Genomic DNA, 114,309 nt, shown 5'->3' on the forward strand with positions numbered 1-114,309 from the left:
CAAAGATGCCGCTTTTCATCTGGCCACCGCGCCAACAGCACAAAAGAATCGCGCATTAGCGATTATTGCCGATGAACTTGAAGCTAACGCTGAAGATATTCTTGCTGCTAATAAAATTGATATTGATAAAGGCCGCGAAGCGGGGTTATCTGATGCGCTGCTAGATAGGTTGTTGCTCAACCCTGAAAGGATTCACGGTATAGCCAACGATGTTCGGAATGTTATTGGTTTGAATGATCCTGTGGGGAGTGAATTAGATAGCAAAGTGCTCGATAATGGCATGTCTCTCTCTCGCCGCCGCGTTCCGCTTGGTGTTGTCGGCGTTATCTATGAAGCGCGTCCCAATGTGACGATTGATATCGCGGCTTTGTGCCTTAAAACCGGTAATGCCAGTATTTTACGTGGAGGAAAAGAGACCTTTTTCTCCAACATGGCGTTGGTGAAGGTGATACAGTTTGCGTTGCAAAAGGCTGAACTACCTGCCGCATCGGTACAATATATCGAGAAGCCAGATCGTGAGTTGGTCTCTCAGCTGCTTAAGCTCGATGATTACGTGGATATGATCATTCCTCGCGGTGGTGCTGGTTTGCACAAAATGTGTAAAGAGAACAGCACAATCCCCGTCATTATTGGTGGCTTTGGTATTAGCCATATCTTTGTTGATAGCAGCGCGGATTTAGAAAAGTCACTGAAAGTTGTCGAGAACTCAAAAGTTCAGCGTCCTTCAGCGTGTAACTCCTTGGATACTTTGCTCGTCGATAAAACGGTAGCAGAGTCATTTTTGCAAATGCTGGCCAGTCAGTTGAATGAGAAAGTGACGTTTGTTGCTGAGGCGAGAGCGAAGGCTATCTTAAGTCACTGTGAGTTTAACAATACCGAATTGCTACGTGATGCTGGTGACGGTGACTTTGATACTGAGTGGTTAAGTTTCACTCTTGGCGTCAAAGTGGTCGACGGCATAGAAGATGCGATTGAACATATGCGAGTGCATAACGCGAGTCATTCTGATGCGATCATGACAAATAACCTTGAAAACGCAGAGCGCTTTATTAACTCCGTGGGTTCTGCCGCGGTGTATGTTAATGCTTCTACTCGTTTTACCGATGGTGCGCAATTTGGCTTAGGTGCGGAAGTCGCAGTATCAACACAAAAGCTGCATGCCAGAGGGCCAATGGGACTGGAAGAACTGACCAGTTACAAGTGGGTCGGCAAAGCGAATTACTTGGCAAGACCTTAAAAAACGATAAAATATTGGGCTCTATCACAAGAGCCCTTTTGGTTTCTCTCGCCAGTGTTTTTTTATTCCGTTACACTGTGTCGACAATTCGATAATAATCACCCCTAGCTCTTTCTCAGAGTGGGGAACAATAGTGCCATGGAGGTAATATGCATTGCCCGTTCTGTTCAGAGAATGATACTAAAGTCATTGATTCACGATTAGTTGCAGATGGTCATCAAGTTCGCCGTCGTCGTCAATGTTTAGCTTGTAATGAACGATTTACCACGTTTGAAACTGCAGAACTTGTTATGCCTAAGGTGATAAAATCTAATGGTAACCGAGAACCATTTAATGAAGATAAAATGGTTGGTGGCGTTCAGCGAGCATTAGAGAAACGTCCGGTTAGCGCAGATTCTATAGAGTTGTCGATTAGTAATATTAAATCCAAATTAAGAGCAACTGGTGAGCGAGAAGTTCCAAGTGCTATGGTCGGTAATTTGGTTATGGAGCAACTGAGAATTTTGGATAAAGTTGCCTATATTCGTTTCGCTTCGGTTTATCGTAGCTTTGAAGATATTAAAGAGTTTGGCGAAGAGATAGCCAAGCTGGAAGATTAAACCATGAGTGAACGCTTCTCCTGCTTCGATTATGACATGATGTCTCGTGCCATTTATTTAGCGAAGAAAGGGCGTTTTACTACTGCCCCTAATCCAAATGTTGGTTGTGTGATCGCTAAAGATGGCGCTGTTATCGGTGAAGGTTATCACTATCAAGCAGGACAACCTCATGCTGAAGTGTTTGCACTGCGTCAAGCAGCGCAACACGCTGAAGGGGCAACCGCTTATGTCACGTTAGAGCCTTGTTCGCATTACGGCCGAACTCCCCCCTGTGCTGAAGCGTTAATAAACGCCAAAGTTGCTAAAGTTATTTGTGCAATGGAAGATCCTAATCCACAAGTGGCGGGCAGAGGAGTCTCCATGCTTCGCAAAGCGGAAATAGAGGTCGAAGTCGGCTTGCTTGCATCGGATTCTGCAGCATTAAACCCTGCCTTTATTAAACGCATGACTCACGGAACGCCGTTTGTTCAATTGAAATTGGCAGCCAGTTTAGACGGGCGCACTGCGCTGAGTAATGGTGTTAGCCAATGGATAACCTCTCCAGAGGCAAGACAAGACGTTCAACAGTTTCGTGCCCAAGCAGACGCTATTCTCTCAAGCAGTAAAACGGTTATTGATGATAATGCCTCGCTCAATGTTCGCTGGAGTGATCTGCCGTGTTCGATTCAACATCACTATCCTCAAAAGGATGTGCGACAACCTATCCGTATCATATTAGGCAGCAAAAATAAGTTAACAGAATCTCTGAAGCTGTTTGATGGAGATGGAACTATAGTTACCGTAGCCAATACAGAAGTCGCAGACCTTCAGGTTGATTTGGATAACAGTGGGCAGTTAGATCTGTCGCAAGTATTGCAGCAGGCGTGTCTCAAATACAACACTAATCATATTTGGGTGGAGGCCGGAGCATCACTGGCTGCAAGCTTTATTGAGCAGGGATTAGTGGATGAGTTGATTATCTATTTAGCACCTAAATTAATGGGCGCAGATGGAAGAGGGTTGGTGAATATCCTTGGCTTAGAAAGTATGCATCAAGCGATAGATCTAACAATTAAAGATATGCGAATGGTTGGAACCGATATCCGATTAATTGCACAGATAAAGAATAAGTAAGAGTTATATGTTTACTGGAATTATTGAAACAGTGGGTAAGCTAGCTGCCATCACACCCAAAGGGGATGATATCTCCATAACGGTGAATAGCGGAAAACTGGATATGTCAGATGTTAAATTAGGCGACAGTATTGCGACTAATGGTGTTTGCTTAACGGTTGTCGCTATGACAGAAAATAGCTATACCGCCGATCTTTCATTAGAAACATTAAAAATGACGGGATTTACCGACTATCAAGTGGGTGACAAGGTGAATTTAGAAAAAGCCATGTTACCTACGACTCGATTTGGCGGTCATATTGTTTCTGGACATGTAGATGGTGTCGGCATCATTGTTGAACGTAATCAAGTGGGTCGCTCTATAGAATTTTGGGTAGAGCTACCTGAAGAGCTAACTAAGTATGTCGCCCATAAAGGTTCAATCACAGTCGATGGCATAAGTCTGACGGTGAATGATTTAAGAAAACAGGCTTTTAAGCTAACTATAGTGCCACATACCTCTGATGAGACGACCATCAATAATTTTCAGGTCGGAACAAAAGTGAATTTAGAAGTAGATGTTCTTGCTCGATATATGGAACGTCTGCTTCAAGGTAACAGCAGTACAGAAAAAAAAGAGTCAGCACTGACCATGGAATTTCTGCAACAAAACGGGTTTGCATAATAGAGAAAATCAGCGGTGAACCTCTTATGGGGGAAGTACCCAGTAACGATTTTCGAAAATATATAGGACAAAGAACAATGCCAATTAGTACGCCACAAGAAATTATCGAAGATATCCGTTTAGGAAAAATGGTTATCCTCATGGATGATGAAGATCGCGAGAATGAAGGCGATATCATTATGGCCGCGGAGCATATTACTCCAGAAGCGATTAACTTTATGGCGACGCACGGACGTGGCCTTATCTGTTTAACTTTGACTAAAGAGCGCTGTATTAATCTTGGTTTGGCGCCAATGGTCCAAGATAACAATGCTCAATACACCACCAATTTCACCGTATCCATTGAAGCTGCCGAAGGTGTTACAACTGGTATTTCTGCTGCGGATCGTGCTGTCACTGTTCAAGCCGCGGTCGCTAAGAATGCAAAAGCCGCTGATCTTGTTCAACCGGGTCATATTTTCCCTCTTGCGGCTCAAGAAGGCGGGGTTTTAACTCGCGCAGGGCATACTGAGGCAGGGTGTGATTTGGCTCGTCTTGCTGGGCTAGAGCCAGCATCGGTTATTGTGGAAATTTTAAATGATGATGGCACCATGGCGCGTCGTCCTGACTTGGAAATTTTTGCCGAAAAGCACGACATTAAATTGGGAACAATCGCTTCTCTGATTGAGTACCGAAACAACACCGAAACCACTATTGAGAGAGTCGCTGAGTGTAAACTGCCAACTGAGTTTGGTGATTTTGACTTGGTGACCTACCGCGACACTATAGACAACGAAATACACTATGCTCTTCGCAAAGGAGAAGTGGTGGCAGAGAACCCTTGTCTGGTGCGTGTTCACTTACATGATGTCTTTACTGATCTTCTTCGTTCAAATCGTAACGCTGAGCGAAGTTGGACACTCGATACTGCCATGAAGCGTATTGGGGATGAAGGTGGTGTGTTGGTGATTCTTGGTCACGAAGAGCAGACCGATCTTCTGGTTCACCGAGTGAAGATGTTTGAGCAACAAGATAAAGGTGATGCACCAACAATGGCGAAGAAACAAGGTACTTCACGCCGTGTTGGAATCGGTTCTCAAATTCTGTCAGACATGGGAGTGAGCAAAATGAAACTGCTCTCTTCTAATGATAAGCGTTACCATGCTTTAGGTGGATTTGGGCTGGAAGTGGTTGAGTACGTAACCGAGTAATAAAAGAACGTGCCGGATTGGTGTGAGCCTCTAGTTTTTGTAGATATTGCTCACAAATTTGTGCTAGAATCCGGCGATTCTCACTTTATGGATTAGTTGAAGGAAGGCTTATGAAAGTGATCGAGGGTGGATTCCCGGCTCCAAATGCAAAAATTGCTATCGTTATTTCTCGTTTCAATAGCTTTATTAATGAAAGTTTACTTTCTGGTGCTATCGATACTTTAAAGCGTCATGGACAAGTAAACGAAGACAACATTACTGTTGTTCGTTGCCCCGGTGCAGTAGAGCTACCTCTTACAGCTCAACGTGTTGCCAAAACAGGTAAGTTTGATGCAATTGTATCTTTGGGCTCTGTGATTCGTGGTGGTACACCACACTTCGACTATGTATGTAGTGAATGTAATAAAGGTTTAGCGCAGGTTTCTCTGGAATATAGTCTTCCAGTAGCTTTCGGCGTACTTACCGTTGATACTATTGATCAAGCCATTGAACGCGCAGGAACCAAGGCTGGTAATAAAGGTGCAGAGGCTGCACTAAGCGCACTTGAGATGATCAACGTTCTTTCTGAAATCGATTCCTAATGGGGGCCAGTGTGAAACCAGCCGCACGTCGTAATGCACGTCAATTTGCTTTGCAAGCAATATATTCTTGGCAAGTAACCAAAGAAAATGTTGCCACACTTGAAGAACAGTTCTTATCTGGTGATAAGTATAGTGAAGAGGAACATCAAGCTGATGAGCCTGCACTACTTGCTCCAGAAACAGACGTCACTTACTTTCGTGATTTGTTGACTGGTGTTGTACTTAGTCACACTGAACTCGATAGCAAACTTCGTCCATATCTTTCTCGCCCTATGCAAGATTTGGATATGATGGAGTTAGCGTTATTGCGATTAGCAATGTATGAAATGACTCGTCGTGACGATGTACCATATAAAGTGGTTATCAACGAAGCGATAGAGCTGGCAAAAGTGTTTGCCGCAGAAGATAGTCATAAGTTCGTTAATGGGGTGCTGGATAAAGCCGCACCACATGTTCGCAAGAAATAAGTAATAAAACGAAATAAGGCCAGCACTTGCTGGCCTTATTTTTTGCTAACCTATTTAACCTCAACACGGGATGATTTAAGTCTCTCAGCACAGCCCTTTTAGCGTCTAACAGCGCTAAAATTGCCATATTGAGTCTTATTGACCTATAACTTAATGAAAATACAAGATATATTGACTTTCTTATCCCGAGTTAAAGTTATTTAGATCTCATTTCTATTCCACATTACACGTTAAGAAATTATGTCTGGTGAATTTAGTTTAATAGAAAAGTATTTTACTCATCGTCAAAGTCAGCGGAAAGATGTTCTGCTTGCTGCGGGAGATGACTGTGCCATTGTCACTGCGCCTGAAAATGCACGTATTGCGATTACTACGGATACTTTGGTAGCAGGTACTCACTTTTTGTTTGATGCTGACCCTGCTTGGGTTGCACATAAAGCTTTAGCATCGAACTTAAGCGATCTTGCTGCAATGGGAGCTACGCCTGCTTGGGCATCGATGGCCCTTACTCTTCCACAACAAGATGATGTCTGGTTACAGAAGTTTAGTGATGCATTTTTTGAACTGGCAGACTATTTTAGCATCCAGCTTATTGGAGGGGACACCACCAAAGGGCCATTAGCGATAACCTTAACCGTTCAAGGTTTTGTACCCGAAAACCAAGCTTTGCGTCGCGATGGCGCTCAATTGGGTGACTGGATATATGTGACTGGCGATCTTGGTAGCAGTAAGGCCGGTTTACAGGTTATTTTAGATGAAACTAAGCGTAGCCGTCCATTTGCTGAACAGTTGGAGCAAGCCCACTATCTTTCCACTCCGAGAATTTTAGCCGGACAATCTCTGTTGAACATTGCTTCGTCTTGCGTTGATATTTCTGATGGCTTATTGGCGGATCTCGGCCATATTTTACATCGCTCTCAGTTAGGGGCATATATTGATGTGGACAACCTGCCTCTGTCTAAATATTTGATTGAATATTGTGGCGATCATGAAGCCGCTCAAAAAATGGCGCTCACCAGTGGTGAAGAGTATGAACTCTGTTTTACGGTGCCAGAGCAATTCCGTGGTAGCATTGACAGCTCTCTTTCTCATATTGGCACTACGGTTACTTGTATCGGTCAGATACGCCCACAAGGGGTATTTGAGCTATCAAAACAGGGCAAACGTCTTAATTGGGAACTTAATGGATATGATCATTTTGAGGTTAACTAGATGAACCCGTTAGATAAACTCTCTTTATCAAATATCTGGCATTTGTTGGCGACAGGATTTGGTAGTGGCCTTTCTCCAGTGGTGCCCGGCACCATGGGGACGTTAGCCTCAATACCTCTTTATCTTTTACTGGTACAAGCTTCGTTACCTGTTTATTTACTGGTGATTGTTATCACGGGTATTGTTGGGGTGAAAATTTGCCAAGTGGCGTCAGATGATATGGGCGTTCATGATCATGGTTCAATAGTGTGGGATGAGTTTGTCGGTTTTTGGATAACCATGAGTATTGTTCCAATGCTTAAAATCCCTGCGACAGAGTGGAAGTGGTTGATTGCCGGATTCATACTGTTTCGCTTTTTTGATATGGTCAAACCGTGGCCAATCGGTTGGCTGGATAAGCGCATTCACGGTGGATTAGGGATCATGATAGATGACGTTGTTGCCGGAATAATGGCGGCAATAGCACTTTATCTAGTGGGTCGTTATGCAGGATGGTTAGTCTAACTCTTTAATGAATTAGCGGCGAAACGCTTATTGGTTAGTACGATCTTCAAACGTTTATTTTTTAAAAAAGCCACACAATAAACAGGTTATTGTGTGGCTTTTATCTCTGTTCTCCCAGCATTAATTTATGCTAGCGTGAGATTATTTTACCAAGTAGTCGCGTATCGACTGTTCAATCCCTTCTGCATCCAAACCGAGTTCGTGTAGCATCTCTTGTTGTGAACCTTGAGCGATGAACTGATCCGGCAAGCCGAGGTTTAATACTGGCTTAATAAGTTTTTCTTTCATTAAGAACTCAACCACGCCAGCACCAGCACCGCCAGCGATAGTGTTTTCTTCTACTGTAATAAGCACATCGTAATGCTTCGCTAATTCAGTGATCAGCACGGTATCTAGCGGCTTAACAAAACGCATATCTGCAACGGTGGCATCTATTGCTTCCGCGGCGATAAGCGTCTGCTCTAGCATGGTACCAAAGCTCAAAATAGCCACACTGGTTTTATCTGTGTCTGGCTTAGCAGTACGGACCACTCTTCCTTTACCTATCTCAAGTGCGGTCATTTGCTGCTCAATTTTGCTCCCTATACTGGTTCCTCTAGGGTAACGAACAGCACTCGGTCCGGTATGTTTATGACCGGTGTATAGCATTTGCCGACATTCATTTTCGTCACTTGGCGCCATTATCACCATGTTGGGAATACAGCGCATAAAGCTTAAGTCAAACGCACCTTGGTGGGTTTGACCATCTGCACCCACAATACCAGCACGATCGATCGCGAACATAACCGGTAGATCCATAATGGCGACATCATGAATTAGCTGGTCATAACCTCGTTGTAAAAAGGTGGAGTAAATAGCGACGATGGGGTTGTTACCCGCAATCGCCATGCCTGTCGCGAGTGTTACAGCATGTTGTTCCGCAATAGCAGTGTCGAAGTATTGTTCTGGAAATTCTTTTGAGAAGCGCACCATGCCTGAACCTTCACGCATGGCAGGAGTAATGGCCATGAGTTTAGGATCTTGAGCGGCCATATCACACAGGAAATCACCAAATATTTTAGAGAAAGAAGGTTTGCTTCCGTTACTTTTTGGCAAGCTGCTCTCTTTAGGGTCAAATCGTGGTACGCCGTGATAACCAATAGGATCTTTTTCCGCAGGCTCGTAGCCTTTGCCTTTCTTGGTCATAATATGCAAAAACTGAGGTCCTTTAAGGCCACGCATATTTTTTAGAGTTTTCACCAACTCATTGACATCGTGCCCATCAATAGGACCAATATAGTTAAAGCCTAACTCTTCAAACATGGTTCCCGGAACAACCATGCCTTTTAGATGTTCTTCAGTACGACGAACCAGTTCTTTAATAGGTGGTACACCAGAGAGTACTTTTTTACCCCCCTCACGAATGGAGGTGTAGAGAGTGCCAGATAATACTTGCGCTAGGTGGTTGTTGAGAGCGCCAACATTCTCGGAAATGGACATCTCATTATCGTTGAGTATCACCAACATATCAGAATGGACATCTCCGGCGTGATTCATCGCTTCAAATGCCATCCCGGCTGTAATCGCACCGTCACCAATCACACTAACCACTTTTCTGCCGAGATCTTCTTTTCCTGCGCTGATGGCTAAACCTAAAGCGGCGCTAATGGATGTTGAAGAGTGGCCTACAGAAAGTACATCGTATTCGCTCTCTTCTCGCCATGGAAATGGGTGAAGCCCATCTTTTTGTCGTATGGTTGGAAGTTGATCCCGACGACCCGTTAGAATTTTATGGGGATAGGCTTGGTGGCCAACATCCCAAATAAGTTTATCAAACGGGGTATTATAAACGTAATGTAGTGCTACGGTTAGTTCGACAGTACCTAACCCTGAGGCTAAGTGGCCACTTGATTGGCTTACTGAATTGAGCAAGTAGGTACGCAGTTCATCGCATAATTTAGGCAGTGTCTCTTTAGGTAATGAGCGAAGCTCATCCGGAGTATCTGCTAGTGCTAGTGTAGGATATTTTGAAATATCAAGAGTCATAGTATTCAGCGCTTATGGTGGTTAGTTTTTGCGCTCGACGACGTATCGGGCGAACTCTTCAAGTAATGAGGTATTGTATGGGATTGACTCTAAAGCATGAAGTGCTTCCTGCAATAGAGAGTGTGCTTTTTGTTGAGCACCTTCTAGCCCCAATAGTGATGGATAGGTGGACTTATTTAAGTCTTGATCTGAGCCTTGTGGTTTTCCAAGGGTTTCAGTATCGCTAATAATATCTAAGATATCGTCTTGAACCTGAAACGCGAGCCCTAATGCCTCTGCGTAGCGATCCAGTTGAGGAAGTATCGCTTCTCCTGCATCACCCGCTGCGAGGGCGCCCATTCTGATTGCACACTTAATGAGTGCGCCTGTTTTGTTTTTATGAATGGTTTTTAGTTGGTCTAACTCTACAGTGCGGTTTTCTGCTTCAAGATCTAAAGCTTGTCCAAGACACATGCCGCTGGCACCAGAAGCCTTGGCTAAAAGCTGAATCATTTTTATACGTTTTGCTTCACCTTGCTGCGACAGCTTGCCTTCAGAAAGAATAGTAAAGGCTAAGGTTTGTAACGCGTCACCCGTTAATATCGCAGTGGCTTCATCAAACTCAATGTGGCAGGTTGCTTTACCACGACGAAGTTCGTCATCATCCATTGCTGGAAGATCATCATGTATCAGAGAGTAGGCGTGCACGCATTCGATGGCTGAGGCCGGTGTATCTAGAGCGGTTAACTCACAGCCTAGCATTTCACCTGTAATATAGACCAGATAAGGGCGAGCTCTTTTTCCTCCAAGCAACAGACCATAGCGCATTGCTTGAATTAATGATTGTTGTTGATGGTCAAATTGAGACAACCAAAATTCCAGTTCGGCACTGTTTCTGTTTTGATATTGGGAGTATCTAGCGTTCATGATTACTCTTCTATTGATTGAGTATGCTGAAACGCGTCAAGATTGGCATCGTCGCTCTTTTCTAACAAAATAGAGACACGCTGTTCTGCCTGAGTTAATTTTGCTTGCCCTTCACGTGCCAGAGCAATGCCACGTTCAAAGTTTTTTAGCGCATCATCGAGGGTAAGATCACCAGATTCCATCTGCTCAACAATCGTGTCCAGTTCGTTTAATGTTGCTTCAAACGTCATATTTTCAGGTTTTTTGCTTGCCATGATTTTTCTACTTCTAATGAGGTGTTAGAACGTTACCTTAGTGTACGATTAGGGTCAAACGAGAAAGGTTAACAGTCTTGTAAATTATAATCTTGTATAGTTAGTCAATTATATACCCATTTAGCCTCAGTACGCATGTATAGATTGCCAGTATCGATAATCTATTTCCTTATATATGCAGGAATGTGCTCTGAGAGGGCATAGTAGGGAAAGAGTTACTTGGAAATTCCTCTATCTGGGCTTATCCTGTAAACGAAAGAATAATTGGCAAAATATGATATTTTTCAAACAAATCATTAAATAATCATAGAGTATTGCCGATAGCATGACTATTCCCTCACTAACTGCATTCAACTAACTAGCATAAGAGGTGCTTAGTGGATTTAGCAACATTAATAGGTTTAATCGGCGGTTTTGCCTTTGTCGTAATGGCAATGATTTTAGGTGGCAGCCTTGGTATGTTCTTCGATACTACGTCAGTTTTGATCGTAGTAGGCGGCTCGAGTTGTGTTGTCTTGATGAAATTTACCTTAGCGCAGTTCTTTAGTGCTTTTAAAATTGCGGGTAAAGCATTTCTGTTTAAAACCGATGATCCAGAAGATCTTATTGCGAAGATCGTAGAGATGGCTGACGCTGCTCGTAAAGGTGGATTTTTGGCTCTTGAAGAGATGGAAATCAGCAGCAGTTTTATGCAGAAAGGGATCGACCTGCTTGTAGATGGGCATGATGCTGAAGTCGTTAGAGCGGCGATGCAGAAAGATATATCATTAACTGATGAACGTCATACCCAAGGAAGTGGTGTATTTAGAGCTTATGGTGATGTAGCACCAGCGATGGGTATGATTGGTACATTGGTTGGTTTGGTTGCCATGTTATCAAACATGGATGATCCAAAATCCATCGGTCCTGCAATGGCGGTTGCTCTATTAACCACACTTTATGGTGCCATGCTGGCAAACATGCTGTTTTTCCCAATCGCGGACAAATTGTCACTGCGTCGCGAACAAGAAAAGCTAAATCGCCGTTTGATTATGGATGGTGTATTGGCTATTCAGGATGGACAGAACCCTCGTGTTATCGATAGCTATCTGAAGAACTATCTCAATGAGAAGAAACGTGTTCTTGATGTCGATAATGAGTAAGGAAAAGATGTAATGGAAGAAGAAGATTGCAAATGTCCGCCCCCCGGCGCGCCATTGTGGATGGCTACCTTCTCTGATCTGATGTCACTGTTGATGTGCTTTTTTGTACTCTTACTTTCTTTTTCTGAAATGGATGTACTGAAGTTTAAGCAGATCGCGGGTTCGATGAAATTTGCTTTTGGTGTGCAAAATCGCCTTGAAGTGAAAGATATTCCTAAAGGAACGAGTGTGATTGCACAGGAGTTTCGACCAGGGCGACCTGAACCTACGCCTATTGATGTCATTATGCAGCAAACGATTGATATCACTCAGCCCACTCTTGATTTTCATGAAGGGGAGTCAGATAAAGCGGGTGGTAAGAATAGAGATGCAGGACAACAAACGGGCGGTCAATCTCCTGAAGTTTCAACAAAAATGAATCAGAACACCCAGTCAGAATCTGAGCAACAGCAAGACCAAGAGTCACAAGGTGAAGCTCAAGCTGATTCTATGGCAACGGAATCCGATGCGTTAGAAGAGACGATTAAGAAAGCACTGGAGCGAGAGATAGATCAAGGCGCATTAGAAGTAGAAAACTTAGGGCAAGAGATCATTATCCGCATTCGTGAAAAAGGTGCATTCCCTGCAGGTTCTGCTTTCTTACAGCCTAAGTTCCGACCTTTGGTCAGACAAATCGCGGATTTAGTAAAAGACGTACCTGGTGTCATACGAGTATCGGGTCATACCGATAATCAACCTCTCGACTCTGAACTTTATCGTTCAAACTGGGATTTATCGTCACAACGAGCGGTATCCGTCGCCCAAGAGATGGAAAAAGTGGCAGGGTTTGATCATCAGCGATTACGCGTAAGGGGAATGGCAGACACAGAGCCGTTAAATCGTAACTTAACGCCGACTCAACGTTCTCAGAACCGACGAGTAGAGATTGGTATACTGCAAGGTAAACCACAATATAGCGATGAAGTTAGCGTACAGCAGCCGGAAACAAATTAACCTTAGCTGGAGATAAGTTAAATTATCGCTAGTTTGTTTAATAGGGGGAAGATACCTTGGTGTCTTCCCCCTTTTTCTGTATAATTTTGCGCCTCAGTTTTATAGCGAATCCACTTATGAAATTTATTGTTAAACCTCATCCGGAAATTTTTGTTAAAAGCGAATCTGTCCGTAAGCGATTTACTCGCATCCTAGAATGTAATATTCGTAATATTATTCAAAAGCGAGCCGAATCGGTTGCCGTTTTTAATCGACGTGATCATATTGAAGTCACCGCTAATAGTGATGAGTTTTATCAGCAAGTTCTGACGGTGCTAACTCATACTCCCGGGATTCATCATGTGCTAGAAGTTCAGCAGTCTGAATTTAAAGACATGCATGATATTTATGAGCAAGTACTTCAGCTGAGCGCCAAAAAAATTGAAGGAAAAACCTTTGTTGTACGTGTTAAGCGTCGCGGCAAGCATGAGTTTACCTCTATTGAACTGGAACGCTACGTTGGTGGTGGTTTAAACCAAGCAGTAGAAAGTGCCAAAGTAAGACTGAACAAACCTGAGGTGACGGTCAATATTGAGGTCGCCAATGAGAAGCTCAATCAGGTATTGGCTCGCCACAAAGGCTTAGGTGGTTTTCCATTGGGCACTCAGGAAGATGTGCTTAGCCTTATTTCTGGTGGTTTTGATTCTGGTGTTTCCAGTTACCTACACATTAAGCGTGGGTCTAAAACGCATTACTGCTTCTTTAACTTGGGTGGTCCTGCGCACGAAATTGGCGTGAAGCAGGTGTCTCATTTCTTATGGAATAAGTACGGATCATCGGCCAAGGTGAAGTTTATTGCGGTAGATTTTGAACCTGTAGTGGCAGAAATTTTAGAAAAAGTTGACGATGGCCAGATGGGCGTTGTGCTTAAGCGTATGTTTATGCGCGCAGGAGGCATGATTGCTGAGAAGTTTGGCATTGAAGCATTAGTTACGGGTGAAGCATTAGGCCAAGTATCCAGCCAGACTTTGACTAACTTACGCCATATTGATGGAGTAACCGACAGCTTAATTCTGCGCCCACTGATTAACTGGGATAAAGAAGACATCATTGATCTCGCTCGCAAGATTGGTACCGAAGATTTCGCAAAAGTAATGCCTGAGTATTGCGGTGTTATCTCGAAGAAGCCGACGGTTAAAGCGATAAAGTCTAAGCTGGAAGCGGAAGAAGAGAAGTTCGATTTCTCTATTCTTGATGACGTGGTGTACAACGCTCGGGTAATGGATATCCGTGATATAGAAAAAGAGACCCAACAGCAAGTCCCTGACGTGGAGTTAGTGACCGCGGTTGAAGAGCACGCCATTGTTCTAGATATTCGTAGCCCTGATGAAGAAGACGATAACCCGTTGCTGTTGGATGGTGTTGAAGTAAAACACCTACCATTTTATAAGCTAGCGACAAAGTTTGGCGATCTGGACCAATCTAAATCGTATCTGCTTTATTGTGATCGTGGCGTGATGAGTCGCTTGCAAGCACTCTATCTTCAAGATCAAGGATTTAACAATGTGAAAGTGTATCGTCCTTAATTAAAAAGCAAAATTGTGATATTGAACGGCTAACTTCGGTTGGCCGTTTTTTTATGGTTAGAAATTGAGACAAAAAAAAGCACCGCCATAAGGCAGTGCAAAATAAATTTTTTGACAGACAGGTCAAATTTATACAGGAAGTATGTATCAGGCCACAAGGGTTTGAAGCAAGACACAGTGGTAGAATTCTACCTCAACTCGAAGTCGAGTTTTGCAAACACAACATCGCAACATCAAACCAATTGATTCAAAGAATCAAGCCGTTCAGGAATGAGCTGCGAAGCGAAATATAGAATTTCTCTGGCTGTCAGGCAATGGACATTTTATAATGTTTCAGATAAAAAAAACTAATGTGTTAACCAGAGGTTATAAATGTCCAGAAGATTGCCCCCGCTAAACTCGTTGAAAGTCTTTGAGGCAGCGGCTCGACACTTAAGTTTTACTCGTGCTGCAGAGGAGTTATTTGTGACTCAGGCAGCGGTTAGTCATCAAATAAAAGCATTAGAAGAATTTTTGAGTATAAAGCTGTTTCGGCGCCGCAATCGCTCTCTGTTATTAACCGAAGAGGGGCAGAGCTACTTTTTGGATATCAAGGATATTTTTAGTGCCATTGCCGAAGCGACGGATAAGGTGCTTGAAAGGCATGAGAAGGGGGCGTTAACGATTAGTTTATCACCCAGCTTTGCTATTCAATGGTTAGTTCCGCGGTTGGCAGACTTTAATCAACAAGAGCCTGACATTGATGTGCGAATTAAAGCGGTTGATCTTGATGAAGGGTCGTTGACAGACGATGTGGATGTTGCCATCTATTATGGTCGTGGACATTGGCCGGGGCTTAAGGCTGACAAGCTCTATCAGGAGTACTTAGTTCCTTTATGTTCTCCTAAGTTATTGGTGGCTAAAAAACCACTGATGAGTTTAGCGGATTTAAAAGACCATACCTTGCTGCACGATACCTCAAGAAAAGAGTGGAAGCAGTTTGTTAAGCAGAATCAGATAGAGGGGGTTAATGTTAATCATGGCCCGATATTTAGCCACTCTACAATGGTGCTACAAGCCGCAGTACACGGACAAGGTGTAGCACTAGGAAATAACGTACTCGCCCAGCCAGAGCTCGATGCAGGCCGTCTGGTGTCGCCATTTGATGAAGTTCTGGTGAGTAAGAATGCGTTTTACGTTGTGTGTCATGATAAGCAAGCGGAATCTGGTCGGATCGCGACATTTAGGGATTGGATGTTGGCAAAAGCGGCCAGTGAGCAAGAGGTGTTGATTGATGAGTAATCGTTGGGCTTATTTTCTTGTATTTGCCGGCCTATCCGGAATGATGGTGGTTGGGCTAGGGGCATTTGCTGCACATGGACTGAAATCGGTGTTGTCAGACTATCTATTAGAGGTGTTTAAGACCGGAGTTCAGTATCAAGCATGGCATACCTTTGCGGTTATCGCCTGTGCGGTGCTGATTCGAGGAGTAAATTGCCCGAAATTGCAAAAAGGGCTTTTCAGCGCGTCAATTTGCTTTATCATCGGCATCTTTTGTTTTAGTGGCAGTCTTTATGGGCTAGCACTAACTGGTGCTAAATGGTTTGGTCCAATCACTCCGTTTGGTGGATTAATGTTTATTATAGGTTGGGGAGTATTTACCTTCTCTGCCCTAAAGCTTACTAAGGATACCCAATGAAACAGGTAATGCTGTATTGTCGCTCTGGATTTGAAAAAGAGTGTGCTGGAGAAATTCAAGATAAAGCGACTCAGCTAGAAGTGTTTGGGTTTCCGCGCGTAAAAAATAACACCGGTTATGTGCTGTTTGAATGTTATCAACAGGGTGATGCTGATCGACTGATTAAGAACATCGATTTTCAATCACTTATTTTTGCCCGTCAAATGTTTGCCATTGCAGCAGAATTCAGTGAGTTGCCAAAAGATGACCGTATTTCACCAATATTGGTTGAGCTGGCAGACCGTGACGCGTTTCCTGTTTGTGGTGACTTGCGAGTTGAAACACCGGACACCAATGAAGCAAAAGAGCTGTTGAAGTTTTGTCGTAAATTTACGGTTCCATTGCGTCAGGCAATGAGAGGTAAAGGGTTACTGTATAAGAAAGATAACGCTAAGAAGCCGGTACTGCATGTCTGTTTCGTCGCTCCCGGTCATTGTTATGTTGGTTACTCTTATACCAGTAATAACTCTCAATTTTTTATGGGCATACCGCGATTGAAATTTCCTTCTGACGCGCCTAGCCGTTCGACTCTAAAGCTAGAAGAAGCATTTCATGTGTTTATTCCAAAAGAAGAGTGGGAGACACGATTAGCGTCAGGAATGTGGGGCGTTGATCTGGGGGCGTGTCCCGGAGGCTGGACTTATCAGTTGGTGAAGCGTTCCATGTTTGTTCATGCGATTGATAATGGCATGATGGCAGATAGTTTAATGGGTACTGGGCAAGTGAAGCACCATATGGTGGATGGTTTCAAATTTGAACCAGCCCGAAAAAACGTAACTTGGTTGGTGTGCGATATGATAGAAAAGCCATCAAGAGTGGCGAAACTTATTGGTGAATGGATTTATCGTGGTTGGGCAAAAGAGACCATTTTTAACCTGAAATTGCCGATGAAAGGTCGTTATGATGAAGTGTTGGAAGATATTGAAACACTGAAGCAGTTTCTGACTGATAATGATGTGAAATATAAGCTTCAAGCGAAGCACCTATATCATGATCGAGAAGAGATCACGGTTCATATCCAGTGTTTATCTAATATCTCTCCAAGATAATTTGTCCGCTAAGTGAGCAGAAGCATGGTTAACTCTATGTTTCTGCTGATACTGTCTCTCTACCTACATTCCTGTTTTCATTACCTAGTTAGTCCTAAATTTACCTAATCAATTTAGAACGTTATCAAGTGAAGTCAGATAGACTCGAAAGATGGCAGTTGTCTTGGGTAAAATTAACTCGGTTGATAACGAAGATCTTGTAGGTTAAAACCAAGTTCTATATCCGTTTTTAATGTCGCAATGGTTTTGCATGTTCTGGCTAAGGCGATATGTTCATCCAATTTTTTTCGGTATTTTTCTACTAACTCTTGTGACTGGTAGGCGGATTCAATGTCATCAAATTGAGTGAGTATCTCCTTTGCTGCCTTGGGGCCAACTCCGGGAATACCTGAAACCTGACTAGAGCTGATGCCCGTAAGCCCCCAGTAGTCGGTGAGCTGTTGTGGCTTGATACCAAATTCATTTGCGACAAAATCGGCATCCAACCAGCGGTGTTGGAAATAGTCACGTATTTGCAATGTTGGTGCAAGGAGTTGGCAGTAACCTTTGTCGGTAGAGATAATGGTCACTGTCTCACCGTGCGTGGCGACCTTAACCGCAAGCGTTGCAATCAAGTCGTCAGCTTCATCTCCTTCCGATAACAGAGAATCAATACCGAGCTTCCACCAAGCATCCTGTATAGACTCTAAGCCCTCTTTAAGTGGTTCAGGCATGGGTTTACGATTCTGTTTATAACTGGGCAGAACATCAGCACGCCAACCGCGATCTTGCTGATGGTGATCAAATACGGCGATAATATGGGTTGGTTGTGATTCGCTGGTGATACGGTTTATTGTACGCTTTGTGGTTTCTATTGTTCTTGCGATATCGGTGGGATCGGGTTGAGCAGAGTGGACTCGACGGATAAGGTTTAGCGCATCAATGATCACAAGATGAATAGACATAGTATTCCAATAAATAACAGGGGCTTAAATCAGCCCCTATTATAACCCTATTTACCGGTTCACCCAACCAACTATAAATTGGCACTATTAACCCTAACGGCTTGGCTATAGTGTCATTATTACTTTGCTGCGATTTTATAACATGGTGTATAAGTTGAACCGGGCAGTTTCATTCTTTGTTGTTTAACAAAGTCACTCAACAGCTTGTCCATTTTATCCATTAACTCAGGATCACCATCGATAACAAATGGCCCGTGTTTTTCTATCTCTCTTATCCCTTCTGCTTTCACATTACCAGCAACAATACCCGAAAACGCCTTTCTAAGATTAGATGCTAACGCCTCTTTGGGTTGATTCATGTGCAAATCTAAATTGGCCATGCTGTCATGCGTCGGGTCGAATGGTACTTGGAACTCATGAGGTACAGTGAGTGACCAGTTATAGCTGTAGGCATCTTCAGTTAGCTTCCGATGCTCACGCACATCTGGAATGGCTTCTTTGATTATTTGTGCTGCTTTAGCAGGGTTATCAATGACAATCTGATAGTGTGCCTGTGCTTCTGGACCAAGAGTGTCGCCAACAAAAGCATCAATGGAACGAAAATAGGCTTCGCTCTCTTTTGGACCCGTTAGAACAATAGGAATAGGCTGATCTTTATTGTCTGGGTGCATCATGATACCAAGAATATAGAGCAGCTCTTCTGCGGTTCCAGGACCGCCAGGGAAGATGACTATGCCATGCGTCATACGAACAAAAGCTTCTAGACGCTTCTCTATGTCAGGCATAATGATGAGTTCATTAACAATAGGGTTAGGTGGCTCTGCTGCGATAATTGATGGCTCTGTTAACCCGATATAGCGTTGGGCATCAAAACGTTGTTTTGCATGGCCAATGGCTGCCCCTTTCATTGGTCCTTCCATGGCGCCAGGGCCACAACCGGTACAAATATTGAGATCTCGTAAGCCTAATTCATGGCCAACTTCTCGAGTGTATTGATATTCAACAGGATTGATGGAGTGGCCACCCCAGCAAACCACCAAGTTCGGTTCTATTCCAGGATGGAGAGCTCCCGCATTACGCAAAATAGCAAAGACTAAATTGGTAATATGGATCGGGTCATGTTGGTTCTCTTGATGCATCTGAGCTACATGCATATTTACGTAGACAATATCTCTAAGAACGGAAAAGAGGTGCTCTTGAATGCCTTTTATGATGGTTCCATCCACAAAGGCTTCTTCTGGCGGGTTGGTTAACTCGAGCTTAATGCCTCGTTCTCGGCTAACGACGTCCACATCAAAGTCTTTATGTTTATCCAACAGTTCTTGTGAGTTGTCTGTGTGGCTACCGGAATTGAGCACCGCAAGCGTGCAGTTTCGGTATAGCTGATAAAGGTCGCTAGTGGCTTCTTTTTTTAATCGTTGTACTTCGAGCTGAGAGAGTAAATCCATACTACCAGCAGGACTAATATGTGTAATCATCATCTCCTCCTTGTTATATATTAATTTAACCACAGAAATATAAGGGTTAAATAATATTTTGTTATATAACTACCTTATATGTAATTCAGTGATAACTACAAGAAAAAAAAGGAAAAATAGTAAAAATTAGTATTGTGGCGGAAGTAAGGAGGGCTATTTGATAGCGATTTGGTTGTTGCCTCTACGCTTGGCTTCGTTAAGTGCAAGGTTTAGACGATCGAGGACTTCTTCAGGAGTGTCAGAGTCCTTTAATTGTGATAATGCGATTGATGCTGTTACCGTAATGTTTTGATCTTTAAACTTAAACGGCAGCTTGCTGATCTGTAGCTGTAGATTTTGCAGCAAGTTTTGACACTCTTTATCGGCAAGGTTTGGCAGCAGCAGGATAAACTCTTCGCCAGAGAAGCGCGCCAGTATATCTTCTTCTCTGATCTGTTTAGAAATAGTACGTGCGATAATTTTTAATGCTTTATCTCCCGCAGCATAACCAAAACTATCATTGAGAGCTTTAAAGTTATCAATATCCAGCAGCAAAATACGAAGGTTGTGCTGATTGCGAATCCAGCGGTGGTATTCGAGCTCTAGTCTTTCTAAGAAAGCGGCTCTGTTAAAGACTTTTGTCAGTGGGTCAATCAACATTCTATGTGATTGTTCTTCAAGCCTTCTGCGGTGATCTTGTGTGACTTGATGTAATCCGACTAGCTGATTATTGTTGTGAGAAACACGCTCTAATATGGCCATCTCTCGTTGTTCATTGTGTTTTAACCTTTCGGTGAGCATGTTGATCTGCTCTAGCAAAGGTTTAATGGCGGATTTTGCGGTATCGAGATCTTCTGCGTTTTCCAGCGCTGTTTCTGTCTCTTGCGTAATATCAACAAGCTCACTGGTCATTTGCTGACGATGTTTTGCGTAAGACTCACTCTGTTCTAGATTTTTTACCGAGCTTTTAATGCTCTTATCTAATGAGCTGTTAACTTGACTGAGAAACTGCTCTGATGTTTTTCTTTCATAGTGAGTGCCTTGAATAACTAACTTTAATATTTGCAGAGTCAGTTCAAGTAAAGCGTCACTGTCGACACCAACCAAGAGTTTAATGCGGATATCACTTAATAGATCTCCAGACTCTCCATCAAAATCCAGTTCACTGATTAAATGTTGCAGCTCTTCAGATAACTTAGCCAGCAACTCTTTATTCAGCGCAGGGTCATTTTGCAATGTGTGAGAAGAGTTGGAAGTGATGATCTTAATGGCGCGCTCATAGATAGCTAAAAGGCGCGTTGCTTGATCGAGTTGGTTTTGATTCTTTATTGATGGAAAACTTAATAAGTTTCTCAAGTCACGTTTTAGTTGAGCAGGGAGCCCCGGAATTCGCTGCAGTGTTTCACCGCTATGTTTTACCCTTTCATCTAAATGAACTTTTTTCTTTTCCATCGCATAAGAGTTTTGTTTTAACATCCGTTCAAGAATGGCTAAGCGAGGAATCAGCTTAGAGACATCTTGTCGTTTTTCAAATTCACTTTTTAATGATAGAACAGCTTTATCAAGATCGTCATTATATCCTAGGCAGGCTTCGCTAAGATTAGCAACTACCCGCTTTAGAACCTTTGATTCTCTTGTATGCTTGAACGAAGCGTCTCTATGTTTTAGTTTTGCTCGTTCAAGTTGTAATTTTAACTGGTCTATTTGTGCAAAGATTTCTTCGCGACCAGTGAGTTTTTTCTCACTCATATATAAAAAAAGGCAAAACTATCCTAATTAAATCGAACTAAAAGATAATAACAAAATATCAGTTAAGGTCATTCTATTTATTCAACAACTCTTAACAAACTAATCAATAATACTAGATTTTATGATGTTGTCCTCAATTTTGTTAGATGAATCGATTTTAATCAATCCTTTTTCTATCGCATCTTGACAAGCTTGTCGAATATTCTCATTTGCGAAACTCGCAGCAGGAGCATGTTCTATTGCTCGTAGGCAAACCCATTGATTTCCACCTAGCTCTATATGTAAACTTCTCGCCATATTAGATGCCATAAGTAGTATATCAATTAATTCCTTATCATTTATGGCGGTATATGCTCGTGGTAAAAATGGATAGTCTGCAATACCAGCTCTAACTATCTTAGCGATGTTTTTATCGGCATCAAATTCTGTTACCCACTGCTTTATTTGTTCGAATAACTCTTCTGCTGTTTTATCTGGATTTGTGTTTGGCTCAACATATAAAAACATGGCGTCGGAAAAATGATATAAGCGAGCGGGTTTAACTATTTTTGTGCTGATATATTTGCCGAACTCACCCTCTAAGTCCAACCCTGCGTTGTAGCCTTTTCTTAGGTACATTGTCCTTAAAAAAGGAAGGTCTATCATCATGAATCGTAACTTATCATGCAGCGGCTCATTGATCAGTTCACCGATTTGCCACTGTTCAAAGTTTGCGCTGCTCTGTTCCAGTGAGGAAGGCAGTTTCTTGTTAAGCAAACGCAGATTACGTAGGCCGGAACGAGGATGAGTATAGTGATCCTGATAGAGTCCTTTCAATTGTGAATGCATGCGACGGTTTTTTACACCGCGATGAATGAATAAAATGACCAGTAGCATCGACAGGAAGAACAAGATAGTCGTTGAGTAGCGATATCGAGTGATATTTTGCGTTCGAATCGCCAGTTCTTCGGTTTGGTCTTTATAGTGTAAAGAACGTTCAATAAATAGCTTTTGTTGACGGAAATCATTTTCAGAAAGGTCAATCAATAGATTTTTGCTAGTCGTTATAAGCTTGTTATATTGTTTGCCATAATAAAAAGCATTAGAGAAGTCATTTTTCTTTTCATAAACATTTGTTAACAAGTAATACGCATTAATTTGCAAAGATATATTATTTATATTGCTAGAAATCTTTAATGCCTTTTTAGCCAGTTTAATCGCATCTTCATGATGCCCTTTTAGAAAATATAATTTTGCTTGTAATAATAACGACAGTGAATCTAATCTGTCTAAATTAGCATAGGACAATAATGCATTTGCTCTTTTTATATACTGTTCTGTTAATGGGTAGTTATATAGTTGCAGATATGTTTTTGCCAAATCTAATCGGAGTTCAATAACATCTTCAATATTTCTGCTTATCGTTTCGGCATCCAGAACATTAAAGTAATGCACTAGAGCTAAATTAAATTTTCCTTGATCATAATAGATATCTGCCATCTGCTTAAGAACGCTGGGAAGAATGGGAGAGTCTTGGTAATTATCATAAAAATCAGCAGCTTGAGATAGGTGTTCTAATGACTTGTCGAGTAGATGTTTTTGATAGAACAGCTTGGCCAATATCTGATTTATTTTAGCGAGCTGGATGGGCATATCATTCTCTACGGAAGTCCAGTAAGCGGAAAGAAGAGGATATAGCGCTTTGTTGTACTCCTGATAACTTAGGTAATACTCACCAAGCTGAATTTGGTAGTCGACATAAATGATCTTATTGCTATTTGCATCTAGGTAGCTTTCTGCCTGTTGGTATAACTTATCTGCATCACTAACTTGTTGATAGTAAGATGCGATGTCTGCTTTTAACATAAACAGTTGGTAGTGAAGACTGTTGTCTAGAAGCTGTACATCGCTGGCCGTAGACAGAGCATCATCCAGGTTATCGATGATAGGTTGAACTTCCAGTTTATCTTTGCTTATTTGCCATAATAGCCGGGCCTTTAAGATCTGAGTCTCTAATAACACATAAGGCAATTGATAGCTTCGAGCCAGTACTTCCGCCTGTTCGATACTATCAATAGCCCCTTTGTTGTCCCCTAATATCATCATAGCTTTGGCAATGATGTGTAACGCATCGATGCTGGTGTTAGGGGTTCTTAACGTATTGTTGGCCTCATCTCTTGAGTTGGATGATTGATTTTTTTTCTTATTGGTCAGTGTTCGAGATGTCAGGAATTTTTGCGCGATCTGTTTTGATTGCTCTGGAACGACCTCAACCAGTCGTTCTGCTTCAACCAGTATTTTTGAGCTGGATGATATTTCAACTTGTGCAGATACAGTGATGCTGAAAAACAGTAGAGAAATTATGGTAGCAAATCTTTTGTTCATTCCTTCAATCAAACCTTTTTTACTGGCGAGCTAACCGCACATTATTATTGGGTTTAGACTGGCACGTTGAGCGATAAGGGTTGATATCTAAGCCACCTCGTCGCGTGTAGCGTGCCATCACGGTTAACGTTTTTGGTTGGCAATACTTTATTATGTCAGTGAATATTCGTTCAACGCACTGTTCATGGAACTCATTGTGCTCTCTGAAGGAGATAATATAGCGGAGTAAGGCTTCTCGGTCGATTTTATTACCCGTATATTGGATCTCTACACTGCCCCAGTCGGGCTGGTTGGTAATTAAGCAGTTCGATTTTAATAGGTGACTATGTAAGGTTTCTATTGTGCAATCATCGCCTACCGAATTTTCTAAATAGTGCGGGTTGAAGGTATAGTCGCTAATGACAATATCTTGATTGTCGATACATTCTCCCTTCATGTCGGCGATCGGTTGTGAGTTGTACTCAGATAACGCTTTCAACTGCACATCAACATCTGCTGCCGCACATGCAGAGAGATCTTTTGTTAATGTTTCTTGAACTTGTTCCCAGTGGGAGAAGTGGCTTTGGTTAAAGCTGTTCAAATATAGTTTAAATGATTTGGATTCGATCAAATTCGGGCTGGTGGCTGGGATGTAGACTTCACCAATAGCGACCTGTGGCAGACCGTTGTCGTTTAACCATGATAGTTCATACAGAGTCCAGATATCTCCTCCTTGAAAAGGAAGATCGTCAGTGAGATTAAGGTCGTCTCTATTTAGGCTGCGTGGTACAGGTTGCAATAGAGAGGCATCATATTGGTTGCTGTATTCGGTTTTTTGACCAAGGGTTAAACCAGAAAGCGCTTTTGCATTTGAATATTTGCTCATACTTCATTTCAAATATCGATTAGAATAGGGGAATTCTACTTAATCCTCTATACGCTGTCATTAATTCAAGGAGTTTACATGACTCAATCAGTCCGTGATGCTTTGCATTCTTTCTCTCAACAATTTGTCGATGCATGGCAAGATAATCATAACAGTTTGCCCAAAAGCGAAGAGATGTTTGGTTTAGCGTCTGTATGTGCGGATAAAACAGATGAAGATGCCGTATATTGGAAACCTGTGATACGCGAAGTACCTGCTGATTTTTCTAATGTAGAGGCGGGTATCGATCTCGCTTTACAGCAAGACATCAAAACATTTTATGGCAGCCAATATAGCGCAGACATGACGGCAACGTGGCAAGGAAAACCATTCGTGCTACTGCAAGTGTGGAGTGATGATGACTTTGTTCGTTTACAGGAGAACATACTTGGTCATTTGGTGACTCAACGTCGTCTAAAACTCAAGCCAACGGTCTTTATTGGCACCACGGATGCTGATATGGATGTTATCTCAATTTGTAACTTAACAGGGAATATTATCCTTGAACGCTTAGGGACCAGTCAGCGAGATGTTCTGGCGCAGAATTTGACGGAATTTTTGTCTGAAATAAAGGCAGAGGTTTAATCGATGTTTGTTGTTGAACTTGAGTTTGAGTGCTTTGATAACACGACGATTTCCGCTGTAGATAAAGCCATTAATGGCCTGATGGAAGCATTACGTTTTAATGGTCAAATACTGGGGCGCGAATTTCCTCTGGTGATGGGGGAGGGAACATTTACTGTCAGATTAGTGTGTCCGGAGCAAGATAGTTTACACCCAGATAACCACTCAGATTACGTTAAGTTCAGTATCGAAAAACTGTCTGACGCTGCTCTATTATCGCCAAAGGTACGTCTGTTGGGGCGTGATATTAATTCTGAACAGGCCGCAGAAGAAGCATCACCAGCATGGCAGGTTCTTTATACAACTTATGTTCACACTTGCTCTCCATTACGTAGTGGTGAGTCGTTATTGCCTATTCCGTTATATAGAAATCCTGCCACGTTAAATGGCGATCACAAAGCGGTGATTAAGTGGCAAACAGAGTGGCAAGCTTGTGATGAGTTGCAAATGGGGGGGGGATGCAAAGCCGAACATGCGGCACTTAATGAGATCACTAATATATCGAGTGATCTTTTTCGTCGTGGATGGGATTTGAGAGGACGAATCGAGTACTTGACAGCCATTCCTACTTATTACTATCAATATCGTGTTGGTGGAGAGAGCTTGCAGCAAGAGAAAGAGAGAAAATGCCCTAAATGTGGTGGTGAGTGGTTATTGGATGAACCATTGCATGATGTGTTTTATTTTCAATGTCACTCATGTCGCATAGTGTCTAATATTTCTTGGGATATATTAAAGTAAGCAGATATTTTTCCCTTCTCACACGTTAGTAGGGGATTGCTACTTGAAGTTGCTAAGACACTGCTACTATGCATCTTCAAGTAGTAAGACGGTAAGTGTGCTTAAAAATAAATATCGCTTATCTCTTAGCTAAAATTCGGTCTAAATGGTTGGCAAACTCCCGACGTTCTGTTTGAGAAAGAGCATTGGGGCCACCAGTTTGCACACCACTGGCGCGCATTGTATCCATAAAATCTCTAATGTTTAGCCGCGATTTAATGGTCTCTTTGGTATAAAGTTCACCTCGAGAATTTAAAGCAAGCGCCCCTTTGGTGATGACTTCATCAGCGAGTGGTATGTCTGAGGTAATAACCAAATCTCCACTTTCAACTCGTTGAACAATCTCATTATCTGCAATATCAAATCCGCTCTCTACCTGAATGGATTTAATATTGTTTCTATTAGGTAGCGGGATCCTATGGTTTGCCACAAATGTGCACTCAACTCCGGTGCGTTCTGCTGCTCTAAATAGTGTTTCGCGTGTTACCTTTGGGCACGCATCGGCATCAACCCATATTTTCATTGTTTGGCCTCTAACATCTCTATGCGTTTCGTTAACGCTACAATTTTTTCTTCTAATTGGGCGATTTTGTCGTCTGCGGATAATGGTGTATCAGTCACTTCAATTTTTGGAACGGACTTATTACCTTTCCAACTCTTAATTGCAGCGATAATTGCGGGCATTGGTACATTACTGGTTAGGCGAGATTTTACTAAAGCGACAGTGGGCTGTTTACCGCTGTCGGTGAGGAGTTGCAGAGCTTTTTCTATTTCTGCGGAGACATCTTTGGTCATCATTAATTGGCTCCTAATGGTGAGTTGCCTAAGTCATGGTTGTTATTTGGCTATTCTACTGGCAAGCGGAATAAATTGCTGACATTTCTCGATCGTTATATTTGATATTTTTCTTGTGAGATATCTCTTACAAGACTTGTAGGAAAAGTCGAGTAAATGGTGGCGAATTAGATGATGCTTTGTTCTAACTGTCTGTTTAATAAGGATAAGATTTTATTAGGTTGTTTGTTAGTTAAATAATGAATAAAAAACTGGCTTGTATAAGATTCTATTCAACGTATTCTAGTTTGTGTCGACAGGAAGTGGACTAGGATTTAAGAATAACCACGGAATAGGTTATCTTCAGGATGAAGGCAGGTTGATAGGATATTGACCTACAAGGATTGAAGGAACTAGCTGGAGCTAGCGTCAACGGGAAGTTGGCAGCAAGGACTGCAAAGGACACCAAAAGGACTGGGCATAGGACAACATCAGGATGATGTAAGGGACACCGCTCAAGGACCAAGTGAAGTGAACTAACTAGGATGTTAGTGATACGGAATATCAGGACACCGTCAGGACGGCGATGAAGGATATACTGAAGGATTCAGTACTATTACGGATGATGCATGGAGCATAAATAGTAGCCGGATTGCTGCGAGTAAGACTATAGCCCCAATGTGAAAGCATTGGGGCTTTTCTTTTTGTGATTTTTCTGTTGCTATTACCTCTGGCGCGACATGGTATTATCCGCTGTCCTGTTCGTTTAAGAACACTACCTACTTGCAAATTAACTTATACCTTTAGGCTAGAGGTCATGATGAATAAACGACTTAATGAATCTATTGTCCCTATGTATCCAACGATTCAGTCATTGGATGTTGATACATTAAGCGCGGGTGAGCATAAGTTTTGGTTTGCGGTAGCAACGGATGCAATAGGACATCCGCAAACATTGCCAGTACGTGTATTTAAAGGACGCTCAGCGGGTAAACGAATCCTGATTACTGCAGGAGTTCATGGCGATGAGCAAAATGGTATTTTAACTGCTCAACGTGTAGCTCGCTTGCTGGAAGGAAAAGAGATATCAGGCGTTATTACTATTGTGCCTACGGTTAACCTTTCTGGTATTGCCCGTCATAGCCGAGATTTTCATTCTGCGGCACCCGATAGCTCTTCAGCGAACCTAAATAGAGTGTTTCCTGGTAACCCTAACGGGGATGATGCTAACCGTTATGCTCATAGTTTGTGGCAGAATCTGTTAAAGCCTAATGCGGACTTAGCGATTGATTTACACTCTCAAACCAGCGGCTCCTCTTACCCACTGTATGTTTTTGCTGATTACCGCCTAGACGATGCCATTCGAATGGCTAGATTGGTGAACCCAGATGTGATTTTAAATGATCCCGGTGATCCGGGGATTCTTGAAACGGTATATAACCGAGCGGGTATTGCCTCTATTACCATTGAAGTTGGTATTGGTCGCTACTCCGATCTATCTATGGTAGAGAGAGCCTGTAACGGTATTTTAAATATTCTAAAATCTTACCAAATAATAGACGGATCGGTTGATGAGCTTGATGCGCCTTGTATTGAAGGAAATGAAATAATAAGTGTGAGGGCAGAGCAAGGCGGGTTTGTTATCTGCCATGTAGCTTTATTAGATACGGTTGTTGAAGGGCAGAAGTTAGCCACTCAATACAACAGTTTTGGTGATGAGATAGCCAGCTACCCGTCACCTAGTGAAGGAACCGTTATCAGTCACAACGTTGAGTCTGTAAGGGCTCCCGGTTCACTGGTTGTCAGGTTAATACGATAATGACTTCTCGCTAGTTGCTCATTGTTTAAGTTGAGTAAGGCGCTATGTAGGTGAAGAAATGAGTTATTACATTCGGTAAGGGGGAATGTCAAAGTGTACGACACGAAAGCCTTGCATGATTGTTCGCGCTTGATAGTAGTCATCCCCTAGCGCAGAAAACTCAAAGTTGTACACCGTATGCCATCGCCAACGGCCATCTGCTGTTTTAAATTTATGAGCACCAAGAGAGACACTAAGTAGCTGTAAATCTAACTGTTTGCATCGTCTGGATATCGCAGCTTTTGCCAGCTCAGATTGACGCCTCTGTTGCCAAAAAAGAAAGCAAGCAAAACATAGGGCAAAAATAGCCAGCAAATTATCGATCATTAACTCTTCCCTGATTTTGTAGATTGTTGTAATTGAATGAGAGCGTCAGCTAACTGTTCTGACGGATTGCTATTAAGTAGCGGTAGCAAAACCATTCTTAGTGATGGCAGCATGACTAAATCGGCAAATATTTGGTTAAACAGTGTTTGATTGCCCGTTTGAGCTAAGCGAAGTAGAAATTGCTGAGCTAAATCTTGCTTTTCCAGTGACAGCCAGCAACGCCCTGCAATGGCGATCAGAACTTCTTGATGGCTGAGTCTAGGGCTCGCCAATATATCGGTGACTATTGTATCGCGAATCTTGCTGTCGCTGCCCGCTAATGCTCTGCTATAAGCCGCAAGTAAAAACAGATCCGGCTCTGAACTTGTTATTTGATCATCCGCCATTTGCTGAAGCGTTAAAGCCAGCTTTTTAGGCAGTTCGATATGCTCAAGTGCGCCTAAAAGGGCATACTTTGGTTCATTAGGTAGGTGCTTTAGCGCTTTTCTTATTGCCACGCCATTCTCTTCACTAGAGAGGCGAGCACAGATATCAGTTATTCCTTGAATACCAACGGTTTGCCAGTTATTCCAACCTAAGCCGCCAGAGAAGTAGTGTTGTGCATGCTCATAGTATTGGCTAGTAGGCATATCAAGCGAAGCTCTAATATGACTATGAAATAGAGCCATTTTGTCTTCAGTCGGTTTAAAGGTGTATGGGTTATTGGCCAGTTTTTGTTGCTGGCTTTCATCAAGATTATTTGCCAATCGAGTTCCCATTGCTTCAACGACATATTTAATAAAGTTGCCGATATCCGATTGCTTAAATAAACCGCGCTCATCTAAAGGGAACTTTAGAAACCAAATCCAAGGCTGCTTCTCTGCATTCCAATAAGCTATGGCTAAGTGGGCATGCCGTTGCAATGGATAAGGGTAAGCTTGCTGGCTTTGCTCAACATTAGAAAATAGTGCATTGCTAATTGGAAGAATTCGTCTTCCAAGATCAAAAATCTTATATTCACACTCACTGTTGGTGAGCAGTTGAGTCAGGGTTTGTATGTTTTCCATCGCTACGGCTTATTTACTCTTTCATCTTTGATTAATACATGGGGTCTTAGGGTCTTATACTCAAGTAACAGGTAAAGTGTCTGTTCAGCAGGAGCCTATAAAACTCGCCCTTTGTATGCGCTCTGAATCTTGTATCTTGAGGTCACTTGAGTATAAATGGTACTCTTATCGCAAAATTCAAGGTAGCAAACTAAATCAAACCGATGAAAGAGCCAATTCCTCTTGTAGATCTGTTGTTTCAACTAGAACAGTCGTTAAAACAGTGTCAAATGTGGCAGAGTCAACCTCCTAGTGATGAAGCGCTAAATAGCCAACAACCATTCGCTTTAGATACTCTTTTGCCAGAACAGTGGCTGCAATGGGTATTTATTCCAAAGATATCCGAGATGTTACAAAACCAGCAAGTCGTTAGTGGATTTTCAATCTCTCCTTATTTTGAAGAGGTTTGGAAATCAGATCATCATAAAACCGAGATATTGGATGTGTTACACCGTATAGATAATGGATGCCGATGATGTTGGATGTTCTATATCAAGATGAGTTTCTTATTGCGGTCAATAAACCAGCTGGCATGTTGGTGCATCGTTCATGGTTGGATAAACATGAAACTCAATTTGTGATGCAGACTTTGAGAGATCAGATTGGCCAACATGTATTTCCTTTACATCGTTTGGATAGACCTACCTCTGGTGTCTTGGTCTTTGCTTTGTCTAGTGATGTTGCCTCTCAGGTGATGCCTATGTTCGCCAATCATCAGATGCAGAAAACCTATCATGCGATTGTTCGCGGTTGGATTGAAGAGGGGGCGGTTTTAGATTATCCGCTAAAAGAGGAGTTGGATAAGATTGCCGATAAGTTTGCAAACAGCGATCAGCCAGCCAAAGATGCTGTGACAGAGTATCGTCCTTTGGCTAAGGTTGAAGTACCTTATTCCACAGGACGGTTTCCAACTAGCCGCTACTGTTTAATGGAGCTGAAACCTAAGACAGGTCGAAAGCATCAGTTGCGACGGCATATGGCTCATTTAAGGCATCCGATCGTGGGTGATACTTCTCATGGTGATGGTAAACATAATCGTCTCTTTCGCCAGCACTATGATGCGAAGCGACTATTATTGCATGCCTCTGAACTGGCCTTTATTCACCCGTTTACTGATCAGCCCGTCGTGATAAAAGCAGGGTTAGATGATGTTTGGCAGAGTTTATTACATCAGTTTGGCTGGGAAGAGGCTATCTGCTATTAAACTAGGTTTGTAAATATAAAAAGGCGCTTTAATAAGCGCCTTTTAGCTAAGATACCCTGAATGAAGCTAAAATAAGGCGTGTTATTTTAGCTTTTCAAGATCAGATTCAATCTCATGGATCTTACTCGAGACGACTTTTTCTAAGTGGCGTAAGTCTGAAAGAATTTTCTTTTTTAAATCCTTTTCTTTCAGCATGGCAGGCCGAGTAATACTGTTGAGTTCGTCAATGACAAGGGTTAAGTTCCGGTTGATCTCGGTGACTTCTTTGTAATGGTGAGTACCACTGTCTACCAATACATTTTTAACCTGTCTTGGATACTTAAATTTGACGCTTTTCGCAAACAGTTCTCCTTTCTGCTTGTGAAAGTAAATCTTTAACACGTCCTTGTGAGCTTCTTGGCGTAATGAATAACGCTCTATTTGTTTAGGATCATGAATCCCAAGACCTGTTAGGTTTGGATACATACTTTACCTCGTAAACAGTCGTGTTAGTTAAGTGTAGGTTAGCTCAGTTCATTAAGTTAACTTAATCTAACTGTAGCAGCCTATTTGCGTGGTAGATAGTTGATATTTCGCTCAAAAAGGAGAGTTGTGAACGAGATCGTTTTTTACATTCTCGTCACAACATTATCTGCTGTTATGGAGCCAGTTCAGAGATATTTTTCACTAACATTTCCCGTAGCTCTTGCTGCTGTTCATCTGACAATCGGCCGCCATCAGGAGAGGTCAATATGAAGAGATCTTCAGCTCTTTCACCCATGGTGGTAATCTTGGCTGCATGAAGGTGAATATTTAATAATGAGAACGTTTCTCCAACCGTCGCTAAAAGACCTGGGGTATCTAATGCAAAGAACTCCATTAATGTTCGTTTATTGGTTTTGGTCGGAATAAAGTCAACACGGGTTTTTACGTTAAAATGCATAAGGTTACGTGGTGTTCTGCGTAATCGTGTTTTTCGTTTACTGGTATCTTCCAGTACCTGTTGCAAACTATCGATAAGCTGCTGGTGATACTGCTCATCGATAGGCTCTCCACTTTGGTCCAACACCATAAAGGTATCGAGAACAAAGCCATCTTTACTGGTCATAATTTGCGCGTCATGGACGTTTAAGTTTCGTCGATCGAGTTCGGCAACGGCGGTAGCAAAGAGAGAAGGTTGATCCTGACAGTAAATGAAAATTTCCGAGCCGCCTCGGGTGGCCTTTTTACTTACTAAAACAATGGTTTGTTTCTCTTTGTCTGGGCCCAGTAAGTGGCTACCGTGCCAAGCAATCTGTTTATGGGTATGTCTTAAGAAATAATCCGCTTTAAAACGTTGCCAAAGTAGTTCGATCTCTCGTGCGGAGAAGCCTTCTTTTCGTAATAGAGCTGATGCCAGTTGTTGGTTGTGGCGGATACGGTCACGCACATCAACAGGGTTTTCTAGCCCACGTCTTAATGCTCGTTGAGTGGAATGATACAGCTCCGCTAATAGTGTTCGTTTCCAACTGTTCCAGAGCTCTGGGTTAGTGGCACAGATATCAGCCACGGTTAAACAGACAAGATGGTCGAGATACTCTTCGTCACGTACTGTTTTTGCAAATTCAGCAATGACATCTGGATCGTAAATGTCTCTTCTCTGCGCCGTAACAGACATTAAAAGGTGATTGAGAACTAACCAAGAAACGAGTTTTGCTTCGGGTTTGGAAAGGCCGTGCTCAATACAAAAATTATACGCTTCTACTGCCCCTATTTTAGAGTGGTCACCGCCTTTTCCTTTGCCGATATCATGAAATATCCCTGCAATGATCAGCAATTCTTTCTTTTGAATTCTTGGGTACAATTCACAGCAAATAGGGTGCTTGGGGTGATTATCAGCATGGCTAAATGAATGGATATGCTTTAGCAGCCGCATACTGTGCTCATCCACGGTGTAGACATGAAATAGATCGAACTGCATCTGCCCGACAATTTGACTCCACTGCGGTAGGTAAGCCGCTAATACACCCAGTTTATGCATTAAGGTAAAGGCTCGATGCAGCGCATTGGGATGGCGACACAGCGACATAAATTTTTCCCTAGCTTCGGGAATGGTATGAAGAAACCTGTTGAGTCGTCGTCGTGCGGTTCTCAGTTGCCTTAGTGTGGAAGGGGCAACACTGTCAATGCTTGAGTCGTTAGCAATATGGATAAACATATCCAGTATGGTTTCCGGTCGAGCTTGAAATAACGCCGGTTTTCTTGCCTCTATTAATGGCCCTCGGCGCTGAAAGTCGTCATCAATGATTTCAGCGATAACTTCTTCGCCTTCACTTAAAATGGCTTGATTAAACAGTTTAACCAGCATTTTATTGAGCTCAGCCACTCGTCGTAGAGTTCGGTAAAACTCCTTCATCATCATTTCGACAGGAATATTGTTTTCGCCAGTAAAACCGAGATTTTCTGCAACTTGTGCTTGATGGGCAAATGTTAAGCGGTTGTCGTAACGTTTGAGTTCGATATGAAGAGCGAAGCGAACACGCCAAAGAAAATCCTGACACTCTTGAAGCTCTCGATACTCCCCGTCGGTTAAGAAACCGTATTTACTCATTTCCAATAGAGATGTTGCGCCAAAGTGTCGACGAGCTATCCAGCTTAATGTATGAATATCTCGTAAGCCACCGGGGCTAGACTTGATATCTGGTTCTAAATTATAAGTGGTGTCGTGGTAACGAGCGTGGCGGCTTTTTTGCTCTTTTATTTTCTCTTGATAGAAGGTTGCACTTGGCCAAAAATTTTCTGAGTGGATCAGTAGTTTTAGTTGATGAAATGTCTCTTCGCTGCCGGATAAAAAGCGCGCTTCTTGTAAATTAGTGGCAACCGTTAGGTCTTCTTTTCCTACTGAAGTGCACTCTTCAATGGTTCTTACTGCATGGCCAATTTCTAATTTTAAGTCCCACAATAAGGTGATGAACTCGCTAACTTTAGCGGCGATATCATCGGTCATAGGGTGTTGAGTGAGTATCAATATATCGATATCGGATAATGGGTGTAACTCACCTCGACCATAACCGCCCACCGCGATTAAACTGATGTCTTCACGATCGGAAAACTGATAATAACGCCACAATCGTTGCAGCAGTTGGTCCATATAGTTTGAACGCTCAAAAACTAGTTCAGTAACGGAGTTTCGTTTTAAAAAAGCGTCTTTTTGAATATGAGTAAATTTGTCTAGCTGCTGCTTTATATCGATACAGGTGATGTCAGCGTCATCAAATTTTAGCGGAGATAAATAAGGCATTAATCGCAATCCGTTGCTTTTAGTTGGTACTGTTAAGGGGCTATGTCATTTTTAATATTGTCGTGAGTATTCTATAAGAAAAAGCCTCTGCAAAAATGACAGAGGCTTTTAAATATCTACTTGTTGATCATAACCCGAGGAATGGTCTCTTCTTCTCGAAGTGTCAACACTTCACAGCCTGACTCGGTCACCAATATGGTGTGTTCCCATTGTGCAGAGTTCTTACCATCGCCAGTATATACCGTCCAGTCATCTTCTGAATCGACGCTACAGCCAAATTTACCTGCATTGATCATAGGTTCAATGGTGAAGATCATCCCAGGTTGTAAGATGCGTTTATCACTGTTTTTGTAATGAACTACTTGAGGCTCTTCATGAAACTCAAAACCTATACCGTGACCACAAAAATCTTTTACGATGGAGAATCGTGGTGTCACACCTTTAATGTATTTCTGGATAGTCGTTCCTATGTCGCCAACGGTGATACCGGGTTTCACTTTGCGCATTGCTGCGTACAATGATTCTTGCGCCACCATGCAGAGTCGTTTGTCTGCGGCTGAAACATTGCCAACATAGAACATTTTTGATGTGTCACCGTGATAACCGGCAGGGCGGCTATTAAGAGAGGCATTGCTGTCGTCAGGAATAATCACTGTGATGTCGACGTTAACAATATCGCCATCTTTCAGTACAGCAGGTTTGCCTTTACCGGTTGTTCCTATCTCATCTTTGCTGGCGGGTATTCCGTGACAAACAATGTGATTAATTGATGTGCAGATGGATTTAGGAAAGCCGTGATAGTCTAAAGGTGCAGGGTAAGCACCGTTATCAATTATGTATTTATAACAAATTTGATCTAATTCTTCTGTTGTAACCCCTGGCTTTACATGAGGTTCAATCATTTCAAGAACATCGGCAGCGAGCTTACCGGCAATTCTCATTTTTGCGATTTCTTGTTGGTTTTTAATTTTAATCGTCATCTATCTATCTCGATGCTAGTCGGCATTTTTAATGCAATTTGGCTATTCTACCAGTGCGATACCCAAGTGCAATTGAATTCCGTTATCATTTAACTAACAAATTACTCAGATCATTAGAGTGTTTTTGCTGGAAATGAAGGCCATTTTTGTGGTATAAAGCGCGCCGGAGTGCAGAACTGTTGTCTTCATCATCAGATGGCGATGCGGTTTTTTCTCCATACACATATATTTTTTATCTCACACACGTACCGACACATGTTCCGGGGTGCTTAATCACTATCTTATTATAGTGGGTAAAGTCGGAATCATGGGGTATGTGGAGGCCTAACCCCATAGAGGATTTTAAAATGGCAACTGTATCAATGCGCGATATGCTTAAAGCTGGTGTTCACTTCGGTCACCAAACTCGTTACTGGAACCCAAAAATGAAGCCATTCATCTTTGGTGCTCGTAACAAAGTTCATATCATCAACTTAGAAAAAACGGTACCAATGTTCAACGACGCTCTAGCTGAAATTGCTAAAGTTGGCGAGAAAAAAGGTAAAGTTCTTTTTGTTGGTACTAAACGCGCTGCATCTGAAGCTGTTAAAGAAGCTGCTATCAACAGCAACCAGTACTATGTTAACAACCGCTGGTTAGGCGGCATGCTAACAAACTACAAAACTGTTCGTCAGTCGATCAAGCGTCTAAAAGAACTTGAAGCTCAAGCTCAAGACGGAACTTTTGATAAACTAACTAAGAAAGAAGCTCTAATGCGTACTCGTGAAATGGAGAAGCTAGAGAAATCTCTTGGTGGTATCAAAGATATGGGCGGCCTACCGGACGCACTATTCGTAATCGATGCTGATCACGAGCACATTGCAGTTAAAGAAGCTAACAACCTAGGTATCCCAGTTTACGCTGTAGTTGATACTAACTCTGATCCAGATGGTGTTGACTTCATCATTCCTGGTAACGACGACGCAATCCGCGCTGTTCAACTATACTTGAACGCTGCTGCTGATGCTGTTAAAGAAGGTCGTAACCAAGACGTAGTTGCTGCTGTTGCAGAAAAAGACGGTTTCGTAGAAGAAGCTGAATAATAGCGGACTCTGACGTCTACTTAGTTTGTAACGACATGGTCATATCGCAAACTAAGGTATAGTTAGTATCAGGGGCCAATTATTCGGCCCCTGATTTTTATCTTATCCGGAATCAACTGAGGAATAGAGAATGGCAACTGTTACTGCTGCTCTAGTAAAAGAACTTCGCGAGCGCACAGCCGCTGGCATGATGGAATGTAAAAAAGCACTTGTTGCTGCTGATGGTGATATTGAGCTAGCGATTGAGAACATGCGTAAAAGTGGCGCAGCAAAAGCAGCTAAAAAAGCTGGTAATGTTGCAGCTGAAGGCGCAATCATCATTAAAGATGCAAACGGCGTTGCAGTTCTTCTTGAAGTTAACTGTCAAACTGACTTTGTTGCTAAAGATGCTGGTTTCCTAGCATTTGCTGATGAAGTAGCAACTGCTGCTCTAGCTGAAAAACTAGACATTGAAGCACTTCAAGCTAAATTTGAAGAGACTCGCATTGCACTTATCACTAAGATCGGCGAAAACATCAACATCCGTCGCGTAGAGTACGTTGAAGGTGCTGCACTTGCTAGCTACCGTCACGGTGAGAAAATTGGTGTAGTTGTTGCAGGTGAAGGCGAAGCTGAAACTCTTAAGCACGTAGCTATGCACGTTGCGGCATCTAAGCCAGAGTATCTTGACCCTTCTAACGTACCAGCTGACGTAGTAGAGAAAGAGAAAGCGGTTCAAGTTGAAATCGCAATGAACGAAGGCAAGCCACAAGAAATCGCAGAGAAAATGGTTATCGGCCGTATGAAGAAATTCACTGGCGAAATCTCTCTGACTGGTCAAGCGTTCGTTATGGAACCTAAGAAAACTGTTGGCGACATTCTTAAAGAGCGTGGCGCGACAGTAACTAACTTCATTCGTTTAGAAGTTGGTGAAGGCATCGAGAAAGCCGCTGAAATGAGCTTTGCAGATGAAGTAGCAGCGGTACAAAAAGGGTAATCCTTTTGTGCTCTTGCTTTAAAAGGACCGTAGCTAAGGCTGCGGTCTTTTTGTAAAAATAATGGCAAAAAGATCATGTTGAGTCATTGCAAGATAACAAAAACCGAATAGTTGGTTTTGCAATTGCTACAGATGCGGTTAGTTGTGATAAATGAGAATCAAGAATTGAGTACGTCTTAACTCTAATTAATGGTTTTTATCTATGACAGTTAACAGATAACTCTACATCGGAAGGTATAGTCCATGACAACAAATCCTAAACCAGCATATCAACGTATACTTTTGAAACTTAGTGGTGAAGCGCTTCAGGGTGATGAAGGTTTCGGTATAGACCCAGCTATCTTAGACAGAATGGCTCAAGAGATTAAAGAGCTTGTAGAATTGGGTGTACAAGTCGGTGTTGTTATTGGTGGTGGAAACTTATTCCGTGGCGCAGGACTTGCCGAAGCAGGAATGAATCGAGTAGTGGGTGATCACATGGGCATGTTGGCCACGGTAATGAACGGGCTTGCAATGCGTGACGCTCTTCACCGTGCTTATGTTAATGCACGTGTAATGTCCGCTATTCCTCTAAAAGGTGTGTGTGATGATTACAACTGGGCGGATGCTATTGCACAGCTTCGTCAAGGTCGAGTGGTGATCTTCTCTGCTGGCACAGGTAACCCATTCTTTACGACAGATTCTGCTGCTTGTTTACGTGGTATTGAAATTGAAGCAGATGTTGTGCTTAAGGCCACAAAAGTAGATGGTGTATTTACTGCTGACCCTGTAGCCAACCCAGATGCAGAGCTGTATGATAAGCTCTCTTATAATGCTATTCTTGAAAAAGAACTAAAAGTGATGGATTTAGCTGCATTTACATTGGCTCGTGACCATAAAATGCCTATCCGTGTATTTAATATGAACAAGCCAGGCGCATTACGTCGCGTGGTGTTGGGTGAAGCTGAAGGCACATTAATTAGTGATGCCGAGTAATAATCGCGAAACCAAGCGAAGATTGAATTAAGGTGAAAAAGTGATTAACGAAATCAAAAAAGACGCGCAAGAGCGCATGGATAAGAGTGTTGAAGCACTTAAAAATAATCTGCTAAAAGTAAGAACTGGTCGTGCTCACCCTAGCTTACTTTCAGGTATTACGGTTGAGTATTATGGCGCGCCAACTCCTCTTAATCAGGTTGCTAACGTAATTGCAGAAGATGCACGTACATTGGCTATTACGGTATTTGATAAAGAGCTGACTCCATTAGTAGAGAAAGCAATCATGTCATCTGACCTGGGTTTAAACCCAATGTCTGCAGGAACGGTAATCCGTGTTCCTCTTCCTCCGTTAACTGAAGAGCGTCGTCGTGATTTGGTTAAAGTTGTTCGTGGTGAAGCTGAAGGTGGTCGTGTTGCGATTCGTAACATTCGTCGTGATGCAAACAGCGATCTTAAAGGTCTTCTAAAAGAGAAAGAAATTTCTGAAGATGAAGATCGTAAAGCTCAAGATGAGATTCAAAAGCTAACAGATGCTGCAGTTAAAAGTGTAGACGATGTATTAGCGAGCAAAGAAAAAGAGCTAATGGAAGTGTAATCAATTTAGATACTCTTCTAGAAAATTAACGCTGTGCGAGTTACTGAAATTATGTATCTGCGGTACAGCGTTTTTTTATGCTATTATTCCCACCCTGTTAAAACCTATTGATATTAATGATGTCTGACTCTCAAATTAGCACTGAGCACCTTCCCGAACATATTGCTGTAATTATGGATGGAAACGGCCGCTGGGCGAAGCTACAAGGTAAACCTAGAGTATTTGGACATAAAGCCGGAGCAAAAGCGGTTAGGAAAACCATCGCAGGTGCAGCCAAGCTTGGTATCAAAGCCATAACACTGTTTGCTTTTAGTAGCGAAAACTGGCGTAGGCCGGTAGATGAAGTTAGCCTGCTAATGGATCTTTTTGTTGCGGCATTAACCAAACAAGTAAAAAATCTTAATGACAATAATTTGCAACTTAGAATTATTGGCGATATCTCTAAATTTCCTCCACGGTTACAAAAAAAAATCAAAGAAGCACAACTGTTGACGGCTAATAATAGCGGCATGGTGGTGAATATTGCTGCCAATTATGGCGGTAAGTGGGATATAACCGAAGCCACCAGATTGATTGCCGAAAAAGTACAAAATGGTGAATTAAAGACCAAAGATATCTCAGAAGAGATAGTTAACTCACATTTAACCATGTCCGACTTGCCACCAGTGGATCTTTTAATTAGAACAAGCGGTGAATGTAGAATTAGTAATTTTATGCTTTGGCAACTTGCTTACGCAGAGATCTATTTTACCTCTGAATTTTGGCCTGATTTTAATGAAGATAAATTAGCTGAAGCGGTTTCTTGGTTTGTTAGTCGTGAACGACGATTTGGTTGTACCGGGGAACAGATTAAAGCATTAATGGATTAGTTTAAGGTAACCCACTTGAAACAAAGAATAATTACGGCACTAATATTAGCGCCACTTGCAGCACTAGCAATTTTTAAACTTTCATTTCCTCTTTTTTTGTTAGTGATTGCAGCGATTTGTATTATAGCGTTTTGGGAATGGGCCCAGTTTGTAAATAGCCCTTCTCGTTACCTTGCAATGGTTCCTACTGTTGCTGTTTTTGTGCTCAGTTATCTTGTTGTTCCATCTGATGTAGATAGCTTTAATCGTATTGCACCCGCTCACTATTTGATGCTTGTTATCGCCACAATTTGGTGGGTGATAGCCAGTTACTTAGCCATAAGTTATCCCAAAACTAGCGGCTGGCAGAACTCAAGAGTATTGCGTCAACTGTTTGGTATGCTTACCGTTATTCCTTTCTTCTGGAGCATGCTGCTACTTAGAGCTCAACATATCGAAACGGAACCGTATCATGGTGCTAATTTAGTCTTGTTTGTTTGCCTGTTGGTATGGGCCGCGGATAGCGGGGCTTACTTTGCGGGAAAAAGTTTTGGTAAACGAAAGATGGCACCTAATGTTAGCCCGAATAAAACCATTGAAGGTTTAGTTGGTGGAATCATCGTAGCACTGTTAGTTGGTTGGGTTGCTGCCGATGTGCTCGATATTACCTTTTCAAGTGCACCCGCTATGATTGTTATAACTCTAGTGACCGTGGTTATTTCTGTGTTAGGTGATTTGGTAGAAAGTATGCTTAAGAGAGTTTCTGGGGTAAAAGACAGCAGTAATATTATTCCCGGACACGGAGGCATTCTGGACAGACTTGATAGTTTAACCGCGGCCTTTCCTGTGTTTGCGCTGCTCTACTTTACGCTATAGTGGTTTTGGCAGAACTTTGTTAGTTCTTATTTCTAGTCAGCTAAATTTAATGGTTAATACTTAATGCGAAACATAACGATTTTAGGCGCCACAGGCTCTATTGGTCGCAGTACTCTCAAGGTTATCGCCGAAAATCCCCAGCAGTTTTCTGTGACTGCGTTAGCAGCTGGTTCGAATGTTGAGCAAATGAAAGCTCTATGTCTTCAGTGGCGTCCCCTTTATGCCGCTATGGCGGACCCTATAGCAGCGAAACAGCTTGAACAGCAGTTGCACGCATTATCGCTTCCTACCCGCGTCGTTTCAGGTGAAGAGGGGCTGTGTTATGTCGCTTCTCTGGATGAAGTTGATACTGTCATGGCTGCGATAGTTGGTGCGGCTGGGTTAGTGCCAACCATGTCGGCGGTCAAAGCAGGCAAAAGAATATTACTGGCTAATAAAGAAGCTTTGGTTATGTCAGGAAAGCTATTTATTGAAGCGGTAGAAAAGTATGGTGCAGAACTACTGCCTGTCGACAGTGAGCACAATGCTATTTTTCAATGTTTGCCAGAAACAATTCAGACAACTTTGGGTCGTTGCGATCTAAGTAGCGAAGGGATAGACAGCATACTGCTTACCGGGTCTGGTGGCCCGTTTCGTTATACTGACGTAGAAAAGCTTGCTTTAGTGACTCCTGAACAAGCGATTGCACACCCAAACTGGTCTATGGGGCCTAAAATCTCAGTTGATTCTGCAACTATGATGAATAAAGGGCTTGAGTATATTGAGGCGCGATGGCTGTTTAATTGTCAGCGTTCTCAATTAAAGGTCATTATTCACCCTCAGTCAGTGATTCATTCTATGGTGCAGTATAAAGATGGTTCAGTATTGGCTCAGATGGGAGAGCCTGATATGTGCACCCCTATCGCACTGACTATGTCCTATCCTAAGCGAATCTCATCGGGTGTTTCAGCACTCGATTTTACCAAGGTAGGGGAGCTGACATTCTTACAGCCTGACTTTGCTCGCTATCCGTGTCTGGAGCTGGCTATTAATGCTTGTTATGAAGGTCAGCATGCAACTACGTCTATAAATGCAGCAAATGAAGTCGCTGTTGACGCGTTTTTAAAAAGTCAGCTGAACTTTAATGATATTGCTGTTGTCAATGAACGAGTATTATCCAAAGTGTGCAAAGAAATGCGCCACAATAGTTTAGATAACTTGGAAAGCCTGTTAGAGCTAGATAGAATGGCTAGATTGTTGGCTGAAGAAGCCGTTAGAGAACGTTCATTATGATAGATATTTTGTGGAACTTTGCCAGTTTTGTTATTGCGCTGAGTATTCTCGTTGCGGTTCATGAGTTTGGTCACTTTTGGGTTGCACGAAAATGTGGCGTAAAAGTAGAGAAGTTTTCTATTGGTTTTGGTAAGTCAATTTGGAAAAAAATAGGTTCAGACGGGACAGAGTATAACTTTTCTATCATTCCGTTAGGCGGTTATGTCAAAATGTTGGACGGTCGAACAGATGATGTTCCCGACAATATGAAGCATCTGGCATTTGATAAAAAGCCACTATGGCAGAGAAGTTCCATCGTTGCTGCTGGCCCTATATTTAATTTTATATTTGCCGTTTTTGCTTATTGGTTAGTTTTCTTGATTGGTGTTCCGGCAGTGAAACCGGTGATCGGAGAAGTGACACCAAATTCCATCGTTGCTCAAGCGGGTATCACACCGGGAATGGAATTTACCTCTATTGCTGGTAGCAAAACGCCTGATTGGGAATCAGTCAATATGGGGCTGGTGTCTCATATTGGGGATGATGAGCTACAAGTGACGGTTAAGCCTGCTGATGAATATGGCTTAGAAGAAACTAAGATTGTCGATATTCGTCAGTGGGAGTTTAACCCTGAAACAGAATCGGCGATGACGTCGCTAGGGTTTGAACCTTATACTCCGGAAATCTATACTCGGCTTTCGGTTGTTTCTGAAGGTGGCGCAGCTGAGAAAGCTGGGTTCGTGGCAGGGGATACAATTCTCGCTATAAATGGAGAGAGTATTAGCCGCTGGCAGCAGGTTGTTGATATGATTCAACAATCTCCTTATAAAGAAATGAAAGTGCTGGTTGAGCGAGATACTCAGCAGCTAACGTTAGAATTAACACCAAACAGTCGCACATTAGCGGATGGACGAGAGATCGGATTTGCGGGTATTAGCCCATCTAGAGCAGAGTGGCCGGAACAATACCAATTTGAGCAAAAATTTGGTCCTATTGAGTCCGTTAGTAAAGCGGTAGAGAAAACGGGTCAAATCGTTGCCTTAACATTTAATATGCTTAAGAAGCTTATTTTTGGTGACGTGGGATTGAACAACCTTAGTGGCCCAATCTCTATTGCTAAAGGGGCAGGTGCTACCGCCGGATTTGGTTTGGTCTATTTCTTAGGCTTTTTAGCATTGATCAGTGTTAACCTAGGAATTATTAATTTATTGCCGCTGCCTATTTTAGATGGCGGCCATTTACTGTTTTACATGATTGAAGCTGTGATACGACGTCCTGTTCCAGAAAAGCTACAGGAGATGGGGTTTCGTGTTGGAGGGGCGATTATTTTCTCCCTTATGGCCGTCGCGATTTTTAATGATTTTATGCGTTTGTGATATCAACGGATTAACAGATAGCAAAAAGAAATATCAAGGAATATTCATAACTGGTATGGCAATTAAGCAATTACTACTCGCCTCTATAATTGTTGCGAGTTCAGCTGTTAGTGGTGCTGAACAATTTGTCGTGAAAGATATTAAGGTCGAAGGATTACAACGTGTTGCACTGGGTGCGGCGTTGCTAAAAATCCCAGTTCGAATTGGTGACTCTTTAGGTACACCGGATGTCTCAGCGATCATCAAAGCCTTGTATGCCTCAGGCAATTTTGAAGACGTAACCGTATTACGTGACAATGACGTATTAGTCATTCGGGTTAAAGAGCGGCCGACTATTGCAAGCATCTCTTTTTCGGGTAATAAAGCGATTAAAGAAGAGCAACTGCAGCAAAATCTTGATGCATCAGGCATTCGTGTCGGAGAGGCGCTCGATCGAACTACGCTAAGTGAAATTGAAAAGGGTCTGGAAGATTTCTACTACAGTGTTGGTAAATACAATGCTTCTGTACAGGCGGTTGTGACGCCTTTACCAAGAAACCGTTCTGATCTTAAATTTGTCTTTTCTGAAGGGGTTTCTGCAAAAATTCAGCAGATAAACTTTATTGGCAATGAACTGTTTAGCGACGAAGAGCTGTTAAACCTATTTGATCTTAACGTTGATCTCTCTTGGTGGAACTTTCTTTCTGATGATAAGTATCAAAAGCAAGTGCTGGCTGGTGATATAGAAAAACTCACATCTTACTATCTGGATCGAGGCTATTTGAAGTTTAAAATTGACTCAACTCAGGTGTCGATCTCTCCAGATAAAAAAGGTGTTTATATCACCTTGAATATCGATGAAGGAAAGCTATATACCGTAGACAGTGTCAGTTTTAAAGGTGAGCTGATTGGTAAGGAAGCGGAGTTTAACAAACTGGTTCCGTTCAAGTCTGGAGACACTTATAACGGCTCTTTGGTTACTCAACTTGAAGAGAGCATCAAAAAGGTTCTAGGTGAAGCTGGTTATGCCTACCCTAAAGTCTATACTCAGCCTAAATTCGATGATGACAAACAGCAGGTTGAATTAACGATCTTTGTTGAAGCTGGAAACCGAATTTATGTGAGAGATATTCGTTTTACTGGTAATAATGCCACCAAAGATGAAGTTTTACGTCGTGAAATGCGTCAAATGGAAGGCAGCTGGTTAAACTCTAAATCTTTAGAAACCAGTAAAAATCGTTTAAACCGTCTTGGCTTCTTTGAAACGGTTGATGTTCAAACGGTTAGAGTACCAGGTACTGATGATCAGGTTGATTTAGTCTACAACGTTAAAGAAGCGAACTCAGGTAGTATCAACTTCGGTATCGGTTATGGTACTGAGTCGGGTATGAGTTTCCAAGTTGGTTTGCAACAGGATAACTTTGCCGGTTCTGGAGATCGCGTTGGTATCAGCGCCATGATGAATGACTACCAGAAAAATTTAACACTAGAATATCGTGACCCATACTGGAACTTAGATGGTATTAGTTTAGGTGGCAGGGTGTTCTTCAGTGAATTTGAAGCAGCTAAAGCGGGTATCGTTGATTATACCAACCAGAGCTACGGAACGGGGTTAACTTGGGGCTTCCCATTCGATGAGCTAAACTTCTTTGAGTTTGGTGTTGGGTATAAGCACAACAAGATCTCTAACCTCGATGCTTATGTGCAGATTGAGCAATTCCTTGCCTCTCAAAAGAGTAATATCGACAGTAATGGTAATTTGAAGGTTGATGACTTTGATTTCTCAATCTCTTGGAGTCGAAACAATTTAAACCGAGGCTTTTTCCCAACGGCGGGTAACCACCAAAGTGCTTCGTATAAAATGACAATACCGGGTTCAGATGTTCAGTATTTTAAAACTCAGTATGATGTTAGACAGTATATTCCACTAACTCAAAAGCATGAGTTTACGTTACTGCTACGTGGACGCTTAGGTTATGGCAATGGTTATGGTAAAGGCAGCGACGGCAATGATAACCTGTATCCGTTTTATGAAAACTTTTATGCAGGTGGCTTTACCAGTTTACGTGGATTTAGTTCGAACTCAGCAGGTCCGAAAGCTGTCTATAACGAAGGGGTTGGTAATAACCCTAACTATATAGCGACCGACGATTCGGTTGGTGGTAATGCTATCGCGCTTGCCAGTGTTGAGTTAATTGTACCTACTCCATTTGCCTCTGAAGGGGTGAGGAGCCAAGTAAGAACAAGCGTGTTCTTTGATGTGGCAAGTGTTTGGGATACGGAGTTTAATTATCGTACGCCAGATGCCAACATGTCGGGTAAAGACTATTATTATGATTATTCAGATCCTATGAATTATCGTTCGTCATATGGAGCTGCATTGCAGTGGATGTCCCCAATGGGACCGCTGGTTTTCTCTGTTGCAAAACCAGTTAAAAAATACAAAGGGGATGATGAGGAGTTCTTCACATTCACTATTGGTAAAACCTTCTAAAAGGAATACATTTTGAAAAATATCGTTAAAGCGGCTGGCATTAGTCTAGTAATTGGTTGTTCTTTTTTTGCAAATGCAGCAGAAGCAGCACAAAAAGTGGGTTATATCGGTACTGCGTATATCGTTAAAAATATGCCACAGCGTGAGGCGATTATGAGTAAGCTCCAAGGTGAGCTGAAAGATGACAGAGCTGAGTTAGAAAAAATTAGCGCAGATATCAATTTGAAAGCCCAGAAAATTGAGCGTGATGGCGCTTTGTTGGGTGCTGAAGGTGTTCAGAAACTGAAAATTGAGATCAGCTCTTTACAAGCGGAAGGTAAGATCAAGCAGGACGCGTACCAACAGAAAGCACAAGCACTTGAGTTTCAAGCTCGAAACGAAACATTGGCGCTGATTCAGAAAGCTGTTGAGAAGATCGCTAAAAAAGAAGGGTTTGATATGGTTATTGACGCGCAATCGCTGCAATATGCCAATCCGGATCTAAACTTAACTGATAAAGTACTCGCTGAACTTAAGTAATTACTATGTCTAAAATCTCTCTTGCAGAATTAGCGTCAATCACCGGCGGCCAACTTTATGGTGACGGTTCGGTGATGATTTCTGCGGTATCGGGAATGAATACCGCGAAAGATGGTGATATCACCTTCCTCTCTAATGCTAAATACAAAAAGCGTTTGGGTGAGTGTGTTGCTTCAGCCATTATGGTGAAAGAGTCTGAAAAAGATCTTTGCAACGGCAACGTATTGGTAGTGAATGATCCTTATCTTGCTTATGCTCTAGTTGCGCAAGCTTTGGATACCACTCCAGCTGCCGCTATTGGAATCGATAGCACTGCTGTTATCGCATCTGACGCCGTTCTTGGTGAGAATGTTGCGGTTGGTGCCAATAGTACAATTGAGTCTGGTGTTACGTTAGGTGATAACGTGACGATAGGCGCAGGATGTTTTGTTGGTAAAAATGCCACTATTGCCGCCAATAGTCAGCTGTGGGCAAATGTGACCATATACCATGGCGTACAAATTGGTGAGTCTTGTTTGGTACAGTCTGGAACAGTCATTGGCGCTGACGGCTTTGGTTATGCAAATGATCAAGGTGAGTGGGTTAAGATTCCTCAATTAGGTAGCGTAAAAATTGGCAACCGAGTTGAAATCGGCGCTTGTACCACGATTGATCGAGGGGCTTTAGACGACACCATTATTGAAGACAACGTCATACTGGATAATCAATTACAGATAGCGCATAACGTGCATATCGGTTATGGCACAGCAATGGCTGGTGGTACTGTGGTTGCGGGAAGTACCTCAATTGGTAAATACTGTATTATCGGCGGTGCTTGCGTAATTAACGGTCATATTGAGATTGTGGACGGTGTTACGATTACGGGGATGGGTATGGTTATGAGAAGTATTTCTGAAAAAGGAATATACTCTTCTGGCGTACCTCTTCAGCCTAATAAAGAGTGGCGAAAAACCGCAACTCGTGTTCATCGAATTGATGAAATGAACAAACGACTAAAATCTGTAGAGAAGAAACTGGAGATGTAACGGGTTTATTCTCATACAAGGTCTGCTTATCGCGGACCTTTTTCAATTATATTCAAATGTATTATTATCAATAAATTGATATGTAAATAGGAACTTGGCTTTGACTACTGAAAAGAAAACCATGGATATCACTCGAATTCAGGAATTGCTTCCTCACCGTTATCCATTTTTGCTTATTGATCGCGTAACCGATTATGAAGAAGGTAAATACCTTATTGGTTTAAAAAATGTGACGGTCAATGAGCCTCAATTTACAGGCCACTTTCCGAAACTTCCAATATTCCCTGGTGTCCTTATTTTGGAAGCAATGGCTCAAGCTACAGGTTTGTTAGCGTTCGCGACATTCGGAGCGCCAAGTGAAAATGAACTATACTATTTTGCTAGCATTGATAAAGCCAAATTTCGTAAGCCAGTAAGCCCTGGCGACCAGTTAATAATTGAAGTTGAGTTTTTGAAAGAGCGCAGAGGCATCGCGATGTTTAATGGCGTTGCCAAGGTAGATGGTGAAGTCGTGTGCTCAGCCGAACTTAAATGTGCGCGTAGAGAATTTTAATATGATAAATGAAACAGCTCAGATTCATCCAACAGCAATTGTTGAAGAAGGCGCAGTTATTGGAGCGAATGTAAAAATTGGCCCGTTTTGCTTTGTCGATAGTAAAGTTGAAATTGGAGAAGGAACTGAACTGCTTTCTCATGTTGTGGTGAAAGGCCCGACAACCATTGGCAAAGATAACCGTATTTTCCAGTTTGCTTCTGTCGGTGAAGCTTGCCAAGATTTAAAATACGCTGGTGAAGATACTCGACTTGTCATTGGTGACCGTAATACGATTCGTGAAAGTGTCACAATGCATCGTGGTACGGTACAAGATACAGGTATTACTATCGTAGGTAGCGATAATCTGTTTATGATTAACGCCCATATTGCTCATGATTGTGTTGTGGGCGATCGCTGTATCTTTGCTAATAACGCTACGCTAGCCGGTCATGTGAAAATTGGTGACCATGCCATCATTGGTGGTATGTGTGCAATACACCAATTTTGTCATATAGGTGATCATGCCATGCTTGGTGGTGGGTCTATTGTTGTTCAAGATGTCCCTCCATATGTTATGGCTCAAGGCAATCATTGCGCACCATTCGGTATTAATATCGAAGGTTTGAAGAGACGTGGCTTTGAAAAGAAAGAGATTCATGCCATTCGTCGAGCTTACAAAGCCCTTTACCGCAGTGGAAAAACCGTTGAAGAAGCTAAATTGGATATCGCGGCAGAAGCAGAGCAGTTTGACGGTGTGAAATTGTTCTTAAACTTCCTAGATAAATCAGAACGTGGAATTATTCGTTAATTAGTAGTGAAGTTGTAATAACGAATGACACGTTGGCTGACAGTCATGATGGAAAAAGATCGCCCTTTTGCGATCTTTTTGTTTATATCCACTCTGCTTAATCAAAGTCATTATGATTAAGCTACCATTCAGCCCTTGATACGATTGATATAAGCTAATCTCAAATCGGATAGATTAATAACAGCAGGAAAAGCGAATGTCGGATAACGCTCAATTAAGAATAGGTATTGTCGCAGGTGAGCTATCGGGAGATACCCTAGGCGAAGGGTTTATAAAAGCGATCAAGCTTCGCTACCCTAATGCTGAATTTGTCGGTATTGGCGGCCCTAAAATGAAAGCACTAGGCTGTGAATCGTTATTTGATATGGAAGAGCTAGCCGTGATGGGGCTGGTTGAAGTGTTAGGACGATTGCCTCGACTAATTAAAGTCAAAGCTGAGCTTGTTGGTCATTTTACGCAAAACCCACCTGATGTATTTATTGGTATTGATGCGCCAGACTTTAATTTGAGATTAGAAAAAGATCTAAAAGATGCCGGCATCAAAACGGTCCATTACGTGAGTCCGTCGGTATGGGCATGGCGGCAGAAGCGAATTTACAAAATTGCGGCAGCGACAAACTTGGTACTGGCTTTCTTACCTTTTGAAAAAGCATTTTATGACAAATTTAACGTACCATGTGAGTTTATAGGCCATACGTTGGCCGATGCTATTCCACTTGAAAGTGACAAGAATGAAGCACGACTAAAACTAGGCTTACAGTTAGATAAGCGCTGGTTAGCCGTTCTTCCCGGAAGTCGAGGTTCGGAAGTCTCTATGCTGGCAGAGCCGTTTATTAAGGCGTGCCAGATGTTGAGCCAGCGTCATCCGGATTTAGGTTTCGTGGTTGCGGTAATTAATAACAAACGCAAAACTCAATTCGAGCAGGTGTGGAAAAGTATTGCTCCTGAACTCTCATTTGTCTTAGTGGAAGAGACGGCCAGAAATATTATACAAGCCGCGGATACCGTTATGCTGGCATCAGGTACCGTCGCGCTTGAGTGTATGCTGATAAAAAGACCAATGGTAGTCGGTTATAATGTGAACCGAATTACCGCGTTTATTGCCAAACGATTAGTAAAGACAGATTATGTTTCCTTACCAAATATTCTGGCTGAACAGCCGTTGGTTAAAGAGTTTTTGCTGGAAGAGTGTCATCCTCAAAATCTTTGTGACGAAGTAGATAGATTGCTAACAAGTGATAATCAGCCATTGATAGACAAGTTCACTGAAATGCATCAATGGATAAAAAAAGATGCCGATACCCAAGCGGCAAATGCAGTATTAAACTTAATTGGAAAATGAGATGACTAAAGAGCTTCCTCCTTTTGAATACCCGAATGGGTATCAATTATTTGCGGGTGTGGATGAAGTCGGCAGAGGCCCGTTAGTGGGCGATGTTGTTACTGCTGCTGTGATACTTGATGCTAATAACCCGATAGAAGGTTTGACAGATTCGAAAAAACTGTCTGAGAAAAAACGGCTGGCACTGTTTCCAGAAATTCAACAAAAAGCACTGGCTTGGTCGGTGGGTCGCTGCTCACCAGAAGAGATAGATCAGCTAAATATCTTACACGCTACCATGTTAGCCATGACACGAGCTGTAGAAGGGTTGAAGCTTCAACCTGATTTCGTATTAATCGATGGTAATCGAACTCCTGATTTGGTGATGGCATCTCAAGCTGTGGTAAAAGGCGATCTCAGAGTGGCAGAGATCAGTGCGGCATCCATAATCGCAAAAGTTGTCAGAGATAAAGAGATGGAAGCGCTGGACATTGAATATCCTCAATTTGGCTTTGCCAAGCATAAAGGCTATCCAACCAAAGCCCATTTTGAAGCAATTGAGAAACATGGTGTTATCGCACAACATCGAAAAAGTTTTAAACCGGTAAAGAGAGCTTTAGGGTTAGAATGATCCCATTGCTTGGCTATACGTTTGAGGCGATAGCTAATCCACCACAATAATTAATGATTGAGCAGTAAAATAGATGTCAGATCCAAAGTTTATACACTTACGCGTACACAGTGACTTTTCCATGGTGGATGGACTATCCAAAGTTCCTCCATTAGTGAAGAAAGTGGCAGAAATTGGTATGCCTGCAATGGCTTTGACAGATTTCACTAATTTATGTGGTTTGGTGAAATTTTATAATACCGCTCATAATTGCGGTATTAAGCCTATTATCGGAGCTGATTTCAAAGTCCAATCAGTGGAATTTGGTGATGAGCTAACCAACTTGACGGTTTTGGCTAAAAATAATAAAGGCTACAATAACTTAACGCTGCTAATCTCTGAAGCCTATCAGAGGGGGCATGTACAGCATCAACCCGTTATTGATAAGTCTTGGTTAGTTGAGCATTCCGAAGGGCTGATTTTGCTGTCCGGCGGAAAGCAAGGAGATATCGGAAAAGCGCTGTTAAAAGGCAACCGCGCACTAGTAAATAAGTGTGTTGATTTTTATCAGCATCATTTTCCTGATCACTATTATCTAGAAGTCACGCGAACGGGTCGAGTTGATGAAGAGAGCTATCTCCATTTTGCCGTTGAGTTAGCTGAAGAGACGGAACTGCCAGTCGTTGCCACTAATGAGGTGATGTTTCTAAAAGAAGACCAGTTCGATGCTCATGAAATTCGTGTTGCCATCCATGATGGCTTTACCCTTGACGATCCTCGCCGACCAAAACTCTACAGTGCGCAGCAATATCTTCGTACTGAAGAAGAGATGTGCCAGCTTTTCTCTGATATTCCAGAAGCGTTACAGAACAGTGTTGAGATAGCGAAACGTTGTAATGTTACCGTGCGCCTAGGGGAGTACTTTCTTCCTAACTTCCCAACGGAAGGGATGAAGATAGAGGATTATTTGGTTAAAAAGTCCCAAGAAGGGTTAGAGGAACGATTAGAGTTTCTTTTTCCTGATCCTCAGACACGCCTGCAAAAACGTCCAGAATATGATGAGCGACTGCAAATTGAGTTGGATGTGGTTAACCAAATGGGCTTCCCCGGTTACTTCCTTATCGTAATGGAGTTTATCCAGTGGTCAAAAGATAACGATGTGCCTGTTGGTCCCGGGCGTGGTTCTGGTGCGGGTTCTTTAGTGGCTTATGCGCTTAAAATTACCGACCTTGATCCGTTAGAATATGACCTGCTATTTGAACGATTCCTTAACCCAGAACGTGTCTCCATGCCCGATTTTGATATCGACTTTTGTATGGATAAGCGAGACCAAGTTATTGACCATGTGGCAGAAATGTATGGTCGTGATGCGGTATCTCAGATCATTACCTTTGGTACTATGGCGGCAAAAGCAGTAATACGAGACGTGGGTAGGGTGCTAGGGCATCCATATGGTTTTGTCGACCGAATCTCTAAAATGGTGCCACCTGATCCGGGGATGACGTTAGAGAAAGCGTTTAAAGCGGAACCTCAGTTACCTCAAGTCTATGAAGCAGATGAAGAGGTAAAAGAGCTGATTGATATGTGTCGCATTCTTGAAGGTGTGACGCGAAATGCCGGTAAACATGCTGGTGGTGTGGTTATTTCTCCCACTACAATTACCGATTTTGCCCCAATTTATTGCGATGCGGAAGGCAACTTCCCCGTAACACAATTTGATAAAAATGATGTTGAAACAGCAGGTTTGGTTAAGTTTGATTTTCTCGGCTTAAGAACCCTCACCATCATTGACTGGGCGTTAGGCTTGATCAATCCACGTATGGAGCGAGAGGGTAAACCTTTAGTCCGTATCGAGTCTATTCCTCTGCAAGATGAGGCTTCCTTTAGGATATTGCAAAACTCCGAAACTACTGCGGTATTCCAGTTGGAATCCCGGGGAATGAAAGAGCTCATTAAGCGTCTACAACCTGATTCATTTGAAGATATTATCGCCTTGGTGGCACTATTCCGTCCCGGCCCTCTGCAGTCGGGAATGGTAGATAACTTTATTGATCGTAAGCACGGTAGAGAGGCGATCTCGTACCCAGATGAAACATGGCAACATGAATCGTTAAAAGAGACCTTGGAACCTACCTACGGCATTATTTTATACCAAGAACAGGTTATGCAGATCGCTCAGATTCTTGCTGGTTATACCTTGGGTGGAGCGGATATGCTTCGTCGTGCCATGGGTAAGAAAAAACCAGAAGAGATGGCGAAGCAACGTGCTATTTTTGAGCAAGGCTCTATCGACAATGGCGTTGATGGCGAGTTGGCGATGAAAATCTTTGACTTGGTGGAGAAATTCGCCGGTTATGGATTTAACAAATCGCACTCCGCTGCCTATGCTTTAGTGTCATACCAAACCTTGTGGCTAAAAACCCACTATCCAGCTGAATTTATGGCCGCAGTAATGACGGCGGATATGGATAACACTGAAAAAGTGGTTGGTTTGGTGGATGAATGTATACGGATGAACCTTACTGTATCGCCACCGGATGTAAATGTTGGCTTATACCGTTTTAATGTTGATGAAAATGGTGCTGTTGTTTATGGTATCGGTGCCATTAAAGGTGTAGGTGAAGGCCCTATTGAAAGCATCATTGATGCAAGAACAAAGGATGGCCACTTTAAAGATCTGTTCGATTTTTGTGCCCGAGTTGATCTTAAGAAAGTGAATAAAAGAGTCATTGAGAAGCTCATTCAAGCAGGCGCGTTGGACAAGCTTGGACCACATAGGGCGGCAATGATGGCCTCTGTGGATGATGCAGTGAAAGCTGCGGGTCAGCACAACCAAGCAGAAGCGTTTGGCCAAGCGGATATGTTTGGCGTATTAACTGACGCACCCGAAGCGGTAGAGCAAGCTTATGCTCAAGTGGCAAAGTGGCCAGAGAAAGTGTGGTTAGAAGGGGAGCGAGAAACACTAGGCTTATATTTAACCGGACATCCGATAAATGCCTATATAAAGGAACTTTCTAAATACACCAGTTGTCGACTTAAAGATGCGACACCGACTCGCAGAGATCAATCGGTTACTTTATCTGGTTTGGTTATAGCGGCTAGAGTGATGACCACTAAACGTGGAAGTCGAATTGGTTTAATGACTTTAGATGACCGTTCGGGACGAATTGAGGTAATGTTGTTCTCTGATTCTCTCGATAAGTATGCTGAACTACTAGAAAAAGACAAAATTTTAGTGGTTTCTGGACAGGTCAGCTTTGATGACTTCAATGGTGGCCTTAAAATGTCCGCTCGCGAAGTTATGGAATTAGGTGAAGCTCGAGAGAGATATGCTCAAGCGCTCTCCATCTCCATAAGTCAATCGCAGATAGATGAGCAATTTTTTGACAAATTTAGCAAAATATTGGAACCGCATAGAGCGGGTACTATACCTGTTAATGTTTATTATCAACGGCCAGATGCTCGAGTGAAGCTCGCTCTGGGGGTTGAGTGGCGTGTTACGCCAAATGACAATTTAATTGATGAATTGAAACTGCTACTTGGATCAAGCCAAGTAGAACTCGAATTTAACTAAGATCCGCTGCTTACAGAGCAACGGAATATAAAAGGATTCAAGATGAGCCTGAATTTTCTAGAATTTGAAAAGCCTATAGCAGAGTTGGAAGCAAAAATTGAAGCGCTTCGCGATGTTTCACGCCACGGTGGTGATACATCTGTGGATCTGGATAAAGAGATCGCACAACTTGAAGAGAAAAGCTTAGAGCTTAAAAAGAAAGTATTTAGTGATTTGGGCGCGTGGCAAGTTGCACAGCTTGCTCGACATCCGCAGCGACCATATACGTTAGATTATATCGATAGCGTTTTTACTGAGTTTGATAACTTGTCTGGTGATCGTGCTTTTGCTGATGATAAAGCGATTGTTGGTGGTATCGCTCGCTTAGATGGACAACCAGTGATGGTTATTGGACATCAAAAAGGACGTGAAACCAAAGAGAAAGTAATTAGAAACTTTGGTATGCCTAAGCCTGAAGGTTATAGAAAAGCATTGCGTTTAATGGAGATGGCAGAAAGATTTAACATGCCAATTATCACCTTCATTGATACTGCGGGTGCTTACCCAGGCGTTGGGGCGGAAGAGCGTGGACAATCCGAAGCTATCGCTAAGAATCTAAAAGTTATGTCTGGCCTAACGGTTCCGGTGATTTGTAATGTCGTTGGTGAAGGTGGCTCAGGTGGTGCATTGGCTATCGGCGTTGGTGATTACGTTAATATGCTGCAGTACTCTACATATGCGGTAATTTCACCAGAAGGTTGTGCCTCTATTCTGTGGCGTGATTCGGATAAAGCCCCACAAGCTGCAGAAGCTATGGGGTTAACAGCAGACCGTCTTAAAGAGTTAGAACTGATTGATGAGATTATTGAAGAACCATTAGGCGGTGCTCATAGAGATCCAATTCAGATGGCTCAAAATATTAAAGCTACGCTTTTAAAACAGTTGGAAGATCTGCAGCAACTCGATAGCGATACTTTACTAGAACGTCGCTATCAACGTTTGATGAGCTACGGCTACTGTTGATAAATTAGCTATTGTTAAATCGATTGTGATAGACGAACAGTGAAAGTGAAGCGGGTGATAAGCCCGCTTTTTTATTGCTGTTTTTCTATTTGTTGGACTTTTTCGAGTGATTGAGTTCATTTTGGCCGTATAATTGACCCGATAGCTATTTAATTTACTGAATAATAGGCCCTGCATTGATTTATTCGCATTTCAGCTCTGTTCTTGACTCATCTACCCTGCACACACATGGCAAAGTTGTGCTGGCTCTTAGTGGGGGTGTGGATTCCCGCGTGTTGCTGCATTTGTTGGCTCATTATCGGAGCAAACATCCTTCTCTAATATGCCAAGTTGTTCATGTACATCATGGCCTTAGCGACAATGCTGACTCATGGAGTGAGCAGTGCACGGTATGGTGTGAAGAGTATAGTTTTGATTTTAAAGTAGAGCGCGTAACCCTCAATCTTGGCAATCAAATAAGTACAGAACAAGAAGCTAGAGTACAACGCTATCAGGTGCTGGAGAAATATGTCGCTGAAGGTGATGTGCTATTAACGGGTCAGCATGCGACGGATCAAGTAGAGACATTCTTGTTGGCATTAAAACGAGGTAGCGGTCCAAAAGGGCTCTCTTCAATGCCTGTATCGACGGTATTTTCTCAAGGTCATCTTGTTCGACCTTTATTAGCGATATCTAGGCAGCAAGTGTATCAATTTGCACAGGATGAGAAGCTTGATTGGTTAGAAGACGAAAGTAATAACGATATAAAATTTGACCGTAACTTCCTTCGCCATCATGTTGTTCCAGTACTTACTGAACGCTGGCCTGAGATTGAAAAGTCAGTAGGGCGCAGTGCCAAGCTGTGTGCTGAGCAAGAACAATTAGTAAACGAACTGTTAGAAGAGAAGCTGAGTTTCTGTCTACAAGCTGATAAGAGCTTGGCGATTGATGCTTTGTCTCAGCAGAGCGAGTTAGCTCGTAAACAGCTTATTCGTATGTGGCTGAAAAGACAGTCTTGTCTGATGCCTTCATATAAACAGTTGGAGCTTATTTGGTCGGAAGTGGCGCAAGCTAAAAAGGATGCGAATCCAACACTTGGTATCGCAAGTGGCACCATTCGCCGGTTTCAACATGCGCTCTATTTTGTTGCACCACATTGCGATGTAAGCCATTGGACTGGAGAGCTTCACTGGCAACAGCCTCTTAAGCTACCTGACAATTTAGGTGAGTTGCTGTTTGTCTCTATAGAAAGATCGCAAGCTGAAGGGACGGCTAATGAGAGAGTAGAGAAAATGACGCTACGCACGCCTAGTGAAGAAGAAACCGTCTCTGTCACTTTTGCACCTGAGGGGCTATTGGCTCATCCTGCGACCAGAACTCACAGTCGTAAGTTAAAAAAACTTTATCAGGAGTATGGCGTACCGACTTGGCTGAGAAAAAGAACGCCTATAATTATGTATAACGACAAAATTGCCATGGTAGGTGATCTGTTTGTAGACAAAAATTTTCACGGTCATGATTGTGAAATAGTATGGAATAAAGTATAAGAAAATAAATAAGTAAGAATAGCAATGTTTAAAAGGATAATAACGATGAATAAAATTACCACAGGACTACTACTGGCAACGGCTCTATTTAGTGCATCATCAATGGCTGCTGGTGATCCTGTCGCTGGGAAAGCAAAATCAGCAATATGCGCAGCCTGCCATGGTGCGGATGGAATGGCTCTTATTGATGGCTATCCAAACATTAAAGGTCAAAATTCGGCATACATTCAATCTTCTCTTAAAGCTTATCGTTCTAAGCAAAGAAACGGTGGGTTAGCCGTTGTGATGCAAGCTCAAGCTATGTTGTTAAATGATCAGGATATTGAGAACTTAGCGGCTTACTATTCGTCATTAAAGTAATCGCCACTAAAGTAATCGTTGCTGAATAAGCTCCTTGAAGTTATTTGAGTAGATTAGGTATTAATTAAGGGACTAAAATGAAGAAAATTGAAGCGATCATTAAGCCATTCAAATTAGATGATGTACGTGAAGCATTGGCTGAAGTTGGTATTACTGGTATGACGGTTTCAGAAGTAAAAGGTTTCGGTCGTCAAAAAGGCCATACGGAACTGTATCGTGGTGCAGAGTATATGGTGGACTTTTTACCTAAGGTAAAACTGGAAATCGTAGTGAATGGCGACGTGGTCGAACAATGCATTGATACCATTATTGAAACGGCGCAAACTGGAAAAATTGGTGACGGTAAAATTTTCGTCACTGACGTTGAACGAGTGGTTCGAATCCGTACCGGTGAAGAAGACGAAGACGCTATTTAGTTCTTTGATTATAGAGAGTCACTTGGGGATATCCTCAAGTGACTCCAATCACTATTTTAAAGGAGCGAAAGCTCCTTTTTTATTAGGAGAATTTTAATGACAAAGTGGTACGCAAGAATAGTGGCAGTGTTGAGCTGCTCGGCACTGATATTTTTGCTGTTATTTCGAGGGTTGTTTAATATACCAGAACAACCACAACTGTTGTTACCTAACGAGAACCCGTCATCAGAGGTAAAGCAGTGTTATAAAAACCCTACGTCTAAGCCCATTGATGACAATGGCACCATCTCCTTGTTAGTTTGGAATCTCTATAAGCAAAACAACTCTTCTTGGCGGTCAGAATTAGACCGTTACAGCCAACAGCGTCAACTAATTTTGTTACAGGAAGTCAGTTTAACCGATGAGTTTGCATCTTGGCTGTCTAGTAAGCCCTGGGGGAGCCAGTACGTAAACGCATTTAAAGTTTTTGATACCAGTGCCGGCGTATTGAATCTCGCCTCTCAGATGCCGTCTGAAGCGTGTGCGTATGTTCAAGTAGAACCTTGGTTACGTCTGCCAAAATCGGCGCTCTATGCGCGTTATCGACTGAGTAATGGCGAATACTTAGCCGTGATTAATCTTCATGCTATCAATTTTACTTTTGGCGTGTCTGACTACCAAAAGCAGATAGATACATTACGTCGAATTGTTCAGCGTCATACTGGTCCGCTTATTCTTGCTGGAGATTTTAATACTTGGAGTGAGTCAAGAATGGCGTCTGTTCGGCAAGTGACGGGATCTTTAAAGTTAAAAGAGGTGACGTTTAAGCCTGATGATCGTAAGCGCTTTATTACAGGTCTGCCCCTTGACCATATTTTTGTCGCTAATTTAGACGTTATCAACGCAAAAGCGCCCATCACGGACGCTTCAGATCATAACCCTATGCTGGTTGAACTTAGAATATCAGGATATACAAAGCCCAAATAATAAAGTAACCCAGCCACGGTATGGATGCGATTAACAATGCTTGGCGTTGAGTGAACTCTGTCCATGCACCAATGGCGGCATAGCCTAATACAATATACCAAGGTAAAAGCAGAGGAAAAGCACTGGCAAATCCTGACCATTGACTGGTTAGAGGCAGTTTTAGCAAGCCATTCAAGCTATTTAGATCCGCAGCATAATTCATGACTTGTCCATGGTTTACCAATAGATTGACGTAGCTGGCAAGGTCCCCTAAAACAGCAGGGAATATAACCACCGATGCCCCTGCAAACCATTTCCAATAACCGTGCTGATACTTACTTGGCTTGGCTGCAAGCATAAACCAGAAAGCCAGCAAACCAATCACAAGAGTACGATTTAAAATATCGTTAATAATTTCACTTGCCATCAACGTGTTGGCGTCTAATTGAGTGACGATATTTTGATCGGTTTGACTGATAAGAGCGGCTTTTAGCCATTCAAAATCGACGACATCGAAATAGGCTCCCCAAAATAGAAACGGGCTGATAAGCAATAATATGTAGATCTGCCATCCCCACATCCCCTTTTGATAGAGTGCGGAAAAACAGGATGTTGGCGCTCGGAATATATCAAGCAACATAATGAGCGGATTGCTAGATGGAATGATCATACACTTACCTTAGTTACATCGACGTACAGTTTTAGTTTTTGTCCTGGTTGAATATATTTCTGCTTAGTAAGGTTATTCCATTTAACAATATCTGAGCTTTTTACTTTAAACTTATTGGCTATTGCGCTGATGGTATCACCATTGCGAACTTTATAATTAACGGTGCGAATGATGGCGCCATCACTGCTGTTTTTCCAGATAACTATTTTTTGCCCAACGCGCAATGTATCTCTTGGTCCCATGCCATTCCACTTTGCTAGTGACTGATAAGAAACGTTATTTTTTCTAGAGATACTCCATAAACTTTCACCTGATAACACCGTGTGAGTGACTTTATATTTGCCTCTGGCAATAGACTGAGTTTTGGCTAGTCTATTTTTGGCACTCAGGGTATAGGTTTTGTCGCTACCTGTTGAGGTAGGGATCATCAAAAATTTTCCGGCGCGTATGTTGTTATTAGTTAAACCATTTGCGGTGCGAATAATCTTGGCTGTCGTATTGTGTTTTCTGGCAATAACACTAATGGAATCACCAGCTTTTACTTTGTAGCGAACAAGCTTGACGCCTTTGCCACGGTTTTCAAGCGCAGATTTATTAAATTGTTCAACATTACTGGCAGGAATCAAAAAGTGGTGTGGGCCTTCTGGTGCTGTTGCCCATTGATTATATGCAGGGTTGTAGCTTTGTAACTGTTTCACGCTTAGGCCAGCATAATTAGCGGCAATGGCTAAATCGAGCTGTTCTTTTGGATCGACTAACTCCAAAACGGGTTTGTTAGCAATGGCAGGAATAGTGATACCGTATTTCTCTTGATTTGCGACAACATCAGCCAATGCGAGTAGTTTTGGTACATAACCACTGGTTTCTTTAGGCAGATCTAATGAGAAGAAATCGATAGGTTTGTTGGCTTTTTCATTCTTGGTAATCGCTCTAGAAACGCGTCCACCGCCGCTGTTATACGCTGCGATCGCGTGGCTCCAATTACCGTTAAAGCGTTTATTTAAGTAGGTAAGGTAGTTAAGAGCTGCATCGGTTGCTGCATCGACGTCGCGACGGCCGTCATACCAGTAATTCTGCTCTAGGCCGTACATCTTTCCTGTTCCAGGAACGAATTGCCATAACCCAGCAGCACTGCCGTGTGAATATGCAAATGCATCGAAGGCACTTTCAACCACAGGTAGCAGTGCTAGCTCTAATGGCAGTTGGCGCTGTTCAATTTTCTCAACAATCAAATATAAAAAAGGCTCAGCGCGTTGTGAAATCGTTGCGAGGTGTTTGGGGTGTTTAATATACCAATCACGATAGTAATCTATCGTTTTGTGATCTGGCACAGGTAGATAGAGCTGCATTGCAATTCGTTGCCAAATATCTTCTTGCTGCCATGGCGTTGCAGCAGTGGGAGATTCTACGGTGAGAGAGGCCGAATTGGCATCTGACGCGGAGTGTTCTGTTGTCGCAATACCGCTGTTATCGTCAATAACATCAGATTGATTTTTAATAGAATTTGTATCGCGATTTTCAGCACTATGTGTCGACGCATCATTTTGTTGGACTGATTGGCAACCAGCCAAGAGCAGCACTACAGCCCAACTAAATAGAATTCTCATTAATCTAACCTTTTTCAAAATTGGCTGCTGATGATACTTGTGCTCAATTGTTGATACAAGGCAGAAAATGTTAAAATGCGTTCTTCCACTCTCTGAGTGCGCTAAAGATAGTCACAGGACGGGTGTCCCTAACTCTGTTTGATACGGAGTTTATAATGCTGGGCTGCTCTACCCTTAAAAATGGGTTGATCCACTTCTCCTGCCTTAATGTCGTGGGCAGCGTGGGTTTGTTTTCACTTCTAAGGCGATAAACTTCTTCTCTGTATTGAAGAAGCTGTTGGTTATCGGGTTCTACCGCTAACGCGAAAGCGATGTTACTGGTGGTGTACTCATGAGCAGGATAAATTTCAGTCTCTTCTGGCAAACAGAGTATCTTATTTAACGACTCGAACATCTGCTCGTTTGTGCCTTCAAAAACACGGCCACAGCCTGCTGAGAATAGAACATCGCCGCAGAACAGTTTTCCATCGCCAACATAACCGATATGACCACTTGTGTGGCCAGGTAGGTCGATAACCAGAAATGTTTCATCGAATAGAGAGAATTGGTTTCCTGCCGGCATCGGATGGGTGAGTGATTCGATATTATCGTTTTCAGGACCAACCACCTTGATATGAGGAAATTCAGATCTTAGTGCTGGAATACCACCAATATGGTCTTGATGGTGATGAGTGATGAGTATCGCTTCTAATGTTAACCCATGTTCATTGAGGTAATTCAAAACGGGTTGAGCCTCTCCGGGATCAACTATTGCACAACGTAAATCGTGATTTTCAATTAGCCAGATGTAATTGTCATTAAATGCGGGTATGCTCTTGATGGTTAACATTTTGTTCTCCAGCTACGGAATGATGAAATTAAGTGATGAAACCAGCTCGTACTACACGAAAACTTGAGAAACCACACTCATGGCAGCAATTAAAAAATGGCCAATGGGTATCCGAATCTATCCAAATGAGATTGGATGAATGGTGCCCTAAGTTATTTGGTTATCATATGCTTAAACTTGGTGGTTTAAGTTGTGAGATTGCCAGTAGTATGTGCAATATACAACATCAAGTTAATGTCGATATAAAAAACCCTTTGCATAATGTTATCGCTGATAGCTGCAACTTACCATTTTTAGAGAAAAGTTTTGATGTCATTTTGCTGGCTCATCAACTGGATTACAGCAATGATCCCCACTGTTTATTAAGAGAAATAGATAGGGTAATGATTGATGACGGCTATCTGATATTAACGGGGTTTAATCCAATAAGCCTGACTGGCGTGAATAGCTTAATGCCATGGCGAAAAAATAATTTACCTTGGAGTGGACGAATGTTTACGCCAAATCGGATACGTGATTGGTTGGGATTACTTAACTATCAAGTGATTCACTCAGATCAGTATGCGGTTTTACCTTGGAATCATCCTGTCTGGACGTGGGCAGAGAGTGGGCTAGGGGACTGTATAACACCTTTCGGTAGCTTATATTTTATTGTCGCAAGAAAAAGAACCTATCCGCTTAAACTCATAAAGCCCCATTGGCGACTAAAAAGAAGATTGTCACCAGTGGGAGTAAATTGCCGAATTCGATAGATTTTTAGCTATTATTGGCTGCTATATAGCCTTGGTCTATCTCGGTAGGGTTTTCTGCAGCCGCTCTGGCTATGTCATCGCAGATCTCATTTTCTCTATGCCCTGCGTGGCCCTTAACCCATTTCCATTCAACTTGATGGCGAGCGGACTCCGTGTCCAGTGCTTGCCATAAGTCAGCATTTTTAACTGGCTTTTTGTCGGCGGTTTTCCAGCCGCGCTTTTTCCAATTGTGTATCCATTGAGTGATGCCTTGTCTTACATACTGGCTATCCGTGGTTAGCGTTACCTGACATGGTTCCTTCAGTAACTTTAAAGCGACGACGGCCGCCATCATCTCCATACGATTATTGGTGGTAAGTTCAAAGCCTTTTGCGAGCTGCTTTTCGTTCTGTTTGTAACGCAAAACGATGCCATATCCGCCGGGACCGGGATTACCTAAACAAGAACCATCAGTGAAAACTTCAACTTGTTTTGTCATGATTTGATACTATTGGTTATTATTGCTATTTGCTTCGGTATAGTCTGACATACAACTCATTATGAATACTAGTAACAATTCAAACCAACAACGTATTATCGTTCTCGATACTGAAACCACCGGTATGAACCGAGAAGGCGGCCCAACATACTTGGGACATCGCATTATTGAAATTGGTGCCGTGGAAATTATTAACCGCAAATTAACGGGGCGACATTTTCACGTCTACATTAAGCCAGATCGTGAGATTCAACCTGATGCTATTGAAGTTCATGGTATTACTGATGAGTTTTTGCGAGATAAACCTAATTATCGCACCGTACACCAAGAGTTTTTGGATTTCATAAGCGGAGCCGAATTGGTTGCACACAATGCGCCATTTGATGTCGGTTTTATGGATAATGAGTTTAGCATGCTGGACTCCGCCATTGGTAAGACAGAGCAATACTGTAAAATTACCGATACCCTTGCTATGGCGAAGAAGATATTTCCGGGTAAGCGAAATAATCTAGATACGTTGTGTGACCGGTATGGAATCGATAACTCTCATCGGACGCTTCACGGCGCTTTACTCGATGCTGAGATTTTAGCTGACGTATACTTGTTAATGACAGGTGGGCAAACGGCCTTGCAGTTTAATGCCAACAGCCTATCAAATAGTGATGCGGGTTCAGAAACCATTAAACGTGTTGAGATGGGGCGAAAATCACTTAAGGTTTTACAGGCAACGGCCGATGAATTAGATGACCACCAAAGTCGTTTAGATATTGTAGAAAAAGCCGGTGTTTGTCTCTGGCGTCAATAGAGGAAGCTATGTTCAGGATTCTGTGTTTATTGATTTTTATTTTCGCCACGCCATTGAGTTGGTCGCAAACAGAATCCACCATGTCATTGTTGGATAATCGGTTTCGAGTGGACCCCACTGTCGATCAAATATCATTTCTTGTTTATCGTGAGAAACGTTCACGATCCGTTGTTCTAGTGCGCCCTGATGGTAAAAAATACTACGCTTGGAATCATCCTGAGAATGTCTCTTGGTACGAAGAGAATGGCTTGGACATTATTTCTATAGAAAACCCGATGCCGGGACCTTGGCAGGCGGTGGGAAAAGTAACCCCAAGAAATAATATAATTGTTCTTTCCAATTTAAAGTTAAGCGTTGATTCGTTTCCAAATCGCCTATATCACAATGAAAGATTAAAATTTACTGCGCGACTCACCCAAGAGGGAAATCCTTTAGTGTTAAAAGATTTTCTCGATCGCGTTCGGATGAAAGTCTCTTTTATACGTTATGTTCAAGACACGGAAAACCCAGAACTAACAGAAGAGCCTGAGATCGTATCCCTTGGTACATTTAAGGATGATGGCACTGGGTTAGATGAGGTTGCTGGTGATGGCGTATTTACCGTAGAGTTGCCCATTAGCGTGGATGCCGGAAAATATCGTGCACAAATTACGTCTGGTAATGGTGTGTTTTTAAGAGCGGTCGAGCAGACAGTGTTAGTTTATCCAACTCCAGTTGAGGTCACTTTTGTTCAATCTCATGAAGAGGGTGTTGACCATTCCGTGATGATTACAGGCGAGATGGGAATGGTTCTTCCGGGTAGTATTGCCGGACATTTTGAACTCACTTCACCGGATGATAATAAGGTGATTGCTGAAACTTCGGTAGATAAAGATTCTCTATCTACCTCATTGACGATAAAAAATGATATGTCTCCAGGCAAACATGTCTGGAGTGGTAAGATTTATGCGACAGAAGGTGCAGCGCAACGAGAGTTGATGTTCAATATTGAACAGAGCGCGTTTAGCGTCATGCAAAAATTGGATATTGAGAAATCCACCAAAGAATATCAACGAATTCAGGAAGAGAAAAAACGCAGGTTAGAGCAAGAGAGAATTACCCGCGACAGAGAAGACGCTAGAATGAAAGGAATGCTAACGATTCTAGTGGGTAATCTGGTCGTCATTGTTATCGGTCTAATTATCTGGTTTATTATTAGGAAGTTGCGTACTCGCAAAGTGACGCTGCCAGAAATGCAGTTAACCCCTCCTCCTAAGTAATTGATGTGAGCAATATCTTTTTGTTTGATGAAACCCCATTTGATGCTCGACAGCAAAAATCAAATGGGGTAAAACTCTATGCAGTGCACACACATAGTTTTTAATAGAATTAGAGAGAAAAATCATGTATCAGGATCTAATACGTTCAGAGTTAAATGAAGCCGCTGAAGTTCTCAATAAATTTCTTAGTGACGATGCCAATATTCAGCAGATTGAGTCCGCTGCAAAAATGATTGCGGATTCATTTAAGCAAGGGGGCAAAGTACTCTCTTGTGGTAATGGAGGCTCTCACTGTGACTCCATGCATTTTGCGGAAGAGTTGACGGGACGCTATAGAGAGAATCGACCAGGCTATCCGGGTATCGCAATTTCAGATCCAAGCCATCTTTCATGCGTGAGTAATGATTTTGGTTACGATTTTGTTTTTTCTCGTTATGTAGAAGCTGTCGGCTCAAAAGGCGATGTATTGTTTGGCTTATCGACATCTGGAAACTCAGGTAATATCCTAAAAGCCATTGATGCTGCTAAAGCAAAAGGAATGTCAACCATTGCTTTAACAGGTAAAGATGGTGGAAAAATGGCTGGATTGGCTGACATTGAGATACGAGTACCACATTTTGGCTACGCTGATCGTATTCAAGAGATTCATATCAAGATCATTCATATCATTATTCAGCTAATTGAAAAAGAGATGGAAAAATAAAGGGTAAGTGATAGACCATGTGTGAATTGCTCGGCATGAGTGCGAATGTGCCCACCGATATCTGTTTTAGTTTTGCAGGGTTAATGCAACGAGGAGGAAGAACGGGTCCTCATCGAGATGGCTGGGGGATTACCTTCTATGAAGGAAAAGGCTTTCGTACTTTTAAGGATCCTAATCCTAGCTGCAACTCAAAAATTGCCGAATTAGTACAAAATTATCCAATAAAAAGTCGCTCTGTGATTAGTCATATCCGGCAAGCTAATCGTGGCGGTGTGAATTTAGAGAATACCCATCCTTTCACAAGAGAGCTGTGGGGGCGTTATTGGACTTTTGCTCACAATGGTCAACTTACGGATTATGAAAGCTTGGCAACAGGCAGACATCGTCCGGTTGGCAATACCGATAGTGAGCTGGCATTTTGCTGGCTTCTCAATCAGCTAGAAGAGAGATACCCGGAACCACCACAAGATCTTTGTGGCATGTTTCAGTACGTGGCAGAGTGCTGCGAACAACTGAAAACGCTGGGTGTTTTTAACATGCTGTTGAGTGATGGTGAGTATGTAATGACATTTTGCACCAATCATCTTTATTGGATCACTAGAAGAGCTCCTTTCGGCAAAGCGAGCTTGATTGATGAAGATATGACGGTGAACTTTCAGGAAGAGACAACGCCAGATGATGTTGTTTCTGTTGTGGCAACTCAGCCTCTGACTGATAATGAAAATTGGCGACGAATGAAGCCGGGAGAGTATAACCTTTTCCACTTTGGTGAAGTCATTGATTGCAATAAAGAGAGCTTACAGCATATTGAATATGCAGAAGCGAAACCCAAATCTCAGGCGCCAACGGCACCATTAGAGTAGGTTTTATTCTTTTGTCACTAAAAACAAATAACGCTTATAATTGGACGAAACGTCCATTTATAAGCGTTAAAGATTCGTTTCAAGCAACGGATTGAGAGACGGTTAATTCGCTAATCTGCGGCGTAACCGTTAGCAGCTAACTGCTCACCATCCAAAACCGCATCCCCCTCTTGCATGGAAAGCCTGCCGGCTAAAAACCACTGTATCGTTAAAGGGTAAATACTGTGCTCTTGCACTTGGATACGTTGCTGTAACGTGTCGACATCATCGTCAGCAAATACCGGTACTTTGGCTTGTAAAATGACAGGGCCACCGTCTAACTCTTCGGTGACAAAGTGAACGCTGGTTCCATGTTCTTTATCACCCGCTTCGATGGCTCTTTGATGAGTGTGTAACCCCGGGTATTTAGGCAGTAATGAGGGGTGAATGTTGAGCATTTTGCCACGATAGTGGCGCACAAATTCACTACTTAATATACGCATATAACCCGCCAGAATGATTACGTCGGGGTTATAGCTGTCAATCTGCTGCATCAGTTGTTGATCATATGCTTCACGAGACTCACATCCTTTGCTATCAACAAAGTGAGCGTCAATATTTGCCAGCTTTGCTCGTTCCAATCCGTAAGCGTCTCGACGATTAGAAAACACTGCAGTAACTTGGCCGAGTGAGTCCGAGGCATCAACATTAAACGTATCGATAATAGCTTGTAAATTACTGCCGTTACCGGAGATTAACACCACAATATTCTGCATATACTACACTACCTTAATTCGGGGTATCTATCATCACTCTACTTGATTTCGACTTGTTCTTCACCTTCATCTGCATCGGCAATGGAACCTATTACCCATGCGTTCTCTCCCTCAGCATTGAGCAACTGAACGGCCTTATCTGCTTGCTGTTGAGGAAGTGCGATCACTAAACCGACACCACAGTTAAATGTGCGATACATTTCAAACGTATCAACATTGCCTTTCTCTTGTAACCAGTTGAAGATGTCAGGCCATTGCCAGCTATTTTTATCAATCACAGCTTTGCTGCCTTGCGGTAATACTCTCGGAATATTTTCCCAGAAACCGCCACCAGTAATGTGTGAGATAGCATGAATATCATGCTGCTCGATTAACTTAAGAGCCGATTTTATGTAGATTTTGGTGGGTTCTAAAAGCAGTTCGCCAATTGTTTTACCATTCAGCTCTTCATCGAGGTTTGCATTCGATACTTGTAGAATTTTGCGGATAAGTGAGTAGCCATTTGAGTGGGGGCCACTTGAACCTACGGCGATTAAGGCATCACCACAAGCGACTTTACTTCCATCAATAACGTCGGCTTTCTCTACTACGCCAACACAGAAACCTGCGACATCATAGTCTTCACCTTCATACATCCCAGGCATTTCTGCGGTTTCACCACCAATAAGGGCACATCCAGATTGGATACATCCTTCACCAATACCGGTCACTACGTCGGCAGCTGTGTCTACATCCAGTTTACCTGTTGCGTAGTAATCTAGAAAAAACAGTGGCTCAGCACCTTGAACAATCAAGTCGTTCACACACATAGCGACTAAATCAATACCTATGGTATCGTGCTTTTTCATATCCAGTGCTAGTCGAAGTTTCGTTCCTACGCCATCGGTACCAGAGACCAGTAAAGGTTGTTTATACTTAGTTGGCAGTTCACACAATGCACCAAATCCACCAAGCCCACCCATTACCTCTGGACGGCGCGTGCGTTTTACCACACCTTTAATTCGGTCAACTAAAGCGTTACCTGCGTCTATATCTACACCGGCGTCTTTGTAACTTAAAGAAGATTTATTGGCACTCACGGGATGTCCTCGTCATGTCATTTAAGATGTGAAAGTCGGCGCTATTCTAACCGAGATACAGCAAGAAGGAAAACGTTTGCGCAACAAAAAATATCTGCAAGATTTTCTCGGCAAAAACAATAAAAAACCGTATAATCACAAGGTTTATTTAAATATTGCCGGAGATGAAAATGAAAGTTGTTGAAGTAATGCACCCATTGGTTAAACACAAAGTAGGTTTAATGCGAGAAGGGGACATCAGCACTAAGCGTTTTCGTGAGTTAGCTACTGAAGTTGGTAGCTTGTTAACTTACGAAGCAACCTCAGACTTTGAGACTGAAAAAGTGACAATTGAAGGTTGGGATGGTCCGGTTGAGGTTGATCAGATCAAAGGCAAGAAAGTGACTGTGGTGCCAATTCTTCGTGCTGGTTTAGGTATGATGGATGGTGTGTTGGAACATGTACCAAGTGCTCGTATTAGCGTTGTTGGTATTTATCGTGATGAAGAGACATTAGAGCCGATTCCATACTTTAATAAGTTGGCATCAAATATTGATGAGCGTATTGCGTTGGTTGTCGATCCTATGTTGGCGACGGGTGGTTCGATGATCGCTACGATAGATCTGCTAAAAGATAAAGGTTGTAAGTACATCAAGGTATTGGTTTTAGTTTCTGCACCTGAAGGTATTGCTGCTCTTGAGAAAGCACATCCTGATGTTGAGTTATATACGGCTGCAATTGATGAGAAGCTAAATGATAAAGGTTACATTGTTCCTGGTTTAGGGGACGCTGGTGACAAGATTTTTGGTACAAAATAAACGTTAATTAACGTCCAGTGAGAGTTATTTTACTCAATTTAGTCAGGTAAATAGAGGCTTGATAAAGTAGAAGCATTGGAACGGTTTAATAAAAAAATAGCGGCGGATGTGTAATGCATCCGCCGCTATTTTTTTGCTATTTAAACGACATGCTAACAAATTGACTCTGATAGCATGCCGCTTGGATATTATGCTTGTTCTTCTTCAATTTGAGCATTATCCACAACATGGTTTTCACCAAGGTCATTTGGTAATACTAGATTAAGCACAATAGCGACGATACCGCATAGGCTTACGCCTTGTAAGCTGAACTCACCGATACCAAATGCCATACCACCAATACCAAATACTAGCGTAACAGCAACAATAGCTAAATTACGGGATTTATGTAGATCAACATTGTTTTTGATTAAGGTATTTAGACCAACGGTTGCGATTGAGCCGAACAGCAGAATCATAATGCCGCCCATAACAGGTACAGGGATAGTTTGCAGTATTGCTCCAAGCTTACCGACTAATGCAAGTACAATGGCGGTAACCGCAGCCCATGTCATGATGGCAGGGTTATAAGCTTTGGTTAACATAACAGCGCCGGTTACTTCACTGTAAGTGGTGTTAGGTGGCGCACCCAACATTGAGGCAGCCATGGTTGCGACACCATCACCTGTGATTGTGCGGTGAAGGCCTGGTTTTTTCAGGTAATCTTTTCCAGTTACGCTGGATATCGCCAGCATATCCCCAACGTGTTCAACGGCTGGAGCAATAGCGACTGGGATCATAAAGAGGATGGCATTAATGTTGAACTCTGGTGCGGTGAAGTTAGGTAGTGCAAACCATGCGGCATTGCTTACCGGTGAAAAATCAACGACACCAAACATAAGGCTTAAAAGGTAACCGACAGTAATGCCACCAAAAATAGGCAGTAACTTCATGAAACCTTTTGCAAACACACTAATCGCGATAGTAGCAATTAATGAGAGACTAGAAATCCACAGTGCGTGATCGGCGTTGATTAGTTGTACTGCACCATCTCCGGTTTTACCAAGAGCCATGTTTACTGCCACAGGAGCAAGACCTAAACCGATAACCATAATGACCGGGCCTACCACAACAGGTGGAAGTAACTTATGAATAACTTCAACACCTTTGGCTTTTATTAGAGCACCGAGTAATACATAAACAAAGCCCGCAGCCATTAGGCCACCCATGGTACTGGCAATACCCCAGGTTTGAACACCGAACATGATAGGAGCTATAAAAGCGAAAGAAGAAGCAAGGAAGATAGGAACAGAGCGTCGAGTAATAAGTTGAAAGAGAAGGGTTCCGAGGCCAGCGCCAAATAGTGCAACATTAGGGTCCAGTCCAGTGAGTAGCGGCACTAGAACAAGTGCACCAAATGCAACGAAGAGCATTTGAGTACCCTGAAGTATGTTAGTCATTAATCCATCCTTTAAGAAGTGCAAAACAAAATTCGCAGGATTCTACCACCAATGTAATCGATTGCCTTATCATTTTTGATTTGCTAGTGTGATAAATGTCACATTTAAAAATGCAAGTAATAGCAAAGATAAAAGATGAAAATGGTAATCATAACAATGCGAAATTCGCGGTGTGCTATTTTATGTCCAATTTCTACCATAACTGAATCAGTTGACCTTGCTCCTATAGCAAGAGTTGCTTATCATCGCTATTCACTATCAATATATTATTAGGGTCAGTATGCGCCATCTCGCTATTTTCTTAATGGGACTACTTGTTTTACCTGTTTATGCCGCCGTCAAAGTAGATGTGTATCGAACAGAGGTTGTTCTGGATGAAAATGATGTTGATACAGAAAAGGCAGCAAAAGCTGCTGGTTTTCAACAAGTCATTATTAAAGCGTCTGGTGATAAAAACTCAGCGTCTAATCCGGTAGTGTTAAAAGCATCACGTCAGAGTAGCCAGTATCTTACTCAGATCAGTTATGGTGAGCATCTTGGCGGCAAAACTTTAAAGATGTTGTTTAATCCTCCTCAGATTCAGTCGCTATTAATGCAAGCTGAATTACCTTTTTGGTCTGATGTTCGTTCAAACCTAGTGGTTTGGATTGTTGAAGAGTCTCAATACCAACGTGCGATACTGTGGGAGCAATCTGGCAGTAGTGCGATGAACCAGTTTAAGTATTTTGCTGATTTGAGAGGGCTGCCAGTAACTATTCCGGTGGGAGATATTGATGATGTGGTCAGTATCACCGCTCCAGAGTTGTGGGGTGGTTTTGTTTCACCGATTAGTATGGCTAGCCAAAGATATAATGGAGATGCTGTGCTGGTGGTAAGAATTCAGCAATCTGCCAGTCAAAGTACAATTCGTTGGACTCTTTATGATGAGAAACCCGCGTTTATGGAAGAGTCTAAGCGTCAACCGCTATCTGGCTTTTCTCGGGGGGAAACTCATGTTGCACTAGAACAAGTTGTTGATGAAGTGAGTAATTATTACGCAGAAAAAAGCGCCGTGAGAAACTCTGGAGAATTAACGGGTACAGTGGATGTGCAGTTTATTAATATCACCTCATCAAACCGCTTTTTCACGTTAGAGAAATTACTGAAAGAGAAGAACTCAGTTGCCAGTTTAAGTGTGCAGAAAGTAGTAGGAAATGAAGTTACATTTACGGTGAATTTATTAAGCTCTATTGAAGAGTTTGAAGCTGAGTTGCTACAGAGTGACAATATAGAGAAATTTGAAATAGATACGTTGCCTTCTGTTGGTTCGAGTATTGATGTAAATAGTGATGTAACACAATCTGGCGATATGCTTGTTGCGGAGCAGGGCGTTGACGAGGTATCTGTTCAACCCGTTCAGGTTGATAATAACGTATCTCAACCCGTCGTTGAGGAGACGTCAATGGATGTTGATTCAGGTTTGGTCAATGAAGATATAACGGCGAATAAACCGATTGTTTTTGAATGGATAGATTAATAAAGAAAGAGCCGCAATAGCGGCTCTTTCTTTAGAGATGGTTATTTTTTCTCGGCGTAACTCGCTTTCTCTTGCTTTTCTACTTCTGATAGTTTGGTTAGCTTGAGACCAAGTTCTCTACCTCGACTCCTTGCATAAAGGATATTGCCGACAAAAGCGATACAAGTTAACAGTAACTCCACTAACGCTAGCCAGCGCTCACCTTGATCAACATATAATATTGTTAACGAGTGTAAAAAGTAGAGCATCAATACAAAGTTAGCCCAAGCGTGAGTATACGCTTTACCCGTTAATATACCACGCAGTGGAAACAGCAGTGGTATACACCATGCAATGGCGGTGGTGTAAGGGTTTACGTGTGGGTGTGGGGATATGAAAATTTGCCACAACGCGACCCAACTGAATAGCGATAAATAACCAATTAATGCTAGGTATCTAAATTGTTGGGTTCGGTTGTTATCCAATTGTTCCATAACATTTCCTACTAAAGTATCTCTAACACTTGCTCAGGTGGGCGACCATGTTTTGCTTGACCATTTGCCACCACAATCGGTCTTTCAATTAGCTTGGCATTATTTGCCATAGCCATAAAAAGCTGTTCATCACTGAGTGAGCTGTCCGCTAAATTCAACTCTTTATATAATGCTTCTTTGGTACGCATCATATCTCTGACTGAAGTCAATTTGAGTTGGCTATATAACTCTTTTAATGTCTCTACTGAAAGTGTTTCATCCAAATATTTTACTATTTTAGGTTGAATGCCTTTCTCTTCTAGTAGCTGTAAGGTCTGGCGGCTTTTTGAGCATCTCGGGTTGTGATAAATCACGACTTCCATGGTTTTCTCCTTGAGTAACCGTTTAGTTCCACGGTTTTATTGTAATGCTAAGAAACGATCTCGTTGGATCATTAATTGATCAATACGGGCATCATACCTTGCTTGTTCTAAACTACCCAGTTCAACAAGTTGACTTGCCTGAGTAAAGTTTTGTAATGCTTTGTTCCAGCCACCTCGTAAAGCGAAAATCTCTCCCTTGGCTGCTAGGTTTTCTGCTGATTTTCCTTGTTTGCCATAAGCGTCAGCAAGCAGTTGCCAACCATTAATATCATTTGCGTGTTCATGTGTATATCTCTGCAGCAAACTGGCCGCTTGCTTAAACTGTTCTGCTTCTATAAGCGCATTGGCGTAGTTAATGGTCAGTACTGGGTTGTTCGGTTTTTTAGTTAGAGCATTCTCTAATAGCGTGATGGATTGTTGTGGCTGTTTTTTATAAATATATAAATCAGATAAGGCGTCTAAATAGAACGTATTCAATGCGTCTTGTTTGAGCAGGGCGGTTAATAGGGTTTCTGCTTTCTGTAGCTGCTTGGTATCAAGATATACCAGAGCTTGACCGTACTGATAAGTTGGTTTTAACTCTGCGCTGCTCTTTTTCAGGCGACGCTCTAGCCAATCTAATGCTGCCTCAGGTTCAATTTGAGCATGACGAGCCACTACCCGAGCTTTGGCCAAATGATAGTCAATAGATGGTCCCAATTTTAATGGTGGATATTGTTGAGCTCGCGCCCGAGAGTCAGTAATTCGTTCTTGAGGTAATGGGTGAGTCAGTAACATTGCAGGTGGCGTACTGGCGTATCGATACTGATCCGCAAGACGACCAAAAAATTGCGGCATAGCGCGTACGTCAAAACCTGATTTTGCTAAGGTGACGATGCCGAAACGGTCAGCTTCTTTTTCGTTACTTCGGGTGTAGTTAATCTGGCTTTGCATGGAACCCGCCGTTGTCGCTGTCATCGCCGCAATACCAGCCTCGGGTGCCGCGATGGCTAACAGTAACGACCCTGCTAAAGCAGCAATGGTCGCTGGGGTACGTCGGGCTTGTGCCTCCATGCTTCTTGCTAAGTGTCTTTGGGTAACGTGGGCGATTTCGTGAGCCATAACAGAGGCCAGTTCACTTTCGCTGTTTGCATGTAAAAAGAGGCCTGAATGCAACGCAACATAGCCACCGAAGAACGCGAATGCATTAATCATCCGATCTTGAATCATGAAGAACTGAAAAGGCGTCTTTACATCATTGGCGTTGCCGACAAGCTGGTGGCCTAAGTTGCTTATATATTCGTTAAGTACCGGGTCATGAATAATAGGGCTACTTGCCCGCAACATTCGCATATATGCATCACCGTAGACTTTTTCTTGATCTATGGTTAGCGTTCCCGCTGCAGCAGTACCTATATCTGGTAGCTCGACACTAGCGCTAGCTATCGTGGGGGTAATTAGTGATGTTGTCACTAATAGAGCAATGAGAGAGCGTGTTTTTTTTATCATGGGTTGTAGTATGACTCCTGACGCGATATAGCTTTGACAGCATTATTTTTGTATGGTTTCTTTTCGTTCATATTAATAATTTGATCATTAATATAAGGTTAATAGCCCTTTATTTATTATCGCCTATGTGGATGATAGTGTCTCTCTTTGCTTAAGTAACTTTTGTGTCTGTTTTTCTTTAATTGATCGGGTTGATGCCGCGGTGAATCATGCACCTTGAAATCACTTGAGCGTCTATGACTGGGTATAGATTGTTATAAATAATCGAGAAAGTGAAGCCCTTTTTGTTAAAACGCTTTATACTCGGTGACGTGAGAATGCGATAGGTTTGTCGGTTTGCTCAGGAGATAAGTTACTTTTCTATTGATATTGATGAAGTGTAGCATGATGCCTTGTGTTTTGGATTTACGTAAAGAAGGCTGTCCCATGGCGCTATTGCTTGCTAAAAGAGCAAGCCAAAAAATAGGTTCAGGCCAGTTAGATGTGTATGTGTCTGACAAAAGTTCTATGTTGGATATCCTCCGTTATTTAGATAAAAATAATTTTTCTGTAAATGTTGATGATAGTCGTGAGTTCTATCTGTTAACGATAATTAAAAAGAGTACCTGTTCCGATGTTTGATATGGTTAACCGCTGGTATAAAAGACGTTTCTCAGATCCAAATGCGGTAAGTTTAGTTGCCATTCTGTTGTTTGGTTTTGTCATTATCTATTTTTTCGGTCACTTGATTGCCCCTCTATTAGTGGCAATTGTTCTTGCCTATTTACTGGAGTGGCCAGTAAACAAACTAGCAAAACTGGGCTTACCTAGGACGCTGTCAGTCGCTTTGGTTTTGGTTATGTTTGTCGGTTTAATGATTTTGGCCTTCTTTGGGCTTATACCGACAGTTTGGAACCAAGTCGGTAATTTAATTAATGATATTCCTGTTATGTATGCAGGGCTGCAAGAATTTTTAAACTCCATGCCGGATAAGTATCCAGAGCTCGCCAACTTGCAGATTGTTGAATCGATAGTAAATAACACCAAAAGTAAGGTTATCGGTTTAGGTGAAACTGTTGTTAAAGGGTCATTGGCATCGCTAGTGAGCATTGCGGCAATCGCAGTTTATATGATTTTAGTGCCTCTACTGGTGTTCTTTTTGTTGAAAGATAGAGATGAGATGCTGGATACGTTAACGGGCATGTTGCCGAGAGATCGAGTGTTAGCCACTCGGGTTTGGCAGGAGATGAACCAGCAGATTTCAAACTATATTCGCGGCAAAGTGATGGAGATCTTAATTGTTGGAGGAGTTAGTTATATCACCTTCGTTATTTTGGATCTGCGTTACTCTGCTTTGTTAGGGGTTGCTGTTGGTTTGTCTGTACTTATTCCTTACATTGGTGCGGCGGCGGTTACCGTTCCGGTTGCGATTGTGGGGCTTTTTCAGTGGGGACTAGAGCCTCAGTTTTATTGGTTGTTAGCCGCTTACGGTATTGTTCAGGCATTAGATGGTAACGTTTTGGTTCCAATCTTGTTTTCTGAAGCCGTTAACCTTCATCCCGTTGCAATTATTAGCGCTGTGTTAGTCTTTGGTGGCCTATGGGGATTCTGGGGAGTCTTTTTTGCGATACCTTTAGCGACACTGGTAAAAGCGGTCTGGAATGCAATTAAGTATCAAGAGGTGGCGGAAGTCACGGCTGAGTAACTTTTCTTTTTGTTAGAAAGCGCCGCCAATAGTTGAGAGCAATTATTGGCGGCGTTGTTTTATGATTGCTGTTTTAAGTAATCCAATACCACTTCATGGTGAGTTTTGGTTTTGAACTTATTAAACACATGTTCAATTACACCGTTTTCGTCAATCAAGAAAGAGATGCGATGAAGGCCGTCATAAATCTTACCCATAAATTTCTTTTCCCCCCAAACACCAAATTGCTCAGCAGCAGAATGATCTTCGTCCGATAACAGAGTGAAATTAAGGTTATCTCTTTCGATAAACTTTCCTAAACGTTTTACTGGGTCAATACTAACGCCTAGAACAACAATACCGAGTTCATCAAGCTCTGCTTTACTGTCTCGTAACCCTTGAGCTTGTACAGTACAGCCTGGTGTCATGGCCTTGGGATAAAAGTAAAATAGTACTTTTTTACCGGCAAAATCAGATATCTTAATGCTATTGCCATCTTGATCTAATAGGGAAACATCCGGGGCTAACTCACCCGCTGTTAGTGTTTTCATGTTGGTCTTCTTCCTTTATTGGCTGTTTTTTATAAAGTTCAGTGAACCTTCTGCCGACAGAAGTTGGCAAAGGTCATTAAACTCTTCCTGAAGTTGCATCAGGTTATATTCTGAATCTACGCTGGCTCGCATAGAGATATGAAACTGGTTATGTTTTTGCTGAACAATGTCTTTATCTATGGTTTGAGCACTGAGCGATGCTAAACCTATCTCTCTGTCCGCAAAAAACTGGGTAAATTGTTCTGTTAAACCTTGTTTATCATCAGATTGAATAAACACTTCTACACGATAGTTGTGCTTGGTTTCTTCATGGGGAAGCGTTCGTTTCATCATGGTAATTAAATCGTGTTCTTGCCCCAACAGCGGCAGGGTTGTTTCTACACGACTTATCTGAATTTTTGTGCCTGAAACTAACATGATGAGGGTAAATTCATTGCCAAAAAGAGCGATACGGCTGTCAACAATATTGCACCCTGCCGAACTGACCAGATGGATAACTTGATTGCTTATGCCCGGTCTGTCAGTGCCTATGGCCGTTATGACTAAATGTTGTGACATTTTGATTCACTCGTTTATGGTTTATGTTTGAATACTAGCACAGTTATTTAAACAAATAACTATGGCGGAGCATGCGCTGTAAGGGGCATTGGAGCTTATAAATTCATGAGAATCAAATTGTTGAGGTGGCTTGTTTGCGGCGTAAAATGGATTAAGCTCAATTATTGCTTATTTAGTGATAACTAAGTGCTTTAATCGCTTGTCTTTTCTAAGTTTCATGCATTACTATTCAGAAAGCGTAAATTAAGGAGAAAAACATGTTTTCAGGAAGTATTGTGGCGTTATTAACACCATTTAGCAGTGATGGTGAAGTGGATTATGATAGCTTAAAAAGGCTGGTCGAATTTCATGTGGAAGCTGGTACAGATGGCATCGTTGCTGTTGGTACAACTGGTGAGTCGGCAACACTGACTGTTGAAGAACATGTAAAAGTGGTTAATAAGGTGGTTGAGTATGCGGCTGGTCGCCTGTGGGTTATTGCCGGAACAGGGGCAAATGCGACTCATGAAGCGGTACTATTTAGTCGCTTGTTAAATGACTCAGGTATTGACGGTGTATTGAGTGTGACTCCGTATTACAATAAACCAAGCCAAGAAGGCCTATATCAGCACTACAAGGCCATTGCTGAAGTAAGTGAAGTTCCTGTTATCCTATACAATGTTCCGGGACGAACCGCGGTAGACCTATTACCAGAAACGGTCGCACGTCTTGCTAAGCTAGATAAAATTGTTGCATTGAAAGATGCTACGGGCGATTTAGAAAGAGTTGCCATTCATCGTGAACTTTGTGGCGAAGATTTCGTCTTACTAAGTGGTGATGATGCAACTGGATTAGAATTTGTTCGTTTAGGTGGTGCTGGTGTTATTTCAGTAAGCAATAATATTGCTGCAGAGAAAATGGCCACTTTATTTAAATTGGCTAAAGAAGGCCGATTTGAAGAAGCGGCAGCAATTGACGATGGTCTTGCGGCATTGCATAAAAATTTATTTGTTGAATCAAGCCCGATTCCTGTTAAGTGGGCAGCCCATAAAATGGGGCTGATTTCAGAAGGTCATTTGCGTTTACCGCTTACAGAGCTTTCTGAACAAGCACAACCACTTGTTTTACAAACAATAACGGAAGCTGGCCTTATATAAATTATAAGTATTGAAATTAACCGAGTGGAATTGTCGCTCGGTTTTATTAGGAGTAGCAATGAAGTTTTCTTCTCAGCTGGTGATGAGCTCACTGGCTGTTCTTGTTTTAAGCGCATGTTCAGGTAGCCCAACGGAAAGACGTCAGGCGAGAGATGATTTTGAGTATTTAAATACGCCAGATTTTGAGCCTTGGGTGGTGTTACCTGATGCAAAAAGAGAGTTCTATCCTAACTACCAAATACCAGAGGGTGACTTTAATGGTCCAGTTGGTCAATCGGTAGATATTCGCCCTCCACAGCAGATATTGGAACTTATTCCTGGTGCTCGTTCAGAAATAAGTAATGGCGAAGTTTTAATGTGGTTACTTCGTGAAGATGAAGTGGATAATATCTGGAAAACCATTTTAGAAGTGACTCAGGAAAATGACATTGCGTTACTGGAAAGTAGTGATAATGCCATAGAGACCGATTGGTTGACTTGGGTTTCTGATGATGAAGAGTATGAGATCGGTAGCCGCTATCGAATTGAGCGTTTTGAGAAAAGTAACCGTTTTGGGTTTAAAATAGCGCTTATCGAATGGCAAGAGAATGGTCAAAAAGCGGAAGTAAGCAAAACCAATAGAGAGAGATACAACATCTTTCTTACCAACATGATCACCTCTACATACGATCAAAAGTTGCGTGAAGAAGCGCAACGAAAAGCGGAAGAGTTGGTGAAGAGCATTCCTATTAGTATGGGTACTGATAGAAGTGGCTTACCCGTTATTATTGCTCGAGCTCAATACAATGTGTTTTGGCAACGAATGATTAAAACGCTGCCTGAAATTGGTTTTAAACTTGAAGAGCGTAACCAGTCTCAAGGGATCATTAAGGCACTCTATTTCTCTCCTGACGATGAGTTTTGGCAGTCTATTGGTATCAAGCCGTTGTCGTTAGATGAGCGTTCTTTGACGTTTTTGTTTGGTGACTTAGGTAACCGTACATCCATCAATATCACGGATTCTTCTGGTAAACCTGTAGCGGAAGAAGTTCTTAATTCAATTGCGCCAGTTATTGGTGCGGTTCTGGATAAGCAAAAATAATAATAAACCCTCTCTTAGCCTGGGAGAGGGTTTGTTTATTAATTGAGGTTATCTGTTTCACTCACCCTGACTTCTTCTTCTAATTTAAAGAATGTTAGAGAGGCCTTTTGTGCTTCGGCTAACTGTGCGAGCTCGGTTGCGGCTTGCTGGGTCTGTTCAATCGAAGAGACATTTTGATTAACCAGATCGAAGGTATACGTGGTGTTTTCTGAAATTCCTTTTGTAACGCTAAATTGCTCTTGAGACGCAGTAGCAACAAGGGTATTAACTTCATCAATAGATTGCACCGAGCTAACGATTTCATCAAAAGAGAGTTTCACTTTTTCTGATAGAGCGACCGACTGTTGAATAGCTGAAACATTCTCCATTACGTTGTTACTGGTTCGTTCGGATTGCCCTTGCAGTTTGGCAATGATTTGTTGAATATTTTCTGTTGATTTTTGTGTTTTTGCCGCCAGCTCTCTTACTTCATCGGCTACTACTGCAAACCCTCTTCCTGCTTCACCTGCTCTAGCAGCTTCGATTGCGGCATTCAATGCTAATAAGTTTGTTTGGTCTGAGATGGCGCTAATCACGCTAGTCACTTCACCAATATTGGCTGCGTCGAGTTTAAGCTCTTCAACCATTTGTGCCGTCTCATGAAACGATGTGTTGATGTGTTGAGTCAGCGCAACGGCATCATCAAGATTTTTATGCCCTTGTTGTACATTACCGATGGCTTCTTGTGCTGCTTTCTCTGCATGCTCAGCGTTACTACTGACTTCTTGCGATGTGCTAGATAATTCGGTAATAGCGGTTGATATCTGTTCTATTTGTGACAGTTCATTTTGTGCATTTTCAGAAGAGGTGCCCATAACATAGGTTAGCTCCTCTGAAGCGGAAGAAACATTTACCGATGTTTCATTGATAGCAATGATGACTTCTCGGAGTTTGGTTAATAGGCTGTTTAATGCCCGGGACATATCACCAATCTCATCTTTAGTGTCTATTTCCGCTGTGATATAGAAATGACCTTTAGACACTTTATCTATGGTAGATACGATTTGATTAAGAGGACGGTTAATACGATTCGATATATAAAATGCCACCAATAGCGATAGAAGGGTACCTATAGTGACAATGATTATAATGGTTGTTTTTGCCGACATGGCATACTGCGCTAGTTCTTCGTTGTTCCTATCGTTAACTTGGTTTAGTAAGCTTTCGGCTTCTCGAGCATACTTGAGCATCTCTTTTTCCAAGTTATTATACTGTTGAACGTCTTCGGCTAACTTATTGATTTTGCTGCTATAGAGTGCCAGTTTATTTTGTGTAGTACGGCTCAATGTCTCAAGCTTATAATCTATCTCGGCTACCGCGACAAGTGTGGTTTGCAATTCAGCAACGTTCTCTTTTATTACTTCTATATCGGAATAATCCGCTCTTAACATATAGTTTTTTTCATCAACTCTGATGTTACTAATTAAGACGCTAACTTTATCAGCTAGGGTTGAGAGCGTATCATTTTCATCACTCTCAACCGCTTTTTGGTTTATCTTTACCGAGGCTACCTCTATTTCTCGGGCAACATCAACAATGCTGTCATATAAACTCGCTTTTTCTATTAATAGTTCAGAGCGGTTTAGAAATACGTTTTCATACTTTTTTAGATTGGCAATTAGCATGTTAAAACGTGTGGGCTCTATGTTGTCTTTCTCTACATTTATGGCAGAGGTAAGCTTAGCCATATTACTTTTAAAGTCTTCAATATATTCTTGATCCAACCGAATGGTTAAGTTTTTCTCTGCGATTCTCGTTTCTTTAATATCCATGGACATGCTATTTACATGTTCTGTACTAATGACATTTTCTGTAAAAGAAGAAAATGAACTTATCGCTTGGTAAGAGATAATACCCAATAAAAAAATGATAAGTGAGAACCCGGAGAACAACATAGTTTTAATGCGCATATTTCATTTCACCTATTAACTTACAATATATGTGGTGAAAGCTATCATGCGCTCAGATGTTGGCACAATTCAGAAAGGTCTGAAAATATAGCGACGGTTAGATGACGGGAGTGCTTGATAAGCAGGGAAGTGCAGAGCAGTATATGTTATTTATCAGGGGTGTTTTGTTGGTTATTTTCATCAGTCTGCTTTGTTAACTTATCAATATCTTTAACGGACTGACTTTTACCAAATTTCATATTTGCGGTGTATTTTAAGGCGGCAATATTACCAATAACAACACTTACAATGACGATGCTGATTACCCAAGGGTTGGTTAAAAATTCCATTACATCTCCGTGGTTATATTACTAATATAATTTGAGTATATATGCTCTAAATGTTGTAAAACATGAGCTGCCCCTAAAATAGGTTCTTTATCTAAACACTCTCTAATATCTGTTAACGATAACTGAGATAAACAGTGTGTACTCACCAGACGGTGGCTGATATGCCATGGTTCAATGGCCACGCCACCTTGATCTTTGGCATAAGGAAAGAAAAAGCCAAAGCGTCCTGCTTCACTTATAAGCCATTGGTAAAATGCGCTTTGTGACCCATCAAAATACTCCCAAGGTTCAAGCTTTAATGTTTCATCTTTAGCAAGGCAGTTTTTCGCAAACAGATCAAAATCTGTTCCCCAGTGGTGCCTACTGGCTCCGGGTAACGCTGACCAGCGTAATATGGCGTAAATTTTCTCTTTGGCGGTTAGTCTTTCAGCCTCTAACGGAAGGCTATTTGAGTCTAGAATTGGGGTAAGACCTTGGTATTTGCGATTCCATATATAGGACTGTCGTTGATAGTCACGAAAGCCGCTAGCAATGTGAAGGTGAAAACCTTCTGCTGTTGCCGCTTTAACAAGAGCTTGCACGTCATCAATAATAGAGTGGTGTACCACAACAGATTGATAGCCAGTATCAATCTGTTGTAGATGGGTATCAACGCGCCCTGTTAGCTGCTCTGGTGTCATTTAGTGAGCAGTTTTTCTAGGGTTTTTTGATACATATCGGTGAGTTTCTCTAAATCAGCGATATTGACACATTCGTTAACCTTATGAATTGTCGCATTAATTGGGCCCAGCTCTATAACTTGCCCTTCCATTCGGGCTATAAAGCGGCCGTCGGATGTACCGCCAGTCGTAAGCAGTTGAGGTTTTTTATGGTTAATCTCCTCAATAGACTCAACCACCGCGTCCAACAAAGGGCCATTATCGGTTAGGAATGGGTCACCATTAAATGTCCAGTCCAAGCGATAGTCGAGACCATAGGAATCTAACGTAGAGTGAACACGTTTTACTATCTCGTCGTTACATAGCTCGGTACTAAAGCGCATATTAAACTGAACTTTAAACTCTCCTGGAATGACATTAGAAGCGCCTGTCCCTGCAAATAGGTTGGGGATCTGGAAGCTGGTTGGCGGGAAGAAGGCATTACCATCATCCCATTTAGTATTGACTAGTTCGGCGAGCGCAGGCAGTGCTAGGTGAATAGGGTTGCTGGCTAAATGAGGATAAGCAACATGGCCTTGAGTGCCTTTGATAGTGATATCGCCAGTGATGGAACCTCTACGTCCATTCTTAACAACATCACCGGTTTCGTGAGTACTGGAAGGCTCACCGACAATACACATATCGATGTTTTCACCACGTGCCATCAGAGTTTCGACGACTTTGACAGTACCATTAATAAACGGGCCTTCTTCATCGGAAGTGATCAAGAAACCGATAGAGCCAGTATGATCAGGGTATTGTTCAATGAATCGTTCCACCGCAACGATCATACAGGCCAGAGAGCCTTTCATGTCCGCGGCTCCACGGCCATGTAGGTGACCATCAATTATTGTCGGTTCAAATGGTGGCGTGTGCCACTGTTCTAGAGGTCCTGCAGGGACAACATCTGTGTGGCCAGCAAAGGCAAACAACGGTGCTGTGTCTCCTCTTCTAGCCCAAAAGTTAGTGGTATCATCAAATACCATCTCTTCTATTGTAAATCCTAGAGCTTTTAAACGTTCAATCATGACGACTTGGCAGCCGGCATCTTCTGGAGTTACCGATTGACGGCTAATTAAATCTTTTGCTAACGCCAATACTGGGCTATCACTCATCCTTGAAAATCCTTTTAACTAAAAATTGCTTGGTATTGTTCTGCTTTAAATCCGATATAAAACTGGTCATCTATCTGTAATATCGGTCGCTTAATCATGGCGGGGTTATCCACTAGTAAAGATAGCGCACTCTGCTCATTTAAATTATCTTTCTGATCTTGAGTGAGCTGACGGTATGTTGTACCACGTTTATTAAGCACATTCTCCCATCCTAACTGTTGACAAAAAAGTGTCACTAGCTCGGTATCGATTCCCTGTTTTCTATAATCATGAAACTCAAAGGTAACTTGTTGTTCCGTTAGCCACTTTTTGGCTTTCTTTATGGTGTCGCAATTCGGGATACCATACATGGTAATGCGCATGTCTATTCCTTTCTATAGATTGTCTATGAGTATTTATCAGTACTTGTCCAATAGCAATAAACCTGACGTTGCAGCACAAAAATACTATGTGGATTGAAAAATTATCATGTTATTGATCAAACTCAAAATTAATCATAGAAAAAGCGAAATAATGTTATCCGACGCAATGTTGTATGGGAGCTGTCATGGAGCTAAGTCCTGTTTTTGCCCGACGTTTATATCTGGCATTATTGGTGGAAGATCTAGAAAGACCAAACGTACCTAAACTTATAGAAGAGACGGGTTGGCCCCGCCGTACCATCCAAGATGTGTTAAAAGCGCTTCCGGGTATAGGTATTGAGTTGATGTTTATTCAAGACGGACGGCGACACAATGATGGTTATTATCATTTGTCTGATTGGGGACCATTTGATAGCCAGTGGGTAGTAGAGAGAAAGGGAGAAATAGCCTTGACTCTTGGTTTCCATAGCTAGCAATATCTGTACTAACGGCTTATCGGTTTTTTAAAAGGCTATCGTTGTGGTGATAGCCTTTTGTCAGCGCTAACTCGCTTGAATATAAGTGATAAATCCGATCCAGCTAACGAGTAGTAACATCCAAGGAAGCATGGAGTTATCTTTGCTTTGTTCGGTAGTGGTGTTTGTTGGTGTGTTTTCAGCAGTTGAATCGGTTTTAGCCTGTATAATTTTTTCTTTCTGTGTTTTTTTCTTAGCCTTATCAGCTTGTCGACTTTTCTCTTTCTGTTGTTTCTTGTATTGAGCGATGCCTTTTTCAATTCCTTGAGCAATTATTTTCGTTTGCTCTTTGGTTTGTCCGGGACGTTGTGTTGCTTTGGCGATTTTCATTGATTCAGCTTGGGTTTCTTGTGACACTTTATTCTTTGTTGCTTTCATAACAGCGACTATCTTTTTGGAAAATAAACTTAGCGTTAGCTTAACATATACTCAAGTGACCTCAAGGAGCAGGATTCAGAGCGGTATCAATAGGTTCAGTTCAAGAAAGATAGTCGAAGGAATGGCATCCCCTTTTCGAGGTTATTTAATGGCCGCTTAACCATAATGACTGCTTACAATTGTGGTGATGTACGGGAGTGAAAAGGTTTGGCGCGTTTTCCCCTTGATTGGAGTGTTGTGAATGGCTAAAGCGGTTGATGTAATTGGTGTAGGCTTTTGTGCGTTATTTAATTGATGAATATGATAAACAAGGTTTTTTGAAACCCCCTGTCTGGTTGTGGTTAGGCTGGTTGTTTCTTGCTAAAGCGTGGGTGGTGTTTATTGTTGCAGGAGCCAGTCGGGAAGAAGGGACGAAGTTGTTGGAGATCATTTATCCGATTCACTCTACGTTTTATATTGGACTGGCTATAGGTTTTCCTGCGCTAGCGCTTATCTGGATGATGGGATTACGAAACCAAGATAGGCCAAGAGTATGCCGCTTTATCAGCCATGCTCAATGGATGACATTGCTGCTTACTGTCATGCAATTAGGATTGGCGGGTCAGCAGGTTGTATTGTTAAGTGGAAAGTTTAGCTGGCCGCTTGCTACTACATTAGTGCTATTGCTGTGGTTGCTTATTTATATCAGCAAAAGCCGAAGGGTAAGAGATTGTTTTCGTTCACCAAACATTATTTGACGTAATAATGGGGACAATCGTGTTTAGATTGTTGTAGAGTTTTATGGTCGTTATTTTCTACAACTAAAATAGTGCAAAATCGGAGAAGTAAACTATGTCGTGTTTTCAGTCTGCAATTGTTCCAGAAGCTGGGCCTTTTGCACTTTATGTCCAATTTAAAATTACATCAGAGCCTCAGCGAGTTGTTGATGCTCTAAAGAAAGTTCCTGCCCTAGTTGATGAGTTAAATCAAAAGCAGCCTGAGGCGGATTTAACCGCTGCAATTGCATTTAGTCATGAATTTTGGAGTAAAACCAATCAAAGTGTACCTGATGAGCTGATTCCATTTAAAACTCTTGGATCTGGCGATGTAGTGGCACCTTGTAGTGATGTTGATGTGCTATTGCATTGTCACTCTACTCGTCATGATTTGCATTTTTACCTCATTCGCAAGCTGTTATCGGAAGTGGCAGAATATATCGATGTTGTAGATGAAACCTATGGGTATCGCTATTTAGACTCTCGAGATATGACGGACTTTGTTGATGGTACAGAAAACCCTGAAGGCAGCCAAAGAGAAGAGGTGGCAATAATTGCTGAGGGAGAGTTTGCCGGTGGTAGCTATGTGCTGGCTCAGCGATTTGTTCATAATTTACCAGCATGGAACCAGCTTTCTGTAGCACAGCAAGAGAAGGTAATTGGACGCACAAAACCCGACTCTATCGAACTTGATGATGTGCCTGCTCAGTCTCATGTTGGCCGCGTGGATATCAAAGAACAGGGTAAAGGATTAAAGATCGTTCGTCATAGCCTGCCATATGGTACGGCCACAGGAGAACATGGCCTGTTGTTCTTAGCTTACTGCAACACTTTACATAATATCGAGACCATGTTGTTGAGCATGTATGGTGAACTCGATGGTAAGCCGGATCACCTGCTAAATTATACTAAAGCCGTGACGGGTGCGTATTTCTTCGCGCCTTCTCAGCAGATGCTTCAATCCTTATCGGTATAGTCGTTTCATTATTCCCCCTTCGAAAAGAGAGCAATATTGCTCTCTTTTTTCTAAAGAAATATAGCTAGCTGTCGATATCATGTCGTAAACCCATTTATTAACGACCTCTCTGGATGAGCAATGGATCAGAATGATCAAGCGCTTGTATAGGTTGGTATAACTTCATCAAGTAGGGCTATGGCTGTTACCGTAAATACCAATGTTTCCGCATTGACGGCACAACGACACTTAGGTCTGGCAACGCATCAGTTGAACCAGTCTTTAGAGCGTTTGTCTTCGGGAAGCCGTATTAACAGTGCTAAGGATGATGCTGCTGGGTTGCAAATCTCCAACCGATTAGAGTCTCAGATGCGCGGTTTAGATGTGGCGATTCGAAATGCCAATGATGGTATTTCTATCGTGCAGACTGCAGAAGGCGCAATGAATGAGACAACCAATATATTGCAACGAATGCGAGACCTCTCCCTACAATCCTCAAATGGCTCAAACAGTCGATCAGAGCGAGTAGCGATCCAACAAGAAGTATCGGCATTAGAAGATGAGTTAAATCGTATTGCTGAAACGACATCGTTTGGTGGTAAGAAACTCTTAAATGGTAATTTTGCTAAAGCGTCATTTCAAATAGGAGCCTCTTCAGGCGAGGCGATGCAAATCTCTTTGAAAAACATGCGAACAGACTCTCTTGATATGGGAGCGTTAAGTTATGTTGCAAACGGGATGGCAGATAAAGATTGGCAAGTTAAGTCGGGTCAAAATATGTTTATTATGAGCTTTGCCAATGAGCAGGGTAAACAGGAGAATATTCATATTAAGGCAAAAGCTGGTGATGATATCGAAGAGCTGGCTACCTACATTAATGGCCAAACAGATAAGGTCTCTGCGTCGGTAAATGAAACAGGTCAATTGCAAATCGTTATGGCTGGTAATCAAACGGGTGGGGCGGTTAACTTTGCAGGTAGCCTCGCTCAAGAGCTCGAAATGTCAGGGCCGGTATTTGAAACCATTAGTGATTTAGATTTAACGACGGTAGGAGGCTCTCAACGTGCGGTTGCGTTAATTGATGGCGCAATGAAGTTTGTTGATAGTCATAGATCAGAGCTTGGTGCTTATCAAAATAGATTTGGTCATGCGATAAATAACCTTGAAAACATAAATGAAAACCTAGCCAGCTCTAACAGTAGAATAAAAGATACTGATTTTGCTAAAGAGACCACTAAGTTGATCCGTCAACAAATTTTGCAGCAAGTCAGTACAACCGTTTTAGCGCAAGCTAAGCAAGCACCAAATTTAGCGTTGACGTTACTGGCAAATTAGCCGGGAAGAGTCAGCATATCATGACGGTGATAAAGCTAGACGGCGTTCATCGGCAGCATAAATCGAAACTTTAGTCTTTTTTTTAAGAAATTACTGTTTTTATCGCCTTATTCACATTTTCCCTCTCAAAGTACTATTTCTATAAAGTTATCCAAATTTTTCCTAAAGAATTTCTATTGTTAGCCGTTAATAGAATTAACTTAGAAAAACTATTTGGTTTTCCAGAATATTGGAAAACGCAATAACGGAAAATCAATTGGAGAAATCACCATGGCAGTTAATGTAAATACAAACGTAGCGGCAATGACAGCACAACGTCATTTGAATAACGCAGCAAACGACCTTAATGGGTCAATGGAACGTCTATCTTCAGGTTTCAAAATCAACAGCGCAAAAGACGACGCAGCGGGTCTTCAAATCTCTAACCGTTTGAATGCACAAAGCCGTGGTCTTGATGTTGCAGTACGAAATGCTAACGATGGCATCTCTATCGCACAAACCGCAGAAGGTGCAATGAACGAAACCACCAATATTCTGCAACGTATGCGTGACCTATCTCTACAATCATCAAATGGCTCTAACTCATCAGAAGAGCGTGTGGCGATTCAAGAAGAGATTGGTGCACTGAACGATGAGTTAAACCGTATCGCTGAAACCACGTCTTTTGGTGGTAACAAGCTACTTAACGGTACTCACGGTACTAAATCGTTCCAAATCGGTGCGGATAACGGTGAAGCCGTAATGCTTGAGCTAAAAGACATGCGTTCAGACAACCGTCTAATGGGTGGCTCAACGTATCAAGCAACGGGCGAAATTGATAAGAACTGGGAAGTATCGAAAGATGCACAGCTAACAATTGGTGTTACTGACCAGTTTGGTGCGGCTCGCGAAATCACTATTGATGCGAAAGAAGGTGACGATATTGAAGAGCTAGCAACTTACATCAATGGTCAACAAGACCTAGTCAGTGCGTCAGTAGATGAAAGCGGCAACCTTCAAGTATTCGCAGGTAACAACTCAGTTGAAGGTAATGTGACCTTTGGTGGAAGCCTAGCGGGTGAGCTTGGAATGAGTGGCCCAACATCAGTATCGGTAGACACCATTGATGTTCGTAGCGTAGGTGGAGCACAAGAAGCAGTAGCGATTGTCGATGCAGCGATGAAGTATGTGGATAGTCACCGTGCAGAGCTAGGTGCATTCCAGAACCGCTTTGATAGTGCAATCAACAACTTAGATAACATCAACGAAAATGTGAATGCGTCTAAGAGCCGAATCAAAGATACTGACTTTGCGAAAGAAACAACGTCTATGACTAAGTCACAAATTTTGCAACAAGCATCTACTTCTGTACTTGCTCAAGCAAAACAAGCACCAAATACAGCACTAAGCTTACTAGGCTAACTGAATTTGGTTATTCGCTAGATAGAGTCGCGAAGAGAATGATAAACCCTGACAGAGATGTTGGGGTTTTATTTTTTGTCTCGGTAATGTTGCTATAGCTGTCGTATTCAGCCTGTGATTAAACGTTGCAGCTACTAATGCGAACGATAGGCAACGGACTGTGTAGATATGAAAAAGCCCGCTAAGTGTGCTCTTAGCGGGCTTTTATATAGCTTAAACTAATGTTATTTAGTTACGCGTAGTACCGGAGTTTCGCTAACGGTAACAGAACCAGCAAGCTTATTAAGCTCTTTGATTTCGTCCATATTAGAGATAACAACAGGAGTTAGCGTTGACTTTGCATTCTCTTGAAGGAAAGCAAGATCAAATTCAATAACAGTATCACCTACTTTTACTGCTTGACCTTCTTCAGCAATACGAGTGAAACCTTCACCTTTTAACTCAACAGTGTCGATACCAAAGTGAACGAACAACTCTACGCCATCTTCAGATTCGATAGAGAAAGCGTGGTTGGTTTCAAAGATTTTGCCGATAGTACCGTTAACTGGAGCGACCATTTTGTCACCAGAGGGTTTGATCGCAATGCCGTCACCAACGATTTTTTCTGCGAAGACAACATCTGGCACATCTTCAATGTTAACAATCTCACCGGAAAGTGGTGCGATAATTTCAATAGCCCCTGCGTCAGCGCCGTCGTCTGATACTAGTTTCTTAAGTTTGTCAAACAGACCCATGTCGTGCTCCTAAACATTTAATAATTCTGTTAATTATATTAGCAGTTTGATTTTTCTGCGATAAATTTTTCTACATGAGCTTCAATTTCTGCAGCCGTTGCCATTGCAAGGGCTTCATCCGCCATTACTTTGACTTCTGCGAAGTTAGCGTTCCTAATTACCTTTTTAATACTCGGTATAGAAATGCCACTCATACTAAACTCATCTAGGCCCATGCCTAGAAGAAGAAGTGTTGCACGTTCATCACCTGCTAACTCACCACACATTCCAGTCCATTTACCTTCTTTGTGAGAGGCATCTATCACTTGCTTGATCACGGTTAGTACCGCAGGTGATAACGGGTTGTACAGATGAGAAATCAGCTCATTTCCTCGGTCAACTGCTAGAGTATACTGGGTTAAATCGTTAGTACCAATACTAAAGAAGGAAACTTCTTTTGCTAGATGGTGCGCAATTGCCGCAGCTGCTGGTGTTTCTACCATTACACCAATCTCAATTTCCTCATCAAAATCAAGGTTTTCAGCACGTAACTCAGCTTTATACTCTTCAATTGCTCCTTTCAGTTCGCGAATCTCTTCGACTGAAATAATCATTGGGAACATAATGCGTAACTTACCATGGGCAGATGCACGTAAGATTCCACGAAGTTGGTCACGTAAAATTTCACGACGATCTAAGCTAATGCGAACCGCACGCCATCCTAGGAATGGGTTCATCTCTTTTGGTAAATCTAAGTAAGGTAAGTCTTTATCACCACCAATATCCATTGTTCGGATGATAACGGCTTCGCCACTCATTGCTTCCGCAACTTCTTTATAGGCTTGGTACTGTTCTTCTTCAGTTGGTAGTGACGTGCGGTCCATAAATAGGAACTCGGTACGATAAAGGCCAACGCCTTCTCCACCGTTACGCAAGATTCCGTCACAATCTTTAACGGTACCAATATTGCCACACACTTCCACTCTATGTTCATCAAGAGTGATAGCCGGTAAATCTTTTAATTTGGCGAGCTCTAACTTATCTGCAATAAATTGATCGCGCACTTGCTGTGCTTCGGCCAATTGAGCATCTGTTGGTGACACAATGATTTTGTTGTTCATTGCGTCAAGAATAATGGTGTCACCGTTCTTAACTTGTTTAGTGATATCGTTTGTGCCAACGATTGCGGGAAGTTCCAAAGAACGAGCCATAATCGAGGTATGAGACGTACGTCCACCAATATCACATGCAAAGCCTAAAACGTAGTCTAGGTTGATTTGCGCTGTTTCTGATGGCGTTAAATCGTAAGCAACAAGTATCACTTCTTCGTCAATATCGCTTAAAGAGACAATGTTGATTCCTAGAGCATTCTTTACAAAACGAGTACCAATATCACGAATATCGGTAGCGCGTTCTTTTAAGTATTCATCATCCAATGATTCTAATGCGGTTGCTTGCTCTTCAATAACGGTATGAATTGCGTTATCGACATGCATTTTATCATTTTTGACTAGGGCTAAAATCTCTTCTTCTAGCTCTTCGTCTTCCAGCAACATTATATGCCCTTCGAAAATGGCTTCTTTTTCTTCGCCAAAGGTTTCAAGAGCTTTTTGTTTAATGACTTCCAGTTGACGAGCCGATTTATCACGAGCGTCGTAAAATCGCTGTACTTCTGTATCAATTTGGTCGTCTGAGATTGAATGTGTGTTGAGGACGATTTCATCTTCCTGAAGTAGTAGTGCCTTGCCGAATGCAATACCTGGAGATGCTAGAATGCCTGAAATCATAGCTTTACCTTAAATTGGTCAAGTGTTTCTGAGAAATAAAAGAGATGGTTGCTAACTAAGTATTAGCTGAGATGGTGCGAAATATCCAACATAGGCCATTTAATCAAGGAGAAAAATGGCCTATGTGAATTAATTTCTGATGACTTAGTCTAATGTGTCCATTAGAGCAACTAAGTGATCAACAGCTTTTTGAGCTTGAGCGCCTTCTGCTGAAATAGTAACAACTGTGCCTTTAACTAGGCCAAGCGTTTGCAATTTGAAAAGGCTTTTAGCGCTAGCGCTTTTGCCATTTGACGTTACAGTGATGTCTGCGTCGAATGACTTAGCTTCTTTAACAAACTGAGCTGCTGGACGAGTGTGAAGACCATTTTCTGCAGTGATTTCTACTTGCTTCTGATACATGTGATATACCCCAATTGATTTATATTTTGTATGTATTTTAGTCAGTATTGAATAACAACGGTTATTTGGTGGTGTTTTCCTACCGCTTTAACCAAGCAAACATGACTGATTTATTTTTAACCACTCGTCCCATGAATGAACAAATGGCAGAATTCTAAACTAGCTCATATGTTTTATTTTGATGCTAGAAATAAAACTAAGGTGATATTACCAAAGGCTGGGCAAGGATCAATAAAAAAAGCCCCTTAATGGGGCTTTTTTTGGTCAAATTTTGATTTGAACACATTAATGTTAAAGAATTATTGCTGATTCTCTTTTTCTGTAAATAAGCCGGAGAATAGTGCTGTACTTAGATATCGCTCACCTGAACTAGGTAAAATTGTAACAATTGTTTTACCTTTGAACTCGGGCAACTCAGCAATACGATTTGCCGCCACAACCGCTGCTCCAGAGGAAATTCCGGCTAAAATGCCTTCTTCTTCCATTAATCGACGCGCCATTTCGATGGCTTCATCTGAAGTAACAGACTCAACTCGGTCTAGTAATTCAAGATCAAGGTTCTCAGGAATGAAGCCAGCACCGATGCCTTGAATTTTGTGTGGAGCAGGTTGAATGTCATCACCAGCCAGTACTTGTGCAATAACCGGAGACTCAGCAGGTTCAACCGCTACAGAAGTAATGGCTTTGCCTTTTTCTCCCTTAATGAATCGGCTGGTTCCCGTGATTGTTCCGCCTGTACCGACGCCAGCAATAATGACATCGACTTCGCCATCGGTCGCATCCCAGATCTCAGGTCCCGTTGTCTGTTCGTGAACAGCAGGGTTAGCAGGGTTATTAAATTGCTGAAGTAATAGGTATTTTTCAGGATTGCTAGCAACAATTTCTTCTGCTTTTGCAATGGCTCCTTTCATGCCTTTCGCAGCTTCAGTTAGCTCTAGGTTTGCGCCAAGGGCTTTAAGTAACTTACGGCGCTCAAGGCTCATCGACTCAGGCATGGTTAGTGTTAGTTTGTAACCGCGAGCAGCAGCAACAAACGCGAGTGCAATACCAGTATTACCACTTGTTGGTTCAACTATTTCTACACCGGCTTTTAGTTTGCCTGATTTTTCCGCTTCCCAAACCATATTGGCACCGATACGGTCTTTTACACTAAAGCTCGGGTTACGAGACTCAATTTTGGCCAATACGTTGCCATTGCTAACGCGATTTAAACGAACGAGAGGAGTTTGACCAATCGTTAGGGTGTTATCTTCGAATATTTTACTCATGACTATGTTCCTTCATTCATTACACGGGATATGTTTAGAAGAATATGCTGCTTTGAAAAAATGAGAAAGATGAAAAAGTTATATGATATTAATTTGTATCACTAACAAGTGATTACAGGTTATTAAGATTGGGGTATTAAACGGACTGTTTTGATACCCCGACTTCTATTAATGCTTGTCTTTAAACTCGCCTACCCACATCGCGGTCGCGCCGCATACAGCGACCGGCATAATAAATAGATTTATAATCGGGATAGCGGTAAAGAAGGCAACTAACATACCAAACCCATATGCTTTACTCTGATTTTGTTTTAAATCATTTCGCATGGATTGAAAGGGTACTTTATGATTATCAAAAGGATAGTCGCAGTACTGTATGGCTAATACCCATGCCGAAAAAATAAACCAAAGTATAGGCGCGACTGTTTGGCCTAATGCGGGAATGAGTAACAGCAGAAACAGGCCAATGGCCTTGGGAAGAAAATATTTAATTTTTTGTAATTCCCTTAGCAAAATTCTTGGTGTGTCTTTTAGTACGCTGAGGAGACTTTGGTTTGAGTCTGGTTTGCCACACAGTTTTTCTTCTACCTTTTCCGCTAGCAGGCCGTTAAACGGTGCGGCAATAAAGTTAGCAATGGTGCTAAAAAAGTAGGAAAAGGTGCCTAGTATGGTAATAGTTACAATTGGCCAAATGAGGTATGAGAGCCAATCTAACCAAGTTGGAACATAACTCATCCAGTTGGTAATCCACTCATTCATATTGGAGAAAAGATAAAACAGCGCGCTGCCTACCAGAACAATATTGGCTAATAGAGGAAAAAGAACAAATCGACGTATTCCAGGCGTCGTCGCTAATTTAAATCCTTGAAAGAAGTAGCCAAAGCCAGATTGCGTCATAGTAAACTCTCTTATGAAATTAATTTTTTCTATCTATATAGACAGCTATCGGTCACAAGAAGTGAGAATACTCAAGTGACTTTAAGGTGCATTTTGAGGTTACTTGAGTATAAATGCTTTGTAAATCCAAAGAAAAAGAGAAAAACCGTGGTAATTGTCACAAGCTAGTAGCAACATCTTTAATTAATTAGTTCAAAAACTTTGCTGACTTTTGGTAAAGTATCCACAATAACCCATTATTTATAAAACTGGTGTAGCAATATCACCATGTTAAGTCGAGAGTGAAGAATGCAGGAATTGCGATTAGTACTCATTGTTGTTGGGGCGTTAGCCATTGCGGCACTGTTATTTCATGGTTTATGGACCAGTAAGAAAGAGAAAAGCAGTAAGTTTTCAGCTGAGTCGCTTAAAGACGATGATATGACGGAAAATAGCTTAACAGCGAATGATGATTTTGTAGTGATTAAGAAAACCAGTAAAGATTCTGCGTTTGGTGTTGAAAGGTCATTTGAGCATGACCCGCTTGATCCTTTGTCGGCCAGTATTGAATCAGATGTTATAGAGCCGCTTTCTACCAAGAAGACTCACTTTGAAGATGATGCTCCATTACCTTCGGTGACGCTTGGAGATGTTGATGACGCTATCAAGGAAGATGACATTATATTCTCGGATGGTGATGTAGAGTTTATTTCTAAACCTCGGAAGGTATCTTTGACTCCAACGCCAAAAGTGACATTAACCGCTGATAATGGTGAAGAAGAAGTCACGGGCTCTGAGAGTGATGTTCAAGTAGAAGATGAAGTAGAAGCAGAGCCAGAAATGCAAGTTATTGTATTGCATGTTCATTGTTCTGGAGAAGCGCCATTTGTCGGCAGTAAATTATTCGACAGCATGCAGCAAAATGGTTTGATTTATGGTGAGATGGATATATATCATCGCCATGCGGATTTGTCGGGTAATGGAAAAGTGCTGTTTAGCGTTGCAAATATGATGCAACCGGGTACGCTTCAGCACGACGATCCTGCCACCTTTACCACTAAAGGGATCTCATTCTTTATGACTTTGCCGTGCTTTGGTGAAGCGGATCAAAACTTCAAACTGATGCTAAAAACGGCTCAGCAAATTGCCGACGATCTCGGTGCTAATGTATTGGATGACCAACGAAATCTATTAACGCCTGATAGGCTTGCGACATATCGTAGCCAAGTTAGAGATTTTGATGCTAATAAAAATGCCCACAATAGTTAAATGCTAAAGGGTTCCCATCGGAGCCCTTTTTTAATGATTAGGAAGTAACAACCATTATGTCTCAGCCGATAGAAAAAAGACTCGAGCAACTTAAGCAAACTCTGCATGAACATGGCGTTAAATATTACGTAGAAGATAATCCTACTATTCCGGATGCAGAATACGACCGATTGATGAAAGAGTTGTTGAGTATTGAAGCGCAACATCCGCAGCTCATCTCTGTTGATTCTCCAAGTCAACGAGTCGGTGGCGTTCCTCTTGATGGCTTTAGTCAGGTCACTCACGAACTGCCAATGCTCTCTCTTGATAATGCATTCAGTGATGATGATCTGGATTCGTTTGAGAAAAGAATTCACGACAGGCTGTTGGGACAAAAGGTCATGGCGTATTGCTGTGAGCCTAAATTAGATGGTTTAGCCGTAAGTTTACTTTATGTTGATGGAGTACTTGTTCAGGCTGCGACACGCGGCGATGGAACCACAGGTGAAAATATCACTGAAAATGTGAGAACTATAAAATCGATTCCACTAAAGCTGCAAGGTACTGGATGGCCGACGAGAATTGAAGTGCGTGGCGAAGTGTTTATGCCATCGGCAGGTTTCGACGCTCTCAATGAACAGGCATTAAAAAAGGGCGAGAAAGTATTTGTAAACCCTCGTAATGCCGCGGCAGGAAGTTTACGCCAGTTAGATTCTAAAATTACCGCTAAGCGTCCTTTAGATTTTTATGCTTACAGTGTAGGCATTGTGCAGGGAAGAGAGTTAGATAGCAGCCATTATCAACGTTTTGTCCAGCTTAAAGGTTGGGGACTTCCTATGTGTGGTGAAACGCGTCGCCTCGAGAGCCTTGAACAAGTGAAGGAGTACTATCAAGACATTATGCAGCGTAGAGATCAGTTGCAGTACGAAATTGATGGTGTCGTGATAAAAGTGGATGATATCGCTCTTCAACAGCAGTTAGGTTTTGTTGCCAGAGCACCTCGTTGGGCTATTGCTTATAAATTTCCAGCTCAAGAAGAGCTAACCAAATTAAATGATGTTGAGTTCCAAGTTGGTCGTACCGGTGCGATCACTCCTGTCGCGAAGTTGGAACCGGTATTTGTTGGTGGAGTAACGGTAAGCAATGCAACCTTACATAACGCCGACGAGATAGCGCGATTGGGGGTAATGATTGGTGACACTGTGATTATTCGCCGTGCTGGTGACGTTATTCCTCAGATCGTCTCTGTTGTTAACGAGAGACGCCCTGAAGAGGCCGAAGAGATTGTTTTTCCTGAACAGTGCCCAGTATGTCAATCTAGTGTCGAACGAATTACCGGAGAGGCAGTGGCAAGGTGTACAGGAGGCTTGGTATGCCAAGCACAGCGTAAAGAGGCATTGAAGCACTTTGTCTCTAGAAAGGCACTGGATGTTGATGGGTTGGGTGACAAAGTAATAGAACAGCTTGTTGATCGTGAAATGGTAGAAACCCCGGCAGATCTGTTTTCATTATCCGCTGGAGTGTTAACAGTGCTGGAGAGAATGGGGCCTAAGTCGGCACAGAATGTGGTTGATGCGCTGGAGAAATCAAAGCAAACAACACTGGCCAAGTTTTTGTATTCCCTCGGCATTCGTGAGGTGGGTGAGGCGACTGCGCTTAACTTAGCCATGCATTTTAAATCGTTACCCGCGGTGCAGTCGGCATCACATGACGCCTTGCTTAAGGTGAGTGATGTGGGAGAAATTGTGGCAAATCATATTGTTCACTTTTTCGAACAGTCGACCAATAGAACGGTTATTGAACAACTATTGGAAAAAGGGGTTCATTGGCCGGAAGTCGCGACGCTGGCAGAGGATGCACCGCAACCTTTAGCGGGTAAAGTGGTGGTATTAACGGGAAGCTTATCTCAGCTAAACCGCAATGATGCCAAAGCAGCGTTACAAGCATTGGGCGCTAAAGTAACGGGCAGTGTTTCTAAAAAAACAGACATTCTTTTTGCCGGAGAAGCAGCAGGATCAAAGCTGGCGAAGGCGCAGGAGTTAGGCATAGAGATTAAAAATGAGCAGGATCTGGTGGACTTAATTAATTAGCAAAAAGAGAGCAGTTTTTAGTATATTGAGTAAAGCACCTGACTAGGTGCTTTATTTTTATTCGGTTGGAGGTAAATACGACTATGAATATAAGCCAAGTCTCCGCTTTGACTCAACTGTCAGCGAAATCTATTCGTCTTTATGAAGATAAGGGGCTTATTTCTTCTCCGTTAAGGTCAAGCAATGGTTATCGTACTTATACTGATAAGCATATTGAGGAACTGCTTATTATCGCAAGAGCAAAACGCGTTGGTTTTACTTTGGATGAGTGCAAAGCTCTGGTTGGCTTAGCTAACAACCCAATGAGAACCAGTGCCGAGGTGAAGCGAAAAGCGCAGCAAAAGCTAGTCGAAGTGAATAAAAAACTGGCTGAATTAACAGAGATTAAGCAGCAGTTGGAGCAATGGGTTGATACCTGTCCCGGCAATGATAATGCCGATTGTCCAATCATTGATGCTCTTGTCTCTGAACAGAAATAAAAGAGGCACAAATAACGACTTTGTGCCTCTCTCATTAAAGAGTTTTTCTAGAACGGTGGTTAATTTGTGTTTTCTGGCTCAATCGTAACAATAATGCCATCAACTGCAGTGATGACCACCATTGTACCCGCGGGAATATCTTGGTGGCATCTGGCTGACCATGTTGTATCACCTAACCGAATGCGGCAGTTTCCCCGCAATACGGCTTCATCTAAACGAGTAGTTTGACCAATGAGTTGATGCTGTTTCTGGTTTAGCGTTCGCTGATTATCTGAACTCTTGTCTTTGCTAAATTGATAGCGCCACCAACCCCAGGTAGAAACAAGAGAAAAGGAGGCAAATGATACCCATTGCATCTGCCAGCTTAAAGGTAACGCCATCACCAATAGACCAACCAGTATGGCTGAGATACCTAGCCATAAGAAATAACCTGCGGTACCAAGCAGTTCACCAAGCAGTAGAATTAGACCAAAGGCTATCCAGTGCCAATGATTTACTTGTTCTAATAATTCAATCAAGAGTTATCCTTTTTATCTGAGCTTTGCTTAAACATTTCGGCAATTCCAGCGACTGATCCCATCAGTCCGGTGGCTTCTAGTGGCAGCATAATAATTTTACCATTTTCAGCCTGACCAATAGACTTAATTGCGTCGGTATAGCCTTGGGCGATAAAGTAGTTTACCGCTTGCATATCACCTTGAGCAATGGCATTAGACACCATTTCTGTCGCTTTTGCTTCGGCTTCTGCTGCACGTTCACGCGCTTCTGCTTGTAATATTGCCGCTTGCTTTTCGCCTTCGGCTCTTAGGATTTCAGACTGCTTATGTCCTTCTGCCTTGAGGATTTCTGCTTGTCTAACCCCTTCAGCTTCAAGAACATCTGCACGTTTATTACGCTCTGCTTTCATTTGAGCGTTCATTGCTGCGGTTAAATCTGCGGGTGGTTGTACATCTTTAATTTCGATACGGGTGACCTTAACTCCCCAAGGATTAGTCGCTTCGTCCACAATAGAGAGGAGCTTTATATTTATCATGTCACGTTGACTGAGCATCTCATCTAGCTCCATAGAGCCTAATACAGTACGAATGTTGGTTAAGGTTAGGTTGCGAATAGCGTGTTCAAGATCATTCACTTCATAGGCGGCTTTCGCGGCATCAACAACCTGCACAAAACAGACCGCATCAATGGTGACGTTAGCATTATCTTTAGAAATCACTTCTTGTGCCGGAATATCTAACACTCGCTCCATCATACTGATCTTGGAGCCGACTCTATCAATAAAAGGAATAATTAGATTTAAACCTGGCTTTAATGTGTGGGTGTATCGACCGAAGCGTTCGATTGTCCAGTTGTTACCTTGCGGAACTGTTTTTACACCAGCGGCAATAAATGCCACCACAACAAATATTAAAATACCAATAGTAATTAGAATGTCGATAGCCATACTGTGTCCTTGTAATAATCATTAAAAATACGCGAATAGGTAGTTCTATAGAGAGTGACAGCTTTTGAGTCTGAAGTTAAGTAGGATATGTTATTGGCTATTATAGGCAGAGAATTAGTGGGCAGATAGCCGCCCACTATAAAATTTTCGATCGGTACTACAGTTTTACTTAGTAGAGAAGGGAGTACAGTTGTCGACGAAATTTAGATGCGACAGGGTTACCTTGGCCCAAAGCAGAAAGAATATCCATAAAGGACTTTTTGACTTCACCATCTAAGGCATTTAAATCTTTGCTTAAGTAAGCCCATATCAAGCGAAGTGCTTCTTCGCTACGATTCACTTGATGGTATTGAAGCGCTAGTTCCAATGCGGTAGCAACGTCGTGTACATCTTTTTGTAATCGTGCCTCTAGTGCCTGAATTTCCGGGCTATCAGCTGCTTGTTCATGAAGGTCCAGTTTAGCGATAAGACTTTTGTAATAGTTGTCTTGATACTCTAACGGTATATGTTGCAGTATCTCTTTCGCTTGTTCGAATTGTTGTGTCGCTAATAAACAGTCACTCATGAACAGTTTGATGTCGCCTTTACCTTTTAGCTCGTCAGGCAATGCCGCTAATATATCGAGTGCTTCTTTATGTTGACCTGCTTGAATCAGCTCTTGTGCTTCTTGTACGGCTAACTCATCTTGACTTGGCAAGTGTTTTGACAACATTGCAGTGATTGCTTCAATAGATTGAGGTCCACCAAGGCCATCAACGGGTTGACCATTAACAAATAGAGCGATGGTAGGCAGAGCTTGAACACCAAATTGCCCAGCAATGGCTTGTTGCTGTTCACAGTTTAGAAGCGCTAGGGTAAAAGCACCTTTGTATTGCTGGGTTAGGTTTTGTAGCTGAGGAATAATCTCTGCACTTTCTGGACTCATAGGTGCCCAAAAATGAATTAATACTGGTTTTTGGACGGACTGCTCTAACGTTTGACGGAAGTTTTGTTCATTTAGCTCCACAATAAGCTCAGACTGCATTGTTTAATCCTTAACTAAATTGGTTTTTTATTATACTCAAGTGACCTTCAAATCAGTGTCTTGATCAGAAGCCAATAAATTCTCGCTGAACAAGCTTCTTGAGATTACTTAAGTATAGATATGGGTGAATAGGCCAAGAATCAAGGTTTGACACAATAACAGCTTGATGAGGTGTGATTTATCAGAGGTAAGTCGTGGAGGTTGAGGGGCTTTGGCTTGCAACTATGATTATAGAGATAAGATAAATAACAGCGCTAAGCCTACGCCAATCCAGTTAAGTTGATTTAATGTCATGTGATCTTCCGCTCGCCAAAAATACTAAAAAACACTACGCTAATGATAGTTTTGTAATTGTATATACAATGTATGACGATTTTATGACAATGTGTAATAAACCTCAGCCCGGAAGAATAAGCGTGTTTAGAGTTATTCATATTGAGCTGAAGCTTATAAACAGAAAGGCCTCAAATAGGATGAACGATAGATAATCTTTACCGTGCTATTTCATGGTATAAAGTTTTACGCAGCTTTGCGTAAAATTGCATCGAGCCAACGTGTTGGCAGTATACGGCGTAAAATGGCAAAAAGTTTGGTTGGGGTGGTCACCGGGTAGCGTATTTTGGGTTTTTTTGACTCTAAAGCATCGAGTAGTGGTGCGACAATGGCGTCAGCTGGCAGCACAAATTGGTTGTTAGAACTCTCTTTTGCTAAGCGAGTAATTTGCTGCTGATACTGGTTTTGATGAGGGCTTCCTTCAATGGTGATCCATTGATTAAACTTTTTCAGGGCATTGGCGCGGAATTGGGTTTCTATCGGCCCCGGCTGGATAAGGGAAATTTTGATATTAGTATCATGAAGCTCCAATCGAAGAGTATCCGTCCAGCCTTCAAGTGCAAATTTAGACGCGTTGTATGCGCCTCTGTATTTCATTGCCGCGAATCCCAGTACAGAACTGTTTTGGATGATTCGCCCCTCTTTTTGTATCCGCATGTAAGGTAATATTTCACACACCAACTGATGCCAGCCAAAGAAGTTGCTTTCGAACTGTTCTCTTAAAGCTTTAGTCGGGAGATCTTCTAAGGCGCCAGCTTGACCATAGGCTCCATTGTTAAATAGTGCGTATAGCTTTCCATCACATAGAGTCATCGTTTTATCGACGGCGTCAGAGATACTTCTACTACAGGCTAAATCGAGCTGAATACAGGTTAACCCTTCATTTTGTAATCGCTTCACATCTTTGAGAGTGCGGCATGATGCAATGACATTGTAGCCTTTGCTCTGCAGAGCATGAGCACAGGTATAACCAATGCCAGTGGAACAACCAGTAATAAGTATCGTTTTAGACGTCATAATCTGTTTACCTAAGTAACCTCAAGATGCCGGTATTGCATGAGTGTAACGGTTCATAACCAAGGCTTTGCAAGCAGCATCATTTGATTTCGATCTGCTTTTCCCTTAACTGGCCATAACAAGCAATATATACCTTACCAATTGAAAATACAGGTTTTTCTTACCTATTCTGACTTGAGGTTAAATATATTTCCCAGGGCAGGTTCAATACGTGAGTAGTTAAATCTAAATCCCAGCTCGGTTAACCGTTTTGGTTTGGAGCGTATGCTGTCAAATAGCAAGCAACTGGACTCGCCCATAATGGCATTTAATAGCCATTTAGGTGTCGATAAAAAGAGTGGACGGTGAAGGGAATTGGCCAATGTTTTACTAAAGTGTTTGTTGGTCACTGGGTGAGGGGCATTAAAATTGAAACAGCCTTTTGCATGTTTTGTTTCTAGTAAATAGACGATAGCTCTAACCATATCTTGTATGTGAATCCATGGCATATATTGTTGGCCATTTCCTAGGATAGAGCCAAAGCCTAATTTAAATGAAGGCGCCATCATTTTAAGAGCTCCTCCTTGCTGACCAAGTACTAGACCTGTTCTCAATATGCATACGCGGGTCTGTTCAGACTCCGCTTTGTTGGCAATAGCTTCCCATGATGAGCAGACATGATGGGTAAAACCTTCATGGTAAACATGCAATGATTCATCAAAAGGGTGATGTTGTTGATCACCGTAATAGCCGACGGCTGAGCCGCTAATAAATACTTCAGGAGGTTCAGTACTGGCATGGACCAACTCCACTAATTTCTCGGTAACTTGCCAGCGGCTTTGACAGATGATTTTTTTTTGCTTTTTTCCCCAGCGTTTGCCTGCAATTGGTTCACCAGCTAAGTTAATAATGGCGTCAAACTGGTTAAAGTCTTGATAGTTATCGAGAGAGTCTATGTAGGTAATGTTTCTTAAATCAGCGTGATACAGTTTTGTTTTAGCGTGTTCTATATTTCTAGTGAGCAGAACTATCTGATGGGTGGCTAAATATTTTACTAGCTCACTGCCAATAAAACCGGTTCCTCCGGTTAGCAGAATTTGCATACAACCTCCTGTCGTTGACTCTATTGATAAACTTTGCAAGGTAGTGAGTAGTTTGAGTAACTATTGGGATAATGTCAAAACTCGATAATGGTGGATGATCATTTTGTTTGATCGGTTTTTCTTCTGCCAAAGAGCGATCTCTAACCATTAGCCTTGATATGTTAAGAAAAAACGGTAAATCTCTCATTTTTGTAAAAAAGCCATGTCTTTAAAGAAGGTATTTCATATAGTTATAGAAGAAAGGAATTTTAGTTAAGGGAGATATATATGAAAGCGGTGGTTGCGTTGTTCAAGGCCATGCTAGGAAGTTTGCGTGATCTGCTGCCTATCGTTTTTGTTATCGGTTTTTTTCAATTAGTGGTACTTCAAGAGCCACTTCCAAACATCCTTCCTATTTTATTTGGCCTACTGCTGGTGGTGCTAGGGCTGACTTTTTTTATCTTTGGTTTAGAGATGGGGTTATTCCCTATCGGTGAATCTATGGCCAGAGCGTTTGCCCACAAAGGCAGTGTCTTTTGGCTAGTAATATTTGCATTTTGTTTGGGGTTTGGCACTACCATTGCGGAACCTGCGCTCACCGCAGTTGCTGCGGAGGCAGCCGAAGTCGCAGCGGAAGGTGGAATGATACCTGCAACGGAAGCGGAAATGGATGACTACGCGAATGGCCTGCGACTAACGGTGGCCTTGTCTGTGGGTATTGCTATTGTTCTTGGGGTGGTACGTATTATAAAAGGCTGGCCTATTCATATCATGATCATCTCTGGTTATATTGGTGTCGTGGTATTAACCGGCTTTGCGCCAGAAAACATTATCGGCATTGCTTATGACTCCGGCGGGGTGACCACTTCCACTATCACCGTGCCCTTAGTTACCGCCCTCGGGGTTGGCTTAGCGTCTGTCATAAAAGGCCGAAATCCTATGTTGGATGGCTTTGGTTTGATAGCGTTTGCTTCTTTGCTACCTATGATGTTTGTGATGATTTATGGGATGGTATTAGCATGATTAGTATTGAGCATTTTGTTGATACCTTCTTATCTACAGTAACCGATGTGGTACCCATTGCGACGATTATTTTTGGCTTTCAAATTGCTATATTGAGAAAACCTGTCGCTAATTTAGGTAAGGTTCTACTTGGTTTTTTCTATGTCATTCTAGGCTTGTCGCTCTTTTTACTTGGTTTAGATCTCGCGCTTTTCCCATTAGGGGAAACCATGGCTGAACAGTTAACTGCACCTGAATTTCTCTACTCTTTTAAAGATAGCCTCACAGAATCTCTCACTTGGATTGATTATTATTGGGTTTATATTTTTGCCTTCACGATTGGGTTTAGTACCACCATTGCTGAACCTTCCCTTATTGCGGTGGCAATAAAAGCTAATCAGGTATCGGGTGGGGCAATCAGTGTTAATGGCTTGAGAATTGCGGTTGCGCTTGGTGTCGCTATTGGGATTTCATTAGGTAGTTACCGAATTGTGGTGGGAGATCCGATACACTATTACATTATTTTTGGGTACATTGTGGTAGTTATACAGACCTATTTTGCACCTAAAATGATCATTCCGCTGGCGTATGACTCTGGTGGGGTAACCACGTCAACGGTGACAGTGCCACTGGTAACGGCACTGGGTTTAGGACTAGCGTCTACGGTTCCGGGGCGGAATCCAATGATAGATGGCTTTGGCTTAATTGCATTTGCTAGTCTGTTTCCCATTATTTCAGTGATGGCTTATGCCCAGATAACTCAATGGATAAATTCAAAATCAAACTCGAAGGAGAGTGAGGATGCGCTTTAAATTAATCATAGCCTTTGTAGAAGACACAAAGACAGATGCTGTATTAAATGCCGCACGCTCTGCCGGCGCTACTGGTGCTACAGTCATCAATAATGCCAGAGGTGAAGGGCTAAACCAGAAAACAACGTTCTTCGGGTTAACTCTAGAAGTTCAGCGGGACGTATTATTGTTTGTGGTGGAAGAGCATTTAACCCGACAAATTTTAGAAAAAATTAATGATGTAGGTGAATTTGAAGATCAGCCTGGACAAGGTATTGCGATTCAAATTGATATTGAAGATGCTGTTGGTGTTGCGCATCAAGTAGAAACATTGACCAAAGTGGTAGAGGAAGAACTATGAACCAGCATAAATTAATTAGAGTTCGTGATGTTATGGCTAACTCTTATGTGATGGTGGATGGATTAACAACGGTACGTGAAGGCATTAAGCTAGCCAAAGAGCATGTGGTAAAAGCTTTAGTGGTTAATAAGCGTAATGACGATGATGAGTATGGCATTGTTTTAATGAACGATATTGCCAAAAAAGTGCTTGCTCAAAACCGTTCTAGTGATCGAACAAATATCTACGAGATTATGACGAAACCCGCTCTGTCTGTTAGCCCTGATATGAATGTTAAGTACTGTGCTAGGTTATTTGAGCGCTTTGGTGTCAGCCGAGCCCCGGTTGTTGAAAATGGAAAAATAATTGGCATGGTGAGTTATAACAATATCGTGGTTAACGGTATGGCGTTAGAGCAAGATATGTAGCCTCTATTTGCGGTTTTCTTTATTGTCGTAGCTGTGCTGAGCTGGTGCTTACACAGAGGTTAGGTATACAATTCGGAAAAGCGAAAAAAGAGAGATAGTATGAAACTGTTTTTTGCGTCCGATTTGCACGGAAGCTTACCTGCTACAGAAAAGACCATAGAGAAGTTTGTAAAGAGTGATGCCGACCAGCTGTTGCTGCTAGGGGACATTTTAAATCACGGCCCTAGAAACCCTATTCCAGAAGGTTATCAGCCAGCAAAAGTTGCGGAATTACTGAATCAATATAGCAACAAGATAATGGCTGTACGCGGTAACTGTGACAGTGAAGTGGATCAAATGCTGTTGGCTTTCCCTATGATGGAAAGTAATGCTTGGGTATTGGTAGAAAATGGTCGCCGAATCTTTTTAACTCATGGGCATAAGTACAATAAAGATAATGTTCCACCATTAGCGAATGGGGATATTATTGCTCACGGTCATAGCCACTTGCCTTGCGCCGAGCGCATCAACGACTTTATATTCTTCAATCCAGGCTCTGTCACCTATCCAAAAGGTGGTTTTTTGCCAAGCTATGGCTTATATAGCAAGGGTAAATTTGAGGTTTTAAGCTTTGAAGGTGAGATACTTTCAGCGCTGACTTTATAAATTTATGGGCACCAGTTGAAACAAGCGGATTAAAGGTGAGAATATGGCTAATTCTCACCTTGTTTTATTGATTTCTAGTTTGACCATAAAATCCGTGAGCCATGATTTAGGCTGGTTAACAAAATGGCCTTATTATTTATAATATCGATACGACGGCTCTGTTGAGCATCCATTATAAATAGCTGTTTAATTAGGTCCACTTCTGCACCAATACTTTTGTTGGTTGCCATATCTTTAAATTCAGTTGGACTAATTAACAGGTAGTCAGCACTTATCTCCCATTGCCCCATTTCTGACACACTCAGTTCAGAGCTGATGTCGTTGTCATCGCCAAATATTTCAATGATAGATTCTCTTAAGTAAGTACCATTAGGCAAATATTTCACGCTACTTTTAGCGCTTATTTTACGCAGTAGACGACGGTCGTTGACGACAGTTTGACTGGATTTAGGTGATAAGTAAGCGCTGGTACTGGATTGCCACTCTTTGGAAACAAGCACTTGCTCAATTTTTACGTCGGACTTCCAGTAAATCCAGCTAGATACAGCAACAGAAATAGCCAGAATAAATAGCGCTACTTTTTGACTTATCACGGCGGTTCCTTTTATTGGCATAATTTAGCAATCTCTTTTTGGTTAGCAACGAGCTGAATAGTTTCATTTTCAATTGAATGTTCTTCACTATATACATAATTGAGAATGAAGTTACTTCTTGGGCCAGTTGTGGCAATAACTTCGACCGGCTTTGCTTTATTACTGCTAATGTAAGCTTGAACGCAGTCATGAATTAGAGGTTGCCAATCATCAAGAGGAGGGTGATTCTCAGTTGTCTTCACTGGAATCCCTTTTACTGTTTCAACGAGCCTGAAGCTGGACGGACTAGGATCAAGCGCCAATAGCACCGTTATTGGTAGCATCAAGGCAACAAGTAGGATCATTATGGGCATCTTACTTGTCGGGTTCTTTGCCACATTGACAGGCGGTCTTTTATCTTCAATTTGTGCCGTAGGATGGCTTTCAACTTGCGAACTCGGTTTTTCCAGCAGAGAACTGTCTTGGGTTGTGTCGTTTTTATGGTCGCCTAGATGAGGCTTTTCTGTCTGACTGTTATCTGACGTCTCGGTGTCATTCACATTCTCCTCTCCAGAAGAGAGGGGGACACTTCGTTCTACACTGGCAATAAATTGATATCCGCGCTTGGGAACCGTTTTTACGTACTGAGGAGCTTTAGTGGAGTCATTTAGAAGTTTACGCAAGGTAGAAATTGCTTGTGTTAAGCTGGAATCATCCACTTGAAAGCCTTGATCTCGCCATACAAACTCATGAAGTTCATCTCGAGAAATAACCTGATTAGGACGTTCTGACAACATAAGCAGTATACGGCTTTCATTACTGCCTAGCCGAGTCACGTTATTATTTTCCTTCTGATCAACCAGTGAGTTGTTATTAGGGTTAAATATATAACGTTGTGCGATTACAAACTTAGTACCTATGCTACTCATTTGATTTTAGCTGCCTTTTTGTATTAGTCGTAACTGAAAACGAGATTAAATGAAACTAGTTACCTAGATAATAGTTTATGTGTTTTTATATTGTTTGAGAGAATATAACGCAGGATAATCAAAAAAAAGCTAAAAAAACACTGTTTTTATAAATCTTGACCTTGAATTTACATTCGCAACCCCGATGTATAGCCACATAGAGAGAGGTTATTTATCTCACCCAAAACAGTAGCAGAGAAACCCTGCTTAGAACGACATTCTCATGGAGTTAAAATGAGCGAGACAGCAACACCTAATAAAGAAACTCGTGGTTTTCAATCTGAAGTTAAACAACTGCTTCATTTGATGATCCACTCACTTTACTCAAACAAAGAAATCTTCCTTCGTGAACTTATCTCAAACGCATCTGACGCGTCTGATAAGTTACGTTTTCAAGCATTATCAAATGCAGAACTATACCAAGGCGATGCTGATTTAGGCGTTAAGCTGACCTTTGATGCAGACGCGAAGACATTGACAGTCTCTGACAATGGTATTGGCATGAGCCGAGAAGATGTTATCGAGCATCTTGGCACGATTGCCAAGTCGGGTACTGCGGAGTTTTTCTCTAAACTCTCTGATGATCAAAGCAAAGACTCTCAGTTAATTGGTCAATTTGGTGTTGGATTCTATTCGGCGTTTATTGTTGCCGATGCAGTAACTGTTCGTACTCGTGCAGCAGGAACAAGCGCTGAAGAGGCGGTACAGTGGCACTCGTCTGGTGAAGGTGAGTACACCATTGAATCCATCAGCAAAGAGTCTCGTGGTACAGATATCATTCTTCATATGCGTGATGAAGGGGAAGAGTTCCTTTCTGAGTGGCGTTTGCGTGATGTAATTAGTAAGTACTCTGATCATATTGGTATTCCGGTCTCTATCTGGACAAAAGAGAAAGATGAAGAAGGAAACGAGAAAGAAGAAGGCAAGTGGGAGCAGATCAACAAAGCTCAAGCGCTTTGGACTCGTAATAAATCAGATATCTCTACAGAGGAATATCACGAGTTTTACAAACACGTATCTCATGATTTTGCTGATCCACTATTGTGGAGTCATAACCGCGTAGAAGGTAAAAACGACTACACAAGTTTGCTGTATATCCCAGCTAAAGCACCATGGGATATGATGAATCGTGACCATAAAAGCGGCTTGAAACTGTATGTTCAACGTGTGTTTATTATGGATGACGCTGAGCAGTTCATGCCGACCTATCTACGATTTGTACGCGGATTAATTGATTCAAATGATCTGCCATTGAACGTTTCTCGTGAAATTCTTCAAGATAATAAAGTAACACAGTCATTACGTAATGCTTGTAGTAAGCGTGTACTTACTATGCTTGAAAAGCTCGCTAAAAATGATGATGAAAAATACCTGTCATTCTGGAAAGAGTTCGGTCAGGTATTAAAAGAAGGTCCTGCTGAAGATTTTGCTAACAAAGAAAAGATTGCTGGTTTGATGCGCTTTGCTTCAACAGAAGTGGATAGCTCTGAGCAGACAACATCTTTGGCGTCATACGTTGAGCGTATGAAGGAAGAGCAAGATAAAATCTTCTATTTGACCGCAGACAGTTATGCCGCTGCAAAAAATAGCCCTCACTTAGAGCAATTTAAAGCCAAAGGTATCGAGGTCATTCTGATGTACGATCGTATGGATGAGTGGCTAATGAACTACCTGACAGAATTTGATGGTAAGCAGTTCCAATCTATAACTAAAGCTGGTCTGGATCTTAGCAAGTTTGAAGATGAGTCAGATAAAGAGAAACAGAAAGAGACGGAAGAAGAGTTTAAGTCTGTGGTTGAGCGAACTAAAACCTACCTAGGTGAACGAGTAAAAGAAGTTCGTACTACCTTTAAACTAGCCAATACCCCTGCTGTTGTGGTTACTGACGATTTCGAAATGGGTACGCAAATGGCGAAGCTGTTAGAAGCGGCTGGCCAAGATGTTCCTGAAGTGAAGTACATCTTTGAAATCAACCCAGAGCACGAGTTAGTTAAGCGTATGGCTGATGAAGCTGATGAAGAAGCGTTTGGCCGTTGGGTTGAGCTGTTACTTGGTCAAGCGATGCTTGCTGAGCGTGGAGCAATGGAAGATCCTAGCCAGTTCCTAGGCGCAATCAACTCTCTTTTGACTAAGGTTTAATAGAGAAAAGTCACGAAAAAGCACCATATTGTCGATAAAATGCAATAAATTTAGGTAAATTTAAGTTTATTGGTTTTAGCTTGATGATTGGTGCTTCTTTAGTCTTAATCTACACATAAAGCCAAAAAAATATGATAAACTCGCAACCCGAAGTGTGAGTATAAAATTTATTTAAATAATTAAACTAATCTTATACCTAAACTTACCGTATTCAGTCAGAAGTCCGACTATTCAGTGAGCTTTGGTATAAACAAATAATTAAGAGGACATATCATGCGCATCATTCTTCTGGGTGCTCCAGGTGCAGGTAAAGGAACGCAAGCTCAATTTATCATGGAAAAATACGGTATTCCGCAAATTTCTACTGGTGACATGCTTCGCGCTGCTATCAAAGCCGGAACTGAATTAGGTAAAAAAGCTAAGTCAGTAATCGACGCTGGGCAACTTGTCTCTGATGACATTATCCTAGGCTTGATCAAAGAGCGAATTGCTGAAGATGATTGTGAGAAAGGCTTCTTATTAGATGGTTTCCCTCGCACTATTCCACAAGCTGATGGTCTTAAAGAGATGGGTGTTGCGGTAGATTACGTTATTGAAATTGACGTCGCTGATAGCGTTATTGTAGAACGTATGGCTGGCCGTCGTGCACACCTTCCTTCTGGTCGTACTTACCACGTTACTTTCAACCCGCCGAAAGAAGAAGGTAAAGATGACATTACTGGTGAAGCACTTGTTGTTCGCGATGATGACAAAGAAGAGACCGTACGTGCGCGTTTAGGTGTGTACCATGATCAAACTGCACCACTTATCTCATACTATGGTAAGGAAGCAGAGCAAGGTAACGGTAAGTACCTTAAGTTTGATGGAACAAAGAAAGTTGCTGAAGTTAGCGCTGAGTTAGAAAAAGCGCTGTCTTAATCTTACTTGCTTCAGTGATTGAATGAGCGGTATCGTTTATTTAAATTTCTGAACACTTGTTGGTTATTTTAAAATCTGTCTCAGATGACTTCTGAGGCAGATTTTTTGTTTAATTGGCCATAGAACGTCAGGTAACAGCAGACTCTAGGCACTTTGAAGGATTTATTCGCCTTAGATTAGCAAGTATGAGAAATAACGACTAACATTGAGGATAAGTCACAATTAGCGAGCGAGTATTGCAAACTTCTCTTCGTATTTTCAAAGAATACACACTAGAGTAACCCATTAACTATGTTCAATTTTTTGTCTATCAAGAATCTATTCGCTACTCTTCTCGTTGCCGCTCTAACAGGTTGTGTTTCATCGAATATTGATCCTGCACGTTATGAAAAATCGCCATCGTTCACTATCACCAATGCTCAGCCTACTCGTTTAGAACATTACTTTTCTCAAGAGATTGCCACTCATTCATCAGCAGCAGAAACGGGTTTTTATCCATTAGAAAAGGGGCATGATGCTTTACTTGCCCGACTCGCTATTATTGGCAGTGCTCAGTACAGTATTGATGCGCAATACTATATCTTTCGCGATGATGATGCGGGCAACTTGATTGGCTGGCGATTGTTTGAAGCCGCCGAGAGAGGTGTCAGAGTCAGACTGCTTTTGGATGATATGCAGAAGTATGATGACAGTGCTCTCGTACGTTATAGTAGCCATCCAAATATTGAAGTGCGACTGTTTAATCCTCACCATTTAAGGTCGGCCCGAGGGGTTGCTATGATGAGTGATTTCGACCGACTAAATCATCGAATGCACAATAAATCATTGAGTGTCGATGGCGTAGTGACCATCATTGGTGGGCGAAATGTCGGCAATGAATATTATTCTATCAATTCTGATGTTGAGTTTGCTGATCTTGATTTACTCATGGTGGGTAAATCTGTACCGGAAGTTAATCGCCAGTTTGACCTATATTGGAACAGTGACTACAGCATTCCTGTTGAATGGGTTTCTGATAATCAACAACATTACACCAGTGTTGACGTTGACACTTGGATCGAGCAACAAGGGCTAGAATCTACCTTCTCTGAAGATATTTACGATTTTACAAAGCTGCCATTTTACACCGATCTGGTTAATGGAACGTTGCCACTCTATTGGGGAGAGAGTGAGCTTTTATATGACCTTCCCAATAAACCTGAAAGTAAACAGAGTACATTAATCGATAACTTAGGCTCAGTGTTAGAACAGGTTGAGACCTCTCTAGTGTTCATCTCTCCTTACTTCGTACCAACGGAGCGTGGTACTCAAGAACTGGTTGATGCGGTAAAACAGGGGTTCGAGGTGACCGTTATTACCAATTCGTTAGCGTCTAATGATGTTTTTGCTGTTCATGGCTGGTACGCAAAGTACCGCAAAGATCTGGTGGAAGGTGGCGTGCAACTTTGGGAAATGAAACCAAATGCTGAGTTGAAAAAAAATTGGAGTTTGACAGGAAGTCGTCGCTCAAGCCTACATACCAAAGCCATCATTATAGATAAAAAGAAGATTTTTGTTGGCTCTATGAATTTAGATCCTCGTTCTGTTCATTTGAATACTGAGATGGGTATCATCATTGAGCAACCAGAATATGCGCAGAAAGTTTATCGCGAACTGATGCATGAGATAACGACAATGGCTTACAAAGTCGCCGTTAAAGATGGTGATATTGTTTGGATTGATAATGCCGCCGATGAAATACTCTCTAGTGAGCCGGATGCGAGTCTATGGCGAAGGTTTGGGGCATGGTTTAGCGGAATACTTCCTATAGAAGAACAGCTATAAATTTAACCAAGTAACTTCAATATTTGTAACTGTAATAACAGTAACTAAACAATTATTTTGTCAGCGGTTTTTAGAAAGATTAAGCTAAGCAGTCTCAGTAGAGGTTAATAACATTGATAATGGCGTTCAAGTAATATGAAAGACGGAATTTTGCTGGTTAATTTGGGGACACCAGAGCAACCAAGTGCGAAAGCAGTTAAAGCGTTTCTTAGTGAGTTTTTACACGACCATCGGGTAGTAGATATGTCTCGCTGGATCTGGTGTCCATTATTACATGGTGTCATTTTGCCAGTGCGCGCTCCCAAAGTGGCCAAACTTTATCAAAGTATCTGGTTCGAAGGTGGCTCTCCGCTACTCGTGTACAGCCAAAGACAAGCCAAGAAGCTGACAGATTTGGTGGATGTTCCAGTTGCGTTAGGAATGACTTATGGCACGCCAAGTTTGCTTTCGGGTCTGACTCAACTTGTGGATCAAGGGGTAGAAAAGATCACGGTGATTCCTCTGTACCCTCAATATTCAGGAACGACCACAGGCGCTGTTGAAGATGCGTTAGAGAGAGCGGTGAAGCAACTCACAGTACGACCTGAATGTTGTTTGGTGAATAACTACCATGATCATCCACTCTACATTAAGGCCCTTGCCGGTAAAGTAAAAGAGTATTGGCAACAAAATGGGCAAGGGGATTACCTATTGTGTTCATTTCATGGTATTCCGCAGCGTTTTGCTGATAATGGGGATATTTACCCGCTGCATTGTCAACGGACAACGGAACTTCTTGCGGCTGAGCTTGGTTTAACAGAGCAGCAGATGGGAATGAGTTATCAATCTCGTTTTGGTAAAGAAGAGTGGCTGAAACCCTATACTGACAAAACGTTACAAGAGTTGGCCGGAAACGGCACTAAAAGAGTCGATATCATGACGCCGGCATTTTCATCCGATTGCTTAGAAACGTTGGAAGAGATAGCCCAAGAGTGTAAAGAGATTTTTATTGAAGCGGGTGGAGAGGATTATCATTACATCCCTTGTTTAAATGATGATGATGCTCATATAAGCATGATGGAGCAACTGTTTGTAGAGTTGCGTTAGTCTTTTTGTTATTAGGTTGGGTTTAATCGGTTCGTAAGATTACGGTGAACGTACTTAATATGGATTTTGAGCAATAATTATCATTTATCGAATAAATAAAAAAGGAGCCGCGTCTTTCGATGCGGCTCCTTTTTAGTATGGAGTGACTAATAGGTCTTAGTAAGAGTCGTTGTGAACGGTCTGTACTGCTCTGCCTGATGGATCTGCCATGTTTTTAAAGGTCTCATCCCACTCAATCGCTTTAGCTGATGAGCAGGCGATAGAAGGGCCACCTGGAACACACTCTGCGGCTGATGGAAGTGGGAATAGCTCTTCAAAAATTTCACGATACATATAACCCTCTTTTGTGGTTGGGGTATTGTATGGGAAACGGTATTCTGCCGTGCTGAGTTGTTGGTCAGACACTTTATCTTCAGCTAACTCTTTAAGTGAATCAATCCAGCTGTAGCCTACACCATCAGAAAACTGCTCTTTTTGACGCCATGCGATAGATTCTGGTAGGTAATGCTCAAAACACTCTCTTAATATGTGTTTTTCCATTTTGCCATTGCCACACATTTTTGCTTGAGGGTTAA

115 protein-coding genes (2 of these 115 cut by a window edge) are annotated in these 114,309 nt (G+C 42.0%); 69 read left to right on the forward strand and 46 right to left on the reverse strand.

Annotated elements, in window-relative coordinates; genetic code table 11:
- The 9 genes from CHJ_RS03410 to pgpA form a co-directional block, all read left to right on the forward strand.
- Positions 1-1,237 carry the 3' portion of a glutamate-5-semialdehyde dehydrogenase gene (locus CHJ_RS03410; protein ID WP_317918075.1) on the forward strand. It extends 29 nt beyond the left edge of the window, so only the last 1,237 of its 1,266 coding nucleotides appear in the window; the start codon falls outside the window, past its left edge; its stop codon occupies positions 1,235-1,237.
- A 149-nt stretch (positions 1,238-1,386) separates the two neighbouring features.
- A complete protein-coding gene (gene nrdR / locus CHJ_RS03415; protein ID WP_171753091.1) occupies positions 1,387-1,836 on the forward strand; it encodes a transcriptional regulator NrdR in 450 nt (149 codons plus the stop codon).
- A gap of 3 nt (positions 1,837-1,839) precedes the next feature.
- On the forward strand, positions 1,840-2,949 hold the full coding sequence (ribD, locus tag CHJ_RS03420) for a bifunctional diaminohydroxyphosphoribosylaminopyrimidine deaminase/5-amino-6-(5-phosphoribosylamino)uracil reductase RibD (RefSeq protein ID WP_317916878.1): 1,110 nt from the start codon (positions 1,840-1,842) through the stop codon (positions 2,947-2,949).
- Positions 2,950-2,956: 7 nt separating this feature from the next.
- A complete protein-coding gene (locus CHJ_RS03425; protein ID WP_171753093.1) occupies positions 2,957-3,613 on the forward strand; it encodes a riboflavin synthase in 657 nt (218 codons plus the stop codon).
- 77 nt (positions 3,614-3,690) lie between these two features.
- Complete coding sequence (gene ribBA, locus CHJ_RS03430; RefSeq protein ID WP_317916879.1) at positions 3,691-4,803, forward strand: bifunctional 3,4-dihydroxy-2-butanone-4-phosphate synthase/GTP cyclohydrolase II; 1,113 nt, start codon at positions 3,691-3,693, stop codon at positions 4,801-4,803.
- Between the two features lie 110 nt (positions 4,804-4,913).
- Positions 4,914-5,384, forward strand: coding sequence for a 6,7-dimethyl-8-ribityllumazine synthase (gene ribE, locus CHJ_RS03435; protein ID WP_171753095.1), 471 nt, complete (start codon positions 4,914-4,916; stop codon positions 5,382-5,384).
- Entirely contained in the window at positions 5,384-5,851 is a 468-nt protein-coding gene (gene nusB, locus CHJ_RS03440) for a transcription antitermination factor NusB (RefSeq protein WP_171753096.1), read from the forward strand. The genes ribE and nusB overlap by 1 nt, the downstream gene beginning before the upstream one ends.
- A gap of 240 nt (positions 5,852-6,091) precedes the next feature.
- Entirely contained in the window at positions 6,092-7,063 is a 972-nt protein-coding gene (gene thiL / locus CHJ_RS03445; protein WP_317916880.1) for a thiamine-phosphate kinase, read from the forward strand.
- On the forward strand, positions 7,064-7,567 hold the full coding sequence (pgpA, locus tag CHJ_RS03450; RefSeq protein WP_171753098.1) for a phosphatidylglycerophosphatase A: 504 nt from the start codon (positions 7,064-7,066) through the stop codon (positions 7,565-7,567). It begins immediately after the preceding gene.
- Between the two features lie 141 nt (positions 7,568-7,708).
- On the opposite strand, the gene dxs is transcribed toward pgpA, so the two are convergent.
- The 3 genes from dxs to xseB are packed head-to-tail and all read right to left on the reverse strand — an operon-like array spanning position 7,709 to position 10,752.
- On the reverse strand, positions 7,709-9,592 hold the full coding sequence (gene dxs, locus CHJ_RS03455; RefSeq protein ID WP_317916881.1) for a 1-deoxy-D-xylulose-5-phosphate synthase: 1,884 nt from the start codon (positions 9,590-9,592) through the stop codon (positions 7,709-7,711).
- Between the two features lie 21 nt (positions 9,593-9,613).
- Positions 9,614-10,498 carry a (2E,6E)-farnesyl diphosphate synthase gene (gene ispA / locus CHJ_RS03460; protein ID WP_171753100.1) on the reverse strand — a complete coding sequence of 295 codons (885 nt, stop codon included), beginning with the start codon at positions 10,496-10,498 and terminating at the stop codon, positions 9,614-9,616.
- Between the two features lie 2 nt (positions 10,499-10,500).
- The gene (xseB, locus tag CHJ_RS03465; RefSeq protein WP_317916882.1) at positions 10,501-10,752 is read right to left on the reverse strand and encodes an exodeoxyribonuclease VII small subunit; all 252 of its coding nucleotides are present in this window, start codon (positions 10,750-10,752) and stop codon (positions 10,501-10,503) included.
- 377 nt (positions 10,753-11,129) lie between these two features.
- Between xseB and pomA the strand changes: the two genes are divergently transcribed.
- The 6 genes from pomA (at position 11,130) to rlmM (ending at position 17,218) form a co-directional block, all read left to right on the forward strand.
- Positions 11,130-11,894 carry a flagellar motor protein PomA gene (gene pomA / locus CHJ_RS03470; protein ID WP_171753102.1) on the forward strand — a complete coding sequence of 255 codons (765 nt, stop codon included), beginning with the start codon at positions 11,130-11,132 and terminating at the stop codon, positions 11,892-11,894.
- A gap of 12 nt (positions 11,895-11,906) precedes the next feature.
- Positions 11,907-12,887, forward strand: a complete 981-nt coding sequence (locus CHJ_RS03475) for a flagellar motor protein MotB (RefSeq protein WP_317916883.1) — start codon at positions 11,907-11,909, stop codon at positions 12,885-12,887.
- A gap of 116 nt (positions 12,888-13,003) precedes the next feature.
- On the forward strand, positions 13,004-14,452 hold the full coding sequence (gene thiI / locus CHJ_RS03480) for a tRNA uracil 4-sulfurtransferase ThiI (RefSeq protein WP_317916884.1): 1,449 nt from the start codon (positions 13,004-13,006) through the stop codon (positions 14,450-14,452).
- A gap of 372 nt (positions 14,453-14,824) precedes the next feature.
- Entirely contained in the window at positions 14,825-15,733 is a 909-nt protein-coding gene (locus CHJ_RS03485; RefSeq protein WP_171753105.1) for a transcriptional regulator GcvA, read from the forward strand.
- A complete protein-coding gene (locus tag CHJ_RS03490) occupies positions 15,726-16,130 on the forward strand; it encodes a DUF423 domain-containing protein (protein WP_317916885.1) in 405 nt (134 codons plus the stop codon). The genes CHJ_RS03485 and CHJ_RS03490 overlap by 8 nt, the downstream gene beginning before the upstream one ends.
- Positions 16,127-17,218, forward strand: a complete 1,092-nt coding sequence (gene rlmM, locus CHJ_RS03495; protein ID WP_317916886.1) for a 23S rRNA (cytidine(2498)-2'-O)-methyltransferase RlmM — start codon at positions 16,127-16,129, stop codon at positions 17,216-17,218. The genes CHJ_RS03490 and rlmM overlap by 4 nt, the downstream gene beginning before the upstream one ends.
- 173 nt (positions 17,219-17,391) lie before the next feature.
- On the opposite strand, the gene xni is transcribed toward rlmM, so the two are convergent.
- The 5 genes from xni to queF form a co-directional block, all read right to left on the reverse strand.
- Entirely contained in the window at positions 17,392-18,162 is a 771-nt protein-coding gene (xni, locus tag CHJ_RS03500) for a flap endonuclease Xni (RefSeq protein WP_171753108.1), read from the reverse strand.
- 119 nt (positions 18,163-18,281) lie between these two features.
- The gene (gene ppnN / locus CHJ_RS03505; protein ID WP_171753109.1) at positions 18,282-19,640 is read right to left on the reverse strand and encodes a nucleotide 5'-monophosphate nucleosidase PpnN; all 1,359 of its coding nucleotides are present in this window, start codon (positions 19,638-19,640) and stop codon (positions 18,282-18,284) included.
- A 153-nt stretch (positions 19,641-19,793) separates the two neighbouring features.
- Complete coding sequence (locus CHJ_RS03510) at positions 19,794-21,368, reverse strand: GGDEF domain-containing protein (RefSeq protein ID WP_317916887.1); 1,575 nt, start codon at positions 21,366-21,368, stop codon at positions 19,794-19,796.
- A 99-nt stretch (positions 21,369-21,467) separates the two neighbouring features.
- Complete coding sequence (locus CHJ_RS03515) at positions 21,468-23,732, reverse strand: tetratricopeptide repeat protein (RefSeq protein WP_171753111.1); 2,265 nt, start codon at positions 23,730-23,732, stop codon at positions 21,468-21,470.
- A gap of 19 nt (positions 23,733-23,751) precedes the next feature.
- Positions 23,752-24,597: an NADPH-dependent 7-cyano-7-deazaguanine reductase QueF gene (gene queF / locus CHJ_RS03520; protein ID WP_317916888.1), complete on the reverse strand. Its 846-nt coding sequence runs from the start codon at positions 24,595-24,597 to the stop codon at positions 23,752-23,754.
- Between the two features lie 78 nt (positions 24,598-24,675).
- Here queF and syd point away from each other — a divergent pair, with 78 nt between their 5' ends.
- Both syd and CHJ_RS03530 read left to right on the forward strand, forming a co-directional pair.
- Positions 24,676-25,221 carry a SecY-interacting protein gene (gene syd / locus CHJ_RS03525; protein ID WP_317916889.1) on the forward strand — a complete coding sequence of 182 codons (546 nt, stop codon included), beginning with the start codon at positions 24,676-24,678 and terminating at the stop codon, positions 25,219-25,221.
- Between the two features lie 3 nt (positions 25,222-25,224).
- Positions 25,225-26,001, forward strand: a complete 777-nt coding sequence (locus CHJ_RS03530; RefSeq protein WP_317916890.1) for a Zn-ribbon-containing protein — start codon at positions 25,225-25,227, stop codon at positions 25,999-26,001.
- 118 nt (positions 26,002-26,119) lie between these two features.
- On the opposite strand, the gene CHJ_RS03535 is transcribed toward CHJ_RS03530, so the two are convergent.
- Entirely contained in the window at positions 26,120-26,563 is a 444-nt protein-coding gene (locus tag CHJ_RS03535; RefSeq protein ID WP_171753115.1) for a YaiI/YqxD family protein, read from the reverse strand.
- Positions 26,560-26,838 carry a hypothetical protein gene (locus CHJ_RS03540; protein WP_171753116.1) on the reverse strand — a complete coding sequence of 93 codons (279 nt, stop codon included), beginning with the start codon at positions 26,836-26,838 and terminating at the stop codon, positions 26,560-26,562. The genes CHJ_RS03535 and CHJ_RS03540 overlap by 4 nt, the downstream gene beginning before the upstream one ends.
- A gap of 796 nt (positions 26,839-27,634) precedes the next feature.
- On the opposite strand from CHJ_RS03540, the gene CHJ_RS03545 reads away from it, so the two are divergent.
- Positions 27,635-28,633, forward strand: coding sequence for a succinylglutamate desuccinylase/aspartoacylase family protein (locus CHJ_RS03545; protein ID WP_317918076.1), 999 nt, complete (start codon positions 27,635-27,637; stop codon positions 28,631-28,633).
- A 66-nt stretch (positions 28,634-28,699) separates the two neighbouring features.
- Here CHJ_RS03545 and CHJ_RS03550 read toward each other — a convergent pair whose 3' ends face one another.
- Positions 28,700-28,999, reverse strand: a complete 300-nt coding sequence (locus tag CHJ_RS03550) for a DUF3301 domain-containing protein (protein WP_171753117.1) — start codon at positions 28,997-28,999, stop codon at positions 28,700-28,702.
- On the reverse strand, positions 28,999-30,045 hold the full coding sequence (locus CHJ_RS03555) for a DUF3549 family protein (protein WP_171753118.1): 1,047 nt from the start codon (positions 30,043-30,045) through the stop codon (positions 28,999-29,001). Before CHJ_RS03555 ends, CHJ_RS03550 begins: the two co-directional genes overlap by 1 nt.
- Before the next feature lie 203 nt (positions 30,046-30,248).
- Here CHJ_RS03555 and CHJ_RS03560 point away from each other — a divergent pair, with 203 nt between their 5' ends.
- Together CHJ_RS03560 and truC are read left to right on the forward strand one after the other, a co-directional pair.
- A complete protein-coding gene (locus tag CHJ_RS03560) occupies positions 30,249-30,560 on the forward strand; it encodes a YqcC family protein (RefSeq protein ID WP_317916891.1) in 312 nt (103 codons plus the stop codon).
- Entirely contained in the window at positions 30,560-31,288 is a 729-nt protein-coding gene (gene truC, locus CHJ_RS03565; RefSeq protein WP_317918077.1) for a tRNA pseudouridine(65) synthase TruC, read from the forward strand. The genes CHJ_RS03560 and truC overlap by 1 nt, the downstream gene beginning before the upstream one ends.
- 81 nt (positions 31,289-31,369) lie before the next feature.
- Here truC and CHJ_RS03570 read toward each other — a convergent pair whose 3' ends face one another.
- From CHJ_RS03570 to map, 3 genes are all read right to left on the reverse strand, one after another.
- Positions 31,370-31,753, reverse strand: coding sequence for a DUF3461 family protein (locus tag CHJ_RS03570; RefSeq protein ID WP_171753121.1), 384 nt, complete (start codon positions 31,751-31,753; stop codon positions 31,370-31,372).
- 172 nt (positions 31,754-31,925) lie between these two features.
- Positions 31,926-34,547, reverse strand: coding sequence for a bifunctional uridylyltransferase/uridylyl-removing protein GlnD (glnD, locus tag CHJ_RS03575; protein ID WP_317916892.1), 2,622 nt, complete (start codon positions 34,545-34,547; stop codon positions 31,926-31,928).
- Between the two features lie 116 nt (positions 34,548-34,663).
- The gene (gene map / locus CHJ_RS03580; RefSeq protein WP_317916893.1) at positions 34,664-35,527 is read right to left on the reverse strand and encodes a type I methionyl aminopeptidase; all 864 of its coding nucleotides are present in this window, start codon (positions 35,525-35,527) and stop codon (positions 34,664-34,666) included.
- A 347-nt stretch (positions 35,528-35,874) separates the two neighbouring features.
- On the opposite strand from map, the gene rpsB reads away from it, so the two are divergent.
- From rpsB to CHJ_RS03685, 21 genes are all read left to right on the forward strand, one after another.
- Complete coding sequence (gene rpsB / locus CHJ_RS03585) at positions 35,875-36,609, forward strand: 30S ribosomal protein S2 (RefSeq protein ID WP_171753124.1); 735 nt, start codon at positions 35,875-35,877, stop codon at positions 36,607-36,609.
- Positions 36,610-36,739: 130 nt separating this feature from the next.
- Positions 36,740-37,585, forward strand: coding sequence for a translation elongation factor Ts (gene tsf / locus CHJ_RS03590; protein ID WP_171753125.1), 846 nt, complete (start codon positions 36,740-36,742; stop codon positions 37,583-37,585).
- A 243-nt stretch (positions 37,586-37,828) separates the two neighbouring features.
- Entirely contained in the window at positions 37,829-38,560 is a 732-nt protein-coding gene (gene pyrH / locus CHJ_RS03595; protein WP_171753126.1) for a UMP kinase, read from the forward strand.
- 40 nt (positions 38,561-38,600) lie between these two features.
- A complete protein-coding gene (frr, locus tag CHJ_RS03600; protein WP_171753127.1) occupies positions 38,601-39,158 on the forward strand; it encodes a ribosome recycling factor in 558 nt (185 codons plus the stop codon).
- Positions 39,159-39,277: 119 nt separating this feature from the next.
- Complete coding sequence (locus CHJ_RS03605; protein WP_171753128.1) at positions 39,278-40,027, forward strand: isoprenyl transferase; 750 nt, start codon at positions 39,278-39,280, stop codon at positions 40,025-40,027.
- A 15-nt stretch (positions 40,028-40,042) separates the two neighbouring features.
- Positions 40,043-40,882, forward strand: coding sequence for a phosphatidate cytidylyltransferase (locus CHJ_RS03610; RefSeq protein ID WP_171753129.1), 840 nt, complete (start codon positions 40,043-40,045; stop codon positions 40,880-40,882).
- Positions 40,883-40,945: 63 nt separating this feature from the next.
- On the forward strand, positions 40,946-42,154 hold the full coding sequence (gene ispC / locus CHJ_RS03615; protein WP_171753130.1) for a 1-deoxy-D-xylulose-5-phosphate reductoisomerase: 1,209 nt from the start codon (positions 40,946-40,948) through the stop codon (positions 42,152-42,154).
- A complete protein-coding gene (gene rseP / locus CHJ_RS03620; RefSeq protein WP_171753131.1) occupies positions 42,151-43,509 on the forward strand; it encodes a sigma E protease regulator RseP in 1,359 nt (452 codons plus the stop codon). Before ispC ends, rseP begins: the two co-directional genes overlap by 4 nt.
- Positions 43,510-43,564: 55 nt before the next feature.
- Complete coding sequence (gene bamA / locus CHJ_RS03625; protein WP_317916894.1) at positions 43,565-45,982, forward strand: outer membrane protein assembly factor BamA; 2,418 nt, start codon at positions 43,565-43,567, stop codon at positions 45,980-45,982.
- Positions 45,983-45,994: 12 nt separating this feature from the next.
- Positions 45,995-46,501, forward strand: coding sequence for an OmpH family outer membrane protein (locus tag CHJ_RS03630; protein WP_317916895.1), 507 nt, complete (start codon positions 45,995-45,997; stop codon positions 46,499-46,501).
- Positions 46,502-46,506: 5 nt separating this feature from the next.
- A complete protein-coding gene (gene lpxD / locus CHJ_RS03635) occupies positions 46,507-47,526 on the forward strand; it encodes a UDP-3-O-(3-hydroxymyristoyl)glucosamine N-acyltransferase (RefSeq protein ID WP_171753134.1) in 1,020 nt (339 codons plus the stop codon).
- A 121-nt stretch (positions 47,527-47,647) separates the two neighbouring features.
- Complete coding sequence (fabZ, locus tag CHJ_RS03640; RefSeq protein ID WP_171753177.1) at positions 47,648-48,079, forward strand: 3-hydroxyacyl-ACP dehydratase FabZ; 432 nt, start codon at positions 47,648-47,650, stop codon at positions 48,077-48,079.
- Between the two features lies 1 nt (position 48,080).
- Positions 48,081-48,869: an acyl-ACP--UDP-N-acetylglucosamine O-acyltransferase gene (lpxA, locus tag CHJ_RS03645; RefSeq protein ID WP_171753135.1), complete on the forward strand. Its 789-nt coding sequence runs from the start codon at positions 48,081-48,083 to the stop codon at positions 48,867-48,869.
- A 196-nt stretch (positions 48,870-49,065) separates the two neighbouring features.
- Complete coding sequence (gene lpxB / locus CHJ_RS03650; protein ID WP_317916896.1) at positions 49,066-50,211, forward strand: lipid-A-disaccharide synthase; 1,146 nt, start codon at positions 49,066-49,068, stop codon at positions 50,209-50,211.
- Position 50,212: 1 nt separating this feature from the next.
- Positions 50,213-50,821: a ribonuclease HII gene (gene rnhB / locus CHJ_RS03655; protein WP_411861535.1), complete on the forward strand. Its 609-nt coding sequence runs from the start codon at positions 50,213-50,215 to the stop codon at positions 50,819-50,821.
- 73 nt (positions 50,822-50,894) lie between these two features.
- A complete protein-coding gene (gene dnaE, locus CHJ_RS03660; RefSeq protein WP_317916898.1) occupies positions 50,895-54,374 on the forward strand; it encodes a DNA polymerase III subunit alpha in 3,480 nt (1,159 codons plus the stop codon).
- Between the two features lie 42 nt (positions 54,375-54,416).
- Positions 54,417-55,376: an acetyl-CoA carboxylase carboxyl transferase subunit alpha gene (gene accA, locus CHJ_RS03665; protein WP_171753139.1), complete on the forward strand. Its 960-nt coding sequence runs from the start codon at positions 54,417-54,419 to the stop codon at positions 55,374-55,376.
- A 176-nt stretch (positions 55,377-55,552) separates the two neighbouring features.
- Positions 55,553-56,902 (forward strand): tRNA lysidine(34) synthetase TilS, encoded by a 1,350-nt coding sequence (gene tilS / locus CHJ_RS03670; RefSeq protein ID WP_317916899.1) that lies wholly within the window; start codon positions 55,553-55,555, stop codon positions 56,900-56,902.
- A 102-nt stretch (positions 56,903-57,004) separates the two neighbouring features.
- Positions 57,005-57,262 (forward strand): c-type cytochrome, encoded by a 258-nt coding sequence (locus CHJ_RS03675; RefSeq protein WP_411861556.1) that lies wholly within the window; start codon positions 57,005-57,007, stop codon positions 57,260-57,262.
- A 77-nt stretch (positions 57,263-57,339) separates the two neighbouring features.
- A complete protein-coding gene (gene glnB, locus CHJ_RS03680; protein WP_171753142.1) occupies positions 57,340-57,678 on the forward strand; it encodes a nitrogen regulatory protein P-II in 339 nt (112 codons plus the stop codon).
- A 96-nt stretch (positions 57,679-57,774) separates the two neighbouring features.
- Positions 57,775-58,644 (forward strand): endonuclease/exonuclease/phosphatase family protein, encoded by an 870-nt coding sequence (locus CHJ_RS03685; RefSeq protein ID WP_317916900.1) that lies wholly within the window; start codon positions 57,775-57,777, stop codon positions 58,642-58,644.
- Here the strand turns inward: CHJ_RS03685 and CHJ_RS03690 are convergent.
- From CHJ_RS03690 to gloB, 3 genes are all read right to left on the reverse strand, one after another.
- A complete protein-coding gene (locus tag CHJ_RS03690) occupies positions 58,613-59,290 on the reverse strand; it encodes a YIP1 family protein (RefSeq protein WP_171753178.1) in 678 nt (225 codons plus the stop codon). The two genes, CHJ_RS03685 and CHJ_RS03690, sit on opposite strands and share 32 nt — an antisense overlap.
- The gene (locus CHJ_RS03695; RefSeq protein WP_317916901.1) at positions 59,290-60,900 is read right to left on the reverse strand and encodes a LysM peptidoglycan-binding domain-containing protein; all 1,611 of its coding nucleotides are present in this window, start codon (positions 60,898-60,900) and stop codon (positions 59,290-59,292) included. The genes CHJ_RS03690 and CHJ_RS03695 overlap by 1 nt, the downstream gene beginning before the upstream one ends.
- Before the next feature lie 70 nt (positions 60,901-60,970).
- Positions 60,971-61,729, reverse strand: a complete 759-nt coding sequence (gene gloB / locus CHJ_RS03700; protein WP_317916902.1) for a hydroxyacylglutathione hydrolase — start codon at positions 61,727-61,729, stop codon at positions 60,971-60,973.
- A 35-nt stretch (positions 61,730-61,764) separates the two neighbouring features.
- Here gloB and CHJ_RS03705 point away from each other — a divergent pair, with 35 nt between their 5' ends.
- Entirely contained in the window at positions 61,765-62,481 is a 717-nt protein-coding gene (locus CHJ_RS03705) for a class I SAM-dependent methyltransferase (RefSeq protein ID WP_171753179.1), read from the forward strand.
- A 4-nt stretch (positions 62,482-62,485) separates the two neighbouring features.
- Here CHJ_RS03705 and rnhA read toward each other — a convergent pair whose 3' ends face one another.
- A complete protein-coding gene (gene rnhA / locus CHJ_RS03710; protein ID WP_317916903.1) occupies positions 62,486-62,959 on the reverse strand; it encodes a ribonuclease HI in 474 nt (157 codons plus the stop codon).
- A 61-nt stretch (positions 62,960-63,020) separates the two neighbouring features.
- On the opposite strand from rnhA, the gene dnaQ reads away from it, so the two are divergent.
- The 4 genes from dnaQ to CHJ_RS03730 all read left to right on the forward strand — a co-directional run bounded on the left by dnaQ (position 63,021) and on the right by CHJ_RS03730 (position 66,589).
- The gene (gene dnaQ, locus CHJ_RS03715; RefSeq protein ID WP_171753147.1) at positions 63,021-63,764 is read left to right on the forward strand and encodes a DNA polymerase III subunit epsilon; all 744 of its coding nucleotides are present in this window, start codon (positions 63,021-63,023) and stop codon (positions 63,762-63,764) included.
- 8 nt (positions 63,765-63,772) lie between these two features.
- Positions 63,773-65,023, forward strand: a complete 1,251-nt coding sequence (locus CHJ_RS03720; RefSeq protein WP_317916904.1) for a TIGR03503 family protein — start codon at positions 63,773-63,775, stop codon at positions 65,021-65,023.
- Between the two features lie 124 nt (positions 65,024-65,147).
- Positions 65,148-65,726 carry a D-sedoheptulose 7-phosphate isomerase gene (gene lpcA, locus CHJ_RS03725; protein WP_171753149.1) on the forward strand — a complete coding sequence of 193 codons (579 nt, stop codon included), beginning with the start codon at positions 65,148-65,150 and terminating at the stop codon, positions 65,724-65,726.
- A gap of 17 nt (positions 65,727-65,743) precedes the next feature.
- Complete coding sequence (locus tag CHJ_RS03730; protein ID WP_317916905.1) at positions 65,744-66,589, forward strand: class II glutamine amidotransferase; 846 nt, start codon at positions 65,744-65,746, stop codon at positions 66,587-66,589.
- 110 nt (positions 66,590-66,699) lie between these two features.
- Here the strand turns inward: CHJ_RS03730 and purN are convergent, their stop codons facing one another.
- Together purN and purM are read right to left on the reverse strand one after the other, a co-directional pair.
- On the reverse strand, positions 66,700-67,344 hold the full coding sequence (gene purN, locus CHJ_RS03735) for a phosphoribosylglycinamide formyltransferase (RefSeq protein WP_317916906.1): 645 nt from the start codon (positions 67,342-67,344) through the stop codon (positions 66,700-66,702).
- Positions 67,345-67,382: 38 nt separating this feature from the next.
- On the reverse strand, positions 67,383-68,423 hold the full coding sequence (purM, locus tag CHJ_RS03740; RefSeq protein ID WP_317916907.1) for a phosphoribosylformylglycinamidine cyclo-ligase: 1,041 nt from the start codon (positions 68,421-68,423) through the stop codon (positions 67,383-67,385).
- A gap of 170 nt (positions 68,424-68,593) precedes the next feature.
- Here purM and upp point away from each other — a divergent pair, with 170 nt between their 5' ends.
- Positions 68,594-69,220 (forward strand): uracil phosphoribosyltransferase, encoded by a 627-nt coding sequence (gene upp, locus CHJ_RS03745; RefSeq protein ID WP_171753153.1) that lies wholly within the window; start codon positions 68,594-68,596, stop codon positions 69,218-69,220.
- Positions 69,221-69,408: 188 nt separating this feature from the next.
- Here upp and CHJ_RS03750 read toward each other — a convergent pair whose 3' ends face one another.
- The gene (locus tag CHJ_RS03750) at positions 69,409-70,659 is read right to left on the reverse strand and encodes a uracil-xanthine permease family protein (protein ID WP_171753154.1); all 1,251 of its coding nucleotides are present in this window, start codon (positions 70,657-70,659) and stop codon (positions 69,409-69,411) included.
- Positions 70,660-70,939: 280 nt separating this feature from the next.
- On the opposite strand from CHJ_RS03750, the gene CHJ_RS03755 reads away from it, so the two are divergent.
- On the forward strand, positions 70,940-72,175 hold the full coding sequence (locus tag CHJ_RS03755; RefSeq protein WP_317916908.1) for a DUF2066 domain-containing protein: 1,236 nt from the start codon (positions 70,940-70,942) through the stop codon (positions 72,173-72,175).
- 41 nt (positions 72,176-72,216) lie between these two features.
- Here CHJ_RS03755 and CHJ_RS03760 read toward each other — a convergent pair whose 3' ends face one another.
- Genes CHJ_RS03760 through CHJ_RS03770 form a run of 3 tightly spaced genes read right to left on the reverse strand, consistent with a single transcriptional unit; the run spans position 72,217 to position 74,498 of the window.
- Positions 72,217-72,648 carry a DUF2069 domain-containing protein gene (locus tag CHJ_RS03760; RefSeq protein WP_171753156.1) on the reverse strand — a complete coding sequence of 144 codons (432 nt, stop codon included), beginning with the start codon at positions 72,646-72,648 and terminating at the stop codon, positions 72,217-72,219.
- Positions 72,649-72,659: 11 nt separating this feature from the next.
- Complete coding sequence (gene arsC / locus CHJ_RS03765) at positions 72,660-73,010, reverse strand: arsenate reductase (glutaredoxin) (RefSeq protein ID WP_317916909.1); 351 nt, start codon at positions 73,008-73,010, stop codon at positions 72,660-72,662.
- A 36-nt stretch (positions 73,011-73,046) separates the two neighbouring features.
- Positions 73,047-74,498 (reverse strand): tetratricopeptide repeat protein, encoded by a 1,452-nt coding sequence (locus CHJ_RS03770; protein ID WP_317916910.1) that lies wholly within the window; start codon positions 74,496-74,498, stop codon positions 73,047-73,049.
- A 384-nt stretch (positions 74,499-74,882) separates the two neighbouring features.
- Here CHJ_RS03770 and CHJ_RS03775 point away from each other — a divergent pair, with 384 nt between their 5' ends.
- Positions 74,883-75,119 (forward strand): sulfurtransferase TusA family protein, encoded by a 237-nt coding sequence (locus tag CHJ_RS03775; RefSeq protein WP_171753159.1) that lies wholly within the window; start codon positions 74,883-74,885, stop codon positions 75,117-75,119.
- Positions 75,112-76,182, forward strand: a complete 1,071-nt coding sequence (locus CHJ_RS03780) for an AI-2E family transporter (protein WP_171753160.1) — start codon at positions 75,112-75,114, stop codon at positions 76,180-76,182. The genes CHJ_RS03775 and CHJ_RS03780 overlap by 8 nt, the downstream gene beginning before the upstream one ends.
- A gap of 59 nt (positions 76,183-76,241) precedes the next feature.
- On the opposite strand, the gene bcp is transcribed toward CHJ_RS03780, so the two are convergent.
- Both bcp and CHJ_RS03790 read right to left on the reverse strand, forming a co-directional pair.
- On the reverse strand, positions 76,242-76,712 hold the full coding sequence (bcp, locus tag CHJ_RS03785; RefSeq protein WP_171753161.1) for a thioredoxin-dependent thiol peroxidase: 471 nt from the start codon (positions 76,710-76,712) through the stop codon (positions 76,242-76,244).
- A gap of 15 nt (positions 76,713-76,727) precedes the next feature.
- The gene (locus CHJ_RS03790) at positions 76,728-77,270 is read right to left on the reverse strand and encodes a glycine cleavage system protein R (protein WP_317916911.1); all 543 of its coding nucleotides are present in this window, start codon (positions 77,268-77,270) and stop codon (positions 76,728-76,730) included.
- Positions 77,271-77,527: 257 nt separating this feature from the next.
- Here CHJ_RS03790 and dapA point away from each other — a divergent pair, with 257 nt between their 5' ends.
- Together dapA and bamC are read left to right on the forward strand one after the other, a co-directional pair.
- A complete protein-coding gene (gene dapA, locus CHJ_RS03795) occupies positions 77,528-78,406 on the forward strand; it encodes a 4-hydroxy-tetrahydrodipicolinate synthase (protein ID WP_171753163.1) in 879 nt (292 codons plus the stop codon).
- 58 nt (positions 78,407-78,464) lie between these two features.
- Positions 78,465-79,487, forward strand: a complete 1,023-nt coding sequence (gene bamC / locus CHJ_RS03800) for an outer membrane protein assembly factor BamC (protein ID WP_317916912.1) — start codon at positions 78,465-78,467, stop codon at positions 79,485-79,487.
- A gap of 38 nt (positions 79,488-79,525) precedes the next feature.
- Here bamC and CHJ_RS03805 read toward each other — a convergent pair whose 3' ends face one another.
- The 5 genes from CHJ_RS03805 to CHJ_RS03825 all read right to left on the reverse strand — a co-directional run bounded on the left by CHJ_RS03805 (position 79,526) and on the right by CHJ_RS03825 (position 83,940).
- Positions 79,526-81,436, reverse strand: a complete 1,911-nt coding sequence (locus tag CHJ_RS03805; protein WP_317916913.1) for a methyl-accepting chemotaxis protein — start codon at positions 81,434-81,436, stop codon at positions 79,526-79,528.
- A 146-nt stretch (positions 81,437-81,582) separates the two neighbouring features.
- Positions 81,583-81,765, reverse strand: a complete 183-nt coding sequence (locus CHJ_RS03810; protein WP_171753165.1) for a DUF2897 family protein — start codon at positions 81,763-81,765, stop codon at positions 81,583-81,585.
- Positions 81,765-82,445: a M15 family metallopeptidase gene (locus CHJ_RS03815; RefSeq protein WP_317916914.1), complete on the reverse strand. Its 681-nt coding sequence runs from the start codon at positions 82,443-82,445 to the stop codon at positions 81,765-81,767. Before CHJ_RS03815 ends, CHJ_RS03810 begins: the two co-directional genes overlap by 1 nt.
- Positions 82,442-83,578 (reverse strand): succinyl-diaminopimelate desuccinylase, encoded by a 1,137-nt coding sequence (gene dapE / locus CHJ_RS03820; protein ID WP_171753167.1) that lies wholly within the window; start codon positions 83,576-83,578, stop codon positions 82,442-82,444. Before dapE ends, CHJ_RS03815 begins: the two co-directional genes overlap by 4 nt.
- A gap of 14 nt (positions 83,579-83,592) precedes the next feature.
- Positions 83,593-83,940, reverse strand: a complete 348-nt coding sequence (locus tag CHJ_RS03825; protein WP_171753168.1) for an ArsC family reductase — start codon at positions 83,938-83,940, stop codon at positions 83,593-83,595.
- Positions 83,941-84,125: 185 nt separating this feature from the next.
- On the opposite strand from CHJ_RS03825, the gene CHJ_RS03830 reads away from it, so the two are divergent.
- Positions 84,126-84,413 carry a helix-turn-helix domain-containing protein gene (locus tag CHJ_RS03830; RefSeq protein WP_171753169.1) on the forward strand — a complete coding sequence of 96 codons (288 nt, stop codon included), beginning with the start codon at positions 84,126-84,128 and terminating at the stop codon, positions 84,411-84,413.
- Between the two features lie 69 nt (positions 84,414-84,482).
- On the opposite strand, the gene CHJ_RS03835 is transcribed toward CHJ_RS03830, so the two are convergent.
- Positions 84,483-84,833 carry a DUF2956 domain-containing protein gene (locus CHJ_RS03835; RefSeq protein ID WP_171753170.1) on the reverse strand — a complete coding sequence of 117 codons (351 nt, stop codon included), beginning with the start codon at positions 84,831-84,833 and terminating at the stop codon, positions 84,483-84,485.
- Positions 84,834-85,111: 278 nt separating this feature from the next.
- Here CHJ_RS03835 and CHJ_RS03840 point away from each other — a divergent pair, with 278 nt between their 5' ends.
- The 4 genes from CHJ_RS03840 (at position 85,112) to CHJ_RS03855 (ending at position 89,279) form a co-directional block, all read left to right on the forward strand.
- Positions 85,112-85,570, forward strand: a complete 459-nt coding sequence (locus tag CHJ_RS03840; RefSeq protein WP_317916915.1) for a DUF2919 domain-containing protein — start codon at positions 85,112-85,114, stop codon at positions 85,568-85,570.
- 94 nt (positions 85,571-85,664) lie between these two features.
- A complete protein-coding gene (locus tag CHJ_RS03845) occupies positions 85,665-86,564 on the forward strand; it encodes a Dyp-type peroxidase (protein WP_317916916.1) in 900 nt (299 codons plus the stop codon).
- Positions 86,565-86,741: 177 nt separating this feature from the next.
- On the forward strand, positions 86,742-87,878 hold the full coding sequence (locus tag CHJ_RS03850; RefSeq protein WP_171753173.1) for a flagellin: 1,137 nt from the start codon (positions 86,742-86,744) through the stop codon (positions 87,876-87,878).
- A 270-nt stretch (positions 87,879-88,148) separates the two neighbouring features.
- Positions 88,149-89,279: a flagellin gene (locus tag CHJ_RS03855; RefSeq protein ID WP_317916917.1), complete on the forward strand. Its 1,131-nt coding sequence runs from the start codon at positions 88,149-88,151 to the stop codon at positions 89,277-89,279.
- A gap of 224 nt (positions 89,280-89,503) precedes the next feature.
- On the opposite strand, the gene crr is transcribed toward CHJ_RS03855, so the two are convergent.
- The 5 genes from crr to cysZ all read right to left on the reverse strand — a co-directional run bounded on the left by crr (position 89,504) and on the right by cysZ (position 94,346).
- The gene (crr, locus tag CHJ_RS03860) at positions 89,504-90,013 is read right to left on the reverse strand and encodes a PTS glucose transporter subunit IIA (protein WP_171754237.1); all 510 of its coding nucleotides are present in this window, start codon (positions 90,011-90,013) and stop codon (positions 89,504-89,506) included.
- A 38-nt stretch (positions 90,014-90,051) separates the two neighbouring features.
- Positions 90,052-91,779: a phosphoenolpyruvate-protein phosphotransferase PtsI gene (ptsI, locus tag CHJ_RS03865; protein ID WP_171754238.1), complete on the reverse strand. Its 1,728-nt coding sequence runs from the start codon at positions 91,777-91,779 to the stop codon at positions 90,052-90,054.
- Positions 91,780-91,923: 144 nt separating this feature from the next.
- A complete protein-coding gene (locus CHJ_RS03870; RefSeq protein WP_171754239.1) occupies positions 91,924-92,181 on the reverse strand; it encodes an HPr family phosphocarrier protein in 258 nt (85 codons plus the stop codon).
- A gap of 299 nt (positions 92,182-92,480) precedes the next feature.
- Positions 92,481-93,449, reverse strand: a complete 969-nt coding sequence (gene cysK / locus CHJ_RS03875; protein ID WP_171754240.1) for a cysteine synthase A — start codon at positions 93,447-93,449, stop codon at positions 92,481-92,483.
- A 168-nt stretch (positions 93,450-93,617) separates the two neighbouring features.
- The gene (cysZ, locus tag CHJ_RS03880; RefSeq protein ID WP_317916918.1) at positions 93,618-94,346 is read right to left on the reverse strand and encodes a sulfate transporter CysZ; all 729 of its coding nucleotides are present in this window, start codon (positions 94,344-94,346) and stop codon (positions 93,618-93,620) included.
- A 288-nt stretch (positions 94,347-94,634) separates the two neighbouring features.
- Here cysZ and zipA point away from each other — a divergent pair, with 288 nt between their 5' ends.
- The 3 genes from zipA to cueR all read left to right on the forward strand — a co-directional run bounded on the left by zipA (position 94,635) and on the right by cueR (position 98,142).
- Positions 94,635-95,594 carry a cell division protein ZipA gene (gene zipA, locus CHJ_RS03885; RefSeq protein WP_171754242.1) on the forward strand — a complete coding sequence of 320 codons (960 nt, stop codon included), beginning with the start codon at positions 94,635-94,637 and terminating at the stop codon, positions 95,592-95,594.
- Between the two features lie 56 nt (positions 95,595-95,650).
- Positions 95,651-97,663 (forward strand): NAD-dependent DNA ligase LigA, encoded by a 2,013-nt coding sequence (gene ligA, locus CHJ_RS03890; RefSeq protein WP_317916919.1) that lies wholly within the window; start codon positions 95,651-95,653, stop codon positions 97,661-97,663.
- A gap of 83 nt (positions 97,664-97,746) precedes the next feature.
- A complete protein-coding gene (cueR, locus tag CHJ_RS03895; RefSeq protein ID WP_317916920.1) occupies positions 97,747-98,142 on the forward strand; it encodes a Cu(I)-responsive transcriptional regulator in 396 nt (131 codons plus the stop codon).
- Between the two features lie 59 nt (positions 98,143-98,201).
- Here cueR and CHJ_RS03900 read toward each other — a convergent pair whose 3' ends face one another.
- The 5 genes from CHJ_RS03900 to CHJ_RS03920 form a co-directional block, all read right to left on the reverse strand.
- Positions 98,202-98,660 (reverse strand): NfeD family protein, encoded by a 459-nt coding sequence (locus CHJ_RS03900; protein WP_317916921.1) that lies wholly within the window; start codon positions 98,658-98,660, stop codon positions 98,202-98,204.
- The gene (locus CHJ_RS03905; RefSeq protein WP_171754246.1) at positions 98,657-99,586 is read right to left on the reverse strand and encodes an SPFH domain-containing protein; all 930 of its coding nucleotides are present in this window, start codon (positions 99,584-99,586) and stop codon (positions 98,657-98,659) included. Before CHJ_RS03905 ends, CHJ_RS03900 begins: the two co-directional genes overlap by 4 nt.
- A 169-nt stretch (positions 99,587-99,755) precedes the next feature.
- Positions 99,756-100,610, reverse strand: a complete 855-nt coding sequence (locus CHJ_RS03910) for a co-chaperone YbbN (RefSeq protein ID WP_317916922.1) — start codon at positions 100,608-100,610, stop codon at positions 99,756-99,758.
- A gap of 519 nt (positions 100,611-101,129) precedes the next feature.
- Complete coding sequence (locus CHJ_RS03915; RefSeq protein WP_317916923.1) at positions 101,130-101,960, reverse strand: SDR family oxidoreductase; 831 nt, start codon at positions 101,958-101,960, stop codon at positions 101,130-101,132.
- 164 nt (positions 101,961-102,124) lie between these two features.
- Positions 102,125-103,042 (reverse strand): TIGR01777 family oxidoreductase, encoded by a 918-nt coding sequence (locus CHJ_RS03920; RefSeq protein WP_317916924.1) that lies wholly within the window; start codon positions 103,040-103,042, stop codon positions 102,125-102,127.
- A gap of 267 nt (positions 103,043-103,309) precedes the next feature.
- Here CHJ_RS03920 and CHJ_RS03925 point away from each other — a divergent pair, with 267 nt between their 5' ends.
- From CHJ_RS03925 to yfcE, 5 genes are all read left to right on the forward strand, one after another.
- The gene (locus CHJ_RS03925) at positions 103,310-104,044 is read left to right on the forward strand and encodes a DUF1538 domain-containing protein (RefSeq protein WP_171754250.1); all 735 of its coding nucleotides are present in this window, start codon (positions 103,310-103,312) and stop codon (positions 104,042-104,044) included.
- Positions 104,041-104,835: a DUF1538 domain-containing protein gene (locus CHJ_RS03930; RefSeq protein WP_317916925.1), complete on the forward strand. Its 795-nt coding sequence runs from the start codon at positions 104,041-104,043 to the stop codon at positions 104,833-104,835. The genes CHJ_RS03925 and CHJ_RS03930 overlap by 4 nt, the downstream gene beginning before the upstream one ends.
- A complete protein-coding gene (locus tag CHJ_RS03935; protein ID WP_171754252.1) occupies positions 104,825-105,175 on the forward strand; it encodes a P-II family nitrogen regulator in 351 nt (116 codons plus the stop codon). Before CHJ_RS03930 ends, CHJ_RS03935 begins: the two co-directional genes overlap by 11 nt.
- Positions 105,172-105,582 carry a CBS domain-containing protein gene (locus tag CHJ_RS03940; RefSeq protein ID WP_171754253.1) on the forward strand — a complete coding sequence of 137 codons (411 nt, stop codon included), beginning with the start codon at positions 105,172-105,174 and terminating at the stop codon, positions 105,580-105,582. The genes CHJ_RS03935 and CHJ_RS03940 overlap by 4 nt, the downstream gene beginning before the upstream one ends.
- 99 nt (positions 105,583-105,681) lie before the next feature.
- On the forward strand, positions 105,682-106,227 hold the full coding sequence (gene yfcE / locus CHJ_RS03945) for a phosphodiesterase (RefSeq protein WP_317916926.1): 546 nt from the start codon (positions 105,682-105,684) through the stop codon (positions 106,225-106,227).
- Positions 106,228-106,301: 74 nt separating this feature from the next.
- On the opposite strand, the gene CHJ_RS03950 is transcribed toward yfcE, so the two are convergent.
- Both CHJ_RS03950 and CHJ_RS03955 read right to left on the reverse strand, forming a co-directional pair.
- The gene (locus CHJ_RS03950; protein ID WP_171754255.1) at positions 106,302-106,820 is read right to left on the reverse strand and encodes a regulatory protein ToxS; all 519 of its coding nucleotides are present in this window, start codon (positions 106,818-106,820) and stop codon (positions 106,302-106,304) included.
- 11 nt (positions 106,821-106,831) lie between these two features.
- Positions 106,832-107,728, reverse strand: a complete 897-nt coding sequence (locus CHJ_RS03955) for a transcriptional regulator (RefSeq protein WP_317916927.1) — start codon at positions 107,726-107,728, stop codon at positions 106,832-106,834.
- 273 nt (positions 107,729-108,001) lie between these two features.
- On the opposite strand from CHJ_RS03955, the gene htpG reads away from it, so the two are divergent.
- From htpG to hemH, 4 genes are all read left to right on the forward strand, one after another.
- Positions 108,002-109,906: a molecular chaperone HtpG gene (htpG, locus tag CHJ_RS03960; protein ID WP_171754257.1), complete on the forward strand. Its 1,905-nt coding sequence runs from the start codon at positions 108,002-108,004 to the stop codon at positions 109,904-109,906.
- 273 nt (positions 109,907-110,179) lie between these two features.
- Positions 110,180-110,824: an adenylate kinase gene (adk, locus tag CHJ_RS03965; protein ID WP_171754258.1), complete on the forward strand. Its 645-nt coding sequence runs from the start codon at positions 110,180-110,182 to the stop codon at positions 110,822-110,824.
- 291 nt (positions 110,825-111,115) lie between these two features.
- A complete protein-coding gene (locus CHJ_RS03970; RefSeq protein ID WP_411861536.1) occupies positions 111,116-112,648 on the forward strand; it encodes a phospholipase D family protein in 1,533 nt (510 codons plus the stop codon).
- A gap of 135 nt (positions 112,649-112,783) precedes the next feature.
- Complete coding sequence (hemH, locus tag CHJ_RS03975) at positions 112,784-113,734, forward strand: ferrochelatase (protein ID WP_317916929.1); 951 nt, start codon at positions 112,784-112,786, stop codon at positions 113,732-113,734.
- Between the two features lie 156 nt (positions 113,735-113,890).
- Here the strand turns inward: hemH and asnB are convergent, their stop codons facing one another.
- A protein-coding gene (asnB, locus tag CHJ_RS03980) for an asparagine synthase B (protein ID WP_317916930.1) crosses the window boundary here: on the reverse strand, positions 113,891-114,309 show its 3' portion. The gene runs 1,246 nt beyond the window's last position; only the last 419 of its 1,665 coding nucleotides appear in the window; its start codon lies beyond the right edge, outside the window; the stop codon is at positions 113,891-113,893.

Origin of the sequence: Vibrio sp. MACH09 (genome assembly GCF_033238805.1) — a bacterium.
Classification (GTDB): domain Bacteria; phylum Pseudomonadota; class Gammaproteobacteria; order Enterobacterales; family Vibrionaceae; genus Vibrio.

What these genes read in the sequence shown, in the direction of transcription:
- ribBA (WP_317916879.1), top strand. Translation starts at nt 3,691, where the DNA reads ATGCCAATTAGTACGCCACAAGAAATTATCGAAGATATCCGTTTAGGA.
- nrdR (WP_171753091.1), top strand. Translation starts at nt 1,387, where the DNA reads ATGCATTGCCCGTTCTGTTCAGAGAATGATACTAAAGTCATTGATTCA.
- arsC (WP_317916909.1), bottom strand. Translation starts at nt 73,010, where the DNA reads ATGGAAGTCGTGATTTATCACAACCCGAGATGCTCAAAAAGCCGCCAG.
- yfcE (WP_317916926.1), top strand. Translation starts at nt 105,682, where the DNA reads ATGAAACTGTTTTTTGCGTCCGATTTGCACGGAAGCTTACCTGCTACA.
- CHJ_RS03955 (WP_317916927.1), bottom strand. Translation starts at nt 107,728, where the DNA reads ATGAGTAGCATAGGTACTAAGTTTGTAATCGCACAACGTTATATATTT.
- CHJ_RS03760 (WP_171753156.1), bottom strand. Translation starts at nt 72,648, where the DNA reads ATGGAACAATTGGATAACAACCGAACCCAACAATTTAGATACCTAGCA.
- rseP (WP_171753131.1), top strand. Translation starts at nt 42,151, where the DNA reads ATGATAGATATTTTGTGGAACTTTGCCAGTTTTGTTATTGCGCTGAGT.
- glnD (WP_317916892.1), bottom strand. Translation starts at nt 34,547, where the DNA reads ATGCCTTATTTATCTCCGCTAAAATTTGATGACGCTGACATCACCTGT.
- nusB (WP_171753096.1), top strand. Translation starts at nt 5,384, where the DNA reads ATGGGGGCCAGTGTGAAACCAGCCGCACGTCGTAATGCACGTCAATTT.
- lpxB (WP_317916896.1), top strand. Translation starts at nt 49,066, where the DNA reads ATGTCGGATAACGCTCAATTAAGAATAGGTATTGTCGCAGGTGAGCTA.
- CHJ_RS03770 (WP_317916910.1), bottom strand. Translation starts at nt 74,498, where the DNA reads ATGATAAAAAAAACACGCTCTCTCATTGCTCTATTAGTGACAACATCA.
- purN (WP_317916906.1), bottom strand. Translation starts at nt 67,344, where the DNA reads ATGCAGAATATTGTGGTGTTAATCTCCGGTAACGGCAGTAATTTACAA.
- CHJ_RS03425 (WP_171753093.1), top strand. Translation starts at nt 2,957, where the DNA reads ATGTTTACTGGAATTATTGAAACAGTGGGTAAGCTAGCTGCCATCACA.
- CHJ_RS03790 (WP_317916911.1), bottom strand. Translation starts at nt 77,270, where the DNA reads ATGTCACAACATTTAGTCATAACGGCCATAGGCACTGACAGACCGGGC.
- pgpA (WP_171753098.1), top strand. Translation starts at nt 7,064, where the DNA reads ATGAACCCGTTAGATAAACTCTCTTTATCAAATATCTGGCATTTGTTG.
- CHJ_RS03850 (WP_171753173.1), top strand. Translation starts at nt 86,742, where the DNA reads ATGGCTGTTACCGTAAATACCAATGTTTCCGCATTGACGGCACAACGA.
- fabZ (WP_171753177.1), top strand. Translation starts at nt 47,648, where the DNA reads ATGGATATCACTCGAATTCAGGAATTGCTTCCTCACCGTTATCCATTT.
- dnaQ (WP_171753147.1), top strand. Translation starts at nt 63,021, where the DNA reads ATGAATACTAGTAACAATTCAAACCAACAACGTATTATCGTTCTCGAT.
- lpcA (WP_171753149.1), top strand. Translation starts at nt 65,148, where the DNA reads ATGTATCAGGATCTAATACGTTCAGAGTTAAATGAAGCCGCTGAAGTT.
- CHJ_RS03805 (WP_317916913.1), bottom strand. Translation starts at nt 81,436, where the DNA reads ATGCGCATTAAAACTATGTTGTTCTCCGGGTTCTCACTTATCATTTTT.
- dapE (WP_171753167.1), bottom strand. Translation starts at nt 83,578, where the DNA reads ATGAGTGATAGCCCAGTATTGGCGTTAGCAAAAGATTTAATTAGCCGT.
- CHJ_RS03535 (WP_171753115.1), bottom strand. Translation starts at nt 26,563, where the DNA reads ATGAAAATATGGGTTGATGCCGATGCGTGCCCAAAGGTAACACGCGAA.
- CHJ_RS03835 (WP_171753170.1), bottom strand. Translation starts at nt 84,833, where the DNA reads ATGAAAGCAACAAAGAATAAAGTGTCACAAGAAACCCAAGCTGAATCA.
- CHJ_RS03720 (WP_317916904.1), top strand. Translation starts at nt 63,773, where the DNA reads ATGTTCAGGATTCTGTGTTTATTGATTTTTATTTTCGCCACGCCATTG.
- rnhA (WP_317916903.1), bottom strand. Translation starts at nt 62,959, where the DNA reads ATGACAAAACAAGTTGAAGTTTTCACTGATGGTTCTTGTTTAGGTAAT.
- CHJ_RS03925 (WP_171754250.1), top strand. Translation starts at nt 103,310, where the DNA reads ATGAAAGCGGTGGTTGCGTTGTTCAAGGCCATGCTAGGAAGTTTGCGT.
- crr (WP_171754237.1), bottom strand. Translation starts at nt 90,013, where the DNA reads ATGGGTCTGTTTGACAAACTTAAGAAACTAGTATCAGACGACGGCGCT.
- CHJ_RS03775 (WP_171753159.1), top strand. Translation starts at nt 74,883, where the DNA reads ATGATGCCTTGTGTTTTGGATTTACGTAAAGAAGGCTGTCCCATGGCG.
- CHJ_RS03605 (WP_171753128.1), top strand. Translation starts at nt 39,278, where the DNA reads ATGTCTGACTCTCAAATTAGCACTGAGCACCTTCCCGAACATATTGCT.
- hemH (WP_317916929.1), top strand. Translation starts at nt 112,784, where the DNA reads ATGAAAGACGGAATTTTGCTGGTTAATTTGGGGACACCAGAGCAACCA.
- bamC (WP_317916912.1), top strand. Translation starts at nt 78,465, where the DNA reads ATGAAGTTTTCTTCTCAGCTGGTGATGAGCTCACTGGCTGTTCTTGTT.
- CHJ_RS03570 (WP_171753121.1), bottom strand. Translation starts at nt 31,753, where the DNA reads ATGTATCCAAACCTAACAGGTCTTGGGATTCATGATCCTAAACAAATA.
- bamA (WP_317916894.1), top strand. Translation starts at nt 43,565, where the DNA reads ATGGCAATTAAGCAATTACTACTCGCCTCTATAATTGTTGCGAGTTCA.
- adk (WP_171754258.1), top strand. Translation starts at nt 110,180, where the DNA reads ATGCGCATCATTCTTCTGGGTGCTCCAGGTGCAGGTAAAGGAACGCAA.
- CHJ_RS03855 (WP_317916917.1), top strand. Translation starts at nt 88,149, where the DNA reads ATGGCAGTTAATGTAAATACAAACGTAGCGGCAATGACAGCACAACGT.
- CHJ_RS03510 (WP_317916887.1), bottom strand. Translation starts at nt 21,368, where the DNA reads ATGAGTGAGAAAAAACTCACTGGTCGCGAAGAAATCTTTGCACAAATA.
- thiL (WP_317916880.1), top strand. Translation starts at nt 6,092, where the DNA reads ATGTCTGGTGAATTTAGTTTAATAGAAAAGTATTTTACTCATCGTCAA.
- glnB (WP_171753142.1), top strand. Translation starts at nt 57,340, where the DNA reads ATGAAGAAAATTGAAGCGATCATTAAGCCATTCAAATTAGATGATGTA.
- htpG (WP_171754257.1), top strand. Translation starts at nt 108,002, where the DNA reads ATGAGCGAGACAGCAACACCTAATAAAGAAACTCGTGGTTTTCAATCT.
- dxs (WP_317916881.1), bottom strand. Translation starts at nt 9,592, where the DNA reads ATGACTCTTGATATTTCAAAATATCCTACACTAGCACTAGCAGATACT.
- upp (WP_171753153.1), top strand. Translation starts at nt 68,594, where the DNA reads ATGAAAGTTGTTGAAGTAATGCACCCATTGGTTAAACACAAAGTAGGT.
- ribE (WP_171753095.1), top strand. Translation starts at nt 4,914, where the DNA reads ATGAAAGTGATCGAGGGTGGATTCCCGGCTCCAAATGCAAAAATTGCT.
- CHJ_RS03550 (WP_171753117.1), bottom strand. Translation starts at nt 28,999, where the DNA reads ATGATCGATAATTTGCTGGCTATTTTTGCCCTATGTTTTGCTTGCTTT.
- truC (WP_317918077.1), top strand. Translation starts at nt 30,560, where the DNA reads ATGTTGGATGTTCTATATCAAGATGAGTTTCTTATTGCGGTCAATAAA.
- ispC (WP_171753130.1), top strand. Translation starts at nt 40,946, where the DNA reads ATGCGAAACATAACGATTTTAGGCGCCACAGGCTCTATTGGTCGCAGT.
- CHJ_RS03750 (WP_171753154.1), bottom strand. Translation starts at nt 70,659, where the DNA reads ATGACTAACATACTTCAGGGTACTCAAATGCTCTTCGTTGCATTTGGT.
- ispA (WP_171753100.1), bottom strand. Translation starts at nt 10,498, where the DNA reads ATGAACGCTAGATACTCCCAATATCAAAACAGAAACAGTGCCGAACTG.
- thiI (WP_317916884.1), top strand. Translation starts at nt 13,004, where the DNA reads ATGAAATTTATTGTTAAACCTCATCCGGAAATTTTTGTTAAAAGCGAA.
- CHJ_RS03845 (WP_317916916.1), top strand. Translation starts at nt 85,665, where the DNA reads ATGTCGTGTTTTCAGTCTGCAATTGTTCCAGAAGCTGGGCCTTTTGCA.
- CHJ_RS03930 (WP_317916925.1), top strand. Translation starts at nt 104,041, where the DNA reads ATGATTAGTATTGAGCATTTTGTTGATACCTTCTTATCTACAGTAACC.
- CHJ_RS03705 (WP_171753179.1), top strand. Translation starts at nt 61,765, where the DNA reads ATGAAACCAGCTCGTACTACACGAAAACTTGAGAAACCACACTCATGG.
- CHJ_RS03755 (WP_317916908.1), top strand. Translation starts at nt 70,940, where the DNA reads ATGCGCCATCTCGCTATTTTCTTAATGGGACTACTTGTTTTACCTGTT.
- lpxA (WP_171753135.1), top strand. Translation starts at nt 48,081, where the DNA reads ATGATAAATGAAACAGCTCAGATTCATCCAACAGCAATTGTTGAAGAA.
- zipA (WP_171754242.1), top strand. Translation starts at nt 94,635, where the DNA reads ATGCAGGAATTGCGATTAGTACTCATTGTTGTTGGGGCGTTAGCCATT.
- CHJ_RS03915 (WP_317916923.1), bottom strand. Translation starts at nt 101,960, where the DNA reads ATGACGTCTAAAACGATACTTATTACTGGTTGTTCCACTGGCATTGGT.
- rlmM (WP_317916886.1), top strand. Translation starts at nt 16,127, where the DNA reads ATGAAACAGGTAATGCTGTATTGTCGCTCTGGATTTGAAAAAGAGTGT.
- CHJ_RS03825 (WP_171753168.1), bottom strand. Translation starts at nt 83,940, where the DNA reads ATGCGCATTACCATGTATGGTATCCCGAATTGCGACACCATAAAGAAA.
- CHJ_RS03940 (WP_171754253.1), top strand. Translation starts at nt 105,172, where the DNA reads ATGAACCAGCATAAATTAATTAGAGTTCGTGATGTTATGGCTAACTCT.
- accA (WP_171753139.1), top strand. Translation starts at nt 54,417, where the DNA reads ATGAGCCTGAATTTTCTAGAATTTGAAAAGCCTATAGCAGAGTTGGAA.
- CHJ_RS03815 (WP_317916914.1), bottom strand. Translation starts at nt 82,445, where the DNA reads ATGACACCAGAGCAGCTAACAGGGCGCGTTGATACCCATCTACAACAG.
- CHJ_RS03540 (WP_171753116.1), bottom strand. Translation starts at nt 26,838, where the DNA reads ATGATGACCAAAGATGTCTCCGCAGAAATAGAAAAAGCTCTGCAACTC.
- rnhB (WP_411861535.1), top strand. Translation starts at nt 50,213, where the DNA reads ATGACTAAAGAGCTTCCTCCTTTTGAATACCCGAATGGGTATCAATTA.
- rpsB (WP_171753124.1), top strand. Translation starts at nt 35,875, where the DNA reads ATGGCAACTGTATCAATGCGCGATATGCTTAAAGCTGGTGTTCACTTC.
- CHJ_RS03905 (WP_171754246.1), bottom strand. Translation starts at nt 99,586, where the DNA reads ATGGCTATCGACATTCTAATTACTATTGGTATTTTAATATTTGTTGTG.
- dnaE (WP_317916898.1), top strand. Translation starts at nt 50,895, where the DNA reads ATGTCAGATCCAAAGTTTATACACTTACGCGTACACAGTGACTTTTCC.
- CHJ_RS03870 (WP_171754239.1), bottom strand. Translation starts at nt 92,181, where the DNA reads ATGTATCAGAAGCAAGTAGAAATCACTGCAGAAAATGGTCTTCACACT.
- cueR (WP_317916920.1), top strand. Translation starts at nt 97,747, where the DNA reads ATGAATATAAGCCAAGTCTCCGCTTTGACTCAACTGTCAGCGAAATCT.
- CHJ_RS03695 (WP_317916901.1), bottom strand. Translation starts at nt 60,900, where the DNA reads ATGAGAATTCTATTTAGTTGGGCTGTAGTGCTGCTCTTGGCTGGTTGC.
- CHJ_RS03730 (WP_317916905.1), top strand. Translation starts at nt 65,744, where the DNA reads ATGTGTGAATTGCTCGGCATGAGTGCGAATGTGCCCACCGATATCTGT.
- map (WP_317916893.1), bottom strand. Translation starts at nt 35,527, where the DNA reads ATGACGATTAAAATTAAAAACCAACAAGAAATCGCAAAAATGAGAATT.
- cysZ (WP_317916918.1), bottom strand. Translation starts at nt 94,346, where the DNA reads ATGACGCAATCTGGCTTTGGCTACTTCTTTCAAGGATTTAAATTAGCG.
- ptsI (WP_171754238.1), bottom strand. Translation starts at nt 91,779, where the DNA reads ATGATTTCAGGCATTCTAGCATCTCCAGGTATTGCATTCGGCAAGGCA.
- CHJ_RS03560 (WP_317916891.1), top strand. Translation starts at nt 30,249, where the DNA reads ATGAAAGAGCCAATTCCTCTTGTAGATCTGTTGTTTCAACTAGAACAG.
- CHJ_RS03920 (WP_317916924.1), bottom strand. Translation starts at nt 103,042, where the DNA reads ATGCAAATTCTGCTAACCGGAGGAACCGGTTTTATTGGCAGTGAGCTA.
- lpxD (WP_171753134.1), top strand. Translation starts at nt 46,507, where the DNA reads ATGTCTAAAATCTCTCTTGCAGAATTAGCGTCAATCACCGGCGGCCAA.
- CHJ_RS03530 (WP_317916890.1), top strand. Translation starts at nt 25,225, where the DNA reads ATGTTTGTTGTTGAACTTGAGTTTGAGTGCTTTGATAACACGACGATT.
- CHJ_RS03490 (WP_317916885.1), top strand. Translation starts at nt 15,726, where the DNA reads ATGAGTAATCGTTGGGCTTATTTTCTTGTATTTGCCGGCCTATCCGGA.
- CHJ_RS03685 (WP_317916900.1), top strand. Translation starts at nt 57,775, where the DNA reads ATGACAAAGTGGTACGCAAGAATAGTGGCAGTGTTGAGCTGCTCGGCA.
- CHJ_RS03780 (WP_171753160.1), top strand. Translation starts at nt 75,112, where the DNA reads ATGTTTGATATGGTTAACCGCTGGTATAAAAGACGTTTCTCAGATCCA.
- dapA (WP_171753163.1), top strand. Translation starts at nt 77,528, where the DNA reads ATGTTTTCAGGAAGTATTGTGGCGTTATTAACACCATTTAGCAGTGAT.
- syd (WP_317916889.1), top strand. Translation starts at nt 24,676, where the DNA reads ATGACTCAATCAGTCCGTGATGCTTTGCATTCTTTCTCTCAACAATTT.
- CHJ_RS03515 (WP_171753111.1), bottom strand. Translation starts at nt 23,732, where the DNA reads ATGAACAAAAGATTTGCTACCATAATTTCTCTACTGTTTTTCAGCATC.
- CHJ_RS03935 (WP_171754252.1), top strand. Translation starts at nt 104,825, where the DNA reads ATGCGCTTTAAATTAATCATAGCCTTTGTAGAAGACACAAAGACAGAT.
- CHJ_RS03485 (WP_171753105.1), top strand. Translation starts at nt 14,825, where the DNA reads ATGTCCAGAAGATTGCCCCCGCTAAACTCGTTGAAAGTCTTTGAGGCA.
- CHJ_RS03910 (WP_317916922.1), bottom strand. Translation starts at nt 100,610, where the DNA reads ATGCAGTCTGAGCTTATTGTGGAGCTAAATGAACAAAACTTCCGTCAA.
- CHJ_RS03545 (WP_317918076.1), top strand. Translation starts at nt 27,635, where the DNA reads ATGAATAAACGACTTAATGAATCTATTGTCCCTATGTATCCAACGATT.
- CHJ_RS03970 (WP_411861536.1), top strand. Translation starts at nt 111,116, where the DNA reads ATGTTCAATTTTTTGTCTATCAAGAATCTATTCGCTACTCTTCTCGTT.
- pyrH (WP_171753126.1), top strand. Translation starts at nt 37,829, where the DNA reads ATGACAACAAATCCTAAACCAGCATATCAACGTATACTTTTGAAACTT.
- queF (WP_317916888.1), bottom strand. Translation starts at nt 24,597, where the DNA reads ATGAGCAAATATTCAAATGCAAAAGCGCTTTCTGGTTTAACCCTTGGT.
- CHJ_RS03810 (WP_171753165.1), bottom strand. Translation starts at nt 81,765, where the DNA reads ATGGAATTTTTAACCAACCCTTGGGTAATCAGCATCGTCATTGTAAGT.
- CHJ_RS03675 (WP_411861556.1), top strand. Translation starts at nt 57,005, where the DNA reads ATGGCTGCTGGTGATCCTGTCGCTGGGAAAGCAAAATCAGCAATATGC.
- bcp (WP_171753161.1), bottom strand. Translation starts at nt 76,712, where the DNA reads ATGAAAACACTAACAGCGGGTGAGTTAGCCCCGGATGTTTCCCTATTA.
- ppnN (WP_171753109.1), bottom strand. Translation starts at nt 19,640, where the DNA reads ATGATTACACATATTAGTCCTGCTGGTAGTATGGATTTACTCTCTCAG.
- gloB (WP_317916902.1), bottom strand. Translation starts at nt 61,729, where the DNA reads ATGTTAACCATCAAGAGCATACCCGCATTTAATGACAATTACATCTGG.
- xni (WP_171753108.1), bottom strand. Translation starts at nt 18,162, where the DNA reads ATGTCTATTCATCTTGTGATCATTGATGCGCTAAACCTTATCCGTCGA.
- ribD (WP_317916878.1), top strand. Translation starts at nt 1,840, where the DNA reads ATGAGTGAACGCTTCTCCTGCTTCGATTATGACATGATGTCTCGTGCC.
- CHJ_RS03475 (WP_317916883.1), top strand. Translation starts at nt 11,907, where the DNA reads ATGGAAGAAGAAGATTGCAAATGTCCGCCCCCCGGCGCGCCATTGTGG.
- tsf (WP_171753125.1), top strand. Translation starts at nt 36,740, where the DNA reads ATGGCAACTGTTACTGCTGCTCTAGTAAAAGAACTTCGCGAGCGCACA.
- CHJ_RS03555 (WP_171753118.1), bottom strand. Translation starts at nt 30,045, where the DNA reads ATGGAAAACATACAAACCCTGACTCAACTGCTCACCAACAGTGAGTGT.
- cysK (WP_171754240.1), bottom strand. Translation starts at nt 93,449, where the DNA reads ATGAGTAAAATATTCGAAGATAACACCCTAACGATTGGTCAAACTCCT.
- ligA (WP_317916919.1), top strand. Translation starts at nt 95,651, where the DNA reads ATGTCTCAGCCGATAGAAAAAAGACTCGAGCAACTTAAGCAAACTCTG.
- xseB (WP_317916882.1), bottom strand. Translation starts at nt 10,752, where the DNA reads ATGGCAAGCAAAAAACCTGAAAATATGACGTTTGAAGCAACATTAAAC.
- CHJ_RS03830 (WP_171753169.1), top strand. Translation starts at nt 84,126, where the DNA reads ATGGAGCTAAGTCCTGTTTTTGCCCGACGTTTATATCTGGCATTATTG.